We start from the raw sequence: 115,343 nt of genomic DNA, 5'->3' as shown, positions 1-115,343 counted from the left end.
ATGGCTGCGTTGTTGCCCCACGTGAACGAACAGATAGACCAATTTATTCCTAAACATATCGCCAACCTGCTGTGGGCCATGGCGAAAATGGGTGAACTCGTTGAGCTGAACATGTTTACCTCTACGTTCGAATCGCTTGTCTGCAAAATCAGTGAAAACCCTCAGCTCTCTCAGCAAGACATATTTATGTCTCTCTGGGGGGTAATGGTCTGCTGTGCCAGGTTGACTCTGGTCTCCGATCCCAATAAAAATAATGCGCTTGAAAAGCACATGGATGCCCTTTTTACTCGCCTGGAAAATACATATCCAGACAATCACGAAGATCAATCCATGATTGCCATGGCCGCATGTTGGCTTGGCAAAACGTGTCCGGTCATCCCCCATTACCAGACTTCCATGTCAAAACGTCAATCTGACTTTCGCGATCAACTGCAAGCACGCATTCCCTCTTTGCAGATTGAAGAAGAAAAGAGTCTGAACTCACTGCCTCCGGTTGACCTGCTGCTGCCAGAACACAACATGGTGATTGAAGTTCAGGGACCTTCTCACTACGTGGGGGGGGGATTTCAACACCAGGAATGGTTCGACTCTGCTTAAAATCGCCCTGCTGCAAAAATCAGGATTTGAGGTCATTGAAATCCCGGTTAACCAGCTTGGGAACCGGGGTTTCATGAAACAATGCTTTGATCAAATAATCACCAGGGTAAACATCCCACTACAGGGAGATGGCTCAGTATCACTTATTTAAGAGCGGGGTAAAGATGAGCTATGTATAACTGTCGATAAAGGATGGCAACACTGTCACTTAACCGCCGAAAAACATTAAGCAGAGCAACCAGGCAAACCAAAAAGTAAAAAATGAACTTCTGAACCGAACAGCAGTCTGTTTTTTATATTTCCATGAATTAATGAAATGTAATTATGGATAGAAGCTCTGCTGGTATCAGTGGTCAATACGCAAGATCCGATAAAAATTACAATCAGCCGAATGACCATGCTGCTTCTTCGAGGCATGGGCGATATAGACATGCCACAGTCAGACAATGGGATAATCCCCCCCGCTCTACCACAGGGCGTAATGAATTTTACCGTTCTACCGGCACATACTCTTCTCAATATCTACAGTTCCGTTCAGTAAACACTGCCCAGGATTTTAATGCGCTCTTCAAACAAGAAATAATGGCTGGCCTGGCGAGTAAATCTGACCGTTTCGGTCATTCCTATGATGGGAGAAATCACAGTCAATATGCCAGTTCAATTAAAAAATACACGTCGGCTGTTAAAAGACCATTAAATCAGGAAGAACAAGGGCAGCTGTTACGTTTTCTGCAAAATTTTACAGCAACACGAAGTTGGAGTTGGCGAAGCCTGTCAACAACACTGCATTCATTTACATCAGCGGGTGTTTTTACCCCTCATAAACCCATTGATGGGCGTGTTAAGCTTACCCAAGCTGCCTTATTGTCAACACTACTTGATGCAATAGTATTCAAGTGCCATCAAAAACCTGAAGCCAGGGATATTGATGCTCAGGGAATCGCCAACCTGGTGTGGGCCATGGCAAAACTGGTAAGCAATGGGCAAGAGTGGACATCAGGGCTCAAAAAGGCCCTGGCTGCGCTGTTGCCCCACGTGAACGCACAGAAAAACCGATTTATTCCTCAGCATATCGTCAACCTGCTGTGGGCCATGGCGAAACTGGTGGACAACGGACAGAAGCGGACAGCAGAGCTCAAAGAGACCGTGGTCGCGCTGTTGCCCCAAGTGAACGCACAGAAAGACCAATTTAATGCTCAGGGTATCGCCAACCTGCTGTGGGCCATGGCGAAACTGGTGGACAACGGACAGAAGCGGACACCAGGGCTCAAACAGGCTGTGGCCGCGCTGTTGCCCCAAGTGAACGCACAGAAGGACCAATTTAATGCTCAGGGCACTGCCAACCTGCTGTGGGCCATAGCGAAACTGGTAGACAACGGGCAGGAGCGGACGCCAGAGCTTAACGAGGCTGTGGCCGAGCTATTGCCCCACATGAACTCACAGAAAGACCAATTTATTCCTCAGCATATCGCCAACCTGCTTTGGGCGCTGGCGAAATTGGTGGACAATCGGCAGGAGCGAACACCAGAACTCGAAAAGGCCCCGGCTGCGCTTTTACCCCGCGTGAACGCACAGAAAGACCAATTTAATGCCCAGGCTATCGCCAACCTGCTGTGGGCTATGGCGAAACTGGTGGACAACGGGCAGGAGCAGACACCAGAGTTCAAAGAGGCTGTGGCGGTGCTGTTACCCCGCATGAACGCACAGAAAGACCAATTTTCCTCTCAGCATATCGCCAACCTGCTGTGGGCCATGGCGAAACTGGTGGACAACGGGCAGGAGTGGACACTCGAGCTTAACAAAGCTGTGGCAGAGCTATTGCACCAAGTTAATGCACAGAAAGACCAATTTATTCCTCTGCATATCGTCAACCTGCTGTGGGCCGCGGCAAAACTGGTTGACAACGGCCTGGTGCAGACACCAGAGCTCAAAGAGGCCATGGCCGCGCTGTTGCCCCTCGTGAACGCACAGAAAACTAAATTTAAACCACAGGGTATCGCCAACCTGCTGTGGGCCATGGCGAAACTGGTGGACAACGGGCAGGAGCCAACACCAGAGCTCAAAAGGGCCCTGGCCGCGCTGTTGCCCCTGGTGAATGCACAGTTTAAACCACAGGGTATCGCCAACCTGCTGTGGGCCATGGCGAAACTGGTGGACAAAGGGCTGGAGCGGACACCAGGTCTTAACGAAGCCGTGGCCGTGCTGTTGCCCCAAGTGAACGCACAGAAAGACCAGTTTATTCCTCAGCATATCGCCAACCTGCTGTGGGCCATGGCGAAACTGGTGGACAAAGGGCTGAAGAAAACACCAGAGCTCAAAGATGCTGTGGCTGCGCTGTTGCCCCACGTAAATGCACAGAAAGACCAATTTAATCCCCAGCATATCACCAACCTGCTGTGGGCCATGGCCAAACTGGTGGACAACAGGTACGAGCAGACACCGGAGCTCAACGAAGCGATGACTACGCTGTTGACCTGCGTAAACGGACAGAAAGACCAGTTTAATGCCCTGGCTATTACCAACCTGCTTTGGGCCATGGCGAAACTGGTGGACAACGGGCAGGAGCCAACACCAGGGCTCAACGAGGCTGTGGTCGCGCTGTTGCCCCTCGTGAACGCACAGAAAGACCAATTTAATGCCCAGGGTATTGCCAACCTGCTGTGGGCCACGGCCAAACTCGGTGAATTCGTTGAACTGAACGTGGCTACCTCTGCGTTCGAATCGCTTGTCTATCGAATCAGTAAGAACCTTCAGTTTTCTCAGGAAGAGATATCGATGTCTCTCTGGGGAGTCATGGTATGCTGTGCCAGGTTGGCTCTAGACTCCAATGCCAATAAAAATAACGTGTTTGAAAAGCACATGGATGACCTGTTGACTCGCCTGGAAAATACCTCGCCAGATAATGAAGAGGATCTATCCATCATGATCATGGCAGCAAGTTGGCTTGGCAGAGCCTGTCCGGTCGTCCGCCATTACCAGAAAGCCATTTCAAAAGCCCAAGCCTACTTCCGCTATCAACTCCAATCATGCATGCCATCTTTGAGGATTGAAGAAGAAAAGAGTCTGAACTCATTACCGCCGGTTGACCTGCTACTGCCAGATCACAAGATGGTTATTGAAGTTCAGGGACCTTCTCATTATGTAAGGGGTGATTTCAACACCAGGAAAGGTTCGACTCTGCTGAAAATCGCACTGCTGCAAAAAGCAGGATTTGAGGTCATTGAAATCCCGGTTAACCAGCTTTGTAACCAGGATTCAATAAAACAATATATTGATCACATAAAGACCAGAGTAGACACCCCGCCAAGGGGGCATGGCTCTGGATCACTTAAAAGAGCTTGGGCAGATGAGACATACGTGACCGCCGATAAAAGATGGCAGCCCGCAGATCACTGTGACTTGACCGCCGAAAAACATTTAGAAGAGCAAGCATGCAATCCCAAAAGTAGAAAAAGGAAGAGAACAAACAGCCAGTAATCTTCTCCTCATGACTCAAGAGCCGTTTTCACATTTCAGGAAAGGAATGCCGGTGTGGAACCCATGTGTTCTATCAATCTCCCTCCGGATGATTTGAAAATGACGGATTGCTGACATCAGGAGTAGTTGTGCTTTCTCAACCGGTTACGTCTATCGCTATTTCAGCAAAATGAACTTCTGAACAGAACAGCAGTCTGTTTTTTATATTTTCATGAATTGATGAAATGTAGTTATGGATAGAAGCTCTGCTGGTATCAGTGGTAAATACGCAAGATCCGATAACGATTACAACCAGCCGAATGAGCATCCCGGATATTCAAGGCATGGGCGATATAGAGATGCCACAGTCAGACAATGGCATAATCCCCCACGCACCACCCCGAGGCGCAATGGATTTTACCATTCTTCTGGTGCATACACTTCTCAATATCTACAGAGCCGTTCAGTAAGCACTGCTCAAGATTTTAATGCTCTAATCAAACAGGAAATAATGGATGGTTTGCTGAGTAGATCGGCTCGTTTCGGTCATCGCTATGATGGGAGAAATCACGGTCTATATGCCAATTCAGTCAAACAATACACGTCAGCTGCTAAAAGACCGTTAAACCAGGCGGAACAAAGCCAGCTGACACGTTTTCTGGAAAATTTTACCGCAGCACGGAGCTGGAATTGGCGAAGCCTGACAACAACACTTCATGCATTTACTTCAGCGGGTGTTTTTACCCCTCATAGCCCCATGGATGAGGGTGTTAAGCATACTCAAGCTACCTTACTGTCAACGCTACTGGATGCAATAATATTTAACAGCAACCAAAGACTTAAAGACAGTAATATTGATGCCTGGGGAATCGCCAACCAGCTGTGGGCCATGGCAAAACTGGTGGACAACGGGCACGAGCAGATACCAGGGCTCAAAGAGGCCGTGACTGCGCTGTTACCCCACGTAAGCGCACAAAAATCTAACTTTATACCACAGGGAATCGCCAACGTGCTGTGGGCCTTGGCCAAACTGGTGGACAACGGCCAGGAGCAGACACCAAGGCTCAAAGAGGCCGTGGCTGCGCTGTTACCCAACGTAAATGCACAGAAAGCTAATTTTAATCCACAGGGAATCGCCAACCTGCTGTGGGCCATGGCGAAACTGGTGGATAACGGGCATGAACAGACACCGGGGCTTAAAAAGGCTGTAGCCGCGTTGTTGCCCATCGTACGCGAACAGAAAGACCAGTTTAATGTCCTGGGAATCATCAACCTGCTATGGGCCATGGCGAAACTGGTGGATAACGGGCATGAACAGACACCGGGGCTTAAAAAGGCTGTAGCCGCGTTGTTGCCCATCGTACGCGAACAGAAAGACCAGTTTAATGTCCTGGGAATCATCAACCTGCTATGGGCCATGGCGAAACTGGTGGACAACGGGCTGGAGCAGACAACCGATCTCAGCGAGGCCGTAGCAGCGCTATTGCCCCGCGTGAACGCACAGAAAACTAACGTTAAACCACAGGGTATTGCCAACCTGCTGTGGGCCATGGCAAAACTGGTGGACAACGGGCAGAAGCTGACACCCGAGTTCAATGAGGCCGTGGCCGCACTGTTGCCCCACGTGAACCCACAGAAAGACCAATTTGATTCTCAGCATATCGCCAGCCTGCTGTGGGCCATGGCAAAACTGGTGGATAACGGGCATGAACAGACACCGGAGCTTAAACAGGCTGTGGCCGCGCTGTTGCCCCACGTGAACGCACATAAAAACCAATTTAATGCCCAGGGAATCGCCAACTTGCTGTGGGCCGTGGCGAAACTGGTGGACAACGGGCAGGAGCAGACACCGGGGCTCATAGAGGCCGTGGCCGCGCTGTTGCACCAAGTGAACGCACAGAAAGACCAATTTACTCCTCAGCATATCGCCAACCTGCTGTGGGCCATGGCGAAACTGGTGGACAACGGGCAGGAGCAGATGCCAGAGTTCGAAAGTACTGTGGTCGGTCTGCTGCCTTATGTGAACGCAAGGAAAGACCAATTTAGACCTCAGCAAATCGTCAACCTGCTGTGGGCCATGGCGAAACTGGTGGACAACGGGCAGGAGCAGACACCAGGGCTTAAAAAAGCTGTGGCCGCGCTGTTACCCCGCATCAACGCACAGACAGAGCAATTTAATGCCCAGGGAATCTCCAACCTGCTGTGGGCCATGGCGAAACTGGTGGACAACGGGCAGGAACGGACACCAGAGATCAAAGGGACCCTGGGTGCCCTGTTACACCACGTGAACGCACAGAAATACCAGTTTATTCCTCAGCATATCGCCATCCTGTTGTGGGCCATGGCGAAACTGGTGGACAACGGCCAGGAGCAGACACCAGAGTTCAACGTGGCTGTGGCCCGAATGTTGTCCCACGTGAACGTAACCAGAGACCAATTTATTCCTCAGCAAATTGCCAACCTGCTGTGGGCCACGGCGAAACTGGTGGACAACGGCCATGAACAGACACCAGGGCTTAAAACAGCTGTGGCCGTACTGTTACCCCACGTGAACGCACAGGCAGACCAATTTACTGCCCAGGGAATCACCAACCTGCTGTGGGCCATGGCGAAACTGGTGGACAACGGCCGGGAACAGACACCAGGGCTTAAAACAGCTGTGGCCGCACTGTTGCCCCACGTGAACGCACAGAAAAACCAATTCAATGCCCAGGATATTACCAACCTGCTCTGGGCCATAGCGAAACTGGTGGACAATGGACAGGAGCAGGCATCAGGGCTCAACGAGGCCATGGCCACGCTGTTACCCCTCGTAAAACTACTGAGAGACCAATTTATTCCTCAGCATATTGCCAACCTGCTGTGGGCCATGGCAAAACTGGTGGACAACGGCCTGGAGCCGACACCAGAGTTCATCGAGGCCGTGGCCCTGCTGTTGCCCCACGTGAACACAATGAATGACCAATTTAATCCTCAGCAAATCGCCAACCTGCTGTGGGCCATGGCGAAACTGGTGGACAACGACCAGCAACAGACATCAGGGCTTAAAAAAGTTGTGGCCACGCTGTTGCCCCACGTGCACGAAAATAAAGCCAACTTTACACCAAAGGCAATCACCAACCTGCTGTGGGCCATGGCGAAACTGGTGGAAAACGGAGAGTGGACACCAGGGCTTAAAGAAGCTGTGGCCGCGCTGCTGCCCTGCGTGAACCCACAGAAAGACCAATTTGACCCTCAGCAAATCGCCAACCTGCTGTGGGCCATGGCGAAGCTGGGTGAACTCGTTGAGCTGCACGTGGTTACCTCTATATTCGAATCGTTGCTCCGCCGATTCAGCGACACCCCTCAGCTCTCTCAGCAAGATATAGTGATGTCTCTCTGGGGAGTATTGGTATGTTGTGCCAGGTTGTCTCTGGCCCCCAATGCCATTAAAAATAGCGTGCTTGAAAAGCACATGGATGACCTGTCAACTCACCTGGAAAATAAAAATACATCCCCGGACAATCAAAAGAATCAACAAATCATTACCATGGCTGCCATTTGGTTGGGGAGAGCGTGTCCGATCATCCCCCATTACCGGACAACTATTTCAAAACCTCAAGCCGACTTACGCGATCAACTCCAATCACGCATGCCCTCTTTGAAGATTGAACAGGAAAAGAGCCTGAACTCATTGCCTCCCGTTGACCTGCTACTGCCAGATCACAACATGGTGATTGAAATTCAGGGACCGTCTCATTACGTAAGTAATAATTTTAAAATCAGGAATGGTTCGACTCTGCTTAAAAAAGCACTGCTGCAAAAATCAGGATTTGAGGTCATTGAAATCCCGGTAAACAAACTTTGGAGCCAGAATTCAATAAAACAATGCGTTGATCAAATAAAGGCCAGGGTGGACATCCCGCCACAGGGTTATGGCTGTATATCACCTGACATCGGATCGATAGAGGAGACAAACGTTACCGCCGATAAAAAGTGGCAATCTTCAGGTCATTCTTACTTAGCCGCCGAAGAAAATTCAGAAAAGCACACAGACAAACCAAAAAAAAGAAAAAGGAAGAGAAAAAAAAACCAATAACCGCTTCCCCTTCATCATGACTCCAGAACCGTTTTCACATTCCGGAGAAGGAGAGTTTCCAGCATTTCGACCGTATCCGCAGGTGCCCCCGGGCAGATTGATCATCGGTTGTAACTGATTGTCTCGCCCCGGATAATTTGAAAATAGCGGACAAGTGAGTTTCTTCAACCACTGACGTTTATAGACCATTTCAGCAAAATGAACTTCTGAACAGGACAGCAGTCTGTTTTTTATATTTTCATGAATTGATGGAATATAATTATGCATAAAACCTCTGCTGGTATCAGTGGTCAATACAAAAGATCCGATAAAGATTACCACCAGCCGGATGGCCAAGCTACTTCTTCAAGGCACGTACAATATAGACACAATACTGTCAGAAAATGGGAAAATCCCCCCCCGCACTCCCCGGGGGCGTAAGGAATGTTACCACTCTTCTGGCGTATGCCCTTCTCAACATCTACAGAACCGTTCAGTAAATCCTGCTCGAGATTTTAACGCCCTCATTAAACAGGAAATAATGGATGATCTGGTGAATAAATCCTATCGTTTAGGTCATCGCTATGATGGGAGGCATCACAGTCTGTATGCCAGTTCAATTAAACAATACACGTCAGCTGCTAAAAGACCGTTAAATCAAACGGAACAAGACCAGCTGATACGTTTGCTGCAAAATTTTACCGTAACACGGAGTTGGGGTTGGCGAAGCCTGTCAACAACACTTCATGCCTTGGCTTCAGCGGGTGTTTTTACCCCTCATAGACCCATGGATGAGCGTGTTAAGCACACCCAAGCGGCCTTATTGTCATTGCTACTGGATACCATAATATTCAAGTGCAACCGAAAATCTGAAGCATGGGATATTGATGCCCGGGGAATCGCCAACCTGCTCTGGGCCATTGGGAAACTTGTGGACAACGGGCAACAGAGAACAGTAGAACTCGACGAGGCCGTGGCCGCGCTTTTGCCCCACGTAAACGCACAAAAATCTAACTTTTCACCACAGGGAATCGTCAATCAGCTGTGGGCCGTGGCGAAACTGGTGGACAACGGGCAAGAACAGATACCATGGCTCCAAGAGGCTATGGCCGCGCTGTTACCCCAAGTGAACGTACTAACAGCTGACTTTAAACCCCAGGAAATCGCCAATCTGATGTGGGCCATGGCGAAACTGGTGGACAACGGGCAACAGAGAACAGCAGAACTCGACGAGGCCGTGGCCGCGCTTTTGCCCCACGTGAACGCCAGGAAAGACCAACTTATTCCTCAGCATACCGCTAACCTGCTGTGGGCCATGGCGAAACTGGTGGACAACGGGCAGAAGTGGGTACCAGGGCTCCATGAGTCTGTGGCCGTGTTGTTGCCCCAGGTAAACGTACAGAAAGATCAATTTATTCCTCAGGGCATTGCCAACCTGCTGTGGGCCATGGCGAAACTGGTGGACAACGGGCAACAGAGAACAGCAGAGCTCGACGAGGCCGTGGCCGCGCTTTTGCCCCACGTGAACGCCAGGAAAGACCAACTTATTCCTCAGCATACCGCTAACCTGCTGTGGGCCATGGCGAAACTGGTGGACAACGGTCAGAAGTGGGTACCAGGGCTCAAAGAGGCTGTGGCCGTGTTGTTGCCCCACGTAAACGTACAGAAAGACCAATTTATTCCTCAGGGCATTGCCAACCTGCTGTGGGCCATGGCGAAACTGCTGGACAACGGGCAGGAGCACACACCAGGGCTCAACCAGGCCGTGGCCGCGCTCTTGCCCCACGTGAACGCACAGAAAGACCAATTTAATGCCCAGGACATCGCCAACCTGGTGTGGGCCATGGCGAAACTGGTGGACATCGGGCAGCAGCGGACACCGGATATCAACGAGGCCGTGGTCGCGCTTTTGCCCCATGTGAACGCACAGAAATACCAATTTATTCCTCAGCATATCGCCAACCTTCTGTGGGCCGTGGCGAAACTGGTGGACTACGGGCAGGAGCGGACACCAGAGCTAAACGAGGCCGTGGCCACGCTGTTGCCCCACGTGAATGCCAAGAAAGACCAATTTAATCCTCAGCATATCGCCAACCTGCTGTGGGCCGTGGCGAAACTGGTGGACAACGGGCAAGAGCGAACACCAGAACTCGAAGAGGCCGTGGCCGCACTTTTGCCCTGCGTGAACGCAGAGAAAGACCAATTTAATGCCCAGGCTATCGCCAGCCTGCTGTGGGCTATGGCGAAACTGGTAGACAACGGGCAGAAGCAGACACCAGAGTTCAACGAGGCCGTGACCGGGCTTTTGCCCTGCGTGAACGCACAGAAAGACCAATTTAATGCCCAGGCGATCACCAACCTGCTCTGGGCCATGGCGAAACTGGTGGACAACAGGCAGGAGTGGATACCAGGGCTCAGCGAGGCCGTGGCCGCACTGTTACCCCACATAAACGCACAGAAGGACCAATTTAATGCTCAGGGTATCGCTAATCTGCTGTGGGCCATGGCGAAACTGGTAGACAACGGCCAGGTGCAGACACCAGAGTTCAACGAGGCTTTGGTCCGGCTGTGGCCCTACGTGAACACAAAGAAAGAGCAATTTATTCCTCAGCAAATCGCCAACCTGCTGTGGGCCATGGCGAAACTGGTGGACAACGGCCTGCAACAGACACCAGTACTTAAAAAAGCTGTAGCCGCGCTGTTGCCCCACGTGCACGCAAATAAAGCCAACTTTTCACCACAGGCAATTGCCAACCTGCTGTGGGCCATGACGAAACTGGTAGACAACAGAGAGTGGACACCAGGGCTTAAAGAAGCCGTGTCTGCGCTGCTGCCCTGCGTAAACCCACAGAAAGACCAATTTGATCCTCAGCAAGTCGCCAACCTGCTGTGGGCCATGGCAAAGCTGGGTGAACTTGTTGAGCTGCACGTGGTTACCTCTACGTTCGAATCGTTCCTCTGCCGATTCAGTGACAACCCTCAGCTCTCTCAACAATTTATATTGATGTGTCTCTGGGGAGTAATGGTATGTTGTGCCAGGTTGTCTCTGGCCCCCAATGCCATTAAAAATAACGTGCTTGAAAAGCACATGGATGACCTGTTGACTCGCCTGGAAAATACATCCCCGGACAATGATAAGGATCAACGCACCATTGCTATGGCCGCCACTTGGCTTGGGAGAGCGTGTCCGATCGTTCCCTGTTACCAGACAACCATTTCAAAATATCAAGCCGACTTCCGCGCACAACTCCAATCATGCATGCCCTCTTTGAAGATTGAAGAAGAAAAGTGTCTGAACTCATTGCCTCCCGTTGACCTGCTACTGCCAGATCACAATATGGTGATTGAAATTCAGGGGCCGTATCATTACGTCAGTAATGATTTCAAAATCAGGAATGGTTCAACTCTGCTGAAAAAAGCACTGCTGAAAAAATCAGGATTTGAGGTCATTGAAATCCCGGTTAACCAGCTTTGCAGCCAGAATTCAATGAAACTATGCATTAATCAAATAAAGGCCAGGGTGGACATCCCGCCACAGGGTCATGGCTCTGTACCACCTGACATCGGATCGGTAGAGGAGACAGACGTTAGCGCCGATAAAAAGTGGCAATCTTCAAATCATTGTTACCTGGCCGCCGAAGAACATTCAGAAAAGCAAACAGACAAACCAAGAAACAGAAAAAGGAAAAGAAAAAAAAGGCACTAACCGCTTCCCTTTCATCATAAGTAGTTGGCCAAATGGAATCGTATATTTCTGGCTAAGTGGACAGTTACTATGCAAGGCACAACGCAGGGAGCATAGCCGTAGCTATGTGACCGGAGTTGTAACGCCGCAGAGTGACTGTCCACTTAGTCAGAAAATATGATTTCATTTGGTTAACTACTTAACTCCAGAACCGTGTTCACATTCCAGCAAAATGAACTTCTGAACAAAACAGCAGTCTGTTGTTTATATTTTCATGACTTAATGAAATATAATTATGCATAGAACCCCTGCTGGTATCAGTGGTAAATGCGCAAAATCCGATAAAGATTACCACCAGCCGCATGACCATGGCGCATCTTCAAAGCGTGGGCGATATAGACATGCCACAGTCAGACAATGGGAGAATCCCCCCTGCACTACCCGGGGGCGTGATGAATTCTACCATTCTTCTGGTACATACACTTCTCAATATCTACAGAGCCGTTCAGTAAACCCGGTTCAGGATTTCAGTGCTCTCATCAAACAGGAAATAATGGATGGTTTGCTGAGTAAATCGGATTATTTCGGTTATCGCTATGATGGGAGAAATCACGGTCTGTATGCCAATTCAATTAAACGATACACATCAGCTGCCCAAAGACGGTTGAATCGAGCGGAACAAAGCCAACTGATGCATTTTCTGCAAAATTTTACCGTAACACGGCGTTGGGGCTGGCGAAGCCTTACGACCACACTTCATGCATTGACTTCAGCGGGTGTTTTTACCCCTTATAAACCCGTGGATGAGCGTGTCAGGCACACTCAGGTTGTCTTATTGTCAACGCTACTTGATGCAATCATATTCAAGTGCAACCAACAACCTCAAGCCCGGGACATTGATGCCCGGGGAATCGCCAACCAGCTGTGGGCAATGGCGAAACTGGTAGACAACGGGCAGGAGCAGACACCAGAATTCAAAGAGGCCGTGGCCGCGCTGTTGCCCCACGTGCAAGTACAGATGGACCAATTTATTCCTCAGGGCATTGCCATCCTGCTGTGGGCCATGGCGAAACTGGTGGACTACGGGCAGGAGCAGACACCAGAATTCAAAAAGACCGTGGCCGCGCTGTTGCCCCACGTGAACGCACAGAAGGACCAGTTTAAAGCTCAAGACATTGTCAACCTGCTGTGGGCCATGGCGAAACTGGTAGACCACGGGCAGGAGCGAGCACCGGGGCTCAACAAGGCCGTGGCCGCGTTATTGCCCCTTGTGCACGAACAGAAAGACCAACTTAGTACTCAGGGAATCGCCAACCTGTTATGGGCCATGGCGAAACTGGTGGACAACGGGCAGGAGCGAACACCAGGATTCAACAAGGCCGTGGCCGCGCTGTTGCCCCACGTGATTACCCAGAAAGTTCAATTTAATGCCCATGATATTGCCAGCCTGCTTTGGACCATGGCGAAACTGGTGGACAACGGGCATGAACGAACACCAGGGCTTAAAAAGGCTGTGGCCGCGCTGTTGCCCCAAGTGAGCACGCAGAAAAACCAATTTAATGCCCAGGGAATCGCCAATGTGCTGTGGGCCATGGCGAAACTGATGGACAACGTGCAGGAGCAAACACCAGGGCTCATAAAGGCCGTGACTGCGCTGTTGCCCCAAGTGAACGTACTGACAGCTAACTTTAACCCCCAGGAGATCACCAACCTGCTATGGGCCATGGCGAAACTGGTGGACTACGGGCAGGAGCGGACACCCGGGCTACATGGGGCCGTGGCTGCGCTGTTACCCCGCGTGAACGCACAACAAGCTCACTTTAAACCAAAGGAAATCGCCAACCTGCTGTGGGCCATGGCGAAACTGGTGGACTACGGGCAGGAGCAGACACCAGAGTTCAAAGAGACCGTGGCCGCGCTGTTGCCCCACGTGAACGCAAAGAAGGACCAATTTAAAGCTCAGGGCAATGTCAACCTGCTGTGGGCCATGGCGAAACTGGTGGACAATGGGATGGAACGAACACAAGAACTCATGGAGACCGTGGCCGAACTGTTACCCCACGTGAACAAACAGAAAGACCAATTTATTCCTCAGCATATTGCCAACCTGCTGTGGGCCATAGCAAAACTGGTGGACAACGGGCAGGAGTGGACACCAGAGCTCAAAGAGCCCGTGCCAGCGCTTTTGCACCACGTGAACGCACAGAAAAACCAGCTTAATAGCCAGGATGTCTCTAACCTACTTTGGGCCATGGCAAAGCTGGTGGACAACGGAGAGTGGTTGCCAGAGCTTATAGAAGCTATGTTCGCAGTGTTGCCCCACGTGATCCCACAGAAACTCCAATTTAATCCTCAGCATATCGCCAACATTCTGTGGGCCATGGCGAAACTGGGTGAACTCGTTGAGTTACACGTGCTTAACTCTACGTTCGAATCGCTTGTCTGCCGATTAAGTGACAACCTTCAGCCCTCTCAGCAAGATATATTTATGTCTCTCTGGGGCGTAATGGTATGTTGTGCCAGGTTGTCTCTGGCCCCCAATGCCATTAAAAATAACGTGCTTGAAAAGCACATGGTTGACCTGTTGACTCGCCTGGAAAATACATCCCCGGACAATGAAAAGGATCAACGCACCATTGCCATGGCCGCCAGTTGGCTTGGGAGAGCGTGTCCGATCGTTCCCTGTTACCAGACAACCATTTCAAAACATCAAGCCGACTTTCGCGCACAACTCCAATCATGCATGCCATCTTTGAAGATTGAAGAAGAAAAGTGTCTGAACTCATTGCCTCCTGTTGACCTGCTACTGCCAGATCACAATATGGTGATTGAAATTCAGGGGCCGTATCATTACCTGAGTAATGATTTTACAATCAGGAATGGTTCGACTCTGCTTAAAATTGCACTGCTGAAAAAATCAGGATTTGAGGTCATTGAAATCCCGGTTAACCAGCTTTATAGCCAGAATTCAATGCAACTATACATTGATCAAATAAAGACCAGAGTGGATATCCCACCACAGGGTCATGGCTGTGTATCACCTGACATCGGATCGGTAGAGGAGACAAACGTTACCGCCGAAAAACATGCAGAAAAGCACACAGACAAACCAAAAAACAGAAAAAGGAAAAGAAAAAAAAGGCACTAACCCGGATAATTTGACAATAGCGGGTTGGTGGTGTCAGGAGTAGATGAGGTTCTTCAACCACTGACGTTTATAGGCCATTTCAACAAAATGAACTTCTGAACAGAACAGCAGTCAGCTTTTTATATTTTCATGAATTGATGAAATATAATTATGCATAGACCCCCTGCTGGCATCAGTGGACAATACGCAAGGCCCGGTAATGATTACCACCACCCGGAAAACCGTACCGCTTGTTCAAGGCCCGGACGATATAGACATGCCACAGTCAGACAATGGGATAATCCGCCCCGCATTACCCCCGGACGTCATGAAATTTATCATTCTACTGGCGCATCTTCTTCTCAGTATCTACTGTACCGCTCAGTAAACCCTGCTCAGGATTTTAATGCCCTCATTAAACAGGAAGTAATGGATGATCTGGTGATTAAATCAAATCGTTTCGGACTTCACTACGATGGGAGACATCACGGGAAATATGCCAGTTTAATTAAAAAATACTCGTTAGCTGCTAAAAGACCGTTAAATCGGGCTGAACAAAGCCAGCTGATTCATTTGCTGCAAAATTTTACCGCAACACGGAGTTGGAATTGGCGAAGCCTGACGACAACACTTCATTCATTGACTTCAGCGGGTGTTTTTACCCCTCATCACCCCATGGATGAGCGTGTCAAGCTTACTCAAGCAGCCTTATTATCAACGATACTTGATGCAATAATATTCAAGTGCAGCAAAAAATCTCGAGCCGGGGATATTGCAGCCCAGGAAATCACCAACATGCTCTGGGCCATGGCAAAACTGGTGGCCAACGGGCAGGAGCGAACACCAGAACTCAATAAAGCCGTGGCGGCGCTGTTGCCCCACTTACCCGCAGAGCAAGCTAACTTTATACCACAGGAACTCACCAACCTGCTGTGGGCCATGGCCAAACTGGTGGACAGCGGGCAAGCGTGGACGCCAGAGTTCAACGGCGCCGTGGCTGCGCTGTTGCCTCATGTGAACGTACAGAAAGCTAACTTTAAACCACAGGAAATCACTAACCTGCTGTGGGCTATGGCGAAACTGCTGGATAACAAGCCAGAGCAGACACCAAGATTCAACGAGGCCGTGGCCGCACTGTTGTCCCACGGAAACCTGCAGACAGCTAACTTTAAGCCACAGGAAATCGTCAACCTGCTGTGGGCCACAGCGAAACTGGTGGACAACGGGGAGTGGACACCAGAGCTTACAGAAGCGGTGGCCATGCTGTTGCCCCACGTGAAAAGACAGAAAGACCAATTTCTTCCTCAGGGAATCGCCAACCTGCTGTGGGCCATAGCGAAACTGGTTGAAAACGGGCAGAAGCAGACACCAGAGCTCAACGAGGCCGTGGCTGTGCTGTTACCCCACGTGAACGCACAGAAAGCTAACTTTAAACCACAGGAAATCGCCAACCTGCTGTGGGCCATGGCGAAACTGGTACACAATGGTCAGGAGCAGACACCCGAGCTCAACGAGGCCGTGACCGCGCTGTTGTCCCACGTGAACATGGAGAAAGCTAACTTTAAACCACAGGAAATCGCCAACCTGCTGTGGGCCATGGCGAAACTGGTGGACAACGGGCAGCAGCAGACACCAGAGCTCAAAGAGGCCGTGCCCGCGCTGTTGCCTCATGTAATCGCACAGAAAGCTGACTTTAAACCACAGGAAATCTCCAGCCTGCTGTGCGCCATGGCGAAACTGGGGGACAACGGGCAGGAAGGGATACCGGGGCTCAACGAAACTGTGGCCACGCTGTGGCCCCAAGTGAAAGCACAGAAACACCAATTTAATGCCCAGAATATCGCCAACCTGCTGTGGGCCATGGCGAAAGTGACGGACAACGGGCAGGAGCCGACACCAGAGTTCAACCAGGCTCTGGGCGCGCTGTTGCCCCTTTTGCTGGCACAGGAAGCTGACTTTAAACCAATGGAAGTCTCCAACCTGCTGTGGGCCATGGCAAAACTGGTGGACAGCGGGCAGGATCGGACATCCGGGTTCAAAGAAGCCGTGGCCGCCCTGTTGCCCCACATAAAAGCACAGAAAGGCCAATTTTTTCCTCAGCAAATCGCTATCCTGCTGTGGGCCATGGCGAAACTGGTGAACAACGGGCAGAAGCAGACCCCAGCGTTGAAAGAGGCCGTGGTTGCGCTGTTGTCCCTCGTGAACGCACAGAAAGGCCAATTTAATGCCCAGCATATTGCCAACCTGTTGTGGGCCATGGCGAAACTGGTGGATAACGGGCAGGAGTGGACACCGGAGCTCGAAGAGACCGTGGCCGCGCTGTTGCCCCACGTGAACGCACAGAAAAGCCAGTTTAGTACCCAGGGTATCACCAGCCTGCTTTGGGCCATGGTGAAACTGATGGACAGCGGACTGGAGCAAACATCAGAGCTGAAAGAGGCCCTGGCCTCGCTGTTACCCCATGTGAACGCCCGAAAAGACCAATTTAATGCCCAGGGTATCGCCAACCTGTTGTGGGCCATAGCCAGACTGGGTGAGTTCATTGAGCTGAACGTGGTTAGATTTATGTTCGAATCGCTTGTTTACCGAATCAATGAAAACCCTCAGTTCTCTCAACAAGAGATATTGATGTCTCTTTGGGGGATAATGGTGTGCTGTGCCAGGTTGTCTCTGGTCCCCAATGCCAATAAGAATAACGTGCTTGAAAAGCAAATGGATGACCTGTTTACTCGACTGGAAAATTCCTCCTCAGGCAATAACGAGGAACAACACATCATTGCCATGGCCGCAAGCTGGCTGGGTAGAGCCTGTCCGGTGGTCCCCAATTACCGGACAAGTATTTCAAAACTTCAAGCCGACTTTCGCAATCAACTCCAATTATGCATGCCATCTTTGAAGATTGAAGAGGAAAAGAGTCTGAACTCATTATCGCCGGTTGATCTGCTACTGCCAGATCACAACATTGTTATTGAAATTCAGGGACCGTCTCATTACGTGGGTGGTGATTTCAAAACCAGGAAGGGTTCGACTCTGCTGAAAATCGCATTGCTGAAAAAATCAGGATTTGAGGTCATTGAAGTTCCGACTAACACGCTTTGTAACCGGGATTTATTAAAGCCCTGCATTGATCAAATAAAGACCAGGGTCAACATCTTGTTACAGAGGTAAGTAGTTCCAAATAGAATCGTTACTCAACCGTCAAACAACATTCAGAAGAGCAAACAGACAAACCAGAATACAGACACTGTTTGTCTCGCTCCGAATGATTTTCAAGTAGATGGATTGAACTAATGACCAGTACTTCGATCTTAATAAGTAAGCTCAAGCTGAATAAACTGTTTGATCTTATTGATGACTCATCAACAAGGAGAAATGTAATGATTAGAAGTATGGCCACTGATAATTTACAGGTTCCGATGACTCAACAGGGATTTACCAGAGAAACGCCCCCTGACAAACCTGATCATGTCAGGCAAAAACATAACATCGCCCGAAAATTGACAACCGACGGCGATGGAATTCAGGAACAACAGGCCGCCAGTCTTTCCAGCCGAACCATTACTGGTTTAAGCCCTCATTATACGTCGTCACCTGAAACTTACTGGGTAGCAGCCCACATGGATAATAATCCCCGGCGCAATTGTTGTGTGAGCTATGTCAATGTATCGGGTACGGCTGAACCGAAAACTATCCAGATTGGCAACCAGCAACTGATGACACTGGATGCTTCGCAATCATTTGTTGATTGGGCTCTAGAGGAATACAAGAGCTATATAGAATTCCATAACTTCAGCTTCCTGGTTGATTTTTTAAGCAAAAACAGCGAAATCGAATACATTGTTGATATTGGCTGTGGTTTCGGAGCAATATCCCTGTTAATGCAAAACTATCTCAATGAGCTGTACCCCCGGATCAAAGTAGTTCCTGTAGATATCAAAAATGCTTACGCTAATTGCGATGGAACTTTTTGTGACGATCCACAGCCCATCAACTTAATTCCGGCTCAGGAAATTGCTGGCGCAAATCCTGCAACCACTTTATTTACCGCGATACACGCTTATACCGGCTTGCCTTCGGAAAAAAGGCAACTTTGCCAAGAGATTGCCCAGGGGAAAACTGAGTTTTATCTCACCACACTCATAAACAACAATCCTGGTTGTTTTGTCCTGATCACCGAAGACCCGAACGTATCCTCACCCCAGCAATATATTCCCCCGGAGCTGGTGTACACCAAACATTACCACGCGCTCGCGCAGAGCCCTACGCTGGAAGAGCTTGAGACAGAACCCTGTCGCCAGGCAAAAGCCGCAGAAATGAACGCAGAAAATGCTGATATCTACCGGTTAAACCAGTTACTGGCAAAACTTCCTGCGCAGCGGGATCATTATCTGTCTTTGACCTCCATGTATACAGAAGATCTTCAATGGCAAATTCGCTCAGTACCTTGGCGATACACGCCGGATTATATCTTCAATGGTGCTCTTAAAAGCATGACACTGGACGAGGGGATTAAATCCTTCGATAGCATCAAATCTGAGGTCAAAAAACATAAGCTGGAGTTACGTTGCTGGCATGTCTATCGCCAGAATATCAATGCCTCAGAAGCTTCCCGGTGAATCTGGACACCCACCAAAACACACTCGGCTGATGGTCGGACAGCATTACCTCAAACACACTTTTATAGATATTTCAGTAAAATGAACTTCTGAACAGAACAGCAGTCTGCTTTTTATATTTTCATGAATTGATGAAATATAATTATGTATAGAACCTCTGCTGGCATCAGTGGTCAATACGCAGGGCCGGGTAATGATTATAACCAACCGGAAAACTGTACCGCTTCTTCAAAGCCCGGGCGGTATAGACATGCCAACGTCAAACAATGGCATAATTCCCCCCGCACTACCCCCGGGCGTAATGAATGTTATCATTCTGCTGGCGCATGTTCTTCTCATTATCTATTGTGCCGCTCTGTAAATCCTGCCCGGGATTTTAATGCCCTTATCAACCAGGAAATAATGGCTGGTCTGGTGAGTAAATCGAATCGTTTCGGTCATCGCTATAATGGGAGACCTCACAGCCAATATGCCAATTCAATTAAAAAATACACGTCAGCTTCTAAAAGGCCGTTAAATCGGGCTGAACAAAGCCAGTTAATAAATTTTCTGCAAACATTTACCGCAACACGACGTTGGCATTGGCGAAGCCTGACGACAACACTTCATTCATTGACTTCAGCGGGTGTATTTACCCCTCATAGCCCCTTGGACAAGCGTGTTCAGCTCACTCAAACGACCTTATTGTCGACTCTACTGGATGCAATAATATTCAAGTGCAACCAGAAACCCGACGTCAGGGATATTGATGCCCAGGGAATCGCCAACCTGCTGTGGGCCATGGCCAAACTGATGGACAACGGGCAGGAGTGGACACCAGGGCTCAAAGAGGCCGTGGCCGCTCTATTGCCCCATGTAATCGCACAGAGAGATCAATTTAATACCCAGGGTATCGCCAACCTGCTGTGGGCCATGGGGAAACTGGTTGACAACAGACATGAGCGGACACCAGAGATCAAAGCGACCGTGGCCGGGTTGTTGCCCACCGTGACCGCACAGAAAGCTGACTTCAATCAACAGGAAATCGCCAACCTGCTGTGGGCCATGGCCAAACTGGTGGACAACGGGCAGCAACGGACACCCGAGTTCAAACAGACCCTGGCCGCGTTGTTGCCCCAGGTGAACAGACAGCAAGCTGACTTTAAACCACAGGAAATCGCCAACCTGCTGTGGGCCATGGCCAAACTGGTGGACAACGGGCAGGAGCGAACACCCGAGTTCAATGAGGCCGTGGCCGCCCTTTTGCCCCACGTGAACGCACAGCAAGCTGACTTTAAACCACAGGGTATCGCCAACCTGCTGTGGGCCATGGCGAAACTGGTGGATATCGGTCAGGAGCAAATACCAGGGCTCAAAGAGGCCGTGGCTGTTCTGCTGCCCCACGTGAGCGCACAGAAAGCTCACTTTAAACCACAGGGTATCACTAACCTGCTGTGGGCCATGGCGAAATTGTTGGGCAAAGGGCAGAAGCGGACACCCCAGTTCAACGAGGCCGTGGCCGCGCTGCTGCCCCTGGTGAACCCACAGACAGACCAATTTAATGATCAGGGGATTGCCAACCTGTTGTGGGCCATGGCAAAACTGATGGACAACGAGCAGAAGCGGTTACCAGAGTTCAACGCCGCCGTGGCCGGTCTGTTGCCTCACTTGAACGTACACAAAGCGAACAAGCCACAGGAGATTGCCAACCTGGTATGGGCCATGGCGAAACTGGTAGATAACGGCCAGCAGCCATCACCAGGGCTCAAACAGGCCGTAATCGCGCTGTTCCCTCAAGTGAGCAGACAGAAAGACCCATTTTTTCCTCAGCATACCGCTAACCTGCTGTGGGCCATGGCCAAACTGTTGGACAACGGGCAGGAGCAGACACCAGAATTCAACCAGGCCGTGGCCGCGCTGTTGTCCAGCGTGAAAGCACAGAAAGACCAATTTATTCCTCAGCATATCGCCAACCTGCTGTGGGCCATGGCGAAACTGGCGGACAACGGGTACGAACAGACACCAGAGTTCAACGACACCCTGGCTGCGCTGTTGACCTGCGTAATCGTACAAAAAGCTAATTTTAAACCACAGGGGGTCGCCAACCTGCTCTGGGCCATGGCAAAACTGGTGGACAACGGACAAGACCGGACACCAAAGCTGAACGAGGCCGTGGCCGCACTGTTGCTCCCGGTGAACGCACTGAAAGACCAATTCGTTCCTCAACATATCGCCAACCTGCTGTGGGCCATGGCGAAACTGGTGGACAACGGGCAGGAGCAGACATCAGGGCTCAATCAGACCGTGGCCGCACTGTTGCTCCTCGTGAACTCACAGAAAGCCAACTTTAACCCGCAGGGTATCACCAACCTGCTGTGGGCCATGGCGAAACTGGCGGACAACGGCCAAAAGCGGACACCAGAGTTTAACCAGGCCCTGGTGGCGCTGTTACCCCGGGTGAACACACAGATAGCTGACTTTAAACCACAGGAAATCGCCAACCTGTTGTGGGTCATGGCGAAACTGGTGGACAGCGAACAGGGGCGGACACCAGAGTTCAACAAGGCTGTGGCCGCGCTATTGCCCCATGTAAGCGCTCAGAAAGCGAACTTCAAACCACAGGAAATCGCCAACCTGCTGTGGGCCATGGCGAAACTGGTAGACAACGGTCAAGAGCGGACACCTGCGCTTAACGGGGCCATTGCCACATTATTGCCGCACGTAAACCCCCATAAAAACCAGTTTATTCCTCAGGGTATCGCCAACCTGGTGTGGGCCATGGCGAAACTGGTGGACAACGGGCAAGAGCAGACACCAGGGCTCAAAGAGGCGATAGCCCTGCTGTTGCCCCACGTGAACGCACAGCAGGCTAAGTTTAAACCACAAGGTATTGCCAACCTGCTGATGGCCATGGCGAAACTGGGTGAACTCGTTGAGCTGAACGTGCTTACCTCTACGTTCGAATCGCTTGTCCACCGAATCAGTGACAACCCTCAGTTCTCGCTGCAAGAGATATCGATGTCTCTCTGGGGAGTAATGGTCTGCTGTGCCCGGTTGTCGCTGACCTCCAATGCCAATAAAAATAACGTGCTTGAACAGCTCATGAATCACCTGTTTACTCGCCTGGAAAGTACACCCACAGACAATGAAGAGGATCTATCCATCATTGCCATGGCCGCAAGTTGGCTTGGGAGACCGTGTCCGGTCATCCCGCATTACCAGACCACCAGGTCAAAACCTCAAACCGACTTCCGCGATCAGCTCCAATCATGCATTCCCTCTTTGAAGATTGAAGAAGAAAAGAGTCTGAACTCTTTACCGCCGGTTGACCTGATTCTGCCGGATCACAACATTGTTATTGAAGTTCAGGGACCGTTTCATTACGTGAGTAACGATTTCAAAACCAGAAATGGTGCGACTCTGCTGAAAATCGCACTGCTGCAAAAAGCAGGATTTGAGGTCATTGAAATCCCGGTTAATCAGCTTTGGAACCAAAATTCAATCAAACTATGTATTGATCACATAAAGACCAGGATAGGCATTTTCAGTAAAATGAACTTCTGAACAGCACAGCAGTCTGTTTTTTATATTCTCATGAATTAATAAAATATAAATATGCATAAAGCTTCTGCTGATATCAGTGGTCAATACGCAAGACCATGTAATGGTCAAAACCAACCAGATGCTCCTGCCGCTTCCTCAAGGCATGTAAGATATAGAAATGCCACCGTCAGACAGCGGGATAATCCCCCCCGCTCTACCCCGGAACGTAATGAATTTTACCATTCTTCTGTCGTACGCCCTTCTCTACAGCGTCGTTCAGTAAACTCTGCACAAGATTTTAACGCCCTCATTAAACAGGAAATAATAGCTGATCTGATCAGTAAATCAGATTATTTCGGTCATCACTATGATGGGAGAAATCACGGGTACTATGCCAGTTCAATTAAAAAATACACGTCAGCTTCTAAAAGACCGTTAAATCGAACAGAACAAAGCCAGCTGATGCGTTTGCTGCAAAATTTCACAGCAACACGGGGCTGGAATTGGCTGAGCCTGACGACAACATTTCACTCATTGACTTCAGCGGGTGTTTTTACTCTTCATAAACCCATGGATAAGCGAGTTAAACTTGCCCAGGCTAACTTATTGTCAACGCTATTTGATTCAATAATATTTAACTGCAACCAAAAATCTCCAGCCAGGGATATTGATGCCCAGGATATTGCCAATCTGCTGTGGGCCACGGCCAAACTGGGTGAACTCATTGAGCTGAACCTGGCTACCTCTACGTTCGAATCGCTTGTCTATCGAATCAACAAGAACCTGCTGTTTTTTCAGGAAGAGATATCGATGTCTCTCTGAGGAGTCTTGGTATGCTGTGCCAGGTTGGCTCTGGACTCCAATGCCAATAAAAAGAATGTGTTTGAAAAGCATCTGGATGACTTGTTTACTCGCCTGAAAAATACCTCACCAGATAATGAAGAGGATCAATCCATCATGTTCATGGCCGCAAGTTGGCATGGCAGAACCTGTCCGTTCTCACTTACCAGACAAACATTTCAAAAATCCAGGTCGACTTCCGCGATCAACTCAAATCATCTATTCCATCTTTGAAGATCGAAGAGGAAAAGAGTCTGAACTCACTGCCTCCGGTTTACCTGCTACTGCCGGATCACAACATGGTGATTGAAATTCAGGGACCGTCTCATTACGTGGGTGGTGATTTCAAAACCAGAAAGGGTTCGACTCTGCTGAAAATCGCACTGCTGCAAAAAGCAGGATTTGAGGTTATTGAAATCCCGACTAACCAGCTTTTGCACAACAATTTAATGAAACCCTATAATGATAAAATAAAGATCAGGGTAAGCATCCCGCCCCAGGGGCATGACTCTGTTTCACTTAAAAGAGGCTGGACAGATGCTGCATACGTGACTGCTGAAGAACATTCTGCAGAGCAAACCAACCCGGCAAAGAAGAAGAAAACAAACAGTCAGTAATCGCCTTCCATCCATCATGACTCAAGTAAATTTTTCTGCAAAATGAACTTCTGAGCAGAACAGCAGTCTTTTTTATATTTTCATGAATTAATGAAATATAATTATGGATAGAAGTTCTGCTGGTATCAGTGGCAAATACACAACATCAAATAACGGTTACACCCAACCTAATGGCCATGCCCCTTCTTCAAGGCGTGGACGATACCGACATGCCACCGTCAGACAATGGAATCATCCCCCCCGCACAGCACCGGGTCGCAATGAATTTTACCATTCTTCTGACACACGCTCTTCTCAACATCTACAGTATCGCTCAGTAAACTCGGCTCATGATTTTAATGCCCTCATTAAACCGGAAATAATGGATGGTCTGGTGAGTAAATTGAATCGTTTCGGCCATCACTACAATGGGAAAAATCACAGTCAATATGCCAATTCAATTAAAAAATACACGTCAGCGGCTAATAGACCGTTAAATCGAGGGGAACAAAGCCAGCTAATGCGTTTGCTGCAAAATTTTACCGCAACACGGGGCTGGAGTTGGCGAAGCCTGTCAACAACACTTCATTCATTGACTTCAGCGGGTGTTTTTACAACTCATAAACCCATGGATGGGCGTGTTAAGCTTACCCAAGATGCCATATTGTCAACACTACTGGATGCAATAGTATTCAAGTGCCATCAAAAACCTGAAGCCAGCGATATTGATGCTCAGGGAATCGCCAATCTGCTGTGGGCCATGGCGAAACTGGTGAGCAATGGGCAAGAGTGGACATTAGGGCTCAAAGAGGCCCTGGCCGCACTGTTGCCCCACGTGAACACACAGAAAGCTAACTTTAAACCACAGGAAGTCACCAACCTGCTGTGGGCCATGGCGAAACTGGTGGACAACGGGCTGGAGCGGACACCAGGACTCAAAGAGGCCGTGGCCACGCTGTTGCCCCTCGTGAACGCACAGAAAAACCACCCCCAGGGCGTTGCCAACCTGCTGTGGGCCATGGCGAAACTGGTGGACAACGGGCAAGAGATGATACCAAGGTTCAACGAAACTGTGGCCGCGCTGTTTCCCCACGTGAACGCACAGAAAGATCAATTCAGTGCTCAGGGAATCGCCAACCTGTTGTGGGCCATGGCGAAACTTGTAGACAACGAGCTGGAGCAAACACCTGGACTCAAAGCGGCCGTGAACGCGCTATTGTCCCGCGTGAACCTACAGAGAGACCAATTTATTCCTCAGCATATCGCCAACCTGCTGTGGGCCATGGCGAAACTGGTGGACAACGGGCTGGAGAGGACGCCAGGCCTTAACGAAGCCGTGGCCGCACTGTTGCCCCAAGTGAAGGCACAGAAAGACTGGTTTATTCCTCAGCATATCGCCAACCTGCTGTGGGCCATAGCGAAACTGGTGGAAAACGGGCTGGAGCGGACACCGGGGCTCCACGTGGCCGTGGCCGCACTGTTGCCCCACATGAACGCGCAGAAAGACCAATTTACTGCCCAGGGTATAGCCAACCTGCTATGGGCCATAGCGAAACTGGTGGACCACGGGCTGGAGCGGACACCTGAACTCAACGTGGCCGTGGCCGCTCTGTTGCCCCAATTGAACGCGAAAGTTCACCTTCAATCGCAGGAAATCGCCAACCTGCTGTGGGCCATGGCGAAACTGGTAGACAACGGGCAGGAGCGGACATCAGAGCTGAACAAGGCCGTGGCCGCGCTGTTGCCCCTGGTGAACGTACAAAAAGCTAACTTTAAACCACAGGGTATCACCAACCTGCTATGGGCTATGGCAAAACTCGAGGACAAAGGGCAGAAGCGGATACCAGGTCTCAACAAGACAGTGGCCGTGCTGTTGCCCCTGGTGAACGAACAAAAAGCTAACTTTAAACCACAGGCTACCGCCATCCTGTTGTGGGCCATAGCGAAACTGGAGGACAACCGGCAGGAGCAGACACCGGGGCTCAACGAGGCCGTGGCCGCGCTGCTGCCCCTCGTGAACGTACAAAAAGCTAACTTTAAACCACAGGGTATCGCCAACCTGCTGTGGGCCATGGCGAAACTGGTAGACAACAGACAGGAGCAGACACCAGAACTCAACGAGACCGTGACCGCGCTGATGCCCCTCGTGAATGGACAAAAAGCTCACTTTAAACCACAGGGGATCGCCAACCTGCTTTGGGCCATGGCGAAACTGGTGGACAACACGCAGGAGCAGACAGCAGAGTTCAAAGAAGCTGTGGCCGCGCTGTTGCCCCAAGTGAATGCACAAAAAGCTAATTTTAAACCACAGGAAATCGCTAACCTGATGTGGGCCATGGCGAAACTGGGTGAACTCATTGAACTGAACGTGGCTATCTCTACGTTCCAATCGCTTGTCTATCGAATCAGTGAGAACCTTCAGTTTTCTCAGGAAGAGATATCGATGTCTCTCTGGGGAGTAATGGTATGCTGTGCCAGGTTGTCTCTGGACTCCAACGCCAATGAAAATAATGTGTTTGAAAAGCACATGGATGACCTGTTGACTCGCCTGGAAAATACATCGCCAGAGAATGGCGAGGATCAATCCATCATGATCATGGCCGCCAGTTGGCTTGGCAGGGCCTGTCCGGTCGTTCGCCATTACCAGACAATCATTTCAAAAAACCAGGCCGACTTCCGTGATCAACTCAAATCATCTATTCCTTTTTTGAAGATTGAAGAAGAAAAGAGTCTAAACTCATTACCACCGGTTGACCTGCTTTTGCCAGATCACAACATGGTGATTGAAGCTCAGGGACCCTATCATTACGTGGGTGGTGATTTCAAAACCAGGAACGGTTCGACTCTGCTGAAAATCGCACTGCTGCAAAAAGCAGGATTTGAGGTCATTGAAATCCCGGCTAACCAGCTTTTGAGCAATGGTTTAATGAAACCATACATTGATCAAATAAGGACCAGGGTAAGCAACCCGCCACAGGGTCATGGCTCTGTATCACTTAAAAGAGGGTGGACAGGCGCTACATACGTGACTGGTGAAGAACATTTAGCAGAGCAAACCAACCCGGCAAAGAAGAAGAAAACAAACAGTCAGTAATCGCCTTCCATCCATCATGACTCAAGTAAACTTTTTGTAAAATGAACTTCTGAGCAGAACAGCAGTCTATTTTTTATATTTTCATGAATTAATGAAATATAATTATGGATAGAAGTTCTGCTGGTATCAGTGGTCAATACCCAAGATCAGATAACGGTTACACCCAACCGAATGGCCGTGCCCCTTCTTCAATGCGTGGGCGATACCGACATGCCACAGTCAGACCATGGAATCATCCCCCCCGCACGGCACCGGGTCGCAATGAATCTTACCATTTTTCTGGTGCACGCTCTTCTCAACATTTACAGTGTCGTTCAGTCAACTCTGCTCAAGATTTTAATGCCCTTATCAAACCGGAAGTAATGGCTGACCTGGTAAATAAATCGCATCACTTCGGTCATCGCTATGATGGGAGAAATCACGGTCAGTATGCCAGTTCAATTAAAAAATACGCATCAGCTGCTCAAAGACCGTTAAATCGCACAGAACAAAGCCAGCTGATGCGCTTGCTGCAAAATTTTACCGTAACACGGAGCTGGAATTGGCGAAGCCTGACGACAACACTTCACTCATTTACTTCAGCGGGTGTTTTTACCCCTCATAAACCCATGGATGAGCGTGTTCAGCTCACTCAAGTTACCTTACTGTCGACCCTGCTTGATGCAATAATATTTAACAGCAACCAAAAACCGGAAGCCCGTGATATTGGTGCTCAGGAAATCGCTAACCTGCTGTGGGCCATGGCGAAACTGGTGGACAACGGGCAGGAGTGGACGCCAGAGCTCAACGAGGCTGTGGCCGTGTTGTTGCCCCATGTGAACGCACAGAAAAAACAATTTATTCCTCAGGGAATCGCCAACCTGCTGTGGGCCATGGCGAAACTGGTGGACAACGGGCTGGAGCGTACACCAGGACTCAAAGAGGCTGTGGCCACCCTGCTGCCCCTACTGAATGCAAAGAGAGACCAATTTAAGGCCCAGGGTATTGCCAACGTGCTGTGGGCCATGGCGAAACTGATGGACAACGATCAAAAGTGGGTACCAGGGCTCAAAGAGACTGTGGCCGTGTTGTTGCCCCACGTGAACGCACAGAAAAACCAATTTAATGCCCAGGAAATCGCCAACCTGCTGTGGGCCATGGCGAAACTGGTGGACAAAGGGCTGGTGCGGACACCAGGTCTCAATGAGGTCGTGGCCGCGCTGTTGCCCCACATGAACGTACAAAAAGCGAACTTTAAACCACAGGCTATCGTCAACCTGCTGTGGGCCATGGCCAAACTGGTGGACAGCGGGCAGGAGCGGACACCAGAGTTCAACAATGCCATGGGCGCGCTGTTGCCCCTGGTGAACGCAAAGAAAGACCAGTTTATTCCTCAGCATATCGTCAACCTGCTGTGGGCCATGGCAAAACTGGAGGACAACGGGCTGGTGCGGACACCAGAGTTCAACGAGGCTGTTGTCGCGCTGCTGCCCCTCGTAAACGCACAGAAAGACCAGCTTAGTCCTCAGCATATCGCCAACCTGCTGTGGGCTATGGCAAAACTCGAGGACAAAGGGCAGGAGCGGATAACAGGTCTCAACGAGACCGTGGCCCTGCTGTTGCCCCTCGTGAACGCACAAAAAGCTGACTTTAAACCTCAGGAAATCTCCAACCTGCTGTGGGCCATGGCGAAACGGGTGGACAACGGGCAGCAGCAGACACCAGAGTTCAACGAAGCCGTCGCTGCGCTGTTGCCCTGCGTGACTGTACTAAAAGCCAACTTTACTCCACAGCATATCGCTAACCTGCTGTGGGCCATGGCGAAACTGGTAGATAACGGGCAGGAGCAAACACCAGGGTTGAAAAAGGCCGTGGCCGCGCTGTTGCCCCACGCGAATGCCCAGAAAGACCAATTTACTGCCCAGGGCATCGCCAACCTGCTACTGGCCATGGCGAAACTGGTAGATAACGGGCAGGAGCAAACACCAGAGTTCAAAAAGGCCGTGGCCGCGCTGTTGCCCCGCGTGAACGCACAGAAAGACCAGTTTAGCCCTCAGCATATCGCCAACCTGCTGTGGGCCATGGCGAAACTGGTGGACAACGGGCAGGAGCCGACACCAGGTCTCAACGCGGCCGTGGCGGCGCTGTTGCCCTTCGTACAGATACAAAAAGCTAACTTTAACCCACAGGAAACCACCAACCTGCTTTGGGCCATGGCGAAACTGGTGGACAACGGGCTGGAGCAGACACCAGAGGTCAACGAGGCCGTAACCGCGCTGATGTCCCTCGTGAATGGACAAAAAGCTCACTTTAAACCGCAGGGTATCGCCAACCTGCTGTGGGCCATGGCGAAACTGGTGGACAACGGGCTGGAGCAGACACCAGGTCTCAAAGAGGCCGTGGCCACCCTGTTGCCCCTCGTGAACGCACATAAATCGGACTTTACATCGCAGGAAATCGCTAACCTGCTGTGGGCCATTGCGAAACTGGGTGAACTCGTTGAGCTGAACGTGGTTACCTCTTCGTTCGAATCGCTTGTCTATCGAATCAGTACGAACCCTCAGCTTTCTCAGCCAGGGATATCGATGTCTCTCTGGGGAGTCATGGTATGCTGTGCCAGGTTGTTTCTGGACTCCAATACCAATAAAAATAACCTGTTTGAAAAACATCTGAATGACCTGTTGACTCGCCTGGAAAATACATCGCCAGATAATGAAGATGATCAATCCATCATCACCATGGCTGCAAGTTGGCTTGGCAGAGCCTGTCCGGTCGTTCGCCATTACCACACAAACATTTCAAAAACCCAAGCCGGCTTCCGCGATCAACTCCAATCATCTATTCCATCTTTGAAGATTGAACAAGAAAAGTGTCTGAACTCACTGCCTCCGGTTGATCTGTTACTGCCAGAGCACAACATGGTGATTGAAGTTCAGGGACCACATCATTACGTAGGTGGTGATTTCAATACCAGAAATGGTTCGACTCTGCTGAAAATAGCACTGTGGCAAAAAGCAGGATTTGAGGTCATTGAAATCCCGGCTAACCAGCTTTTGAGCAACGATTTAATGAAACCCTATATTGAGCAAATAAAGACCAAGGTAGGCATCCCGCCACAGGGTAATGGCTCTGTATCACTTAAAAGAAGGTGGGCAGGTGCTGCGTACGTGACTGGTGAAGAACATTTAGCAGAGCAAACCAACCCGGCAAAGAGGCAGAAAACAAACAGCCAGTAATCGCCTTCCTCCCATCATGACTCAAGTAAACTTTTCCACAAAATGAACTTCTGAACTGCACAGCAGTCTGCATTTTATATTTTCATGCATTAATGAAATATAATTATGGATAGAAGTTCTGCTGATATCAGTGGTCAATACGCAAGATCAGATAACGGTTACAACCAAGGCCATGCCCCTTCTTCAAGGCGTGGGCGATACCGACATGCCACAGTCAGACCATGGCATCATCCCCCCCGCAATGCACCGGGTCGCAATGAATTTTATCAGTCTTCTGGTACACGCTCTTCTCAACATCTACAGTGCCGTTCAGTCAACTTTGCTCAAGATTTTAATGCCCTCATCAAACCAGAAATAATGAATGATCTGGTGAGTCAATCGGAGCGTTTCGGTGATCGCTATAATGGGAGAAATCACGGGCAGTATGCCAGTTCAATTAAAAAATACACGTCAGCTGTTCAAAGACCATTAAATCGAGCTGAACAAAGCCAGCTGATACGTTTTCTGCAAAATTTCACAGCAACGCGGAGCTGGAACTGGCGAAGCCTGACGACAACACTTCACTCATTGACTTCAGCAGGGGTTTTTACCCCTTATCAACCCATGGATGAGCGTGTTAAGCGTACTCAAGCGGCCTTATTGTCAACGCTATTTGATTCAATAAAATTTAACTGCAACCAAAATCTTCCAGCCAGAGATATTGATACCCAGGGTGTCGCCAACCTGCTGTGGGCCATGGCAAAACTGGTGGACAACGGGCAGGAACGGACAACAGAACTCAACGAGGCCGTGGTCGCTTTGTTGCCCCTCGTGAACACACAGAAAGCTCACTTTAAACCACAGGAAGTCACCAACCTGCTGTGGGCCATGGCAAAACTGCTGGATAACGGCCAGGAGCGTACAGCAGAGTTCAAAGACGCTGTGGCCGCCCTGCTGCCCCTCGTCAACGCACAGAAAAACCAGTTTAATGCCCAGGCCATTACCAACCTGCTGTGGGCCATGGCGAAACTGATGGGCAACGGGCTGGAGCGGACACCAGAGCTCAACGAGGCCGTGGCCACGCTGTTGCCCCACGTGAACGCACAGAAAGACCAATTTATTCCGCAGGGTATCACCAACCTGCTGTGGGCCATGGCAAAAATGATAGACATCGGGCAGGAGCACACTGCTGGGGTCCAAAAGGCCGTAGCCGCGCTGTTGCCCCTCGTGAACGAAAAGGAAGACCAATTTAAAGCCCGGGATATCACCAACCTGCTGTGGTCCATGGCGAAACTGGTGGACAATGGGCTGGCCCGGACACCAGGGCTCAAAGAGGCTTTAGCCGTCCTGTTGCCCCTCGTGAACGTTCAGAAAAACCAATTTATTCCTCTGCAAATCGCCAACTTGCTGTGGGCCATGGCAAAACTGGTGGACAACGAGCAGAGGCTGACTCCAGAGTTCAAAGAGGTCTTGGTCGCGCTGTTGCCCCGGGTAAATGCACAGAAAGCCAACTTTAAACCACAGGAAATCGCCAATCTGCTGTCGGTCATGGCAAAACTGGTGGACAGCGGGCTGGAGCAAACCCCAGAGTTCAAAGAGGCCCTGGCAGCGGTGTTGCCCCTCGTGAACGCACAGAAAGCTAACTTCAAACCGGAGGAAATCACCAACCTTCTGTGGGCCATGGCAAAACTGGTGGACAACGGGCAGGAAAGGACATCTCGTCTGAAAGAGGCCATAGCCGCGCTGTTGCCCTGCGTGCACAGACAGAAAGACCAATTTGTTCCGCGGGGAGTCGCCAACTTGCTCTGGGCCATGGCGAAACTGGTGGACCACAGCCAGGAGCAGACACCAGATTTCAACCAGGCCGTGGCTGCGCTGTTGCCCCACGTGAAAGCGCAGAAAGCTGACTTTAAACCACAGGGAATCGCCAACCTGCTGTGGGCCATGGCGAAACTTTTGTACAACGGGATGGAGCTGACACCTGGGTTCAAAGAGGCCATGGCCGCACTGCTGCCCCAAGTGGACGCACAGAAAGACCAGTTTATTCCTCAGCATATCGCCAACCTGCTCTGGGCCATGGCAAAACTGGTGAATAGCGGCCTGGAGCGGACAAAAGAGTTCAAAGAGGCCGTGGCCGCGCTGCTGCCCCACGTGAACGCACAGAAAAACCAATTTAATGCCCGGAAAATTGCCAACCTGCTGTGGGCCATGGCGAAACTGGTGGACAACGGGCAGGAACGAACACCCGGGCTCAACGAGGCCGTGGCCTTACTGTTGCCACGGGTAAACGTACACAAAGACCAATTTAATGCCCAGGAAATCGCCAACCTGCTGTGGGCCATGGCGAAACTGGTGGACAACAGGCAGGAGCGAACAGCAGCGTTCAAAGAGGCTGTGGCCGTGTTGTTGCCCCACGTAAACGTACAGAAAGACCAATTTATTCCGCAGGCTATCACCAGCCTCCTGTGGGCCATGGCGAAACTGGTAGACAATGGGCAGAAGCTCACACCAGAGTTCAACGTGGCGGTGGTCGCGCTGTTGCCCCTCGTGAACGCACAAAAAGCGAACTTTAAACCACAGGAAATCGCTAACCTGCTCTGGGCCATGGCGAAACTGGGTGAACTCGTTGAGCTGAACGTGGTTACCTCTACATTCGAATCGCTTGTCTATCGAATCAGTACGAACCCTGAGCTTTCTCAGGCAGAGATATCGATGTCTCTCTGGGCCTTAATGGTATGCTGTGCCAGGTTGTTTCTGGACTCCAATACCAATAAAAATAACCTGTTTGAAAAACATCTGGATGACCTGTTCATTCGTCTGGAAAATACATCGCCAGATAATGGCGATGATCAATCCATCATTACCATGGCTGAAAGTTGGCTTGGCAGAGCCCGTCCGGTCGTTCGCCATTACCACACAAACATTTCAAAAACCCAGGCCGACTTCCGCGATCAACTCCAATCATCTATTCCATCGTTGAAGATTGAAGAAGAAAAGAGTCTGAACTCATTACCTTCGGTTGACCTGCTTTTGCCAGATCACAATATTGTGATTGAAGTTCAGGGACCACATCATTACGTGGGTGGTGATTTCAACACCAGGAAGGGTTCGACTCTGCTGAAAATCGCACTGTGGCAAAAAGCAGGATTTGAGGTCATTGAAATCCCGACTAACCAGCTTTTGAATAAAGCTTTAATGAAACCATACATTGACCAAATAAAGACCAGGATAGGCATCCCGCCACAGGAGCATGGCTCTATATCACTTAAAAGAGGGTGGACAGACGCTGCAGACGTGACTGGTGAAGAACATTTACCAGAGCAAACCAACCCGGTAAAGAGGAAGAAAACAAACAGTCAGTAATCGCCTTCCTCCCATCATGACTCAAGTAAACTTTGCCGCACAATGAACTTCTGGGCAGAACAGCAGTCTGCTTTATTATATTTTCATGAATGAATGAAATATAATTATGGATAGAAACTATGCTGGTATCAGTGGTCAATACGCAAGATCAGATAACGGTTACAACCAAGGCCATGCCCCTTCTTCAAGGCGTGGGCGATACCGACATGCCACAGTCAGACAATGGAATCATCCCCCCCGCACGGCACCGGGTCGCAATGAATTTTGCCGTTCTTCTGGCACACGCTCTTCTCAACATCTACAGCACCGTACAGTAAACACTGCTCAAGATTTTAATGCCCTCATCAAACCAGAAATAATGGATGATCTGGTGAGTCAGTCGGAGCGTTTCGGTCATCGCTATAATGGGAGAAATCACGGACAATATGCCAGTTCAATTAAAAAATACACGTCAGCTGTTCAAAGACCGTTAAATCGAGGTGAACAAAGCCAGCTGATGCGTTTGCTGGAAAATTTCACGGCAACAAGGAACTGGAATTGGCGAAGCCTGACGACAACACTTCACTCATTGACTTCAGCAGGTGTTTTTACCACTCATCAACCCATGGATGAGCGTGTTAAGCGTACTCAAGCGGCCTTATTGTCAACGCTATTTGATTCAATAACATTTAACTGCAAACAAAAACCTGAAGCCAGGGATATTGATGCCCAGGGTGTCGCCAACCTGCTGTGGGCCATGGCAAAACTGGTGGACAACGGGCAGGAATGGACACCAGAGTTCAACGGGGCCGTGGTCGCTTTGTTGCCCCACGTGAACACACAGAAAGCTCACTTTAAACCACAGGAAGTCACCAACCTGGTGTGGGCTAAGGCAAAACTGCTGGACAACGGCCAGGAGCCTACAGCAGAGTTCAAAGGGGCTGTGGCCGCCCTGTTGCCACTCGTCAACGCACAGAAAAGCCAGTTTAATGCCCAGGCCATTACCAACCTGCTGTGGGCCATGGCGAAACTGATGGGCAACGGGCTGGAGAGGACACCAGGGCTCAACGAGGCCGTGGCCACGCTGTTGCCCCGCGTGAACGCACAGAAAGACCAATTTATTCCGCAGGGTATCACCAACCTGCTGTGGGCCATGGCAAAAATGGTAGACATCGGGCAGGAGCACACTCCAGGGGTCAAAGAGGCCGTAGCCGAGCTGTTGCCCCTCGTGAACGCAAAGCAAGACCAATTTAATGCTCAAGATATCACCAACCAGCTGTGGGCCATGGCAAAACTGGTGGACAACGAGCAAAGGCTGACTCCAGAGTTTAAAGAGGCCGTGGTGGCGCTGTTGCCCCACGTAAATGCACAGAAAGCCAACTTTAAACCACAGGAAATCGCCAATCTGCTGTCGGTCATGGCAAAACTGGTGGACAGCGGGCTGGAGCAAACCCCAGAGTTCAAAGAGGCCGTGGCAGCGGTGTTATCTCAGGTGAACGCACAGAAAGCTAACTTCAAACCGCAGGAAATCACCAACCTTCTGTGGGCCATGGCGAAACTGGTGGAAAATGGGCAGGAACGGACACCTCGTCTGAAAGAGGCCATAGCCGCGCTGTTGCCCTGCGTGCACAGACAGAAAGACCAATTTGTTCCGCAGGGAGTCGCCAACTTGATCTGGGCCATGGCGAAACTGGTGGACAACAGCCAGGAGCAGACACCAGATTTCAACCAGGCCGTGGCTGCGCTGTTGCCCCATGTGAAAGTACAGAACGCTCACTTTAAACCACAGGGAATCGCCAACCTGCTGTGGGCCATGGCGAAACTTTTGTACAACGGGATGGAGTTGACACCTAGGTTCAAAGAGGCCGTGGCCGCACTGCTTCCCCACGTGGACGCCCAGAAAGACCAGTTTATTCCTCAGAATATCGCCAACCTGCTGTGGGCCATGGCAAAACTGGTGAATAGCGGCCAGGAGTGGACAAAAGAGTTCAAAGAGGCCGTGGCCGCGCTGCTGCCCCGCCTGAACGCACAGAAAAACCAATTTAATGCCCAGGAAATCGCCAACCTGCTGTGGGCCATGGCGAAACTGGTGGACAACGGGCAGGAACAAACACCCGGGCTCAGCGAGGCCGTGGCCGCGCTGCTGCCCCGCCTGAACGCACAGAAAAACCAATTTAATGCCCAGGAAATCGCCAACCTGCTGTGGGCCATGGCGAAACTGGTGGACAACGGGCTGGAGCGAACAGCAGCGTTCAAAGAGACCGTGGCCGTGTTGTTGCCCCACGTAAACGTACAGAAAGACCACTTTATTCCTCAGGCTGTCACCAACCTGCTGTGGGCCATGGCGAAACTGGTAGACAATGGACAGGAGCACACACCAGAGCTCAACGTGGCTGTGGTCGCGCTGTTGCCCCTCGTGAACGCACAAAAAGCTAACTTTAAACCACAGGAAATCGCTAACCTGCTCTGGGCCATGGCGAAACTGGGTGAACTCGTTGAGCTGAACGTGGTTACCTCCACGTTCGAATCGCTTGTCTATCGAATCAGTACGAACCCTCAGTTTTCTCAGAAAGAGATATCGATGTCTCTCTGGGCATTAATGGTATGCTGTGCCAGGTTGTCTCTGGATTCCAATGCCAATAAAAGTAACGTGTTTGAAAAGCATATGGATGACCTGTTGACTCGCCTGGAAAATACATCGCCAGATAATGAAGAGGATCAATCCATCATGATCATGGCCGCAAGTTGGCTTGGCAGAACCTGTCCGGTCGTTCGCCATTACCAGACAAACATTTCAAAAAACCAAGCCGACTTCCGCGATCAACTCCAATCATCTATTCCATCTTTGAAGATTGAAGAAGAAAAGAGTCTGAAATCATTACCTCCGGTTGACCTGCTACTGCCAGATCACAACATGGTGATTGAAGTTCAGGGTCCCTCTCATTATGTGGGTGGTGATTTCAAAACCAGGAATGGTTCAACTCTGCTGAAAATCGCATTGCTGCAAAAAGCAGGATTTGAGGTCATTGAAATCCCGGCTAACCAGCTTTTGAGTAACGATTTAATGAAACCATATATTGATCAAATAAAGACCAGGATAGGCATCCCGCCACAGGGTCATGGCTCTGTATCACTTAAAAGAAGGTGGGCAAGTGCTGCATACGCGACTGGTGAAGAACATTTAGCAGGGCAAACCAACCCGGCAAAGAGGAAGAAAACAAACAGTCAGTAATTGCCTTCCTCCCATCATGACTCAAGTAAACTTTGCCACACAATGAACTTCTGGGCAGAACAGCAGTCTGCTTTTTATATTTTCATGAATTAATGAAATATAATTATGGATAGAAGTTCTGCTGGTATCAGTGGTCAATACGCAAGATCAGATAACGGTTACAATCAACCGAATGGTCGTGCCCCTTCTTTAGGGCGTGGGCGATACCGACATGCCACAGTCAGACAATGGAATCATCCCCCCGCACTGCACTGGTTCGCAATCAATTTTACCATTCTTCTGGTACACGCTCTTCTCAACATCTACAACGCCGTTCAGTCAACTCTGCTCAAGATTTTAATGCCCTCATCAAACCACCAATAATGGCTGGTCTGGTGAGTCAATCGGATCGTTTCGGTCATCGCTATAATGGGAAAAATCACGGGCAATATGCCAGTTCAATTAAAAAATACACGTCAGCTGTTCAAAGACCGTTAAATCGAGGTGAACAAAGCCAGCTGATGCGTTTGCTGCAAAATTTCACGGCAACACGGAGCTGGAATTGGCGAAGCCTGACGACAACATTTCACTCATTGACTTCAGCGGGTGTTTTTACCTCTCATCAACCCATGGATGAGCGTGTTAAGCGTACTCAAGCGGCCTTATTATCAACGCTATTTGATTCAATAATATTTAACTGCAACCAAAAACCTGAAGCCAGGGATATTGATGCCCAGGGTGTCGCCAACCTGCTGTGGGCCATGGCAAAACTGGTGGACAACGGGCAGGAACGGACACCAGAGTTCAACGAGGCCATGGTCGCTTTGTTGCCCCACGTGAACACACAGAAAGCTCACTTTAAACCACAGGAAGTCACCAACCTGCTGTGGGCCATGGCAAAACTGCTGGACAACGGCCAAGAGCGTACAGCAGAGTTCAAAGAGGCTGTGGCCGCCCTGTTGCCCCTCGTCAACGCACAGAAAAACCAGTTTAATGCCCAGGCCATTGCCAACCTGCTGTGGGCCATGGCAAAACTGGTGGGCAAGGGGCTGGAGCGAACACCAGGGTTCAAAGAGGCTGTGGCCGCTCTGTTGCCCCACGTGAACGCACATAAAGACCAATTTATTCCGCAGGGTATCGCCAACCTGCTGTTGGCCATGGCGAAAATGGTAGACATCTGGCAGGAGCACACTCCGGGAGTCAAAGAGGCCGTAGCCGCGCTGTTGCCACTCGTGAACGCACAGGAAGACCAGTTTAATGCTCAGGATATCGCCAACCTGCTGTGGGCCATGGTAAAACTGGTGGACAACGAGCAGAGGCTGACTCCAGAGTTCAAAGAGGCCGTGGTCACGCTGTTGCCCCACGTAAATGCACAGAAAGCCAACTTTAAACGGCAGGAAATCGCCAATCTGCTGTGGGCCATGGCAAAACTGGTGGACAACGGGCAGGAGCAAACCCCAGCGCTCAAAGAGGCCGTGGCAGCGGTGTTGTCTCAGGTGAATGCAAAGAAAGCTAACTTCAAACCGCAGGAAATCACCAACCTTCTGTGGGCCATGGCAAAACTGGTGGACAACGGGCAGGAAAGGACATCTCGTCTGAAAGAGGCCATAGCCGCGCTGTTGCCCTGCGTGCACAGACAGAAAGACCAATTTGTTCCGCGGGGAGTCGCCAACTTGCTCTGGGCCATGGCGAAACTGGTGGACCACAGCCAGGAGCAGACACCAGATTTCAACCAGGCCGTGGCTGCGCTGTTGCCCCTCGTGAAAGTACAGAACGCTCACTTTAAACCGCAGGGAATCGCCAACCTGCTGTGGGCCATGGCGAAACTTTTGTACAACGGGATGGAGTTGACACCTGGGTTCAAAGAGGCCGTGGCCGCACTGCTGCCCCACGTGGACGCACAGAAAAACCAGTTTATTCCTCAGCATATCGCCAATCTGCTCTGGGCCATGGCAAAACTGGTGAATAGCGGCCAGGAGCGGACAGAAGAATTCAAAGAGGCCGTGGTCGCCCTGTTGCCCCGCCTGAACGCACAGAAAAACCAATTTAATGCCCAGGAAATCGCCAACCTGCTGTGGGCCATGGCGAAACTGGTGGACAACGGGCAGGAACAAACACCCGGGCTCAACGAGGCCGTGGCCGCACTGTTGCCACACGTAAACGTACACAAAGACCAATTTAATGCTCAGGAAATCGCCAACCTGCTGTGGGCCATGGCGAAACTGGTAGACAACGGGCAGGAGCGAACAGCAGCGTTCAAAGAGACCGTGGTCGTGTTGTTGCCCCACGTAAACGAGCAGAAAGACCAATTTATTCCTAAGGCTATCACCAACCTGCTGTGGGCCATGGCGAAACTGGTAGACAACGGGCAGGAGCACGCACCAGAGCTCAACGTGGCTGTAGTCGCGCTGTTGCCCCTCGTGAACGCACAAAAAGCTAACTTTACACCACAGGAAATCGCTATCCTGCTCTGGGCCATTGCGAAACTGGGTGAACTCGTTGAGCTAAACATGGTTAACTCTACGTTCGAATCGCTTGTCTATCGAATCAGTACGACCCCTCAATTTTCTCCGCAAGAGATATCGATGTCTCTCTGGGGCGTAATGGTATGCTGTGCCAGGTTGTTTCTGAATTCCAATACCAATAAAAGCAACGTGTTTGAAAAGCACATGGATGACCTGTTCACTCGTCTGGAAAATACATCCCCAGACAATGAAGATGAAGAACCCATCATTACCATGGCTGCAAGTTGGCTTGGCAGAGCCTGTCCGTTCGTTCGCCATTACCAGACAAACATTTCAAAAAGCCAGGTCGACTTCCGCGATCAACTCCAATCATCTATTCCATTTTTGCGGATCGAAGAGGAAAAGAGTCTGAACTCACTGCCTCCGGTTGACCTGCTACTGCCAGATCACAACATGGTGATTGAAGTTCAGGGTCCCTCTCATTATGTGGGTGGTGATTTCAAAACCAGGAAGGGTTCAACTCTGCTGAAAATCGCATTGCTGCAAAAAGCAGGATTTGAGGTCATTGAAATCCCGACTAACCAGCTTTTGAAGAAAGCTTTAATGAAACCATACATTGATCAAATAAAGACCAGGATAGGCATCCCGCCACAGGAGCACGGCTTTGTATCATATAAAAGAGCGTGGACAGACACTACATACGTTACTGGTGAAGAACATTTAGCAGAACAAACCAACCCGGCAAAGAGGAAGAAAACAAACAACCAGTAATCGCCTTCCTCCCATCATGACTCAAGTAAACTTTGCCGCACAATGAACTTCTGAGCAGAACAGAAGTCTGCATTTTATATTTTCATGAATTAATGAAATTATGGATAGAAGTTCTGCTGGTATCAGTGGTCAATACGCAAGATCAGATAACGGTTACAACCAACCGAATGGCCATGCCCCTTCTTCAAGGCGTGGGCGATACCGACATGCCACAGTCAGACACTGGAATCATCCCCCCCCGCTCTACCCCGTGGCATAATGGTTTTTACCATTCTTCAGGCCCATGCTCTTCTCAATATCTAGTGCACCGTTCCGTCAACCCGACTCAAGATTTTAATGCCCTCATCAAACCGGAAATAATGGATGATCTGGTGAGTAAATCGGATCGTTTCGGTCAGCGCTATGATGGGAGAAATCACGGGCAATATGCCAGTTCAATTAAAAAATACTCGTCAGCGTCTAAAAGACCGTTAAACCGAACAGAACAAAGCCAGCTGATGCGTTTGCTTAACAATTTTACTGTAACACGGAGCTGGAATTGGCGAAGCCTGACGACAACACTTCACTCATTTACTTCAGCAGGTGTTTTTACCCCTCATAAACCCATGAATGAGCGTGTTCAGCACACTCAAGCGGCCTTATTGTCGACGCTATTTGATGCAATAATATTTAACTGCAACCAAAAATCTGAAGCCAGGAATATTGATGCCCAGGGAATCACCAACCTGCTGTGGGCCATGGCGAAACTGGTGGACAACGGGCAAAAGTGGACACCGGGGCTCAAAGAGGCCATGACTGCGCTGCTGCCCCAAGTGGCCGCAAAGCAAGACCTATTTAATGCCCAGGGGATCTCCAACCTGCTGTGGGCGATGGCGAAACTGGTGGACAACGGGCTGGAGCGGACACCAGAGCTCAACGAGGCCGTAGCCTTGCTGTTGCCCCGCGTGAACGCACACAAAGATCAATTTATTCCTCAGCATCTCGCCAACCTGTTGTGGGCCATGGCGAAACTGGTAGATAACGGGCTGGAGCAGACACCAGAGCTCAACGAGGCCGTGGCCATGCTGTTGCTCCACGTGAACGCACAGAAAGCTCACTTTAAACCTCAGGAGATCACCAACCTGCTGTGGGCCATAGCGAAACTGGTGGGCAACGGGCAAGAGCAGACACCAGAGTTCAACGAGGCCCTGGCCACGCTGTTGCCCCTCGTGAACTCACAGAAAGCTCACTTTAAACCTCAGATGATTGCCAACCTGCTGTGGGCCATGGCGAAACTGGTGGACCACGGCAAGGAGCAGACACCAGAACTCAACGAGGCCTTGGCCGCGCTGTTGCCCCTCGTGAACGCACAGAAAACTAATTTTAAACCAAAGGAAATCGCCAACCTGCTGTGGGCCATGGCGAAAATGGTAGGCAATGGACAGGAGAGCACACCAGGACTCAAAGAGGCCGTGGCCGCGCTGTTGCCCCACGTGAACGTAAAGAAAGACCAATTTAATGCCCAGGGTATCACCAACCTGCTGTGGGCCCTGGCGAAACTGGTGGACAACGGGCAGGAGCACACACCAGAGCTTAAAGAGGCCGTGGCCGCGCTGTTGCCCCACGTGAACGCACAGAAAGACCGATTTAATACCCAGGCCATCGTCAACCTGCTATGGGCCATGGCGAAACTGGTGGACATCGGGCAGGCGCGGACACCAGAGCTCAACGAGGCCGTGGCCGCCCTGTTGCCCCACGTGAGCGCACGGAAAGACCAATTTATTCCTCAGCATATCGCCAACCTGCTGTGGGCCATGGCGAAACTGGTTGATAACGGGCAAGACCAGACACCGGGGCTCAACGAGGTTGTGGCCGCGCTGTTGCCCCACGTGAACGCACAAAAAGCTCACTTTAAACCACAGGAAATCGCCAACCTGCTGTGGGCCATGGCGAAACTGGTGGACAGCGGACAGGAGCGGACATCAGGGCTCAACGAGGCCGTGGCCGCGCTGTTGCCCCACGTGAACGCACAGAAAGACCAGTTTAATGCCCAGGCTATCGCCAACCTGCTGTGGGCCATGGCAAAACTGGTGGACAGCGGGCTGGAGCGGACACCAGGGATCAACGAGACCCTGGCTGCGCTGTTGCCCCACGTAAACACACAGAAAGGTAATTTTAATCCACAGGAAATCGTCAACCTGCTGTGGGCCATGGCGAAACTGTTGGACAGCGGTCAGAAGCGGACACCAGGGCTCAACGAGGCCGTGGCCGCGCTGTTGCCCCAAGTGAACGCACAGAAAGACCAATTTCATGCTCAGGGTATCACCAACCTGCTGTGGGCCATGGCGAAACTGGTGGACAATGTGCAGGGGCTCAACGAGACCGTGGCCACACTGTTGCCTCGGGTGAGCGCACATAAAGACCACTTTAATGCCCAGGGTATTGCCAACCTGCTGTGGGCCACGGCCAAACTGGGTGAACTCGTTGAGCTGAAACTGGCTACCTCTACGTTCGAATCGCTTGTCTATCGAATCAGTGAGAACCTTCAGTTTTCCAGGAAAGAGATATCAATGTCTCTCTGGGGAGTCATGGTATGCTGTGCCAGGCTGGCTCTAGACTCCAATGCCAATAAAAATAACGTGCTTGAAAAGCACATGGATGACCTGTTGAATCGCCTGGAAAATACCTCGTCAGATAATAAAGAGTATCAAGCCATCATGAGCATGGCCGCCAGTTGGCTTGGCAGAGTCTGTCCGGTCGCCTGCCATTACCAGACAATCATTTCAAAACCTCAATCCGGTTTCCGCGATCAACTCCAATCATCTATTCCATCTTTGAAGATTGAAGAAGAAAAGAGTCTGAACTCATTACCTCCGGTTGACCTGCTTCTGCCAGAACACAACATGGTGATTGAAGTTCAGGGACCGTCTCATTACGTGGGTGGTGATTTCAAAACCAGGAATGGTTCGACTCTGCTGAAAATCGCACTGCTGCAAAAATCAGGATTTGAGGTCATTGAAATCCCGGCTAACCAGCTTTTGAAGAAAGATTTAATGAAGCTATATATTAATCAAATAAAGATCAGGGTAAGCATCCCGCCACAGGGTCATGACAGCTATGTTGCGTTTAAGGGTTGAAGTGAAGAAATTCTAAAATTTTATTGGCCAGTCGATCAGATGTTAGAGCATTGATGCCAGTTAAAGCCCTTCTCCATCCCAGATAGTGTGATAGATATTTTGTCGCAACTCCGTGAAAAATCCCTGTAATCCACTGCTTCAGGTGGCTGTGGTATGCATTCACATGCTGTAAGTGAAAAACACCTTCTATCACCCGTATTCCAGAGGATGACACCAGCTCCTTAAAAGTAAATCCTAACGCTCTCGCAAGCTTTTCATGTGCAAGACTGGCATCGGCACATACGACAGTTTCAATATTTATCCGACCATTTAAATGGCGACAGAGTTCATCAGCGCTCTCATTTTTCAATACACCATCAACCGTCTGACTTCCTCGGTCTCTAGCTACCATGACTGGTATTTTTCGACAGTTTGTCTTTTTATCACTACCTCGTTTCCTCACGGGTCTTGGCAGGCCTTTTTTTTGACCTTTAAAAGATTCACGAAAAAAAGTTTCATCGAGTTCGGCAATACCACTGAGTTCTGGTGCCTGATCATGCTCAATGACCTGTAAAAAACGATGCCGCCAACGGAATGATGTATTTAACGAAACTCCGCATTGCTTGGCAGCCGGGCGAAGCGTTAAAGAGTGGGTCATTCCCTCAAGATATTTCGGCCATGCTTCAGGGCGTCTTAAACGGGCCAAAGGTGTTTTGGAAAAAGCGTTCAGTGTTTTTCGGCAAACCTTGCACCGAAATCGTTGGCGTTTGTTCCTTTTCCCCCAGCGCTGAAGGGCTTCAGATCCACAATGAGGACATTTTGGAGCCCGTACAAAACTATCCTCAATAGACTTTGCAATATCGGAAGGAGAATTTTGCTCTGATAGAGCATTGATAAGAGTATTTCGCTGCTGGCTGCTTAATAACGGCACAGCATTAAGAAGGTCTTGAAACTGTTGGGGCTTCATAACGTAGCCTCCCATTGCAGGGGATCACGACAGTTTAGACCTATCAACCTTTAAAACAAACATAGCCGGGTCATGACTCTGTTTCACTTAAAAGAGGGTGGACAGCTGCTGCATACGTGACTGGTGAAGAACATTCAGAAGAGCAAACCAACCCAGCAAGGAAAAAGAAAACAAACAACCAGTAATCGCCTTCCTCCCATCATGACTCAAGTAAACTTTTTTGCAAAATGAACTTCTGAGCAGAACAGCAGTCTGCTTTTTATATTTTCATGAATTAATGAAATATAATTATGGATAGAAGTTCTGCTGGTATCAGTGGTCAATACACAAGATCAAATAACAGTTACAACCAACCGAATGGCCCTGCCCCTTCTTCAAGGCGTGGGCGATACAGACATGCCACAGTCAGACCATGGGATAATCACCACCGTACTGCACCGGGTCGCAATGAATTTTACCATTCTTCTGGCACACGCTCTTCTCAACATCTACAGTGCCGTTCAGTAAACCCTGCTCAAGATTTTAATGCCCTCATCAAACAGGAAATAATGGATGATCTGTTGAGTCAATCGGATCGTTTCGGTCATCGCTATAATGGAAAAAATCACGGGCAATATGCCAGTTTAATTAAAAAATACACGTCAGCTGCTAAAAGACCGTTAAATCGAACAGAACAAAGCCAGCTGATGCGTTTGCTGCAAAATTTTACCGTAATACGGAGCTGGAATTGGCGAAGCCTGACGACAACCCTTCACTCATTTACTTCAGCGGGTGTTTTTACCCCTCATAAACCCATGAATGAGCGTGTTCAGCTCACTCAAGCTGCCTTATTATCAACGCTACTTGATGTAATAATATTCAAGTGCAACCAAACACCTGAAGCCAGTGATATTGGTGCCCAGGGTATCGCTAACCTGCTGTGGGCCATGGCGAAACTGGTGGGCAACGGCCAGGAACGGACAGCAGAGCTCAAAGAGGCTGTGGCCGTGTTGTTGCCCCACGTAAACGTACAGAAAGATCAATTTATTCCTCAGGCTATCGCCAACCTGCTGTGGGCCATGGCGAAACTGGTGGACAACAGGCAGGAGCGGGCACCAGAGATCAACAAGGCTGTGGCTGCGTTGTTGCCCCATGTGAACGTACAGAAAGACAAATTTAATGCCCGTGATATCGCCAACCTGCTGTGGGCAATGGCGAAACTGGTGGACAACGGGCAGGAGCGGACACCAGATTTCAACGAGGCCGTGGTCGCGCTGTTGCCCCAAGTGAACGCACAGAAAGACCAGTTTATTCCTCAGCATATCGCCAACCTGCTGTGGGCCATGGCGAAACTGGTGGACAACGGGCTGAATCATACACCAGAGCTCAAAGAGGCTGCGGCCGCGCTGTTGTCCCACGTGAACGCAAAGAAAGCTCACTTTATACCACAGGGTATCGCTAACCTGCTGTGGGCCATGGCGAAACTGGTGGACAACGGGCTGGATCGGACACCAGTGCTCAAAGAGGCTATGGTCGCGCTGTTGCCCCACGTGAACGTACAGAAAGAACAATTTAATGCCCAGGATATCGCCAACCTGCTGTGGGCCATGGCGAAACTGGTGTACAACGGACAGGAGCGGACACCAGAGTTCAACGAGACCGTGGCCGCGTTGTTGCACCAAGTGAACGCACAGAAAGACCAATTTAATGCCCAGGAAATCACCAACCTGCTGTGGGCCATGGCGAAACTGGTGGACAGCGGGCTGGAGCGAACAACGGAGCTCAAAGATGCTGTGCCCGAGCTGTTGCTACACGTGAATGCACAGAAAGACCAATTTATTCCCCAGCATATCGCCAACCTGCTGTGGGCCGTGGCGAAACTGGTGGACAACGGGCTGGAGCGAACAACGGAGCTCAAAGATGCTGTGCCCGCGCTGTTGCCCCACGTGAATGCACAGAAAGACCAATTTATTCCCCAGCATATCGCCAACCTGCTGTGGGCCATGGCAAAACTGGTGGACAACGGGTACGAACAGACGCCAGAGTTCAACGAAGCGGTGGCTTCGCTGTTGACCTGCGTGAACGTACAAAAAGCTAACTTTAACCCACAGGAAATCACCAACCTGCTGTGGGCCACTGCCAAACTGGTGAACAGCGGGCAGGATCTGACACCAGAGTTTAAAGAAGTCGTGTCCGCGCTGTTGCGCCACGTGAACGCACAGAAAGCTAACTTTAAACCACAGGAAATCAACAACCTGCTGTGGGCTATAGCGAAACTGGTGGATAACGGGCAGAAGCAGACACCGGAGCTCAAAGATGCTGTGGCCGCGCTGTTGCCCCACGTGAATGCACAGAAAGACCAATTTATTCCCCAGCATATCGCTAACCTGCTGTGGGCCATGGCAAAACTGGGTGAACTCATTGAGCTGAACCTGGCTATCTCTACGTTCGAATCGCTTGTCTATCGAATCAGTATGAACCTGCTGTTTTCTCCGGAAGAGATATCGATGTCTCTCTGGGGAGTCATGGTATTGTGTGCCAGGTTGGCTCTAGACTCCAATGCCAATAAAAATAATGTGTTTGAAAAGCACATGGATGACCTGTTCACTCGCCTGGAAAATACATCGCCAGATAATGAAGAGGATCAATCCATCATTACCATGGCTGCAAGTTGGCTTGGCAGAGCGTGTCCGGTCGTCCGCCATTACCAGACAATCGTTTCAAAACATCAATCCAACTTCCGCAATCAACTCCAATCATGCATTCCATCTTTGAGGATCGAAGAAGAAAAGAGTCTGAACTCATTGCCTCCGGTTGACCTGCTTCTGCCAGATCACAACATGGTGATTGAAGTTCAGGGCCCTTCTCATTACGTGGGTGGTGATTTCAACACCAGGAATGGTTCGACTCTGCTGAAAATCGCACTGTTGCAAAAAGCAGGATTCGAGGTCATTGAAATCCCGGCTAACCAGCTTTTGAACAAAATTTTAATGAAACCCTATATTGATCAAATAAAGATCAGGATAGGCATCCCGCCACAGGGTCATAGCTCTGTTTCACTTAAAAGAGGGTGGGCAGGTGCTGCATACGTGACTGACGAAGAACATTTAGCAGAGCAAACCAACCCGACAAAGAAGAAGAAAACAAACAGCCAGTAATCGCCTTCCTCCCATCATGACTCAGGTAAACTTTGCCACACAATGAACTTCCGGGCAGAACAGCAGTCTGCTTTTCATATTTTCATGAATTAATGAAAGATAATTATGGATAGAAGTTCTGCTGGTATCAGTGGTCAATACACAAGATCTGATAACGGTTACAACCAACCGAATGGCCATGCCCCTTCTGCAAGGCGTGGGCGATATAGACATGCCACAGTCAGACAGCGGGGTAGTCACCCCCGCTCTACCCCGGGATGTAACGAATTTCACCATTCTTCTGGCACACGCCCTTCTCAATATTTAGTGCACCGTTCAGTCAACTCTGCTCAAGATTTTAATGCCCTCATCAAACCAGAAATAATGGCTGGTCTGGTGAGTAAGTCGGATCGTTTCGGTCATCGCTATGATGGGAGAGATCACGGCCTATATGCCAGTTCAATTAAAAAATACACGTCAGCGTCTAAAAGGCCTTTAAATCGAGCGGAACAAAGCCAGCTGATGCGTTTGCTGCAAAATTTCGCAGCAACACGGAGCTGGAATTGGCGAAGCCTGACGACAACACTGCACTCATTTACTTCAGCAGGTGTTTTTACCCCTCATAAACCCATGAATGCGCGTGTTCAGCTCACTCAGGCTGCCTTATTATCAACGCTACTGGATGCAATAATATTCAAGTGCAACCAACAACCTCAAGCCAGTGATATTGGTGCCCAGGTCATCGCTAACCAGCTGTGGGCCATGGCAAAATTGGTGGATAGCGGGCAGGAACTAACACCAGGGCTCAAAGAGGGTGTGGCCGCGCTGTTGCCCCTCGTGAACGCACAGAAAGACCAATTTAATGCTCAGGGTATCGCCAACCTGCTGTGGGCCATGGCGAAACTGGTGGGCAACGGGCAGGAGCGGACAGCAGAACTCAAAAAGGCCGTGGCGGCGCTGTTGCACCAAGTGAGCGCACAGAAAGACCAGTTTAATGCTCAGGGTATCGCCAACCTGCTGTGGGCCATGGCGAAACTGGTGGGAAATGGACAGGAGCAGACATCAGGGCTCAACGAGGCCCTGGCCGCGCTGTTGCCCCACGTGGACACACAGAAAGCTCACTTTAAACCACAGGAAATCACCAACCTGCTATGGGCCATGGCGAAACTGGTGGACAATGGACAGGAGCGGACACCAGAGCTCAAAAAGGTCGTGTCCGCGCTGTTGCCCCAAGTGAACGTACAAACAGCTAACTTTAAACCCCAGGAAATCACCAACCTGTTGTGGGCCATGGCGAAACTGGTGGACAACGGGCAGGAGCGAACACCAGAACTTGAAGAGGCCGTGGCCGCGCTGTTACCTCACGTGAACGCACAGAAAGACCAATTTAATGCCCAGGGTATCGCCAACCTGCTGTGGGCTATGGCGAAACTGGTGGACAACGGACAGGAGCAGACACCAGAGCTCAACGAGGCTATGGCCGCGCTGTTGCCCTACGTGAAAGCACAGAAAGACCAATTTACTCCTCAGCATATCGCCAACCTGTTGTGGGCCATGGCAAAACTGGTGAGCAATGGGCAAGAGTGGACATCAGGGCTCAAAGAGGCCCTGGCTGCGCTGTTACCACACGTGAACGCACAGAAAGACCAATTTATTCCTCAGCATATCGCCAACCTGCTGTGGGCCATGGCGAAACTGGTGGACAACGGGCAGGATTGGATACCAGGGCTCAGCGAGGCCGTGGCCGCGCTGTTACCCCACATGAACGCACAGAAGGACCAATTTAAGGCCCAGGGTATCGCCAATCTGCTATGGGCCATGGCGAAACTGGTGGACAACGGGCAGGACTGGATACCAGGGCTCAGCGAGGCCGTGGCCTTGCTGTTGCCGCACATAAACGCACAAAAGGACCAATTTAATGCTCAGGGTATCGCCAATCTCCTGTGGGCCATGGCGAAACTGGTGGACAACGGGCAGGAGCGGACACCAGAGCTCAACGAGACCGTGGCCGCGCTGTTGCCCCTCGTGAATGCAAAGAAAGGCCAATTTATTCCTCAGCACATCACCAACCTGCTGTGGGCCGTGGCGAAACTGGTGGACAACAGACAGGACCGGACACCAGAGCTCAATGGGGCCGTGGTCGCGCTGTTACCCCTCGTGGACGCACAGATAGACCAGTTTATTTCTCAGCATATCGCCAGCCTGCTGTGGGCCATGGCAAAATTGGTGGATAGCGGCCAGGAGCAGACACCAGAGTTAAAAGAGGCCGTGGCCGCGCTGTTGCCCCGCGTAAACGCACAGAAAAACCAATTTAATGCCCAGGAAATCGCCAACCAGCTGTGGGCCATGGCGAAACTGGTGGACAACGGGCAGGAGCAAACACCAGAGTTCAACGAGGCTGTGGTCGCGCTGTTGCCCCTCGTAAACGTACAAAAAGCTAACTTTAAACCACAGGAAATCGCTAGCCTGCTTTGGGCCATTGCGAAACTGGGTGAACTCGTTGAGCTGAACGTGGTTACCTCTGCGTTCGAATCGCTTGTCTATCAAATCAGTGAGAACCTTCAGTTTTCTCAGGACGGGATATCGATGTCTCTCTGGGGAGTCATGGTATGCTGTGCCAGGTTGGCTCTACACTCCAATACTTATAAAAACACCTTGCTTGAAAAGCACATGGGTGACCTGTTGACTCGCCTGAAAAATACATCCCCGGACAATGAAAAGGATCAACGCATCATTGCCATGGCCTCCAGTTGGCTTGGAATAGCGTGTCCGATCATCCCCTATTACCGGACAACCATTTCAAAAACCCAGGCCGACTTCCGAGATCAACTCCAATCATCTCTTCCATCTTTGAAGATCGAAGAGGAAAAGAGTCTGAACTCATTACCTCCGGTTGACCTGCTACTGCCAGATCACAACATGGTTATTGAAGTTCAGGGACCGTCTCATTACGTGGGTGGTGATTTCAACACCAGGAATGGTTCGACTCTGCTGAAAATCGCACTGTTGCAAAAAGCAGGATTTGAGGTTATTGAAATCCCGGCTGACCAGCTTTTGAACAAAGATTTAATGAAACCTTATATTGATCAAATAAAGATCAGGATAGGCATCCCGCCACAGGGTCATGACTCTGTTTCACTTAGAAGAGGCTGGAGAGATGCTGCATACGTGACTGCCGAAGAACATTTAGCAGAGCAAACCAACCCGGCAAAGAGGAAGAAAACAAACAACCAGTCATCGCCTTCCTCCCATCATGACTCAAGTAAACTTTCCCGCAAAATGAACTTCTGAACAGAACAGCAGTCTGCTTTTTATATTTTCATGAATTAATGAAATATAATTATGGATAGAAGTTCTGCCGGTATCAGTGGTCAATACCCAAGATCAGATAACGGTTACAACCAACCGAATGGCCATGCCCCTTCTTCAAGGCGTGGTCGATACAGACATAGCACGGTCAGGCAGTGGGATGATACCCCACGCACTAACCCGGGGCGTAATAAATTTTACCGTTCTTCTGACGCATGCCCTTCTCAACATCTACAGCGCCGTTCAATAAACCCTGCCCAAGATTTTAATGCGCTCATCAAACAGGAAATAATGGATGATCTGGTGAGTAAATCGGAGCGATTCGGTCATCGCTATGATGGGAGAAATCACGCCATGTATGCCAATTCAATTAAACAATACACATCAGCTGCTAAAAGACCGTTAAATCGAGCTGAACAAAGCCAGCTGACAGGTCTGCTGCGAAATTTTACCATAACACGGCGTTGGGACTGGCGAAGCCTGACGACAACACTCCATTCATTGACTTCTGCAGGTGTTTTTACCCCTCATAAACCCATGGAAGAGCGTGTCAAGCATACTCAAGCCGCCTTATTGTCAACGCTACTTGATGCAATAATATTCAAGTGCAACCAAAAACCTCAAGTCAGGGACATCGATGCCCGGGGAATCGCCAACCTGTTGTGGGCCCTGGCAAAACTGGTGGACAACGGGCAGGAGCGGACAGCAGAGCTCAAAAAGGCCGTGGCCGTGTTGTTGCCCCATGTGAACGCACAGAAAAAACAATTTATTCCTCAGGGAATCGCCAACCTGCTGTGGGCTATGGCGAAACTGGTGGACAACGGGCTGGAGCGAACACCAGGGTTCACAGAGACCATGACCGCGCTGTTGCCCCATGTGAACGCACAGAAAGACCAATTCAATACCCAGAATATTGTCAACCTGCTGTGGGCCATCGCGAAACTGTCGGACAACGGGCAGAAGTGGGCACCAGAGCTCAACGAGGCCGTAGCCGTGCTGCTGCCCCACGTGAACGTACAAAAACCTGACTTTAAACCACAGGGTATCGCCAATCTGCTGTGGGCCATAGCGAAACTGGTGGACAACGGCCAGAAGCGGACACCAGGGCTCAACGAGGCCGTGGCCGCGCTGTTGCCCCAAGTGAACGCACACAAAGACCAATTTATTCCTCAGGCTATCGCCAACCTGCTGTGGGCCATGGCAAAACTGGTGGACAACGGGCAGGAGCAGACACCAGAGCTCAACAAGGCCGTGGCCGTGCTGTTGCCCCAAGTGAACGCACAGAAAGAACAGTTTATTCCTCAGAATATCGCCAATCTGCTGTGGGCCATGGCGAAACTGGTGGACAACGGGCAGGAGTCGACACCAGAGATCAACGAGGCCGTGGCCGTGCTGTTGCCCCAAGTGAAGGCACAGAAAGACCAGTTTATTCCTCAGCATATCACCAACCTGCTGTGGGCCATGGCGAAACTGGTGGACAACGGGCAGGAGCAGACACCAGAGCTCAACGAGGCCGTGGCTGCCCTGTTGCCCCATGTGATCGCACAGAAAGACCAATTTATTCCTCAGCACATCGCCAACCTGCTGTGGGCGATGGCGAAACTGGTGGACAACGGGCTGGAGCCGACACCAGAGCTCAAAAGGGCCCTGGCCGCGCTGTTGTTCCACGTGAACGCACAGAAAGCTGACTTTAAACCACAGGGTATCGCCAACCTGCTGTGGGCCATGGCGAAACTGGTGGACAACGTCCAGAGACGAACACCAGGACTCAACGAGGCCGTGGCCGCCCTGTTGCCCCTCGTGCAAGCACAGGAAAACCAACTTAATGCCCAGGGCATTGCCAACCTGCTGTGGGCTATTGCGAAACTGGTGGACAACGGACAGGAGCGGACACCAGGGCTTAAAAAGGCTGTAGCCGCGCTGTTGCCCCAGGTGAATGCACAAAAAGAGCAATTTACTGCCCTGGGTATCGTCAACCTGCTGTGGGCCATGGCGAAACTGGTGGACAGCGGACTGGAGCGAACACAAGGGCTCATAGAGACCGTGGCCGAACTGTTACCCCACGTGAACGCAATGAAAGACCAATTTATTCCTCAGCATATTGCCAAACTGCTGTGGGCCATGGCAAAACTGGTGGACAACGGGCAGGAGTGGACACTAGAGCTCAGAGAGACAGTGGCCGCGCTTTTGCACTACGTGAACGCACAGAAAAACCAATTGAACACCCAGGATGTCGCCAACCTGCTTTGGGCCATGGCAAAACTGGTTGACAACGGAGAGTGGGTACCAGAGCTTAAAGAAGCTGTGGCTGCGCTGTTGCCCTGCGTGAAGGCACAAAAAGCCCACTTTAGACCACAGGAAATCGCCAACCTGCTGTGGGCCATGGCGAAACTGGGTGATCTCATTGAGCTACACGTGGTTACCTCTACGTTCGAATCACTTGTCTGCCGATTAAGTGACAACCTTCAGCTCTCTCAGCAAGATATATTTATGTCTCTCTGGGGCATAATGGTATGCTGTGCCAGGTTGTCTCCAGACTCCAATGCCAATAAAAATAACATGCTTGACAAGCACATGGTTGACCTGTTTACTCGCTTGAAAAATACATCCCCGGACAATGAAAAGGATCAACGCATCATTGCCATGGCAGCCAGTTGGCTTGGGAGAGCGTGTCCGATCATCCCCCATTACCAGACAACCATTTCAAAACTTCAATCCGACTTCCGCGATCAACTCCAATCATGCATGCCCTCTTTGAAGATTGAAGAAGAAAAGTGTCTGAGCTCATTGCCTCCCGTTGACCTGCTGCTGCCAGATCACAACATGGTTATTGAAATTCAGGGACCGTCTCATTACGTAAGTAATGATTTTAAAATCAGGAATGGTTCGACTCTGCTTAAAATTGCACTGTTGCAAAAATCAGGATTTGAGGTCATTGAAATCCCGGTTAACCAGCTCAGGAGCAAGGATTCAATGAAACTATACGTTAATCACATAAAGACCAGAGTGGACATACCGCCACAGGGGCATGGCTGTGTATCACTTAACACCGGGTGGGCAGGTGCTGCATACGTGACTGGTGAAGGACATTTAGAAGAGCAAACCAACCCGGCAAAGAGGAAGAAAACAAACAGCCAGTCATCGCCTTCCTCCCATCATGACTCAAGTAAACTTTTCCGCAAAATGAACTTCTGAACAGAACAGCAGTCTGCTTTTTATATTTTCATGAATTAATGAAATATAATTATGGATAGAAGTTCTGCTGGTATCAGTGATCAATACCCAAGATCAGATAACGCTTACAACCAACCAAATGGCCATGCCCCTTCTTCAAGGCGTGGGCGACACAGACATGCCACAGTCAGACAGCAGGATACTCATCCCCGCTCTACCCCGGGATTTAACGAATTTCACCATTCTTCTGGCACACACCCTTCTCAATATTTAATACACCGTTCAGTCAACTCTGCTCAAGATTTTAATGCCCTCATCAAACCAGAAGTAATGGCTGGTCTGGTGAGGAAATCGGATCGTTTCGGCCATCGCTATGATGGGAGAGATCACGGCCTATATGCCAGTTCAGTTAAAAAATACACGTTAGGTACTAAAAGACCGTTAAATCAAGCGGAACAAAGCCAGCTGATGCGTTTGCTGCAAAATTTCACAGCAACCCGGAGCTGGAATTGGCGAAGCCTGACGACAACAATGCATTCATTGACTTCAGCGGGTGTTTTTACCCCTCATAACCCCATGGATGAGCGTGTCAAGCGTACTCAAGCTGCCTTATTGTCAACGCTACTTGATGTAATAATATTCAAGTGCAACCAAAAACCTCCAGCCGGGGATATTGATGCCCGGGGAATCGCCAACCTGCTGTGGGCCATTGCAAAACTGGTGGACAACGGACAGGAACGGACACCACAGCTCAACGAGGCCGTGGTCGCTTTGTTGCCCCACGTGAACACACTGAAAGCTCACTTTAAACCACAGGAAGTCACCAACCTACTGTGGGCCATGGCCAAACTGCTGGACAACGGGCAGGAGTGTGCGGCAGAGCTCAAAGAGGCTATGACTGCCCTGTTGCCCCTCATCAACGCACATAAAGACCAATTTGAGGCCCAGGGCATTGCCAACCTGCTGTGGGCCATGGCGAAACTGGCTGACAACGGGCAGGATAAGATACCGGGGTTCATGGAGGCCGTAGCCACACTGTTGCCCTACGTGAACGCAAAAGCTAACTTTACACCTCAGGCAATCAGCAACCTTCTGTGGGCCATGGCGAAACTGGTGGACAACGGGCAGGAGAAGACACCAGAGCTCAACGAGGCCGTGGCCGCGCTGTTGCCCCTTGTGAACTCACAGATTGTGAACTCACAGAAAGAGTCATTTAATGCCCAGGGTATCGCCAATCTGCTGTGGGCCATGGCCAAACTGGTGGACAACGGCCAGGAGCAGACACCAGCTCTCAAAGATGCCGTGGCCGAGCTGTTGCCCCTCGTGAACGCACGGAAAGACCAATTTATTCCTCAGCACATCACCAACCTGCTGTGGGCCATGGCGAAAATGGTGGACAACGGGCAGGAGCACACACCAAAGCTTAAAGAGGCCGTGGCCGCGCTGTTGCCCCTCGTGAACGCACAGAAAGACCGATTTAATGCCCAGGCCATCGTCAACCTGCTATGGGCCATGACGAAACTGGTGGACATCGGGCAGGAGCATAGAGCAGATCTCAAAAACGCTACGGCCGCGCTATTGCCGCACGTGGACGCAAAGAAAGCCAACTTTACACCACAGGGTATCGTCAACCTGCTGTGGGCTATGGCGAAACTGGTAGACAACAGGCAGGATTGGATACCAGGGCTCAGCGAGGCCGTCGCCGCGCTTTTACCCTACTTGAACGCAAAGAAAGACCAATTTAATGCCCAGAGTATCGCCAACCTGATATCGGCCTTGGCGAAACTGGTGGACAACGGGCTGGAGCGGACACCAGAGATTAAAGCGACCGTGGCCGCGTTGTTGCCCACCGTGAACACACAGAAAGCTCACTTTAAACCACAGGAAATCGCCAACCTGCTGTGGGCCATGGCGAAACTGGTAGATAACGGGCAAGAGCCAACACCAGAGCTCAAAAGGACTCTGGCCGTGCTGTTGCCCCACGTGAAGGCACAGAAAGCTAACTTCAATCCACAGGAAATCGCCAACCTGCTGTGGGCCGTGGCAAAACTGGTGGACAACGGGCAGGACCGGACACCAGAATTCAACGAAGCGGTGGCTGCGCTGTTGCCCCACGTGAAAGAACAAAAAGCTAACTTTAAACCACAGGAAATCGCCAATCTGCTGTGGGCCGTGGCAAAATTGGTGGACAACGGGCAGGACCAGACACCAGAGCACAACGAGGCCGTGGCTGCCCTGTTGCCTCACGTGAACGCACTTAAAGATCAGTTTATTCCTCAGCACATCGCCAACCTGCTGTGGGCCATGGCGAAACTGGTGGTCAGCGGGCAGGACAGATACCAGGGCTCAACAAGGCCGTGGCTGCCCTGTTGCCCCTCGTGAACACGCTGGTGGTAAGCGGGCAGGAGCAGATACCAGGGCCCAACGAGGCTGTGGCTGCCCTGTTGCCTCTCGTGAACACACAGCAAGACCAATTTAATGCCCAGGGTATCGCCAACCTGCTGTGGGCTATGGCGAAACTGGTGGACAACGGGCAGGAGCAGACACCAGGGCTCAACAAGGCTGTGGTCGCGCTGTTGCCCCTTGTGAACGCAAAGAAAGACCAATTTAATGCCCAGGGTATTGCCAACCTGCTCTGGGCCACGGCCAAACTGGGTGAACTCATTGAGCTGAACCTGGCTACCTCTACGTTCGAATCGCTTGTCTATCGAATCAGTGAGAAGCTTCAGTTTTCTCAGGAAGAGATATCGATGTCTCTCTGGGGAGTCATGGTATGCTGTGCCAGGTTGTCTCTAGACTCCAATGCCAATAAAAATAACGTGCTCGAAAAGCACATGGACGACCTGTTCACCCGTCTGGAAAATACATTCCTGCACAATGAAGAGGATCAACGCACCATTGTCCTGGCCGCAAGCTGGCTTGGCAGAGCGTGTCCGGTCGTCCCCCATTACCAGACAACCATTTCAAATACCCAAGCCGAATTCCGCGATCAACTCCAATCATCTATTCCATCTTTGAAGATTGAAGAAGAAAAGAGTCTGAACTCACTGCCTCCAGTTGACCTGCTTCTGACAGATCACAACATGGTTCTTGAAGTTCAGGGACCGGGTCATTACGTAGGTGGTGATTTCAAAACCAGGAATGGTTCGACTCTGCTGAAAATCGCACTGTTGCAAAAAGCAGGATTTGAAGTCATTGAAATTCCGGTTAACAGGCTCTTGAGTCAGGATTTAATGAAACCATACATTGATCAAATAAAGGCCAGGATAGGCATCCCGCCACAGGGGCATGGCTCTGTATCACTTAAAAGAGGGTGGACAGGTGCTGCATACGTCACTGGTGAAGAACATTTAGCAGAGCAAAGCAACCCGGCAAAGAGGAAGAAAACAGGCAGCCAGTAATCGCCTTCCTCCCATCATGACTCAAGTAAACTTTGCCGCACAATGAACTTCCGGGCAGAACAGCAGTCTGCATTTTTATATTTTCATGAATTAATGAAATATAATTATGGATAAAAATTCTGCTGGTATCAGTGGTCAATACACAAGATCAAAAAACAGTTGTAACCAACCGAATGGCCATACCCCTTCTTCAAGGCGTGGGCGATACAGACATGCCACAGTCAGACAATGGGATACCCTTCCCCGCACTGCACCGCGTCACAATGAATTTTATCAGTCTTCTGGCACACGCGCTTATCAACATCTACAGTGCCGTTCAGTAAACACTGCTCAAGATTTTAATGCCCTCATCAAACCAGAAATAATGGATGATCTGGTGCGTAAATCGAACCGTTTCGGTCATCGCTATGATGGGAGAAATCACGGGCACTATGCCAGTTCAATTAAAAAATACACGTTAGCTGTTCAAAGACCGTTAAATCGAACAGAACAAAGCCAGCTGATGCGTTTGCTGCAAAATTTTACCGCAACCCGGAGCTGGAATTGGCGAAGCCTGACGACAACACTGCACTCATTGACTTCAGCGGGTGTTTTTACCCTTCATAAACCCATGGATGAGCGAGTTAAACTTACTCAGACTATCTTATTGTCAACACTTCTTGATGCAATAATATTCAAGTGCAACCAAAAGCCGCCAGCCAGGGATATTGATACCCGGGGAATTGCCAACCTGCTGTGGGCCATGGCGAAACTGGTGGACAACGGGCAGGCGCAGACACCAGAACTCAAAGAGGCCATGGCCGAGCTGTTAACCCTCGTAAACGCACAGAAAGACCAATTTATTCCGCAGCATATCGCCAACCTGCTGTGGGCCATGGCGAAACTGGTGGACAAAGGCCAGGAGCAGACACCAGAGTTCAAAAAGACCGTCGCCTCGCTGTTGCCCCTGGTGAACGCACAGAAAAACCAATTTACTGCCCAGGGGATTGTCAACCTGCTGTGGGCCATGGCAAAACTGGTGGACAAAGGGCAGGAACGGACACCGGGACTCAAAGAGGCAGTGGCCGCGTTGTTGCCCCACGTGAACGCACAGAAAGCTCACTTTAACCCCCAGGAAATCGCCAACCTGCTGTGGGCCATGGCAAAACTGGTCGGCTGCGGGCTGCATACATCAGGGCTTACAGAGGCCTTGGCCGCGCTGTTGCCCCACGTGAACGCACAGCAAGCACACTTTAAACCCCAGGAAATCGCCAATCTGCTGTGGGCCATGGCAAAACTGGTCGACAGCGGGCAGGAACAGACACCAGAGTTCAAAGAGGCCGTGACCACGCTGTTGCCCCAAGTGAATGCCAAGAAAGCTCTCTTTAAACCACAGGAAATCACCAATCTGCTGTGGGCCATGGCGAAACTGGTGGACAACGGCCAGGAGCAAACACCACGGCTCAAAGAGGCCGTGGCCGCGCTATTGCACCGCGTGAACACACAGAAGGACCAATTTATTCCTCAGCATATCGCCAACCTGCTGTGGGCCATGGCGAAACTGGTGGACAACGGGCAGGAGCTGACACCCGGGCTCAACGAGGCCATGACCGTGCTGTTGCCCCAGGTGAACGTACAGAAAGACCAATTTACTGCTCAGGGAATTGCCAACCTGCTGTGGGCCATGGCAAAACTGGTGGACAACGGTCAGGAACGGACACCAGAGCTCAACGAGGCCGTGGCTGAGCTGCTGCCCTACGTGAACACACAGAAGTACCAATTTATCCCTCAGCATATCGCCAGCCTGCTGTGGGCCATGGCGAAACTGGTGGACAACGGGCAGGAGCAAACACCACGGCTCAAAGAGGCCTTGGCCTCGCTGTTGCCCCACGTGAACACACAGAAGGACCAATTTATTCCTCAGCATATCGCCAACCTGCTGTGGGCCATGGCGAAACTGGTGGACAGCGGGCAGGAGCTGACACCCGGGCTCAACGAGGCCATGACCGTGCTGTTGCCCCACGTGAACGTACAGAAAGACCAATTTAATGCTCAGGGAATTGCCAACCTGCTGTGGGCCATGGCAAAACTGGTGGACAACGGGCAGAAACGGACACCAGAGCTCAAAAGGGCTCTGGCCGTGCTGTTGCCCCACGTGAATTCAAAGAAAGACCAATTTATTCCTCAGAATATCGCCAACCTGCTGTGGGCCATGGCGAAACTGGTAGATAACGGGCAAGAGCCAACACCAGAGCTCAAAAGGGCTCTGGCCGTGCTGTTGCCCCACGTGAAGGTACAGAAAGCTAACTTTAACCCACAGGAAATCGCCAACCAGCTGTGGGCCATGGCGAAACTGGTGGACAACGGGCAGGAGCAGACACCAGAGTTCAACGAAGCCGTTGCTGCGCTGTTGACCTGCATCACCGTACAAAAAGCTCACTTTAAATCACAGCATATCGCCAGCCTGCTGTGGGCCATGGCGAAACTGGTAGACAGCGGGCAGGAGCAGACACCAGGGCTCAACGAGGCTACGGCCGCGCTGCTGCCCCTTGTAAATGCACAGAAAGACCAGTTTAATGAACAAGGTATCGCCAACCTGCTTTGGACCATGGCGAAACTGGTGGACATCGGGCAGGAGTGGACACCAGAGTTCCAAGCGGCTATTGCCGCGCTGTTACCCCACGTGAACTCACAGAAAGCTAACTTTACACCTCAGGCAATCAGCAACCTTCTGTGGGCCATGGCGAAACTGGTGGACAACGGGCAGGAGTGGATACCAGAGTTTAAAGCGGCCATGGACGTGCTGTTACCCCACGTGAACGCACAGAAAGCTAACTTTAAACCACAGGGTATCGCCAACCTGCTGTGGGCCATGGCGAAACTGGGTGAACTCGCTGAGCTGAATGTGGTTACCTCTACCTTCGAATCGCTTGTCTACCGAATCAGAGAAAGCCCTCAGCTCTCCAAGCAAGATATATCGATGTCTCTCTGGGGCGTAATGGTATGCTGTGCCAGGTTGTCTCTGGTCTCCAATGCCAATAACAATAACGTGCTTGAAAAGCACATGGTTGACCTGTTGACTCGCCTGGAAAATACCTTGCCAGATCCAGATAATGAAGATGATCGATCCATCATGATCATGGCCGCCAGTTGGCTTGGCAGAGCCTCTTCGGTCGTCCCCCATTACCAGACAACCATTTCAAAAACCCAAGGCGACTTCCGCGATCAACTCCAATCATCTATTCCATATCTGAAGATTGAAGAAGAAAAAAGTCTGAACTCATTACCTCCGGTTGACCTGCTGCTGCCAGATCACAACATGGTAATTGAAGTTCAGGGTCCCTCTCATTACGTAGGTGGTGATTTCAACACCAGGAATGGTTCGACTCTGCTGAAAATAGCACTGTTGCAAAAAGCAGGATTTGAGGTCATTGAAATCCCGACTAACCGGCTTTTGAACAACGATTTAATGAAACCCTATATTGAACAAATAAAGATCAGGATAGGCATCCCGCCACAGGGCCATGACTCTGTATCACTTAAAAGAGGTTGGACAGATGCTGTATACGTGACTGGTGAAGAACATTTAGCAGAGCAAAGCAACCCTGCAAAGAGGAAGAAAACAAGCAGCCAGTAATCGCTTTCCTCCCATCATGACTCAAGTAAACTTTTCCGCAAAATGAACTTCTGAGCAGAACAGCAGTCTGCTTTTTATAATTTCATGAATTAATGAAATATAATTATGGATGGAAGTTCTGCTGGTATCAGTGGTCAATACGCAAGATCAGATAACGGTTACAACCAACCGAATGGCCATGCCCCTTCTGCAAGGCGTGGGCGATATAGACATGCAACAGTCAGACAGCAGGATACTCACCCCCGCTCTACCCCGGGCTGTAATAAATTTCACCCTTCTTCCGGCACACACCCTTCTCAATATTTAATACACCGTTCAGTAAACTCTGCTCAAGATTTTAATGCCCTCATCAAACCAGAAATAATGGCTGGTCTGGTGAGGAAATCGGATCGTTTCGGCCATCGCTATGATGGGAGAGATCACGGCCTATATGCCAGTTCAGTTAAAAAATACACGTTAGGTGCTAAAAGACCGTTAAATCAAGCGGAACAAAGCCAGCTGATGCGTTTGCTGCAAAATTTTACCGCAACACGGAGCTGGAATTGGCGAAGCCTGACGACAACACTGCACTCATTTACTTCGGCGGGTGTTTTTACCCCACATAAACCCATGGATGAACGTGTTCAGCTCACTCAAGCAGCCTTATTGACGACGCTACTTGATGCAATAATATTCAAATGCAACCAAAAACCTGAAGCCAGTGATATTGGTGCTCAGGAAATCGCAAACCTGCTGTGGGCCATGGCGAAACTGGTGGACAATGGGCAGGAACTAACACCAGGGCTCAACGAGGCCGTGGTCGCAATGTTGCCCTACGTAAACGCACAGAAAGACCACTTTATTCCTCAGCATATTGTCAACCTGCTGTGGTCCATGGCGAAACTGGTGGACAACGGGCAGGAACTAACACCAGGGCTCAACGAGGCCGTGGCCGCAATGTTGCCCTACGTAAACGCACAGAAAGACCAATTTATTCCTCAGGGTATCGCCAACCTGCTGTGGGCCATGGCGAAAATGGCAGACAACGGGCTGAAGCACACTCCGAGGCTCAAAGAGGCCGTAGCCGCGCTGTTGCCCCACGTAAACACACAAAAAGCTTGCTTTAAACCACCGGAAATCGCCAACCTGTTGTGGGCCATGGCGAAACTGGTGGACAACAGCCAGGAGCAGACACCCGATTTCAACAAGGCCGTGGCCGTGCTGTTGCCCCTCGTGAAAGTACAGAAAGCTGACTTTACACCACAGGGAATCGCCAACCTGCTGTGGGCCATGGCGAAACTTTTGTACAACGGGATGGAGCCGACACCTGGGTTCACAGAGGCCGTGGCCGCGCTGCTACCCCACGTGAACGCACAGAAAGGCCAATTTATTCCTCAGCATATCGCCAGCCTGCTGTGGACCATGGCGAAACTGGTGGACAACAGACAGTACCGGACATCAGAGCTGAATGGGGCCGTGGTCGCGCTGTTACCACTCGTGGACGCACAGAAAGACCAGTTTATTCCTCAGCGAATCGCCAAACTGCTGTGGGCCTTGGCAAAATTGGTGGATAGCGGCCAGGAACAGACACCAGAGTGCAAAGAGGCCGTGGCCGCGCTGTTGCTTCGCGTGAACGCACAGAAAAACCAATTTAATGCCCAGGAAATCGCCAACCTGCTGTGGGCCATGGCGAAACTGGTGGACAACGGGCAGGAACGAACACCCGGGTTCAACGAGGCTGTGGCCGCACTGTTGCCACACGTAAACGCACACAAAGACCAATTTAATGCCCAGGAAATCGCCAACCTGCTGTGGGCCATGGCGAAACTGGTGGACAGCGGGCAGGAGCGGACAGCAGAGCTCAAACAGGCTGTGGCCGTGTTGTTGCCCCACGTAAACGTACAGAAAGACCAATTTATTCCTCAGGCTATCACCAACCTGCTGTGGGCCATGACGAAAATGGTAGACAACGGAAAGGAGCACACACCAAGGCTCAAAAAGGCCGTGGCAGCACTATTGCCCCACGTGAACGCACAGAAAGACCAATTTAGTGCCCGGGGTATTGCGATCCTGCTGTGGGCAGTGGCGAAACTGGGTGAGCTCGTTGAGCTGAACCTGGCTACCTCTTCGTTCGAATCACTTGTCTATAGAATCAGTGAGAACCTTCAGTTTTCTCAGCAAGAGATATTGATGTCTCTCTGGGGAGTCATGGTATGCTCTGCCAGGTTTTCTCTAGATTCCAATACCAACAAAAGTAACGTGTTTGAACAGCACATGGATGACCTGTTCACTCGCCTGGAAAATACCTCGCCAGACAATGAAGAAGAACAATCCATCATTACCATGGCTGCAAGTTGGCTTGGCAGAGCCTGTCCGGTCGTCTGCCATTACCAGACAAACATTTCAAAAACCCAGGTCGGCTTCCGCGATCAACTCAAATCATCTATTCCATCTTTGAAGATCGAATAGGAAAAGAGTCTGAACTCATTACCTCCGGTTGACCTGCTACTGCCAGATCACAACATGGTGATTGAAGTCCAGGGTCCCTCTCATTATGTGGGTGGTGATTTCAAAACCAGGAATGGTTCGACTCTGCTGAAAATCGCACTGTTGCAAAAAGCAGGATTTGAGGTCATTGAAATTCCGGTTAACATGCTCTCGAGTCAGGATTTAATGAAACCATACATTGATCAAATAAAGACCAGGATAGGCATCCCGCCACAGGAGCATGGCTTTGTATCACATAAAAGAGCGTGGACAGGTGCTGCATACATGACTGGTGAAGAACATTTAGCAGAGCAAACCAACCCGGCAAAGAGGAAGAAAACAGGCAGCCAGTAATCGCCTTCCTCCCATCATGACTCAAGTAAACTTTACCGCACAATGAACTTCTGGGCAGAACAGCAGTCTGCATTTTATATTTTCATGAATTAATGAAATATAATTATGGATAGACGTTCTGCTGGCATCAGTGGTCAATACGCAAGATCAGATAATAATTATAACCGACCTGGTGGCCATGTTACTTCTTCCAGGCGTGGTCGATACAGACATAGCACGGTCAGGCAGTGGGATGATACCCCACGCACTAACCCGGGGCGTAATAAATTTTACCGTTCTTCTGATGCATGCCCTTCTCAACATCTACAGCGCCATTCAATAAACCCTGCCCAAGATTTTAATGCGCTCATCAAACAGGAAATAATGGATGATCTGGTGAGTAAATCGGAGCGATTCGGTCATCGCTATGATGGGAGAAATCACGCCATGTATGCCAATTCAATTAAACAATACACATCAGCTGCTAAAAGACCGTTAAATCGAGCTGAACAAAGCCAGCTGACAGGTCTGCTGCAAAATTTTACCATAACACGGCGTTGGGACTGGCGAAGCCTGACGACAACACTCCATTCATTGACTTCTGCAGGTGTTTTTACCCCCTCATAACCCCATGGAAGAGCGTGTCAAGCATACTCAAGCCGCCTTATTGTCAACGCTACTTGATGCAATAATATTCAAGTGCAACCAAAAACCTCAAGTCAGGGACATTGATGCCCGGGGAATCGCCAACCTGTTGTGGGCCCTGGCGAAACTGGTGGACAACGGGCAGGAGCGAACAGCAGAGCTCAAAAAGGCCGTGGCCGTGTTGTTGCCCCATGTGAACGCACAGAAAAAACAATTTATTCCTCAGGGAATCGCCAACCTGCTGTGGGCTATGGCGAAACTGGTGGACAACGGGCTGGAGCGAACACCAGGGTTCACAGAGACCATGACCGCGCTGTTGCCCCATGTGAACGCACAGAAAGACCAATTTATTCCTCAGCACATCGCCAACCTGCTGTGGGCCATGGCGAAACTGGGTGAACTCGTTGAACTGAAAATGGCTACCTCTGTATTCGAATCGCTTGTCTATCGAATCCCTAAGAACCTTCAGTTTTCTCAGGAAGAGATATCGATGTCTCTCTGGGGAGTCATGGTATGCTGTGCCAGGTTGGCTCTAGACTCCAATGCCAATAAAAATAACGTACTTGAAAAACACATGGATGACCTGTTGACTCGCCTGGAAAATACCTCGCCAGATAATAAAGAGGATCGATCCATCATGATCATGGCCGCAAGTTGGCTTGGCAGAGCGTGTCCGTTCGTCCGCCATTACCAGAAAGCCATTTCAAAAACCCAGGCCGACTTCCGCGATCAACTCCAATCATGCATTCCATCTTTGCGGATTGAAGAAGAAAACAAACAGTCAGTAATCGCCTTCCTCCCATCATGACTCAAGTAAACTTTTCCGTAAAATGAACTTCTGAGCAGAACAGCAGTCTGCTTTTTATATTTTCATGAATTAATGAAATATAATTATGGATAAAAGTTCTGCTGGTATCAGTGGTCAATACACAAGATCAAATAACAGTTGCAACCAACCGAATGGCCAGGCCCCCTCTTCAAGGCGTGGGCGATACAGAAATGCCACAGTCAGACAATGGGATACCCTTCCCCGCACTGCACCGCGTCACAATGAATTTTATCAGTCTTCTGGCACACGCGCTTATCAACATCTACAGTGCCGTTCAGTAAACACTGCTCAAGATTTTAATGCCCTCATCAAACCAGAAATAATGGATGATCTGGTGCGTAAATCGAACCGTTTCGGTCATCGCTATGATGGGAGAAATCACGGGCAATATGCCAGTTCAATTAAACAATACACGTCAGCTGCTAAAAGACCGTTAAATCGAACAGAACAAAGCCAGCTGATGCGTTTGCTGCAAAATTTTACCGCAACGCGGAGCTGGAATTGGCGAAGCCTGACGACAACACTGCACTCATTGACTTCAGCGGGTGTTTTTACCCTTCATAAACCCATGGATGAGCGAGTTAAACTTACTCAGACTATCTTATTGTCAACACTTCTTGATGCAATAATATTCAAGTGCAACCAAAAGCCGCCAGCCAGGGATATTGATACCCGGGGAATTGCCAACCTGCTGTGGGCCATGGCAAAACTGGTGGACAACGGGCAGGCACAGACACCAGAACTCAAAGAGGCCATGGCCGAGCTGTTGCCCCTCGTAAACGCACAGAAAGACCAATTTATTCCGCAGCATATCGCCAACCTGCTGTGGGCCATGGCGAAACTGGTGGACAAAGGCCAGGAGCAGACACCAGAGTTCAAAAAGACCGTCGCCTCGCTGTTGCCCCTGGTGAACGCACAGAAAAACCAATTTACTGCCCAGGGGATTGTCAACCTGCTGTAGGCCATGGCGAAACTGGTGGACAACGGGCAGGAACGGACGCCAGAGCTCAACGAGGCCGTTGCGTCGCTGTTGCCCCACGTGAACACACAGAAAGACCAATTTATTCCTCAGCATATCGCCAACCTGCTGTGGGCCATGGCGAAACTGGTGGACAACGGGCAGGAGCGGACACCAGTGCTCAACGAGGCCGTAGCTGCCCTGTTGCCCCTCATGAACGCAAAGAAAAACCAACTTAATGTCCAGGGCATTGTCAACCTGCTGTGGGCCATGTCGAAACTGGTGGACAACGGGCTGCTGACACCAGAGCTCAAAAGGGCCTTGGCCACGCTGTTGCCCCACGTGAACGCACAGAAAGACCAATTTATTCCTCAGCATATCGCCAACCTGCTATGGACCATGGCGAAACTGGCGGAAAATACGCAGCAGCAGACACCAGGGCTCAACGAGGCAGTGGCCGCCCTGTTGCCTCTCGTGAACGCGCAGAAAGACCAATTTATTCCTCAGCATATCGCCAACCTGCTGTGGGCCATGGCGAAACTGGTGGACAACGGGCAGGAGCTGACACCCGGGCTCAACGAGGCCATGACCGCGCTGTTGTCCCAGGTGAACGTACAGAAAGACCAATTTACTGCTCAGGGAATTGCCAACCTGCTGTGGGCCATGGCAAAACTGGTGGACAACGGTCAGGATCGGACACCAGAGATCAACGAGGCCGTGGCTGAGCTGCTGCCCTACGTGAACACACAGAAGTACCAATTTATTCCTCAGCATATCGCCAGCCTGCTGTGGGCCATGGCGAAACTGGTGGACAACGGGCAGGAGCAAACACCACGGCTCAAAGAGGCCTTGGCCGCGCTGTTGCCCCACGTGAACACACAGAAGGACCAATTTATTCCTCAGCATATCGCCAGCCTGCTGTGGGCCATGGCGAAACTGGTGGACAACGGGCTGGAGCTGACACCCGGGCTCAACGAGGCCATGACCGTGCTGTTGCCCCACGTGAACGTACAGAAAGACCAATTTACTCCTCAGGGAATTGCCAACCTGCTGTGGGCCATGGCAAAACTGGTGGACAACGGTCAGGATCGGACACCAGAGCTCAATGAGGCCGTGGCCGCACTGTTGTCCCACGTGAATTCACAGAAAGACCAATTTATTCCTCAGAATATCGCCAACCTGCTGTGGGCCATGGCAAAACTGGTGGACAACGGGCAGGAGCCGACACCAGAACTCAAAGAGGCCGTGGCCGCGCTGTTGCCCTGCGTGAACGCACAGAAAGACCAATTTAATGCCCAGGGTATTGCCAACCTGCTGTGGGCCACGGCCAAACTGGGTGAACTCATTGAGCTGAACCTGGCTATCTCTACGTTTGAATCGCTTGTCTATCGAATCAGTGAGAAGCTTCAGTTTTCTCAGGAAGAGATATCGATGTCTCTCTGGGGAGTCATGGTATGCTGTGCCAGGTTGTCTCTAGACTGCAATGCCAATAAAAATAACGTGCTTGAAAAGCACATGAACGACCTGTTTACCCGTCTGGAAAATACATTCCTGCACAATGAAGAGGATCAACGCACCATTGTCCTGGCCGCAAGTTGGCTTGGCAGAGCGTGTCCGGTCGTCCCCCATTACCAGACAACCATTTCAAATACCCAAGCCGACTTCCGCGATCATCTCCAATCATCTATTCCATCTTTGAAGATTGAAGAAGAAAAGAGTCTGAACTCATTACCTCCGGTTGACCTGCTTCTGACAGATCACAACATGGTTCTTGAAGTTCAGGGACCGGGTCATTACGTAGGTGGTGATTTCAAAACCAGGAATGGTTCGACTCTGCTGAAAATCGCACTGTTGCAAAAAGCAGGATTTGAAGTCATTGAAATTCCGGTTAACAGGCTCTTGAGTCAGGATTTAATGAAACCATACATTGATCAAATAAAGACCAGAATAGGCATTCCGCCACAGGAGCATGGCTCTGTATCACTTAAAAGAGGGTGGACAGATGCTGCATACGTGACTGGTGAAGAACATATAGCAAAGCAAAGCAACCCGGCAAAGAGGAAGAAAACAGGCAGCCAATAATTGCCTTCCTCTCATCATGACTCAAGTAAACTTTGCCGCACAATGAACTTCTGGGCAGAACAGCAGTCTGTATTTTATATTTTCATGAATTAATGAAATATAATTATGGATAAAAATTCTGCTGGTATCAGTGGTCAATACGCAAGATCAAAAAACAGTTGCAACCAACCGAATGGCCATACCCCTTCTTCAGGGCGTGGGCGATACAGACATGCCACAGTCAGACAATGGGAAACCCTCCCCCGCACTGCACTGAGTCGCAATGAATTTTATCAGTCTTCTGGCACACGCTCTTATCAACATCTACAGTGCCGTTCAGTAAACTCTGCTCAAGATTTTAATGCCCTCATCAAACAGGAAATAATGGATGATCTGGTGAGTAAATCGAATCGTTTCGGTCATCGCTATGATGGGAGAAATCACGGGCACTATGCCAGTTCAATTAAAAAATACACGTTAGCTGTTCAAAGACCGTTAAATCGAACAGAACAAAGCCAGCTGATGCGTTTGCTGCAAAATTTTACCGCAACCCGGAGCTGGAATTGGCGAAGCCTGACGACAACATTTCATTCATTTACTTCAGCGGGTGTTTTTACCCTTCATAAACCCATGGATGGGCATGTTAAGCTCACTCAAGCTGCCTTATTGTCAACGCTACTTGATGCAATAATATTTAACTGCAACCAAAAACCTGCTGCCAGAAATATTGATGCCCTGGGTATCGTCAACCTGCTGTGGGCCATGGCGAAACTGGTGGACAACGGGCCGGAGCGGATAGCAGAGTGCAAAGAGGCCGTGGCCGTGTTGTTGCCCCATGTGAACGCACAGAAAAAACAATTTATTCCTCAGGGAATCGCCAACCTGCTATGGGCCATGGCAAAACTGTTGGACAACGGACAGGAGCGGACACCAGGGCTCAACGAGGCCGTGGCCGCATTGTTGCCCCAGGTGATCGCTCAGAAAGCTAACTTTACACCACAAGAAATCGCCAACCTGCTATGGGCCATGGCCAAACTGGTAGACAACGGGCAGGAGCTGACACCAGGGCTCAACGAGGCCGTGGCCGCCTTGTTGCCCCAAGTGATCGCTCAGAAAACTGACTTTACACCGCAGGGGATCGCCAATCTCCTATGGGCCATGGCAAAACTGGTGGACAACGGGCAGGAACGGACGCCAGAGTTCAATGATGTAGTGGCCGCCCTGTTGCCCCATGTAAACGCACAACAAGCTCATTTTAACCCCCAGGAAATCGCCAACCTGCTCTGGGCCATGGCGAAACTGGTGGATAACAGGCAGGAGCAGACGCCAGAGCTCAACGAGGCTGTGGTTGCGCTGTTGCCCTGCGTGAACGCACAGAAAGCTCACTTTAAACCACAGGAAATCACCAATCTGCTGTGGGCCATGGCGAAACTGGTGGATAACGGGCAGGAGCGGATACCAGAGCTCAACGAGGCCGTGGCTGTGTTGTTGCCCCTTGTGAACGCACAGAAAGAACAATTTATTCCTCAGGGAATCGCCAGCCTGCTGTGGGCCATAGCGAAACTGGTGGACAACGAGCAGGAGCGGACGCCAGAGCTCAACGAGGCCGTGGCCTCGCTGTTGCACCACGTGAACACACAGAAAGACCAATTTATTCCTCAGCATATCGCCAACCTGCTGTGGGCCATGGCGAAACTGGTGAACAACGGACAGGAGTGGACACCAGAGTTCAACAAGGCCGTGGCCGTGCTGTTGCCCCACGTGAACGCACAGAAAGCTAACTTTAAACCTCAGGAAATCAGCAACCTGCTGTGGGCCATGGCGAAACTGGTGGACAACGGGCAGGAGCCGACACCAGAGCTCAAAAGGGCCTTGGCCGCGCTGTTGCCCCACGTGAACGCACAGAAAGACCAATTTATTCCTCAGCATATCGCCAACCTGCTATGGACCATGGCGAAACTGATGGAAAATACGCAGCAGCAGACACCAGGGCTCAACGAGGCAGTGGCCGCCCTGTTGCCTCTCGTGAACGCGCAGAAAGACCAATATATTCCTCAGCATATCGCCAACCTGCTGTGGGCCATGGCGAAACTGGTGGACAACGGGCAGGAGCAGACACCTGGGCTCAAAGTGGCCGTGGCCGTGCTGTTGCCCCTCGTGAACACACAGAAAGACCAATTTAAGGCCCAGGGCATCGCCAACCTGCTGTGGGCCATGGCAAAACTGGTGGACAACGGGCAGGCACAGACACCAGAACTCAAAGAGACCGTGGCCGCGCTGTTGCCCCACGTGAACGCACAGAAAGCCCACTTTAAACCACAGGGAATCGCTAACCTGCTGTGGGCCATGGCGAAACTGGTGGACAGCGGGCAGAAGCAGACACCAGAACTCAAAGAGGCCGTGGCCGCGCTGTTGCCCCACGTGAACGCACAGAAAGACCAATTTTTTCTTCAGCAAACTGCCAACCTGCTGTGGGCCATGGCGAAACTGGTGGACAAAGGGCTGGAGAAAACACCAGAGCTCAACGAGGCCGTGGCTGCCCTGTTGCCCCACGTAAATGCACAGAAAGAACAATTTACTCCCCAGCATATCACTAACCTGCTGTGGGCCATGGCAAAACTTGTGGGCAACGGGTACGAACAGACACCAGTGTTCAACCAAGCGGTGGCTGCACTGTTGCCCCTCGTGAACGCACAGAAAGACCAATTTAATGCCCAGGGTATTGCCAACCTGCTCTGGGCCACGGCCAAACTGGGTGAACTCATTGAGCTGAACCTGGCTACCTCTACGTTCGAATCGCTCGTCTATCGAATCAATGAGAAGCTTCAGTTTTCTCAGGAAGAGATATCGATGTCTCTCTGGGGAGTCATGGTATGCTGTGCCAGGTTGTCTCTAGACTCCAATGCCAATAAAAATAACGTGCTTGAAAAGCACATGAACGACCTGTTCACCCGTCTGGAAAATACATTCCTGCACAATGAAGAGGATCAACGCACCATTGTCCTGGCCGCAAGTTGGCTTGGCAGAGCGTGTCCGGTCGTCCCCCATTACCAGACAACCATTTCAAATACCCAAGCCGAATTCCGCGATCAACTCCAATCATCTATTCCATCTTTGAAGATTGAAGAAGAAAAGAGTCTGAACTCACTGCCTCCGGTTGACCTGCTTCTGACAGATCACAACATGGTTCTTGAAGTTCAGGGACCGGGTCATTACGTAGGTGGTGATTTCAAAACCAGGAATGGTTCGACTCTGCTGAAAATCGCACTGTTGCAAAAAGCAGGATTTGAAGTCATTGAAATTCCGGTTAACAGGCTCTTGAGTCAGGATTTAATGAAACCATACATTGATCAAATAAAGACCAGAATAGGCATTCCGCCACAGGAGCATGGCTCTGTATCACTTAAAAGAGGGTGGACAGATGCTGCATACGTGACTGGTGAAGAACATTTAGCAGAGCAAAGCAACCCGGCAAAGAGGAAGAAAACAAACAACCAGTAATCGCCTTCCTCCCATCATGACTCAAGTAAACTTTGCCGCACAATGAACTTCTGGGCAGAGCAGCAGTCTGCTTTTTATATTTTCATTAATTAATGAAATATAATTATGGATAGACGTTCTGCTGGTATCAGTGGTCAATACGCAAGATCAGGTAACGGTTACAACCAACCGAATGACCATGCCCCTTCTTCAGGGCGTGGGCGATATAGACATGCCACAGTCAGACAGCGGGGTAGTCACCCCCGCTCTACCCCGGGATGTAATGAATTTCACCATTCTTCTGGCACACGCCCTTCTCAATACTTAATACACCGTTCAGTAAACTCTGCTCAAGATTTTAATACCCTCATCAAACCAGAAATAATGGATGGTCTGGTGAATAAATCGGATCGTTTCGGCCATCGCTATGATGGGAGAAATCACGGGCAATATGCCAGTTCAATTAAAAAATACTCGTCAGCGTCTAAAAGACCGTTAAACCGAACAGAACAAAGCCAGCTGATGCGTTTGCTTAACAATTTTACTGTAACACGGAGCTGGAATTGGCGAAGCCTGACGACAACACTTCACTCATTTACTTCAGCAGGTGTTTTTACCCCTCATAAACCCATGAATGAGCGTGTTCAGCACACTCAAGCGGCCTTATTGTCGACGCTATTTGATGCAATAATATTTAACTGCAACCAAAAATCTGAAGCCAGGAATATTGATGCCCAGGGAATCACTAACCTGCTGTGGGCCATGGCGAAACTGGTGGACAACGGGCAAAAGTGGACACCGGGGCTCAAAGAGGCCGTGACTGCGCTGTTGCCCCAAGTGGCCGCAAGGCAAGACCAATTTAATGCCCAGGGGATCTCCAACCTGCTGTGGGCGATGGCGAAACTGGTGGACAACGGGCTGGAGCGGACACCAGAGCTCAACGAGGCCGTAGCCTTGCTGTTGCCCCGCGTGAACGCACAGAAAGATCAATTTATTCCTCAGCATCTCGCCAACCTGTTGTGGGCCATGGCGAAACTGGTGGATAACGGGCTGGAGCAGACACCAGAGCTCAACGAGGCCGTGGCCGTGCTGTTGCTCCACGTGAACGCACAGAAAGCTCACTTTAAACCTCAGGAAATCACCAACCTGCTGTGGGCCATAGCGAAACTGGTGGGCAACGGGCAAGAGCAGACACCAGAGTTCAACGAGGCCCTGGCCGCGCTGTTGCCCCTCGTGAACGCACAGAAAGCTCACTTTAAACCTCAGATGATTGCCAACCTGCTGTGGGCCATGGCGAAACTGGTGGACCACGGCCAGGAGCAGACACCAGAACTCAACGAGGCCTTGGCCGCGCTGTTGCCCCTCGTGAATGCACAGAAAACTAATTTTAAACCAAAGGAAATCGCCAACCTGCTGTGGGCCATGGCGAAAATGGTAGGCAATGGACAGGAGCGCACACCAGGACTCAAAGAGGTCGTGGCCGGGCTGTTGCCCCACGTGAACGTAAAGAAAGACCAATTTAATGCCCAGGGTATCACCAACCTGCTGTGGGCCATGGCGAAACTGGTGGACAACGGGCAGGAGCACACACCAGAGCTTAAAGAGGCCGTGGCCGCGCTGTTGCCCCACGTGAACGCACAGAAAGACCGATTTAATGCCCAGGCCATCGTCAACCTGCTGTGGGCCATGGCAAAACTGGTGGACCACGGGCTGGAGCGGACACCAGAGCTTAACGAGGCCGTGGCGGCGTCGTTGCCCCACGTGGACGCACATAAAGCTAACTTTAAACCTCAGGAAATCGCCAACCTGCTGTGGGCGATGGCGAAACTGGTCGACAACGGTCAGGAGCAGACACCAGAGCTCAAAGAAGCAGTGACCGCGTTGTTGCGCCACGTGAGCGCACAGAAAGCAAACTTTAAACCTCAGGAAATCACCAACCTGCTGTGGGCCATGGCGAAACTGGTGGACAACGGGCAGGAGCAGACAACAGAGCTCAACGAGGCCGTGGCCGCGCTGTTGCCCCAAGTGAACGCACAAAAAGACCAATTTATTCCTCAGCACATCGCCAACCTGCTGTGGGCCATGGCGAAACTGGTGGACAGCGGGCTGGAGCAGAGACCAGAACTCAACGAGGCCTTGGCTACCCTGTTGCCCCTCGTGAACGCACAGAAAGACCAATTTAATACCCAGGGCATTGCCAACCTGCTGTGGGCCATGGCGAAACTGGTGGACAACGGGCTGGAGCGGACACCAGGGTTCAAACAGGCCGCCGCCGCCTTGCTGCCACTCCTGAACGCACAGAAAAACCGACTTAATGCCCAGGGCATTGCCAACCTGCTGTGGGCCATGGCGAAGCTGGTGGACAACGCGCAGGAGCGGACACCAGAGCTCAACGAGGCTGTGGTCGTGCTGCTGCCTCTCGTGAACGCACAAAAAGCTAACTTTAAATCACAGGAAATCGCTAACCTGCTGTGGGCCATGGCGAAACTGGGTGAACTCGTTGAGCTGAACGTGGTTACCTCTACGTTCGAATCGCTTGTCTATCGAATCAGTGAGAGCCCTCAGTTATCTCAGAAAGAGATATCGATGTCTCTCTGGGGAGTAATGCTCTGCTGTGCCAGGTTGTTTCTAGACTCCAATAAAGATAACGTGCTTGAGAAGCACATGGATGACCTGTTCACTCGCCTGGAAAATACATTGCCAGATAATGAAGAGGATCAATCCATCATCACCATGGCTGCAAGTTGGCTTGGCAGAACCTGTCCGGTCATTCCCCATTACCAGACGACCATTTCAAAAACCCAGGCCGACTTCCGCGATCAACTCCAATCATCTATTCCATCTCTGAAGATTGACGAAGAAAAGAGTCTGAACTCATTACCCCCGGTTGACCTGTTTCTGCCAGATCACAACATGGTGATTGAAGTTCAAGGACCGTCTCATTATGTGGGTGGTGATTTCAAAACCAGGAAGGGTTCGACTCTGCTGAAAATCGCACTGTGGCAAAAAGCAGGATTTGAGGTCATTGAAATCCCGACTAACCAGCTTTTGAAGAAAGATTTAATGAAACCCTATATTGATCAAATAAAGATCAGGATAGGCATCCCGCCACAGGAGCATGGCTTTGTATCACATAAAAGAGCGTGGACAGATGCTGCATACGTTACTGCTGAAGAACATTTAGCAGAGCAAACCAACCCGGCAAAGAGGAAGAAAACAAACAGTCAGTAATCGCCTGCCACCCATCATGACTCAAGTAAACTTTTTTGCACAATGAACTTCTGAGCAGGACAGCAGTCTGCTTTTTATATTTTCATGAATGAATGAAATATAATTATGGATAAAAGTTCTGCTGGTATCAGTGGTCAATACACAAGATCAAATAACAGTTACAGCCAACCTAATGGCCATGCCCCTTCTTCAAGGCGTGGGCGACACAGACATGCCACAGTCAGACAATGGAATCATCCCCCCCGCACTGCACCGGTTCGCAATGAATTTTACCATTCTTCTGACACACGCTCTTATCAACATCTACAGTTTCGTTCAGTAAACTCTGCTCAAGATTTTAATGCCTTCATCAAACAGGAAATAATAGATGATCTGGTGAGTAAATCGAATCGTTTCAGCCATCGCTATGATGGGAGAAATCATGGGCAATATGCCAGTTCAATTAAAAAATACACGACAACTGCTAAAAGACCGTTAAATCGAACAGAACAAAGCCAGCTGATGCGTTTGCTGCAAAATTATACCGCAACACGGAGCTGGAATTGGCGAAGCCTGTCGACAACACTGCACTCATTTACTTCAGCAGGCGTTTTTACCCTTCATAAACCCATGGATGAGCGTGTTCAGCTCACTCAAGCTGCCTTATTATCGACGCTACTGGATGCAATAATATTCAAGTGCAACCAAAAACCTGAAGCCAGTGATATTAGTGCTCAGGGTATCGCTAACCAGCTGTGGGCCATGGCGAAACTGGTGGACAACGGGCAGGAGCAGACAGAAGAGCTCAAACAGGCTGTGGCCGCATTGTTGCCCCACGTAAACGTACAGAAAGACCAATTTGTTCCTCAGGCTATCGCCAACCTGGTGTGGGCCATGGCGAAAATGGTAGACAACGGACAGGAACACACACCAGAACTCAAAGAGACCGTAGCCGCACTGTTACCCCGCGTGACCGCACAGAAAGCCCAGTTTAATGCCCAGGGTATCGCCAACCTGCTGTGGGCCATGGCGAAACTGGTGGACAACGGGCTGGAGCGGACAGCAGAGCTCAAAAAGGCCGTGGCCTTGTTGTTGCCCCATGTGAACGCACAGAAAAAACAATTTATTCCTCAGGCCATCGCCAACCTGCTGTGGGCCATGGCGAAACTGGTGGACATCGGCCAGAAGCGGACACCAGGGCTCAACGAAGCCGTGGCCGCCCTGTTGCCCGAAGTGAACGCACAGAAAAAGCAATTTATTCCTCAGGCTATCGCCAACCTGCTGTGGGCCATGGCAAAACTGGTGGATAACAGGCAGGAGCAGACACCAGAGCTCAACGAGGCCGTGGCCACGCTGTTGCCCCGTATAAAGGCACAGAAAGACCAGTTTATGCCTCAGAATATCGCCAACCTGCTGTGGGCCATAGCGAAACTGGTGGACAACGGGCAGGAGTCGACACCAGAGCTCAACGAGGCCGTGGCCGTGCTGTTGCCCCAAGTGAACGCACAGAAAGACCAGTTTATTCCTCAGCATATCGCCAACCTGCTGTGTGCCCTGGCGAAACTGGTGGACAACGGGCAGGAGCAGACAGCAGGGCTCAAAGAGTCCGTGGCCACCCTATTGCCCCGTATAAAGGCACAGAAAGCGAACTTTACACCACAGGAAAACGTCAACTTGCTGTGGGCCATGGCGAAACTGGTGGACAACGGGTACGAGCGGACACCAGAATTCAAAGAGGCCATGGCCGCGCTGTTGCCTTGCGTGAACGCACAGAAAGGCCAATTTAATGCCCAGGGTATCCCCAACCTGCTGTGGTCCATGGCGAAACTGGTGATCAACGGCCAGGAGAGTTCACTTGGGCTCAACAAAACGTTGGCCGTGCTGTTGCCCCATGTGAGCGCACAGAAATACCACTTAAATGCCCAGGGTATCGCTATTCTGCTGTGGGCCATGGCGAAACTGGTGGACAATGGCCAGGAGCTGACACCGAGGCTCAATGAGGCCCTGGGAGCGCTGTTGCCTCTCGTGAACGTAAAGAAAGACCAATTTATTCCTCAGCATATCGCCAACCTGCTGTGGGCCATGGCAAAACTGATTGACAACGGTCAGGAGTGGACACCAGAGCTCAACGAGGCTGTGGCCGCTCTATTGCCCCACGTGCACTTACAGAAAGCTAACTTTAAACCACAGGAAATCGCCAACCTGCTATGGGCCACGGCGAAACTGGTGGACAGCGGGCAGGAGAAGATACCAGGGCTCATGGAGGCCGCAGCCGCGCTGTTGCCCCACGTGAACGCACAGAAAGCTGACTTTACACCACCGGCAATCACCAACCTGCTGTGGGTCATGGCAAAACTGGCGAACAATGGGCAGGAGCTGACACCAGAGCTCAAAGAAATCGTGTCCGCGCTGTTGCGCCACGTGAACGCACAGGAAGCTCACTTTAAACCACAGGAAATCACCAACCTGCTGTGGGCCATGGCGAAACTGGTGGATAACGGGCAGGAGCTGACCGCAGGGCTCAAAGAGGCTGTGGCCGTGTTGTTGCCCCACGTAAACGTACAGAAAGATCAATTTGTTCCTCAGGCTATCGCCAACCTGCTGTGGGCCATGGCGAAACTGGTGGACAACGGGCACGAGCAGACACCAGAGTTCAACGAAGCGGTGGCTGCGCTGTTGACCTGCGTAATCGTACAAAAAGCTAACTTTAAACCACAGGAAATCACCAACCTGCTGTGGGCCATGGCGAAACTGGTGGACAACGGGCAGGAACAGACACCAAGGCTCAACGAGGCTGTGGTTGCGCTGTTGCCCCTCGTGAACGCACAGAAAGACCAATTTAATGCCCAGGGTATTGCCAACCTACTGTGGGCCACGGCCAAACTGGGTGAACTCGTTGAACTGAACGTGGCTACCTCTGTATTCGAATCGCTTGTCTATCGAATCCCTAAGAACCTTCAGTTTTCTCAGGAAGAGATATCGATGTCTCTCTGGGGAGTCATGGTATGCTGTGCCAGGTTGGCTCTAGGCTCCAATGCCAATAAAAATAACGTACTTGAAAAACACATGGATGACCTGTTGACTCGCCTGGAAAATACCTCGCCAGATAATAAAGAGGATCGATCCATCATGATCATGGCCGCAAGTTGGCTTGGCAGAGCGTGTCCGTTCGTCCGCCATTACCAGAAAGCCATTTCAAAAACCCAGGCCGACTTCCGCGATCAACTCCAATCATGCATTCCATCTTTGCGGATTGAAGAAGAAAAGAGCCTGAACTCATTACCTCCGGTTGACCTGCTTCTGCCAGATCACAACATGGTGATTGAAGTTCAGGGACCGTCTCATTACGTGGGTGGTGATTTCAACACCAGGAATGGTTCGACTCTGCTGAAAATCGCACTGCTGAAAAAATCAGGATTTGAGGTCATTGAAATCCCGGTTAACCGGCTTTTGAACAAAGATTTAATGAAACCCTATATTGATCAAATAAAGACCAGGATAGGCATCCCCCCACAGGAGCCTGGCTCTGTATCATTTAATAGAGGGTGGACAGATGCTGCATACGTGACTGGTGAAGAACATTTAGAACAGCAAACCACCCCAGCAAAAAAGAAGAAGAAGAGAAGAAGAAAACAAACAGTCAGTAATCGCCTGCCTCCTATCATGACTCAAGTAAACTTTTCCGTAAAATGAACTTCTGAGCAGAACAGCAGTCTGCTTTTTATATTTTCATGAATTAATGAAATATAATTATGGATAGAAGTTCTGCTGGTATCAGTGATCAATACAAAAGATCAAATAACAGTTACAACCAACCGAATGGCCATGCCACTTCTTCAAGGCGTGGGCGATACAGACATACCACAGTCAGACCATGGGATAATCCCACCCGCACTGCCCCGGGTCGCAATGAATATTACCATTCTTCTGGCACACGCTCCTATCAACATCTACAGTGCCGTTCAGTAAACTCTGCTCAAGATTTTAACGCCCTCATCAAACCAGAAACAATGGCTGGTCTGGTGAGGAAATCGGAACGTTTCGGTCATCGCTATGATGGGAGAAATCACGGGCACTATGCCAGTTCAATTAAAAAATACACGTCAGCTGCTAAAAGACCGTTAAATCAAGCGGAACAAAGCCAGCTGATGCATTTGCTGCAAAATTTCACAGCAACCCGGAGCTGGAATTGGCGAAGCCTGACGACAACATTTCATTCATTTACTTCAGCGGGTGTTTTTACCCTTCATAAACCCATGGATGGGCATGTTAAGCTCACTCAAGTTGCCTTATTGTCAACGCTACTTGATGCAATAATATTTAACTGTAACCAAAAACCTGAAGCCAGGGATATTGATGCCCCGGGAATCGCCAACCTGCTGTGGGCCATGGCGAAACTGGTGGACAACGGGCACGAGCAGACACCAGAGTTCAACGAAGCGGTGGCTGCGCTGTTGACCTGCGTAATCGTACAAAAAGCAAACTTTAAACCACAGGAAATCACCAACCTGCTCTGGGCCATGGCGAAACTGGTGGACAACGGGCAGGAGCCGACACCAGAGCTCAAAAGGGCCTTGGCCGCGCTGTTGCCCCACGTGAACGCACAAAAAGAGCAATTTATTCCTCAGCATATCGCCAACCTGCTATGGACCATGGCGAAACTGGTGGAAAATACGCAGCAGCAGACACCAGGGCTCAACGAGGCAGTGGCCGCCCTGTTGCCTCTCGTGAACGCGCAGAAAGACCAATTTATTCCTCGGCATATCGCCAACCTGCTGTGGGCCATGGCGAAACTGGTGGACAACGGGCAGGAGCAGACACCAGGGCTCAAAGTGGCCGTGGCCGTCCTGTTGCCCCTCGTGAACGCACAGAAAGACCAATTTAAGGCCCAGGGCATCGCCAACCTGCTGTGGGCCATGGCAAAACTGGTGGACAACGGGCAGGAGCCGACACCAGAACTCAAAGAGGCCGTGGCCGCGCTGTTGCCCCACGTGAACACACAGAACGCTCACTTTAAACCACAGGGTATCGCTAACCTGCTGTGGGCCATGGCGAAACTGGTGGACAGCGGGCAGAAGCAGACACCAGAACTCAAAGAGGCCGTGGCCGCGCTGTTGCCCCACGTGAACGCACAGAAAGACCAATTTTTTCTTCAGCAAACTGCCAACCTGCTGTGGGCCATGGCGAAACTGGTGGACAAAGGGCTGGAGAAAACACCAGAGCTCAACGAGGCCGTGGCCGCGCTGTTGCCCAGCGTGAACGCACAGAAAGACCAATTTATTCCCCAGCATATCACCAATCTGCTGTGGGCCATGGCAAAACTTGTGGGCAACGGGTACGAACAGACACCAGTGTTCAGCGAAGCGGTGGCTGCGCTGTTGACCTGCGTGAACGGACAGAAAGACCAATTTAATGCCCAGGGTATTGCCAACCTGCTGTGGGCCACGGCCAAACTGGGTGAACTCATTGAGCTGAACCTGGCTACCTCTACGTTCGAATCGCTTGTCTATCGAATCAGTGAGAAGCTTCAGTTTTCTCAGGAAGAGATATCGATGTCTCTCTGGGGAGTCATGGTATGCTGTGCCAGGTTGTCTCTAGACTCCAATGCCAATAAAAATAACGTGCTTGAAAAGCACATGGACGACCTGTTTACCCGTCTGGCAAATACATTCCTGCACAATGAAGAGGATCAACGCACCATAGTACTGGCCGCAAGTTGGCTTGGCAGAGCGTGTCCGGTCGTCCCCCATTACCAGACAACCATTTCAAATACCCAAGCCGACTTCCGCGATCAACTCCAATCATCTATTCCATCTTTGAAGATTGAAGAAGAAAAGAGTCTGAACTCATTACCTCCGGTTGACCTGCTTCTGACAGATCACAACATGGTTCTTGAAGTTCAGGGACCGGGTCATTACGTAGGTGGTGATTTCAAAACCAGGAATGGTTCGACTCTGCTGAAAATCGCACTGTTGCAAAAAGCAGGATTTGAGGTCATTGAAATTCCGGTTAACAGGCTCTTGAGTCAGGATTTAATGAAACTATACATTGATCAAATAAAGACCAGAATAGGTATTCCGCCACATGAGCATGGCTCTGTATCACTTAAAAGAAGGTGGACAGATGCTGCATGGGTTACTGGTGAAGAACATTTAGGAGAGCAAACTAACCCGGCAAAGAGGCAGAAAACAAACAGTCAACAATCGCCTTCCTCTCATCATGATTCAAGTAAACTTTTCCGCAAAATGAACTTCTGAGCAGAACAGCAGTCTGCTTTTTATATTTTCATGAATTAATGAAATATAATTATGGATAGACGTTCTGCTGGTATCAGTGGTCAATACGCAAGATCAGGTAACGGTTACAACCAACCGAATGGCCATGCCCCTTCTTCAGGGCGTGGGCGATATAGACATGCCACAGTCAGACAGCGGGGTAGTCACCCCCGCTCTATCCCTGGATGTAATGAATTTCACCATTCTACCGGCACACGCCCTTCTCAATATTTACTTCACCGTTCAGTCAACTCTGCTCAAGAGTTTAATGTCCTCATCAAACAGGAAATAATGGATGATCTGGTGAGTAAATCGCATCGTTTCGGTCATCGCTATGATGGGAGAGATCACGGCCTGTATGCCAGTTCAGTTAAAAAATACACGTTAGCGGCTAAAAGACCGTTAAATCGAGCGGAACAAAGCCAGCTGATGCGTTTGCTGCAAAATTTCACCGCAACCCGGAGCTGGAATTGGCGAAGCCTGACGACAACAATGCACTCATTGACTTCAGCGGGTGTGTTTACCGTTCATAAACCCATGGATGCGCGAGTTAAACTTACTCAAGCTGCCTTATTGTCAACGCTATTTGATTCAATAACATTTAACTGCAACCAAAAACCTGAAGCCAGAAATATTGATGCCCAGGGTGTCGCGAACCTGCTGTGGGCCATGGCAAAAATATTGGACAACGGGCAGGAGCGGACACCAGAGTTCAACGAGGCCGTTGTCGCGCTGTTGCCCCACGTGAACGCACAGAAAGGCCAATTTAAGACCCAGGGTATTGCCAACCTGCTGTCGGCCATGGCAAAGCTGGTGGACAACGGGCAGGAGCGGACGCCAGAGCTCAACGAGGCCGTGGCTTCGCTGTTGTCCCATGTGAACGCACAGAAGAAAGACCAATTTAATACCCGGCATATTGCCAACCTGCTGTGGGCCATAGCGAAACTGATGGACAACGGGCAGGAGCAAACACCAGAGTTCAACGCGACCTTGGGCGTACTACTGCTCCGAGTGAGGGCTCAGAAAGCTCACTTTAAACCTCAGGAAATCACCAACCTGTTGTGGGCCATGGCGAAACTGGTGGACAACGGGCAGGAGCAGACACCAGAGCTCAAAGAGGCTGTGGCCGCACTGTTGCCCTGTGTGAACACACAGAAAGACCAATTTAATCCCCAGGATATCGCCAACCTGATGTGGGCCATGGCGAAACTGGTGGACAATGGGTACGAGCAGACACCAGAATTCAACGAGGCCGTGGCCGTACTGTTGCCCCTCGTGAACGCACAGAAACCTGACTTTAAGCCACAGGGGATCGCCAACCTGCTGTGGGCCATGGCGAAACTGGTGGACAACGGACAGGAGCGAACACCAGGGCTCAAAGAGACCGTAGCCGGACTTTTGCCCCTCGTGATCGGACAGAAAGACCAATTTAATGCCCAGGGGATCGCCAACCAGCTTTGGGCCATGGCGAAACTGGTGGACAACAAGCAGGAGCAGACACCAGAGCGCAAAGAGGCTGTGGCCGCACTGTTGCCCTGCGTGAACACACAGAAAGCCCAATTTAATCCCCAGGATATCGCCAACCTGCTGTGGGCCATGGCGAAACTGGTGGACAACGGGTACGAGCAGACACCAGAATTCAATGAGGCCGTGGCCGCACTGTTGCCCCAAGTGAATGCACAGAAAGCTAACTATGAAGCACAGGCAATTACCAACCTGCTGTGGGCCATGGCAAAGCTGGTGGACAACGGGCTGGAGCAAACACCAGACCTCAAAGAAGCTGTGGCCGCACTGTTGCCCCACGTGAATGCACAGAAAGACCAATTTAATGCCCAGGGTATTGCCAACCTGCTGTGGGCCACGGCCAAACTGGGTGAACTCGTTGAGCTGAACGTGGCTACCTCTACGTTCGAATCGCTCGTCTGTCGAATCAGTGAGAACCTTCAGTTTTCTCAGGAAGGGATATCGATGTCTCTCTGGGGAGTCATGGTATACTGTGCCAGGATGGCTCTATACTCCAATACCTATAAAAATAACGTGCTTGAAAAGCACATGGGTGACCTGTTGACTCGCCTGGAACATACCTCGCCAGATAATGTAGGTGATCAATCCGTCATGATCATGGCCGCAAGTTGGCTTGGCAGAGCCTCTCCGGTCGTCCCCCATTACCAGAAAACCATTTCAAAAACCCAGGCTGACTTCCGCGATCAACTCCAATCATCTATTCCATCTCTGCAGATTGAAGAAGAAAAGAGTCTGAACTCATTACCTCCGGTTGACCTGCTACTGCCAGATCACAACATAGTGATCGAAGTTCAGGGCCCCTTTCATTACGTGGGTGGTGATTTCAATACCAGGAACGGTTCGACTCTGCTGAAAATCGCACTGTTGCAAAAATCCGGATTTGAGGTCATTGAAATTCCGGGTAACATGCTCTTTAGTCATGATTTAATGAAACCATACATTGATCAAATAAAGACCAGGATAAGCATCCTGCCAAAGGAGCATGGCTTTGTATCACATAAAAGAGCGTGGACAGATGCTGCATACGTTACAGCCGAAGAACATTTAGCAGAGCAAACCAACCCAACAAAAAGGCAGAAAACAAGCAACCAGTAATCGCCTTCCTCCCATCATGACTCAAGTAAACTTTTCCGCGAAATGAACTTCTGAACAGAACAGCAGTCTGCTTTTTATATTCATGAATAAATGAAATATAATTATGGATAAAAGTTCTGCCGGTATCAGTGATAATTACGCAAGACCAGGTAATGATTACAACCAACCGGATAACTATGCTGCTACTTCAAAGCGTGGACGGTATAGACAGTGTACAGTCAGACATCAAGATAATCCCCCCCGCTCTACCCCGTGGCATAATCAATTTTACCATTCTTCAGGCCCATGCTTTTCTCAACATCCAGTGCGCCGTTCTGTCAACCCGACTCAGGATTTTAATGCCCTCATCAAACAGGAAATAATGGATGATCTGGTGAGTAAATCGGGTCGTTTCGGTCATCGCTATGATGGGAGAAATCATGGGCAATATGCCAGTTCAATTAAAAAATACACGACAACTGCTAAAAGACCGCTAAGTCGAACAGAACAAAGCCAGCTGATGCGCTTGCTGCAAAATTTCTCAGCAACCCGAAGCTGGAATTGGCGAAGCCTGACGACAACACTGCACTCATTTACTTCAGCGGGTGTTTTTACCCCTCATAAACCCATGGATGAGCGTGTTCAGCTCACTCAGGCTGCCTTATTATCGACGCTATTGGATGCAATAATATTCAAGTGCAACCAAAAACCTGAAACCAGTGATATTGTTGCTCAGGAAATCGCTAACCTGCTGTGGGCCATGGCGAAACTGGTGGACAACGGGCAGGAGCTGACCGCAGGACTCAAAGAGGCTGTGGCCGTGTTGTTGCCCCACGTAAACGTACAGAAAGATCAATTTGTTCCTCAGGCTATCGCCAACCTGCTGTGGGCCATGGCGAAACTGGTGGACAACGGGCTGGAGCGGACACCAGATTTCAACCAGGCCGTGGTCGCGCTGTTGCCCCACGTGAACGCACAGAAACCTAACTTTAAACCACAGGGTATCGCCAATCTGCTGTGGGCCATGGCGAAACTGGTGGACAATGGACAGGAGCAGACACCGGGGCTCAAAGAGGCCGTGGTCGCGATGTTCCCCCAGGTGAATGTACAGAAAGACCAATTTATTCCTCAGCATATCGCCAACCTGCTGTGGGCCATGGCGAAACTGGTGGACAACGGGCTGGAGCAGACACCAGATTTCAACCAGGCCGTGGTCGCGCTGTTGCCCTGCGTGAACAAACAGAAAAACCAGTTTATTCCTCAGCATATCGCCAACCTGCTGTGGGCCATGGCGAAACTGGTGGACAACGGGCTGGAGCGGACACCAGGCCTCAACGGGGTCGTGACCGTGCTGTTGCCCCAAGTGAACGCACAGAAAGCTGACTTTAAACCACAGGAAACCACCAATCTGGTATGGGCCATGGCGAAGCTGGTGGACAGCGGGCTGGAGAAAACACCAGAGTTCAAAAATGCTATGGCCGCGCTGTTGCCCCACGTGAATGCACAGAAAGACCAATTTATTCCCCAGCATATCGCCAACCTCTTGTGTGCCATGGCGAAACTGATAGACAACAGGTACGAGCAGACACCGGAGTTCAACGAAACCGTGGCTGTGCTGTTGACCTGCGTGATCGTACAAAAAGCGAACTTTAACCCACAGGAAATCGCCAACCTGCTGTGGGCCCTGGCGAAACTGGTGGACAACGGGCAGAAACAGTTACCAGGACTCAACGAAGCTGTGGTCGCGCTGTTGCCCTGCGTGATCGTACAAAAAGCAAACTTTAACCCACAGGAAATCGCCAACCTTTTTTGGGCCATGGCGAAACTGGCGAATAACGGGCAGGAGCAGACACCAGGGCTCAACGAGGCTGTGGTCGCGCTGTTGCCCCTCGTGAACGCGCAGAAAGACCAATTCAATGCCCAGGCTATTGCCAACCTTCTGTGGGCCACGGCCAAACTGGGTGAACTCATTGAGCTGAATCTGGCTACCTCTACGTTCGAATCGCTTGTCTATCGAATCAGTAAGAACCTGCAGTTTTCTCGGGAAGAGATATCGATGTCTCTCTGGGGAGTAGTTGTATGCTGTGCCAGGTTGGCTCTAGACTCCAATGCCAATAAAACTAATGTGTTTGAAAAGCACATGGATGACCTGTTGACTCGCCTGGAAAATACCTCGCCAGGAAAAGAAGATGATCAATTCATCATGTTCATGGCCGCAAGTTGGCTTGGCAGATTCTGTCCGGTCGTTCTCCATTACCAGACAGCCATCTCAAAAACCCAGGCCGGCTTCCACGATCAACTCCAATCATCTATTCCATCTTTGAAGATTGAAGAAGAAAAGAGTCTGAACTCATTGCCTCCGGTTGACCTGCTTTTGCCAGATCACAATATTGTGATTGAAATTCAGGGACCATATCATTACCTGGGTGGTGATTTTAAAACCAGGAAAGGTTCGACTCTGCTGAAAATCGCACTGCTGCAAAAAGCAGGATTTGAGGTCATTGAAATCCCGGCTAACCGGCTTTTGAACAAAGATTTAATGAAACCCTATATTGATCAAATAAAGATCAGGATAGGCATCCCGCCACAGGGGCATGACTCTGTTTCACTTAAAAGAGGGTGGACAGATGCTGCATACGGGACTGGTGAAGAACATTTACAAGAGCAAACCAACCCGGCAAAGAGGAAGAAAACAAGCATCCACTAATCGCCTTCCTTCCATCATGACTCAAGTAAACTTTTCCGCACAATGAACTTCTGAGCAGAACAGCAGTCTGCTTTTTATATTTTCATGAATTAATGAAATATAATTATGGATAGAAGTTCTGCTGGTATCAGTGGTCAATACGCAAGATCAGGTAATGATGACAACCAACCGAATGACCGTGCCGCTTACAGGCGTGGGCGATATAGACAAGCCACAGTCAGACAGTGGGATAATACTCCACGCACAACCCCGAGGCGTAATAAAGTTTACCATTCTGCTGCCGCAGGCCCTTCTCAATATCTACTACACCGTTCAGTAAACCCTGCTCAAAATTTTAATGCCCTCACCAAAAAGGAAATAATGGCTGGTCTGTTGAGTAAATCGGATCGTTTCGGTCATCGCTATGATGGGAGAGATCACGGTCTATATGCCAGTACAATTAAAAAATACACGTCAGCGTCTAAAAGGCCTTTAAATCAAGCGGAACAAAGCCAGCTGATGCGTTTGCTGCAAAATTTCACAGCAACACGGAGCTGGAATTGGCGAAGCCTGACGACAACACTGCACTCATTTACTTCAGCGGGTGTTTTTACCCTTCATAAACCCATGGATGAGCGTGTTCAGCTCACTCAAGCTGCCTTATTATCGACGCTACTGGATGCAATAATATTCAATTGCAACCAAAAACCTGAAGCCAGTGATATTGGAGCTCAGGAAATCGCCAATCTGCTGTGGGCCATGGCGAAACTGGTGGACAACGGGCAGGAACTAACACCAGGGCTCAACGAGGCCGTAGCCGTGTTGTTGCCCCACGTGAACGTACAGAAAGACCAATTTATTCCTCAGCATATTGCCAACCTGCTGTGGGCCATGGCGAAACTGGTGGACAATGGGCAGGAGCGGACACCAGGGCTCAACGAGGCCATGGCCGCCCTGTTGCCCTTCGTTAGCGCACAGAAAGACCAATTTATTCCTCAGGCTATCGCCAACCTGCTGTGGGCCATGGCGAAGCTGGTGGACAACGGGCTGGAGCGGACACCAGGGCTCAACGAGGCCGTGGTCGCCCTGTTGCCCCTCGTGAACGCACAGAAAGACCAATTGATTTCTCAGCATATCGCCAACCTGCTGTGGGCCATGGCGAAACTGGCGGACAACGGACTGGAGCAAACACCAGGGCTCAAAGAGGCCGTGGCCGCGCTGTTGTCCCACGTGAACGCACAGAAAGCTAACTTTAAACCACAGGGTATCGCCAACCTGCTGTGGGCCATGGCGAAACTGGTGGACAATGGGCTGGAGCAGACACCAGAGTTCAACAAAGCCTTGGCCGCGCTGTTGCCCCACGTGAACGCGCAGAAACCTAACTTTAAACCACAGGTAATCGCCAACCTGCTGTGGGCCATGGCGAAACTGGTGGACAGCAGGCAGGAGTGGTCACCAGCGCTCAAAGGGGCTGTGGCCACACTGTTGCCCCACATGTACGCACAAAAAGCTAACTTTAAGCCACAGGAAATCGCCAACCTGCTGTGGGCCATGGCGAAACTGGTGGACAGCAAGCAGGAGTGGTCACCAGCGCTCAAAGGGGCTGTGGCCGAACTGTTGCCCCACGTGTACGCACAAAAAGCTAACTTTAAGCCACAGGAAATCACCAACCTGCTGTGGGCCATAGCGAAACTGGTGGACAACGATCAGGAGCAGACACCAGAGTTTAAAGAGGCGGTGGCTGCGCTGTTGCCCCGGGTGAGCGAACAGAAAGGCCAATTTAATGCCCAGGGTATTGCCAACCTGCTGTGGGCCACTGCGAAACTGGGTGAGCTCGTTGAGCTGAACATGGTTACATCCACGTTTGAATCGCTTGTCTACCTAATCAGTGAAATCCCTCAGCTCTCTCAGCAAGATATATTGATGTCTCTCTGGGGAGTCATGGTTTGGTGTGCCAGGTTGTCTCTGGTTCCCAATGCCAATAAAAATAACGTGCTTGAAAAGCACATGGATGACCTGTTTACTCGCCTGGAAAATACATCCCCAGAAAATGCAGAGGTTCAATCCATCATTGCCATGGCCGCAAGTTGGCTTGGGAGAGCGTGTCCGGTGGTCCCCCATTACCAGACCACCATTTCAAAAAACCAAGCCGACTTTCGTGATCAACTCCAATCATCTATTCCATCTTTGAAGATTGAAGAAGAAAAGAGTCTGAACTCATTACCTCCGGTTGACCTGCTTCTGCCAGATCACAACATTGTGATTGAGGTGCAGGGCCCCTCTCATTACGTGGGTGGTGATTTCAACACCAGGAATGGTTCGACTATGCTTAAAATCGCACTGTTACAAAAAGCAGGATTTGAGGTCATTGAAATCCCGACTAACCAGCTTCTGAAGAAAGATTTAATGAAACTATATGTTGATCAAATAAAGATCAGAATAGGCATCCCGCCATAGGGGCATGGCTTTGTATCACTTAAAAAAGCGTGGACAGATGCTGCATACGTTACTGCCGAAGAACATTTAGCAGAGCAAACCAACCCGGCAAAGAAGAAGAAAACAAACAGCCAGTAATCGCCTTCCTCCTATCATGACTCAAGTAAACTTTTCCGCACAATGAACTTCTGCGCAGGACAGCAGTCTGCTTTTTATATTTTCATGAATGAATGAAATATAATTATGGATAAAAGTTCTGCTGGTATCAGTGGTCAATACACAAGATCAGATAACGGTTACAACCACCCGAATGGCCGTACCCCTTCTTCAAGGCGTGGGCGATATAGACATGCCTCAGTCAGACAGCGGGATAGTCACCCCCGCTCTACCCCGGGATGTAATAAATTTCACCATTCTTCTGGCACAAGCCCTTCTCAATATTTAATGCACCGTTCAGTAAACTCTGCTCAAGATTTTAATACCCTCATCGAACCAGAAATAATGGCTGGTCTGGTGAGGAAATCAAAACGTTTCGGTCATCGCTATGATGGGAGAGATCACGGCCTGTATGCCAGTTCAGTTAAAAAATACACGTTAGCTGCCAAAAGACCGTTAAATCGAGCGGAACAAAGCCAGCTGATGCGTTTGCTGCAAAATTTCGCAGCAACGCGGAGCTGGAATTGGCGAAGCCTGACGACAACATTTCACTCATTGACGTCAGCAGGTGTTTTTACCCCTCATAAACCCGTGGATGAGCGTGTCAAGGGTACTCAAGCTGCCTTATTGTCAACGCTACTGGATACAATAAGATTCAAGTGCAACAAAAAAGCTGAAGCATGGGATATTGATGCCCAGGGAATCGCCAACCTGCTGTGGGCCATGACGAAACTGGTGGATAACGGTCAAGAGCAGACACCAGAATTCAACAAGGCCATGGCCGCGCTGTTGTCCCACGTGAACGCACAGAAAGCTCACTTTAACCCACAAGAAGTCGCCAATCTGGTGTGGGCCATGGCGAAACTGCTGGACAACGGGCAAGAGCGAACAGCAGAGCTCAACGAGGCCGTGGCCGCCCTGTTGCCCCTCGTGCAAGCACAGAAAAACCAACTTAATGCCCAGGGCATTGCCAACCTGCTGTGGGCCATGGCGAAACTGGTGGACAATGGGCTGAAGCGGACACCAGGGCTCAACGAGGCCGTAGCCGCACTGCTGCCCCTCGTGAAAACAAAGAAAAACCAATTTATTTTTCAGCACATCACCAACCTGCTGTGGGCCATGGCGAAACTGGTGGACAATGGGCAGGAGCAGACACCAGAGCTCAACGAGGCCGTGGCTGCCCTGTTGCCCCTCGTGGACGCACAAAAAAACCAACTTAATGCCCAGGGTATTGCCAACCTGCTGTGGGCCATGGCGAAACTGGTGGACAACGGGCAGGAGCAGACACCAGAGTTCAACGAAGCCCTGGCCAAGCTGTTGGCCCACGTTAACGCACAGAAACCTGACTTTAAACCACAGGGGATTGTCAATCTGCTGTGGGCCATGGCGAAACTGGTGGACAACGGGCAGGAGCAGACAGCTGAGCTCAAAAAAGCAGTGACCGCGCTGTTGCGCCACGTGAACGCACAGAAAGCTAACTTTAATCCTCAGCAAATCACCAACCTGCTGTGGGCCATGGCAAAACTGGTGGATAACGGGCAAGAGCAGACAGCTGAGCTGAAAAAAGCAGTAACCGCGCTGTTGCGTCACGTGAACGCACAGAAAGCTAACTTTATTCCTCAGGAAATCACCAACCTGCTGTGGGCCATAGCAAAACTGGTGGACAACGGGCAGGAACAGACACCAGAACTCAACGAGGCCGTGGCCGTGCTGTTGCCCCACGTGAACGCACAGAAAGACCAATTTATTCCTCAGCACATCGCCAACCTGCTATGGGCCATGACGAAACTGGTGGACAGCGGACAGGAGCCGACTCCAGGACTCAGCAAGGCCATAGCCGCGCTCATGCCCCACGTGAACATCCAGAAAGCTAACTTTAAACCACAAGGTATCGCCAACCTGCTGTGGGCCATGGCAAAACTGGTGGACAACGGGCAGAAGAAGATACCAGGGCTCATGGAGGCCGTAGCCGCGCTGTTACCCCGCATGCACGCACAGAAAGACCAATTTAATGCCCAGGGTATCGCCAACCTGCTATGGGCCATGGCGAAACTGGTGGACAACGCGCAGGAGCGGACACCAGAGCTCAACGAGGCTTTGGTCGCGCTGTTGCCTCTCGTGAACGCACAAAAAGCTAACTTTAAACCACATGAAATCGCTAACCTGCTTTGGACCATGGCGAAACTGGGTGAACTCCTTGAGCTGACCGTGGTTACCTCTACGTTCGAATCGCTTGTCTATCGAATCAGTGAGAACCCTCAGTTTTCTCAGCAAGAGATACCGTTGTCTCTTTGGGGAGTAATGGTATGCTGTGCCAGGTTGTTTCTGGATTCCAATGCTAATAAAAGCAACGTGTTTGAAAAGCACATGGATGACCTGCTCACTCGCCTGGAAAATACCTCGCCAGACAATGAAGAGGAACAATCCATCATTACCCTGGCTGCCAGTTGGCTTGGCAGAGCCTGTCCAGTCGTTCGCCATTACCACACAAACAGTTCAAAAAACCAGGTCGACTTCCGCGATCAACTCAAATCATCTATTCCATCTTTGAGGATTGAAGAAGAAAAGAGTCTGAACTCATTACCTCCGGTTGACCTGCTACTGCCCGATCACAACATGGTGATTGAAGTTCAGGGACCGCGTCATTACGTAGGTGGTGATTTCAAAACCAGGAATGGTTCGACTCTGCTGAAAATCGCACTGTTGCAAAAAGCAGGATTTGAGGTCATTGAAATCCCGGCTAACCAGCTTTTGAAGAAAGATTTAATGAAACCCTATATTGATCAAATAAAGATCAGGGCAATCATCGCGCCACAGGCTCATGACGGTGTATCACTTAAAAGAGGGTGGGCAGATGCTGCATACGTGACTGGTGAAGAACATTCAAAATAGCAAACCAACCCAGCAAACAGGAAGAAAACAAGCAGCCAGTCATCGCCTTCCTCTCATCATGACTCAAGTAAACTTTTTTGCAAAATGAACTTCTCAACAGAACAGCAGTCTGCTTTTTATATTTTCATGAATTAATGAAATATAGTCATGGATAAAAGCTCTGCTGGCATCAGTGGTAAATACACAAGATCAGATAACGGTTACAACCAATCGAATGGTCATGCTCCTTCCTCAAGGCGTGGGCGATACAGGCATGCCACAGTCAGACAATGGAATAATTCCCCCCACACTGCACCAGGTCGCAATGAATTTTACCATTCTCCCGGCACACGCTCTTCTCAACATCTACAGTGCCGTTCAGTAAACTCTGCTCAAGATTTTAATGCCCTCATCAAACAGGAAATAGTGGATGATCTGGTGAGTAAATCGGAACGTTTCGGTCATCGCTATGATGGGAGAAATCACGGTCAGTATGCCAGTTCAATTAAAAAATACTCATCAGCTGTTAAAAGACCGTTAAATCGAACAGAACAAAGCCAGCTGATGCGTTTGCTGCAAAATTTTACCGCAACCCGGAGCTGGAATTGGCGAAGCCTGACGACAACACTTCATTCATTGACTTCAGCGGGTGTTTTTACCCCTCATAAACCCGTGGATCAGCGTGTTAAGCTCACTCAAGCTGCCTTATTGTCCACGCTTCTTGATGCAATAATATTCAAGTGCAACCAAAAACCTCAAGCCAGGGATATTGATGCCCTGGGAACCTCCAACCTGCTGTGGGCCATGGCGAAACTGGTGGACAACGGGCAGAAGCAGACACCAGAGTTCAAAGAGACCGTGGCCGCCCTGTTGCCCCACGTGAATGCACAGCAAGACCAATTTATTCCTCAGGGTATCACCAACCTGCTGTGGGCCATGGCGAAACTGGTGGACAACGAGGAGTGGACACCAGAGCTCAAAGAAGCAGTGGCCGCGCTGTTACCCCATGTGAACGCACAGAAAGACCAATTTATTCCTCAGCATATCGCCAACCTGCTGTGGGCCTTGGCGAAACTGGTGGACAACAGGCCTGAGCGAACACCAGGGCTCAAAGAGACCGTAGCCGCGATGTTGCCCCTCGTGGTCGCGCAGAAAGACCAATTTAATTCCCAGGGGATCACCAACCAGCTGTGGGCCGTGGCAAAACTGGTGGGCAACGGGCAGGACCGGACACCAGAGCTCAAAGAGGCGGTGGCCGCGCTGTTGCCCCAGGTGACCGCACAGCAAGACCAATTTAATGCCCAGGGTATCGCCAACCTGCTGTGGGCCATGGCGAAACTGGTGGACAACGGCCAGGAGCGGACGCCAGAGCTCAAAGAGGCCGTGGCCTCGCTGTTGCACCACGTGAACGCACAGAAAGACCAATTTATTCCTCAGCATTTTGCCAACCTGCTGTGGGCCATGGCGAAACTGGTGGACAACGGGCTGGAGCGGACACCAGAGTTCAACGAGGCCGTGGCCGTGCTGTTGCACCACGTGAACGCACAGAAAGACCAATTTATTCCTCAGCATTTTGCCAACCTGCTGTGGGCCATGGCGAAACTGGTGGACAACGGGCTGGAGCGGACACCAGAGTTCAACGAGGCCTTGGCCGCGCTGTTGCCTCTCGTGAACGCACAGAAAGCTCACTTTAAACCACAGGGGATCGCCAATCTGCTGTGGGCCGTGGCAAAACTGGTGGACAACGGGCAGGACCGGACACCAGAGCTCAATGAGGCAGTGGCCGCGCTATTGCCCCACGTGAACGCACAGGAAGTCCAATTTAATGTCCAGGATATCGTCTGCCTGCTGTGGGCCATGGCAAAACTGGTGGACAAAGGGCAGGAGCGAACACCAGAACTCAAAGAGGCCGTGGCCGTGCTATTGCCCCAAGTGAATGCACAGAAAGCTAACTTTACACCACAGGAAATCGCCAACCTGCTGTGGGCCATGGCGAAACTGGTGGACAGCGGGCTGGAGACAACACCAGAGCTCAAAGAGGCTGTGGCCGCGCTGTTGCCCCACGTGAATGCACAGAAAAACCAATTTATTCCCCAGCATATCGCCAACCTGGTGTGGGCCATGGCGAAACTGGTGGACAACGGGCAGGAGCAGACACCAGAGCTCAAAGATGCTGTGGCCACGCTGTTGCCCCGCGTGAATACACATAAAGACCAATTTATTCCCCAGCATATCGCCAACCTGCTGTGGGCCATGGCAAAACTGGTGGGCAACGGGTACGAACAGCCACCAGAGTACAGCGAAACGGTGGCTGCGCTGTTGACCTGCGTGATCGTACAAAAGGCTAACTTTAACCCACAGGAAGTCGTCAACCTGCTGTGGGCCATGGCAAAACTGGTGGATAACGGGCAGGAGCAGACACCAGGGCTCAACAAGGCTTTGGTCGCGCTGTTGCCCCTCGTGAACGCACAGAAAGACCAATTTAATGCCCAGGCTATTGCCAACCTGCTGTGGGCCACGGCCAAACTGGGTGAACTCATTGAGCTGAACCTGGCTACCTCTGCGTTCGAATCGCTTGTCTATCGAATCAGTGAGAACCTTCAATTTTCTCAGGAAGAGATATCGATGTCTCTCTGGGGAGTCATGGTATGCTGTGCCAGGTTGGCGCTAGACTCCAATGCCAATAACAATAACAATAACGAGTTTGAAAAGCACATGGATGACCTGTTGACTCGCTTGGAAAATACCTCGCCAGATAATGAAGAAGAACAATCCAACATGATCATGGCTGCAAGTTGGCTTGGCAGAGCCTGTCCGGTCGTTCGCCATTACCAGAGAACCATTTCAAAAACCCAGGCCGACTTCCGCGATCAACTCCAATCATCTATTCCATCTTTGAAGATTGAAGAAGAAAAGAGTCTGAACTCATTACCTCCGGTTGACCTGCTTCTGCCAGATCACAACATGGTCATTGAAGTGCAGGGCCCCTCTCATTACGTGGGTAGTGATTTCAAAACCAGGAATGGTTCGACTCTGCTGAAAATCGCACTGTTGCAAAAATCCGGATTTGAGGTCATTGAAATTCCGGTTAACAGGCTCTTGAGTCAGGATTTAATGAAAACATACATTGATCAAATAAAGACCAGGATAGGTATCCCGCCACAGGAGTATGGCTCTGTATCACTTAAAAGAAGGTGGGCAGGTGCTGCATGCATTACTGGTGAAGAACATTTAGCAGAGCAAACCAACCCGGCAAAGAGGAAGAAAACAAACAACCAGTAATCGCCTTCCTCCCATCATGACTCAAGCAAACTTTTCCAGAAAATGAACTTCTGAACTGCACAGCAGTCTGCTTTTTATATTTTCATGCATTAATGAAATATAATTATGGATAGAAGTTCTGCCGGTAGCAGTGGTCAATACGCCAGATCAGGTAATAATGACAACCAACCGAATGACCATGCTGCTTCCAGGCGTGGGCGGTATAGACAAGCCACAGTCAGACAGCGGGATAATACCCCACGCACAACCCCGGGGCGTAATAAATTTTACCAGTCTTCTGCCACAGGCCCTTCTCAATATTTATTGCGCCGTTCAGTAAACCCTGCTCAAAATTTTCATGCCCTCATCAAACAGGAAATAATGGATGATCTGGTGAGTAAATCGGATCGTTTAGGTCATCGCTATGATGGGAGAGATCACGGCCTGTATGCCAGTTTAATTAAAAAATACTCATCAGCTGCTAAAAGACCGTTAAATCGAGCGGAACAAAGCCAGCTGATGCGTTTGCTGCAAAATTTCGCAGCAACGCGGAGCTGGAATTGGCGAAGCCTGACGACAACATTTCACTCATTGACCTCAGCAGGTGTTTTTATCCCTCATAAACCCATTGATGAGCGTGTCAAGCGTACTCAAACTGCCTTATTGTCAACGCTACTGGATGCAATAAGATTCAAGTGCAACAAAAAAGCTGAAGCATGGGATATCGATGCCCAGGGAATCGCCAACGTGCTGTGGGCCATGACGAAACTGGTGGACAACGGGCAGGAGCAGACATCAGAATTCAACAAGGCCATGGCCGCGCTGTTGCCCCACGTGAACGCACAGAAAGCTCACTTTAAACCACAGGAAGTCACCAACCTGGTGTGGGCCATGGCGAAACTGCTGGACAACAGGCAGGAGCGTACAGCAGAGCTTAACGAGGCCGTGGCCGCCCTGTTGCCCCTCGTGCAGGCACAGAAAAACCAACTTAATGCCCAGGGCATTGCCAACCTGCTGTGGGCCATGGCGAAAATGGTAGACAACAGGCAGGACCGGATACCAGGACTCAAAGAGACCGTGGCCGCGCTGTTGCCCCATGTGAACGCACAGAAAGACCAATTTATTCCTCAGGCTATCACCAACCTGCTATGGGCCATGGCGAAGCTGGTGGACATCGGGCAGGAGCGGATACCAGAGCTCAACGAGACCGCGGCCGCGCTGTTGCCCCGCGTGAATGCACAGAGAGACCAATTTATTCCTCAGCATATCGCCAACCTGCTGTGGGCCATGGCGAAACTGGTGGACAATGGGCAGGCGCGGACACCAGAACTCAAAGAGGCCGTGGCGGCGTTGTTGCCCCACGTTAAGGCACAAAAAGACCAATTTATTCCTCAGCATATCGCCAACCTGCTGTGGGCCATGGCGAAACTGGTGGATAACGGCCAAGAGTGGACACCAGAGTTCAAAGAGGTCGTGGCCGCGCTGTTGCCCCGCGTGAACGCACAGAAAAACCAATTTAATGCCCAAGAAATCGCCAACCTGATGTGGGCCATGGCGAAACTGGTGGACAACGGGCAGGAGCCGACACCAGAGCTCAAAAGGGCCCTGGCCGCGCTGTTGCCCCACGTGAACGCACAGAAAGCTCACTTGAAACCACAGGAAATCACTAACCTGCTGTGGGCCATGGCAAAACTGGTGAACAACGGGCTGGAACGGACACCAGGTCTTAACGAGGCCTTGGCCGTGCTGTTGCTCCAAGTGAACGCAAAGAAAGACCTGTTTATCCCTCAGCATATTGCCAACATGCTGTGGGCCATGGCGAAACTGGTGGACAACGGACTGGAGAAAACACCAGAGCTCAAAGATGCTGTGGCCGCGCTGTTGCCCCACGTAAATGCACTGAAAGACAAATTAACTCCCCAGCATATCACCAACCTGCTGTGGGCCATGGCAAAACTGGTGGACAACAGGTACGAGCAGACACCAAAGTTCAACGAAGCGGTGACTGTGCTGTTGACCTGCGTGAACACACAGAAAGACCAATTTAATACCCAGTGTGTCACCAACCTGCTGTGGGCCATGGCGAAACTGGTGGACAACGGGCAGGAACAGTCAGCAGAGCTCAAAGAAGCCGTGGCCGTGCTGTTGCCCCTCGTGAACTCACAGAAAGACCAATTTATTCCTCAGGGTATCGCCAACCTGCTTTGGGCCATGGCGAAACTGGGTGAACTCGTTGAGCTGAGCGTGGTTACCTCTACGTTCGAATCGCTTGTCTATCGAATCAGTGACAACGCTCAACTCTCTCAGCAAGCGATATTGATGTCTCTCTGGGGAGTAATGGTATGCTGTGCCAGGTTGACTCTGGACTCCAATGCCAATAAAAGTAACGTGTTTGAAAAACACATGGATGACCTGTTCACTCGTCTGGAAAATACATCGCCAGACAATAAAGAGGAACAATCCATCATTACCATGGCTGCAAGTTGGCTTGGCAGAACCTGCCCGCTCGTTCGCCCATACCATACAAACATTTCAAAAATCCAGGTCGACTTCCGTGATCAACTCCAATCATCAATTCCATCTTTGAGGATTGAAGAAGAAAAGAGTCTGAACTCACTGCCTCCGGTTGACCTGCTGCTACCAGATCACAACATGGCTATTGAAGTTCAGGGACCGTCTCATTACGTGGGTGGTGATTTCAACACCAGGAATGGTTCGACTCTGCTGAAAATCGCACTGTTGCAAAAAGCAGGATTTGAGGTCATTGAAATCCCGGCTAACCAGCTTTTGAGCAACGATTTAATGAAACCCTATATTGATCAAATAAAGATCAGGATAGGCATACCACCACAGGGGCATGACTCTGTTTCACTTAAAAGAGGGTGGACAGATGCTGCATACGTTACTGGTGAAGAATATTTACAAGAGCAAACCAACCCGGCAAAGAGGCAGAAAACAAACAGCCAGTAATCGCCTTCCTCCCATCATGACTCAAGTAAACTTTTCCACAAAATGAACTTCTGAACTGCACAGTAGTCTGCTTTTTATATTTTCATGCATTAATGAAATATAATTATGGATAGAAGTTCTGCCGGTATCAGTGGTCAATACGCAAGATCAGGTAATAATGACAACCAACCGAATGACCGTGCCGCTTCCAGGCGTGGGCGATATGGACAAGCCACAGTCAGACAACGGGATAATACCCCACGCACAACTCCGGGGCGTAATAAATTTTACCATTCTTCTGCCGCAGGCCCTTCTCAATATTTACTGCGCCGTTCAGTAACCCCTGCTCAAAATTTTCATGCCCTCATCAAACAGGAAATAATGGATGATCTGGTGAGTAAATCGGATAGTTTCGGTCATCGCTATGATGGGAGAGATCACGGCCACTATGCCAGTTCAATAAAAAAATACACGTCAGCGTCTAAAAGACCGTTAAATCGAGCGGAACAAAGCCAGCTGATGCGTTTACTGCAAAATTTCACAGCAACGCGGAGCTGGAATTGGCGAAGCCTGACGACAACACTGCACTCATTGACTTCAGCGGGGGTTTTACCCCTTATAAACCCATGGATGAACGTGTTAAGCGTACTCAAGCTGCCTTATTATCGGCGCTACTTGATGCAATAATATTCAAGTGCCAGCAAAAACCTCCCGCCCGGGATATTGATGCCCATGGAATCGCCAACCTGATGTGGGCCATGGCGAAACTGGTGGACAGCGGGCAGAACCGGATACCAGAGCTCAAAGAGGCCGTGGCCGTGTTGTTGCCCCATGTGAACGTACAGAAAAAACAATTTATTCCTCAGGGAATCGCCAACCTGCTGTGGGCTATGGCGAAACTGGTGGACATCGGGCAGGAGCAGACACCAGAACTCAACGAGACCGTGTCCACGCTGTTGCCCAGCGTGAATGCCCAGAAAACTGACTTTAAACCACAGGAAATCAATAACCTGATGTGGGCCATGGCGAAACTGGTGGACAACGGCCAGAAGTGGGCATCAGGCCTCAAAGAGGCTGTGGCCGTAATGTTGCCCCACGTGAACGCAGAGAAAGACCAGTTTATTCCTCAGCATATCGCCAACCTGCTGTGGGCCATGGCGAAACTGGTGGACAACGGCCAGGAGCGGACACCAGAACTCAAAGCGACCGTAACCGCACTGTTACCCCGCGTGAATGCACAAAGAGACCAGTTTAATGCCCAGGGTATCGCCAACCTGCTGTGGGCCATGGCAAAACTGGTGGACAACGGGCTGGAGCCGACACCAGAGCTCAAAGAGGCCGTGGCCGGGCTGTTGCCCCACGTGAACGCACAGAAAGAACAATTTACTGCCCTGGCTATTGCCAACCTGCTGTGGGCCATGGCGAAGCTGGTGGACAACGGCCAGGAGCAGACACCAGAACTGAACGAGACCGTGGCCGCGTTGTTGCCCCACGTGAATGCACAGAAAGACCAGTTTATTCCTCAGCATGTCGCCAACCTGCTGTGGGCCATGGCAAAACTGGTGGACAAAGGACTGCAGCGGTCACCAGGTCTTAACAAAGCCATAGCCGTGCTGTTGCCCCTGGTGAACACACATAAAGACCGGTTTATTCCTCAGCATATCGCCAATCTGCTGTGGGCCATGGCGAAACTGGTGGACAAAGGGCTGAAAAAAACATCAGAGCTCAAAGATGCTGTGGCCGCGCTGTTGCCCAGCGTAAATGCACTGAAAGACCAATTTATTCCCCAGCATATCACTAACCTGCTGTGGGCCATGGCAAAACTGGTGGACAACAGGTACGAGCAGACACCGGAGTTCAGCGAAGCTGTGGCTGCGCTGTTGCCCAACGTAAATGCACAGAAAGAGCAATTTAATGCTCAGTGTGTCACCAACCTGCTGTGGGCCATGGCGAAACTGGCGGACAGTGAGCAGGAGCAGACACCAGGGCTCAACGAAGCTGTGGTCGCGCTGTTGCCCCTTGTGAACGCACAGAAAGACCAATTTAATGCCCAGGGTATTGCCAATCTGCTGTGGGCCACGGCCAAAATGGGTGAACTCATTGAGCTGAACCTGGCTACCTGTACGTTCGAATCGCTTGTCTATCGAATCAGTGAGCAGCTGCAGTTTTCTCAGAAAGAGATATCGATGTCTCTCTGGGGAATAATGGTATGCTGTGCCAGGTTGGCTCTAGACTCCAATGCCAATAAAAATAACATCCTTGAGAAGCACATGGATGACCTGTTAACTCGCCTGGAAAATACCTCGCCAAATAATAAAGAGCATCAATCCATCATGATCATGGCCGCAAGTTGGCTTGGCAGAACCTGTCCGGTCATTCTCGATTACCAGACGACCATTTCAAAAACCCAGGCCGACTTCCGCGATCAACTCAAATCATCTATTCCATCTTTGCAGATCGAAGAGGAAAAGAGTCTGAACTCACTGCCTCCGGTTGACCTGCTTTTGCCAGATCACAACATGGTGATTGAAGTTCAGGGATCGTCTCATTACGTAGGTGGTGATTTCAAAACCTGGAAGGGTTCGACTCTGCTGAAAATCGCACTGCTGCAAAAAGCAGGATTTGCGGTCATTGAAATCCCGGCTAACCAGCTTTTTGACAACGATTTAATGAAACCATACATTGATCAAATAAAGACCAGGATAGGCATCACGCCACAGGAGCATGGCTCTGTACCACTTAAAAGAAGGTGGGCAGGCGCTGCACACGTTACGGGTGAAGAACATTTAGCAGAGCAACCCAACCCGGCAAAGAAGAAAACAAGCAACCAGTAATACCCTTTCTCCCATCATCTTAAGTAAACTTTATTGCACAATGAACTTTTGAACAAAACAGCAGTCTGCTTCTCATATTTTCATGAATTAATGAAATATAATTATGGATAGAAGCCCTGCTGGTATCAGTGGTCAATACCCAAGATCAGGCAATGATGACAACCAACCTAAGGATCATGCCGCTTCTTCAAGCCGTGGGCGATATAGACATGCCACAGTCAGGCAATGGGGTCATCCCCCCCCGCACAGCACCGGAGCGCAATGAAATTTGCCATTCTTCTGCTACACACTCTTCTCAATATCTACTGTGCCGTTCAATAAGCAATGCTCGAGATTTTAATGCTCTCATCAAACAGGAAATAATGGATGGTCTGGTGAGTAAATCGGATCGTTTCGGTCATCGCTATGATGGGAGAGATCACGGTCTATATGCCAGTTCAATTAAAAAATACACATCAGCTGCTAAAAGACCGTTAAATCGAGCTGAACAAAGCCAGCTGATGCGTTTGCTGCAAAATTTCACAGCAACACGAAGCTGGAATTGGCTAAGTCTGGCGACCACACTGCATTCATTTACTTCAGCGGGTGTTTTTACCCCTCATAACCCCATGGATGGGCGTGTCAAGCGTACTCAGGCTGCCTTATTGTCAACGCTACTTGATACAATAATTTTCAAGTGCAACCAAGCATCTCACGCCAGGGATATTGCTGCCCAGGGTGTTGCCAACCTGCTGTGGGCCTTGGCGAAACTGGTGGATAACGGCCAGGAGCAGACACCAAAGTTCAACGGGGCCGTGGCCGCGCTACTGCCCCACGTGAACCCACAGAAAAAACAATTTATTCCTCAGCATATCGTCAACCTGCTGTGGGCCATGGCGAAGCTGGCGGACTACGGACAGGAGCGGACACCAGAATTCAACGCAGCCGTGGCCGCGCTATTGCCCCACGTAAATGTGCAGAAAGCTAACTTTACCGCCCAGGGAATCGCCAACCTGCTGTGGGCCATGGCGAAGCTGGTAGACAACGGACAGGAGCTGGCACGAGGCTTCAAGGAAGCCCTGGCCACGCTTTTACCCCATGTGAACATACAGAAAGGCCAATTTATTCCGCAGCATACCACCAACCTGCTGTGGGCCATGGCGAAACTGGTGGACAATGGGCAAGAGCAGACACCAGTGCTCAAAGAGGCTGTGGCGGCGCTGTTGCCCCACGTGAACGCACAAAAAAACCAATTTAATGCCCAGGGTGTCACCAACCTGCTGTGGGCCATGGCGAAACTGGTGGACAATGGGCAGGAGCGGACACCAGAACTGAACAAGGCCGTGGCCGCGCTGTTAACCCGCGTAAACGCACAGAAAGACCAATTTAATGCCCAGGGTATCACCAACCTGCTGTGGGCCATGGCGAAACTGGTGGACAACGGGCTGGAGCCGACACCGCTGCTCAAAGAGGCCACGGCCGCGCTGCTGCCACTCGTGAACACAGCAAAAGCTAACTTTAACCCACAAGAAATCACCAACCTGCTATGGGCCATGGCGAAACTGGTGGACAACGGGCTGGAACGGACACCGCTGCTCAAAGAGTCCGTGGCCGCACTGTTGCCACTCGTCAACACAGCGCAAGCTAACTTTACTCCACAAGAAATTGCCAACCTGCTATGGGCCACGGCGAAACTGGTGGGCAACGGCCTGGATCGGACACCACAACTCAACAAAGCCGTGGCCGTGCTGTTGCCTCACGTGAATGCAGCGAAAGCTAACTTTAACCGACAAGAAATCGCCAACCTGCTATGGGCCATGGCGAAACTGGTGGACAACGGTGAGGATAGGACACCAGAGCTTAAAGAGGCTGTGCACTCGCTGTTGCCACACGTGAACGCACAGAAAGATAACTTTAAACCACAGGGAATCGCCAACCTGCTGTGGGCCATGGCGAAACTGGTGGACAACGGGCAGGAGCAAACACCAGACTTTAACGGGGCCGTGACCGCGCTGTTGCGCCACGTGAACACACAGAAAGCTAACTTTAAGCCAAAGGAAATCGCCAATGTGCTGTGGGCCACGGCGAAACTGGGTGAGTTCGTTGAGCTGAACCTGGTGACCTCTATGTTCGAATCGCTTGTTTACCGGATCAGTGAAAACCCTCAGCTCTCACAGCAAGGCCTGTTGATGTCTCTCTGGGGGGTAATGGTTTGCTGTGCCAGATGGTCTCTGGACTCCAATAACAATAACTGGCTTGAAAAACACATGGATGACTTGTTCACTCGTCTGGAAAATACATCGCCAGACAATGAAGAGGAACAATCCATCATTACCATGGCTGCAAGTTGGCTTGGCAGAACCTGTCCGATCGTTCGCCATTACCACACAAGCATTTCAAAAACCCAGGCCGACTTCCACGATCAACTCCAATCATCTATTCCATCTTTGAAGATCGAAGAAGAAAAGAGGCTGAACTCACTGCCTCCGGTTGACCTGCTTCTGACAGATCACAACATTGTTATTGAAGTTCAGGGCCCTTCTCATTACGTGGGTGGTGATTTCAAAACCAGGAATGGTTCAACTCTGCTGAAAATCGCACTGTTGCAAAAAGCAGGATTTGAGGTCATTGAAATTCCGGTTAACAGGTTCTGGAATCAGGATTTAATGAAACCATACATTGATCAAATAAAGACCAGGATAGGCTTCCCGCCGCATGGGCATGGCTCTGTATCACTTAAAAGAAGTTGGGCAGATGCGGCATACGTTACTGCTGATGACAGGCAACCCTCAGATCCCGGTTATTTAACTGCCGCAGAACATTCAGAGGAACAAACCGGTAAACCCGCAAAGAGGAAGAAAACAAACAGCCAGTAATCGCCTTCCTCCCATCATGACTCAATAACCTTTTTCACGTTCCGGGAAGGAATGCCAGCGTTGAACACCTGTTGCCCCGGATGATTTGCAAATAACGGACTAATGGCATCAGGAGTAGATGTATTTCCCCAACCGTTTACATTTATAGACATTTCAGCAAAATGAACTTTTGAACAAAACAGCAGTCTGCTTTTTATATTTTCATGAATTAATGAAATATAATTATGGATAGAAGCTCTGCTGGTATCAGTGGTCAATACGCAAGATCAAATAATGATTACAACCAACCGAATGACCATGCCGCTTCTTCAAGGCACGGACGATACAGACATATCACAGTCAGACAATGGGATCCTCCCCCACCGCACAGCCCCAAGGCGTAATGAATTTTACCAATCTTCCAGCGCATACTCTTCTCACTATCTACTGTGCCGTTCAGTAAATCCTGTTCAAGATTTTAATGCGCTCACCCAACAGGAAATAATGGATGGCCTGGTGAGTAAATCGTACCGTTTCGGTCATCGCTATGATGGGAGAGATCACGGCCTATATGCCAGTTCAATTAAAAAATACACGTCAACTGCTAAAAGACCGTTAAATCGAGCGGAACAAAGCCAGCTGATGCGATTGCTGCACAATTTCACAGCAACGCGGAGCTGGAATTGGCGAAGCCTGACGACAACACTGCATTCATTTACTTCAGCGGGTGTTTTTACCCCGCATAAGCCCATGGATGAGCGTGTTCAGCTCACTCAAGCTGCCTTATTGTCCACTCTGCTTGATGCAATAATATTCAAGTGCAACCAAAAACCTGAAGCCAGGGATATTGATGCCCAGGGTGTCGCCAACCTGCTGTGGGCCATGGCGAAACTGGCAGACAGCGGGCAGGAGCGAACACCAGGGCTCAACGCGGCTGTGGCCGCACTGTTGCCCCACGTGAACGCACAGAAAGACCAATTTATTCCTCAGCATATTGCCAACCTGCTGTGGGCCATGGCGAAACTGGTGGACAACGGGCAGGAGCGGACACCAGAACTCAACAAAGCCGTTGCCACGCTGTTGCTCCTCGTGAACACACAGAAAGCTAACTTTAAACCACAGGGTATCGCCAACCTACTCTGGGCCATGGCGAAACTGGTGGACAACGGTCAGGCTCGGTCACCTGGGCTCAACGAGGCCGTGGCCGCGCTATTGCCCCACGTGAACGCACAGACAGACCAATTTATTCCTCAGCATATCGCCAACCAGCTGTGGGCCATGGCAAAGCTGGTGGATAACGGGCAGGAGCAAACACCAGAAATCAAAGAGGCTGTGGCCACGCTGTTGCCCCGCGTGAACGTACAGAAAGACCAATTTAATGCCCAGGATATCGCCAACCTGCTGTGGGCCATGGCGAAACTGGTAGACAACGGGCAGGAACGGACACGAGAACTCAAAGAGGCTATGGTCGCCCTGCTACCCCACGTGAACATACAGAAAGCTCACTTTAAACCACAGGAAATCGCTAACCTGCTGTGGGCCGTAGCAAAACTGGTGGACAAAGGTCAGGAGCGGACACCAGAGTTCAACGAGGCCGTGGCCGCGCTGTTGCCCCACGTGAACATACAGAAAGCTCACTTTAAACCACAGGAAATCGCCAACCTGCTGTGGGCCGTAGCAAAACTGGTGGACAACGGTCAGGAGCGGACGCCAAAGCTCAACGAGGCCGTGGCCGCGCTGTTGCCCCACGTGAACATACAGAAAGCTCACTTTAAACCACAGGAAATCGCCAACCTGCTGTGGGCCATGGCGAAACTGGTGGACAACGGGCAGGAGCAGACACCAGGGCTCAAAGAAGCCGTAGCCGAGCTGTTGCCCTTGGTGAGCGCACTGAAAGGCCGGTTTAATGCCCAGAGTATCGCCAACCTGCTGTGGGCCATGGCGAAACTGGTGGACAACGGACAGAAGCAGACACCAGGGCTCAACGAGGCCGTGGCCGCGCTGTTGCCCCACGTGAACGCACAGAAAGCTAACTTTAAACCACAGGAAATCGCCAACCTTCTGTGGGCCATGGCGAAACTGGGTGAGTTCGTTGAGCTGAACGTGGTTACATCCACGTTCGAGTCGCTGGTCTACCGAATCAGTGAAAACCATCAGCTCTCTCAGAAAGCCATATTGATATCTCTCTGGGGAGTAATGGTCTGCTGTGCCAGACTGTCTCTGGTCGCCAATGCCAATAAAAATCACGTGCTTGAAAAGCCCATGGATGACCTGTTTACCCGACTGGAAAATACATTACTGCACAATGAAGAGGATCAACACACCATTGCCCAGGCCGCAAGTTGGCTTGGGAGACCGTGTCCGTTCGTCCCCCATTACCAGACAATCGTTTCAAAACTTCAATCCGACTTCCGCAATCAACTCCAATCATGCATTCCATCTTTGAGGATTGAAGAAGAAGAGAGTCTGAATTCATTACCTCCGGTTGACCTGCTACTGCCAGATCATAACCTGGTGATTGAAGTTCAGGGACCGTCTCATTACGTGGGTGGTGATTTCAACACCAGGAATGGTTCGACTCTGCTGAAAATCGCACTGTTGCAAAAAGCAGGATTTGAGGTCATTGAAATTCCGGTTAACAGGCTCTTGAGTCAGGATTTAATGAAGCCATACATTGATCAAATAAAGACAAGGATAGGCTTACCGGCACCAGGGCATGGCTCTGTATCACTTAAAAGAAGGTGGGCAGATGAAGCATACGTTACGGCCCATAAAGGCGGGCAACCCTCAGATCACGGTTACTTAACTGCCGAAGAACATTCAGAGAAGCAAACCGGTAAACCAGGAAAGAGGAAGAAAACAACCAGCCAGTAATCGCCTTCCTACCATCATGACTCAAGAACCGTTGTCACATTCCGGGAAGGAATGGCAGTGTTGAACACCTGATGCCCAAACATCTCGACCCGGATGACTTGAAAATAACGGATTGATGGCATCAGGAGCAGGTGTATTTCGCCAGCCGTTTACGTTTACCAACATTCCAGCAAAATGAACTTCTGAAAAGAACCACAGTCTACTTTTTATATTTTCATGAATTAATGAAATATAATTATGGATAGAAGCTCTGCTGGTATCAGTGGTCAATACGCAAGATCAAATAATGATTACAACCAACCGAATGACCATGCCGCTTCTTCAAGGCGCGGACGATACAGACATATCACAGTCAGACAATGGGATCCTCCCCCCCGCACAGCCCCAAGGCGTAATGAATTTTACCAATCTTCTAGCGCATACTCTTATCAATACCTACTGCTCCGTTCAGTAAATCCTGCTCAAGATTTTAATGCGCTCACCCAACAGGAAATAATGGATGGCCTGGTGAGTAAATCGCACCGTTTCGGTCATCGCTATGATGGGAGAGATCACGGCCTATATGCCAGTACAATTAAAAAATACACGTCAACTGCTAAAAGACCGTTAAATCGAGCGGAACAAAGCCAGCTGATGCGTTCGCTGCAAAATTTCACAGCAACGCGGAGCTGGAATTGGCGAAGTCTTACGACAACACTTCATTCCTTTACTTCAGCGGGTGTTTTTACCCCGTTTAAGCCCATGGATGAGCGTGTTCAGCTCACTCAAGCTGCCTTATTGTCCACTCTGCTTGATGCAATAAGATTCAAGTGCAACCAAAAACCTGAAGCACGGGATATTGATGCCCAGGGTATCGCCAACCAGCTGTGGGCCATGGCGAAACTGGTGGACAACGGGCAGGAGCTGACATCGGGGCTCAACGAGGCCGTGGCCGCACTGTTGCCCCACATCAACGCACAAAAAGACCAATTTATTCCTCAGCATACTGCCAACCTGCTTTGGGCCATGGCGAAGCTGGTGGACAACGGGCAGGAGCTGACACCGGGGCTCAACGAGGCCGTGGCATCACTGTTGTCCCTGGTGAACGCTCAGAAAGACCAATTAATTCCTCAGCAGATCGCCAACCTGCTGTGGGCCGTGGCGAAACTGGTGGACAACGGCCAGAAGCAGACACCAGAGCTTAAAGGGGCCGTGGCCATGCTGTTGCCCCTCGTGAACGCACAGAAAGACCAATTTATTCCTCAGCATATCGCCAACCTGCTGTGGGCCATGGCGAAACTGGTGGACAACGGCCAGCAGCAGACACCAGGGCTTAAAGGGGCCGTGGCCGTGCTGTTGCCCCTCGTGAACGCACAGAAAGACCAATTTATTCCTCAGCATATTGCCAACCTGCTGTGGGCCATGGCGAAACTGGTGGACAACGGGCAGGAGCAGACACCAGAACTCAAAGAAGCCGTGGCCGCGCTGTTGCCCCTCGTGAATGCACAGAAAGCTAACTTTAAACCACAGGGTATCGCCAACCTGGTGTGGGCCATGGCGAAACTGGTCGACAACGGGCAAGAGCAGACACCAGAACTCAAAGAAGTCGTGGTCGCGCTGTTGCCCCTCGTGAATGCCCAGAAAGCTAACTTTAAACCACAGGGTATCGCCAACCTGGTGTGGGCCATGGCGAAACTGGTCGACAACGGGCAGGAGCAGACACCAGATCTCAACGCGGCTGGGTCCGCGCTTTTGTCCCAAGTGAAGCCACAGAAAGCCAACTTTACACCACAGGCTATCGCCAACCTGCTGTGGGCCATGGCGAAACTGGTAGACAACGGGCAAGAGCAGACACCAGAACTCAAAGAAGTCGTGGTCGCGCTGTTGCCCCTCGTGAATGCCCAGAAAGCTAACTTTAAACCACAGGGTATCGCCAACCTGGTGTGGGCCATGGCGAAACTGGTCGACAACGGGCAGGAGCAGACACCCGGGGTCAACGAGGCCGTGGCTGCGCTATTGCCCCACGTGAATGCACAAGAAGACCAATTTAATGCCCAGGGAATCACCAACCTGCTGTGGGCCATGGCGAAACTGGTGGACAACGGGCAGGACCAGACACCAGAGCTCAACGAGGTCGTGGCCGCGCTGTTGCCCCACGTGATCGCACAAGAAGAGCAATTTATTCCCCAGCATATCGCCAACCTGCTGTGGGCCACGGCAAATCTGGGTGAGCTCATTGAGCTGAACGTGTTTACATCCACGTTCAAATCTCTTGTCTGCAGAATCAGTGAAAACCCTCAGTTCTCTCAGCAAGAGATACTGATCTCTCTCTGGGGAGTCATGGTATGCTGTGCCAGGTTGGCTCTGGACTCCAATGCTCATAAAAATAACGTGTTTGAAAAGCACATGGATGACCTGTTAACTCGCCTGGAAAATACATCGCCAGATAATGAAGAGGATCAATCCATCATGATCATGGCCGCAAGTTGGCTTGGCAGAGCCTGTCCGGTCGTTTGCCATTACCAGACAAACAGTTCAAAAACCCAGGTCGACTTCCGTGATCGACTCAAATCATCTATTCCATCTTTGAGGATTGAAGAAGAAAAGAGTCTGAATTCATTACCTCCGGTTGACCTGCTACTGCCAGATCACAACATGGTGATTGAAGTTCAGGGACCGTCTCATTACGTGGGTGGTGATTTCAAAACCAGGAATGGTTCGACTCTGCTGAAAATCGCACTGTTGCAAAAAGCAGGATTTGAGGTCATTGAAATTCCGGTTAACATGCTCTCGAATCAGGATTTAATGAAACCATACATTAATCAAATAAAGACCAGGATAGGCTTCCCGCCACAGGAGCTTGGCTCAGTATCACTTAAAAGAAGGCGGGCAGATGAGGCATACGTTACTGCAGATAAAGGCAGGCAACCCTCAGATCATGGTTACTTAACCGCCGAAGAACATTCAAAAGTGCAAACCGGCAAACCAGGAAAGAGGAAAAAAACAACCAGCCAGTAAGTAGTTATACCAATTCCGCCTTCTAAATATGAGATCGAGCAAGTCATTTTGGACAGCTGGGCAAGGCGGAATGACGAGTAATAGCAGGGCTATTGCGAGGAATTCCAACGAAGATCCAGCTGTCCAAAATGGCTGCGCAGTTCATATTTAGAAGGTGGAATTGGTATTAACCAACATTCCAGCAAAATGAACTTCTGAAAAGAACCACAGTCTGCTTTTTATATTTCCATGAATTAATGAAATATAATTATGGATAGAAGCTCTGCTGGTATCACTGGTCAATACACAAGATCAGGTAATGATAACAACCAACCGAAGGACCATGCCGCCTCTTCAAGGCGTGGGCGATATAGACACGCCCCAGTCAGACAATGGTGCCATCCCCCCCCGCACAGCCCCGGGGCGTAATGAATCTTACTATTCTTCTGCCGCCTGCTCTTTTCAACATCTACAGCGCCGTTCAGTAAACCACACTCTGGATTTTAATAACCTCATCAAACAGGAAATAATGGATGGTCTGGTGACTCAATCTGACCGGATTGGTCATCGCTATGATGGGAAGCATCACGGTCAATATGCCAGCTCAATTAAAAAATACACGTCAGCTGCTAAAAGACCGTTAAATCGAACTGAACAAAGCCACCTGATAGGTTTCCTGCAAAATTTTACCGCAACGCCAAGCTGGAATTGGCGAAGCCTGACGACAACATTTCACTCATTTACTTCAGCTGGTGTTTTTACTCCTAACCCCATGGGTGAGCGTGTCAAGCGTACTCAGGCTGCCTTATTGTCAACGCTGCTTGATGCAATCATATTCAAGTGCAACCAAAAACCTCAAGCCATGAATATTGATCCCCGGGGTGTCGTCAACCTGCTGTGGGCCATGGCGAAACTGGTGGACAACGGGCTGGAGCAGACACCTGAGTTCAACGGGGCCGTGGCCGCGCTATTGCCCCAAGTGAACGCACAAAAAAACTATTTTATTCCTCAGCATATCGTCAACCTGCTGTGGGCCATGGCGAAACTGGCGGACTACGGACAGGAGCAGACACCAGAATTCAACGGGGCCGTGGCCGCGCTATTGCCCCGCGTAAATGTGCAGAAAGCTAATTTTACAGCCCAGGGAATTGCCAACCTGCTGTGGGCAATGGCGAAGCTGGTAGACAACGGACATGAGCAGGCACCAGGTTTCAAGGAAGCCCTGGCCGCGCTTTTACCTTATGTGAACAGACAGAAAGGCCACTTTACTCCTCAGCATATCGCCAACCTGCTGTGGGCCATAGCGAAACTGGTTGGCAACGGGCAGGAGCAGACACCAGCGCTCAACGAGGCCGTGGCCGCGTTGTTACCTCTCGTGACCGCACAAAAAAACCAATTTATTCCTCAGCATATTGCCAACCTGCTGTGGGCCATAGCGAAACTGGTGGATAACGGTCAGGGACGAACACCAGTACTCAACGGAGCCGTGGCCGCGCTATTGCCCCACGTAAATGCACAGAAAGCCAACTTTACCGGTCAGGGTGTAGCTAACCTGCTGTGGGCCATGGCGAAACTGGTCAACGGTCAGAAGTGGGCACCGGGGCTCAAAGAGGCCGTGGCCACGCTGTTGCCCTGCGTCAACGTACAGAAAGCTCACTTTAAACCACAGGAAATCGCTAACCTGCTGTGGGCCATGGGGAAACTGGTGGACAACGGCCAGGAGCGAACACCCGAGTTCAACGAGGCCGTGGTCGCGCTGTTGCCCAGGGTAAAAGCACATAAAGACCGATTTAATGCACAGCCCAGTGCCAACCTGCTGTGGGCCATGGCGAAACTGGTGGAGAACGATCAGCAGTGGACACCGGGGCTCAAAGAGGCAGTGACCGCGCTGTTACCCCACGTGAAGGCACAGAAAGCCTGCTTTAAACCGCAGGAAGTCAGCAACCTGCTGTGGGCCATGGCGAAACTGGTGGACAACGGCCATAAGCTGACAGCCAAACTCAAAGAGGCTGTGGCCGCGCTGTTACCTTTCGTGAACGCACAGAAAGACCAATTTACGCCTCAGCATATCGCCAACCTGCTGTGGGCCATGGTGAAACTGGTGGACAACGGGCAGGAGCAGACACCAGAGTTCAACGCGGCTGTGGCCGCGCTGTTACCTTACGTGAACGCACACAAAGCTAACTTTCAACCACAGGAAATCGCCAACCTGTTTTGGGTCATCGCGAAACTGTCGGACAACAACCAAGAGCGAAAACCCGAGCTCAAAGAGGCCGTGGCCGCGCTGTTGCCCCACGTAAACGCGCAGCAAGCTCACTTTCAACCACAGGAAATCGCCAACCTTCTGTGGGCCGTGGCAAAACTGGGTGAGCTCGTTGAACTGAACGTGGTGACTTCTACGTTCGAATCGCTTGTCTACCGAATCAGTGAAAACCCTCAGCTCTCTCAACAAACCATATTAATGTCTCTATGGGGAGTAATGGCAGGCTGTGCCAGGTTGTCTCTGGCCTCCAATTCCAACAAAAATAACTGTCTTGAAAAACATATCAATGACCTGTTTTCTCGCCTGGAAGATACCTCCCCAGACAATGCAGAGGAACAATCCATCCTTGCCATGGCCACAAGTTGGCTTGGCAGAGCGTGTCCGCTGGTCCCCCATTACCCGACAATCATTTCAAAGCCTCAAACCGTCGTGTGCAATCAGCTGCAATCATGTATTCCCTCTTTGCGGATTGAAGAAGAAAAAAGTCTGAACTCACTGCCTCCGGTTGACCTGCTACTGCCAGATCACAACCTGGTGATTGAAGTTCAGGGTCCCTCTCATTACGTGGGTGGTGATTTCACCACCAGGAATGGTTCTACTCTGCTGAAAATCGCACTGTTGCAAAAAGCAGGATTTGAGGTCATTGAAATTCCGGTTAACAGGCTCTTGAGTCAGGATTTAATGAAGCCATACATTGATCAAATAAAGACCAGGATAGGCTTTCCGCCACCGGGGCATGGCTCTGTATCACTTAAAAGAAGGTGGGCAGATGAGGCATACGTTACTGCTGATAAAGGCAGGCAACCCTCAGATCACGGTTACTTAACAGCAGAAGAACATTCAGAGGAGCAAACCGGTAAACCCGCAAAGAGGAAGAAAACAAACAACCAGTAATTGTCTTCCTCGTATTATGACGCAAGAACCTTTTTCCCATACCGGGAAGGAATACCTGTGTTGAACACCTGTTGCCCATATATCTCGCCCCGGATGATTTGCAAATAACGGATTGATCGCATCAGGAGTAGATGTGTTTCCTCAACCGTTTACGTCTATAGACATTTCATCAAAATGAACTTTTGAACAAAACAGCAGTCTGCCTTTTATATTTTCATTAATTAATGAAATATAATTATGGATAGAAGCTCTGCTGGTATCAGTGATCAATACACAAGATCAAATAATGATTACAACCAACCTGCCACTTCTTCAAGGCGTGTGCGATATAGATATGGCACAGTCGAACAGTGGGATAATCCCCTCCTTACTCCCCCGCGGCACAACGAATTTTACCACTCTTCTGACGCATGCTCTTCTCAAAATCTAATGTTCCGCTCAGTAAACTCTGCTCAAGATTTCAATGCCCTCATTAAACAAGAAGTAATGGATGGTCTGGTGAGTAAATCGGATCATTTCGGTCATCGCTATGATGGGAGAAATCACGGTCAATATGCCAGTTCAATTAAAAAATACACGTCAGCTGCTAAAAGACCGTTAAATCGAGCGGAACAAAGCCAGCTGATGCGTTTACTGCAAAATTTCACAGCAACGCGGAGCTGGAATTGGCGAAGCCTGACGACAACACTTCATTCATTGACTTCAGCGGGTGTTTTTACCCCGCATAAACCCATGGATGAGCGTGTCAATCGTACACAAGCTGCCTTATTATCAACACTACTGGATTCAATAATATTTAACTGCAACCAAAAACCTGAAGCCAGGGATATTGGTGCTCAGGAAATCACTAACCTGCTGTGGGCCATGGCGAAACTGGTGGACAGCGGACAGGAACGGACGCCAGAGCTCAAAGAGGCCGTGGCAGCGCTGTTGCCCCACGTGAAAGCACAGAAAGACCAATTTAAGCCCCAGGGGGTCGCCAACCTGCTGTGGGTCATGGCGAAAATGGTGGATAACGGGCAGGAGCAGACGCCAGAGCTCAACAAGGCTGTGGTTGCGCTGTTGCCCTGCGTGAACGCACAGAAAGCTCACTTTAAACCACAGGAAATCACCAACCTTCTGTGGGCCATGGCAAAACTGGTGGACAACGGACTGGAGCGGACACCAGGGCGCAAAGAGGCCGTGGCCGCGTTGTTGCCCCATGTGAACGCTCACAAAGCTAATTTTACACCACAGGGAATCGCCAACCTGCTATGGGCCATGGCAAAACTGGTGGACAACGGGCAGGAACGGACGCCAGAGCTAATCGATGCAGTGGCCGCGCTGTTGCCCCATGGTCACAGTAGGAATGGCGGTCACCCGCCACCCCCTGCGCAGATCCGTACTTGCACTGCTAGCGCATACGGCTCCTACCTCGAGTATTTAACGTCAAACCGTTGCTCCGGCCATGGATGAAGAACTTTTACTTTGGGCAACACAGTGTTGATGAAGGCACCAAACTTCTTCCAGTTCAGTCTGCTTCTCTGGCTGCGCCGCTTCAAGGCTTTGTACCAAATCTTTTGCACTGCTGTCCTGAAGGCATTGATTCTCAGTCCATTGCCAGGCACCGAAAAGTAGTTCATGTGACCTTGCAGTACACGTCTCAACCACTTCAACTGCTCCGGCACGGGGTCATGCCTGTGTTTCAGGAGATAGTCTTTGATCTTGCTCAATGTCGCTCGCATTCGCTCTTTGCTGGTTCGTCTGACAATGTTGAAGTTTCCACTGCTTCGACTAATACCGCAGATATGAGTAAATCCAAGAAACGTAAACGTCTCCGGCTTTCCCTGCTCCCTTTTCTTCAAGTCAACTTTGGCAAAGCGACCAAAGCGTATCAATCGGGTTTTATCCTCATGCAAGGACAAACCAAACTGCCCAAGTCTTTTACCAAGCTCACTCAGGAAGACCTTTGCATCATGCTCACGCTGAAAGCCCAGCACACTGTCATCCGCAAAGCGAACCACAATCATTCGTCCAGAGGCTTCCCGCTTTCGCCATTGGTCAACCCAAAGGTCAAACACGTAGTGCAAATAAATATTTGATAATAGCGGCGATATCACCGATCCCTGTGGCATCCCTCTTACGCTTCGAACACGACGACCATCCCCGTCGTAGTGCCCTACTTGTATCCACTGTCTTATCAAGCGGATAATGCGCTTGTCCC

At 50.4% G+C, this 115,343-nt stretch carries 51 protein-coding genes (2 of these 51 running past the window's edge); 49 read left to right on the top strand and 2 right to left on the bottom strand.

All coding sequences use genetic code 11. From position 1 onward, the window contains the following. The 18 genes from O3276_RS03055 to O3276_RS02970 form a co-directional block, all read left to right on the top strand. Window positions 1-597, top strand: partial view of a hypothetical protein gene (locus tag O3276_RS03055; RefSeq protein ID WP_269674320.1) — the 3' portion only. Its footprint begins 1,086 nt before the window's first position; 597 of the gene's 1,683 nt are visible here — the last part of the coding sequence; its start codon lies beyond the left edge, outside the window; the stop codon is at window positions 595-597. A gap of 324 nt (window positions 598-921) precedes the next feature. Then, on the top strand, window positions 922-4,074 hold the full coding sequence (locus tag O3276_RS03050) for an RAP domain-containing protein (protein WP_269674319.1): 3,153 nt from the start codon (window positions 922-924) through the stop codon (window positions 4,072-4,074). Between the two features lie 232 nt (window positions 4,075-4,306). After that, window positions 4,307-8,131, top strand: a complete 3,825-nt coding sequence (locus O3276_RS03045; RefSeq protein ID WP_269674318.1) for an RAP domain-containing protein — start codon at window positions 4,307-4,309, stop codon at window positions 8,129-8,131. A 286-nt stretch (window positions 8,132-8,417) separates the two neighbouring features. After that, window positions 8,418-11,816 (top strand): DUF1601 domain-containing protein, encoded by a 3,399-nt coding sequence (locus O3276_RS03040; RefSeq protein ID WP_269674317.1) that lies wholly within the window; start codon window positions 8,418-8,420, stop codon window positions 11,814-11,816. 274 nt (window positions 11,817-12,090) lie between these two features. Beyond that, on the top strand, window positions 12,091-14,943 hold the full coding sequence (locus tag O3276_RS03035; protein ID WP_269674316.1) for an RAP domain-containing protein: 2,853 nt from the start codon (window positions 12,091-12,093) through the stop codon (window positions 14,941-14,943). A 150-nt stretch (window positions 14,944-15,093) separates the two neighbouring features. Next, window positions 15,094-18,090, top strand: coding sequence for a DUF1601 domain-containing protein (locus O3276_RS03030; protein ID WP_269674315.1), 2,997 nt, complete (start codon window positions 15,094-15,096; stop codon window positions 18,088-18,090). Window positions 18,091-18,539: 449 nt separating this feature from the next. Then, the gene (locus tag O3276_RS03025) at window positions 18,540-19,538 is read left to right on the top strand and encodes a hypothetical protein (protein WP_269674314.1); all 999 of its coding nucleotides are present in this window, start codon (window positions 18,540-18,542) and stop codon (window positions 19,536-19,538) included. Between the two features lie 144 nt (window positions 19,539-19,682). Then, on the top strand, window positions 19,683-23,081 hold the full coding sequence (locus O3276_RS03020) for an RAP domain-containing protein (protein WP_269674313.1): 3,399 nt from the start codon (window positions 19,683-19,685) through the stop codon (window positions 23,079-23,081). A 51-nt stretch (window positions 23,082-23,132) separates the two neighbouring features. After that, the gene (locus O3276_RS03015) at window positions 23,133-23,882 is read left to right on the top strand and encodes a hypothetical protein (protein WP_269674312.1); all 750 of its coding nucleotides are present in this window, start codon (window positions 23,133-23,135) and stop codon (window positions 23,880-23,882) included. A 152-nt stretch (window positions 23,883-24,034) separates the two neighbouring features. Then, window positions 24,035-24,517, top strand: a complete 483-nt coding sequence (locus O3276_RS03010; RefSeq protein ID WP_269674311.1) for an RAP domain-containing protein — start codon at window positions 24,035-24,037, stop codon at window positions 24,515-24,517. Window positions 24,518-24,620: 103 nt separating this feature from the next. Further along, complete coding sequence (locus O3276_RS03005) at window positions 24,621-27,590, top strand: DUF1601 domain-containing protein (RefSeq protein WP_269674310.1); 2,970 nt, start codon at window positions 24,621-24,623, stop codon at window positions 27,588-27,590. A 104-nt stretch (window positions 27,591-27,694) separates the two neighbouring features. Then, a complete protein-coding gene (locus O3276_RS03000; protein WP_269674309.1) occupies window positions 27,695-30,805 on the top strand; it encodes an RAP domain-containing protein in 3,111 nt (1,036 codons plus the stop codon). A 105-nt stretch (window positions 30,806-30,910) separates the two neighbouring features. Continuing rightward, on the top strand, window positions 30,911-34,147 hold the full coding sequence (locus tag O3276_RS02995; protein ID WP_269674308.1) for an RAP domain-containing protein: 3,237 nt from the start codon (window positions 30,911-30,913) through the stop codon (window positions 34,145-34,147). Between the two features lie 106 nt (window positions 34,148-34,253). Beyond that, window positions 34,254-37,358 (top strand): RAP domain-containing protein, encoded by a 3,105-nt coding sequence (locus O3276_RS02990; RefSeq protein ID WP_269674307.1) that lies wholly within the window; start codon window positions 34,254-34,256, stop codon window positions 37,356-37,358. Between the two features lie 105 nt (window positions 37,359-37,463). Further along, on the top strand, window positions 37,464-37,721 hold the full coding sequence (locus O3276_RS02985) for a hypothetical protein (protein ID WP_269674306.1): 258 nt from the start codon (window positions 37,464-37,466) through the stop codon (window positions 37,719-37,721). Further along, window positions 37,721-40,573 carry an RAP domain-containing protein gene (locus tag O3276_RS02980; protein ID WP_269674305.1) on the top strand — a complete coding sequence of 951 codons (2,853 nt, stop codon included), beginning with the start codon at window positions 37,721-37,723 and terminating at the stop codon, window positions 40,571-40,573. Before O3276_RS02985 ends, O3276_RS02980 begins: the two co-directional genes overlap by 1 nt. A gap of 100 nt (window positions 40,574-40,673) precedes the next feature. After that, entirely contained in the window at window positions 40,674-40,832 is a 159-nt protein-coding gene (locus O3276_RS02975; RefSeq protein ID WP_269674304.1) for a hypothetical protein, read from the top strand. 43 nt (window positions 40,833-40,875) lie between these two features. Beyond that, the gene (locus O3276_RS02970) at window positions 40,876-43,689 is read left to right on the top strand and encodes an RAP domain-containing protein (RefSeq protein ID WP_269674303.1); all 2,814 of its coding nucleotides are present in this window, start codon (window positions 40,876-40,878) and stop codon (window positions 43,687-43,689) included. Here O3276_RS02970 and O3276_RS02965 read toward each other — a convergent pair. Then, entirely contained in the window at window positions 43,679-44,635 is a 957-nt protein-coding gene (locus O3276_RS02965) for an IS1595 family transposase (protein WP_269674302.1), read from the bottom strand. The two genes, O3276_RS02970 and O3276_RS02965, sit on opposite strands and share 11 nt — an antisense overlap. Window positions 44,636-44,925: 290 nt before the next feature. Between O3276_RS02965 and O3276_RS02960 the strand changes: the two genes are divergently transcribed. From O3276_RS02960 to O3276_RS02810, 31 genes are all read left to right on the top strand, one after another. Continuing rightward, the gene (locus tag O3276_RS02960) at window positions 44,926-47,772 is read left to right on the top strand and encodes an RAP domain-containing protein (RefSeq protein ID WP_269674301.1); all 2,847 of its coding nucleotides are present in this window, start codon (window positions 44,926-44,928) and stop codon (window positions 47,770-47,772) included. A gap of 105 nt (window positions 47,773-47,877) precedes the next feature. After that, complete coding sequence (locus tag O3276_RS02955; protein ID WP_269674300.1) at window positions 47,878-51,042, top strand: RAP domain-containing protein; 3,165 nt, start codon at window positions 47,878-47,880, stop codon at window positions 51,040-51,042. 51 nt (window positions 51,043-51,093) lie between these two features. Next, complete coding sequence (locus tag O3276_RS02950; RefSeq protein ID WP_269674299.1) at window positions 51,094-54,255, top strand: RAP domain-containing protein; 3,162 nt, start codon at window positions 51,094-51,096, stop codon at window positions 54,253-54,255. Between the two features lie 51 nt (window positions 54,256-54,306). Beyond that, complete coding sequence (locus O3276_RS02945) at window positions 54,307-56,616, top strand: DUF1601 domain-containing protein (RefSeq protein ID WP_269674298.1); 2,310 nt, start codon at window positions 54,307-54,309, stop codon at window positions 56,614-56,616. Continuing rightward, a complete protein-coding gene (locus tag O3276_RS02940) occupies window positions 56,532-57,635 on the top strand; it encodes a DUF1601 domain-containing protein (protein WP_269674297.1) in 1,104 nt (367 codons plus the stop codon). The genes O3276_RS02945 and O3276_RS02940 overlap by 85 nt, the downstream gene beginning before the upstream one ends. Window positions 57,636-57,741: 106 nt before the next feature. Continuing rightward, window positions 57,742-61,251: an RAP domain-containing protein gene (locus tag O3276_RS02935; protein WP_269674296.1), complete on the top strand. Its 3,510-nt coding sequence runs from the start codon at window positions 57,742-57,744 to the stop codon at window positions 61,249-61,251. 105 nt (window positions 61,252-61,356) lie between these two features. Further along, window positions 61,357-63,699 (top strand): DUF1601 domain-containing protein, encoded by a 2,343-nt coding sequence (locus O3276_RS02930; RefSeq protein WP_269674295.1) that lies wholly within the window; start codon window positions 61,357-61,359, stop codon window positions 63,697-63,699. 54 nt (window positions 63,700-63,753) lie between these two features. Beyond that, the gene (locus tag O3276_RS02925; RefSeq protein WP_269674294.1) at window positions 63,754-64,071 is read left to right on the top strand and encodes an RAP domain-containing protein; all 318 of its coding nucleotides are present in this window, start codon (window positions 63,754-63,756) and stop codon (window positions 64,069-64,071) included. 105 nt (window positions 64,072-64,176) lie between these two features. Next, on the top strand, window positions 64,177-64,677 hold the full coding sequence (locus O3276_RS02920) for a hypothetical protein (protein ID WP_269674293.1): 501 nt from the start codon (window positions 64,177-64,179) through the stop codon (window positions 64,675-64,677). Between the two features lie 4 nt (window positions 64,678-64,681). After that, entirely contained in the window at window positions 64,682-65,503 is an 822-nt protein-coding gene (locus O3276_RS02915; protein WP_269674292.1) for a hypothetical protein, read from the top strand. Window positions 65,504-65,588: 85 nt separating this feature from the next. Further along, entirely contained in the window at window positions 65,589-66,485 is an 897-nt protein-coding gene (locus O3276_RS02910) for a hypothetical protein (protein ID WP_269674291.1), read from the top strand. 3 nt (window positions 66,486-66,488) lie between these two features. Then, window positions 66,489-68,564: a DUF1601 domain-containing protein gene (locus O3276_RS02905; protein WP_269674290.1), complete on the top strand. Its 2,076-nt coding sequence runs from the start codon at window positions 66,489-66,491 to the stop codon at window positions 68,562-68,564. 105 nt (window positions 68,565-68,669) lie between these two features. Continuing rightward, a complete protein-coding gene (locus O3276_RS02900) occupies window positions 68,670-72,044 on the top strand; it encodes a DUF1601 domain-containing protein (RefSeq protein ID WP_269674289.1) in 3,375 nt (1,124 codons plus the stop codon). 105 nt (window positions 72,045-72,149) lie between these two features. Beyond that, the gene (locus tag O3276_RS02895; protein ID WP_269674288.1) at window positions 72,150-75,254 is read left to right on the top strand and encodes a DUF1601 domain-containing protein; all 3,105 of its coding nucleotides are present in this window, start codon (window positions 72,150-72,152) and stop codon (window positions 75,252-75,254) included. A gap of 105 nt (window positions 75,255-75,359) precedes the next feature. Beyond that, on the top strand, window positions 75,360-78,926 hold the full coding sequence (locus tag O3276_RS02890; RefSeq protein ID WP_269674287.1) for an RAP domain-containing protein: 3,567 nt from the start codon (window positions 75,360-75,362) through the stop codon (window positions 78,924-78,926). A gap of 59 nt (window positions 78,927-78,985) precedes the next feature. Continuing rightward, window positions 78,986-81,490, top strand: a complete 2,505-nt coding sequence (locus O3276_RS02885) for a DUF1601 domain-containing protein (protein ID WP_269674286.1) — start codon at window positions 78,986-78,988, stop codon at window positions 81,488-81,490. Window positions 81,491-81,541: 51 nt separating this feature from the next. Then, window positions 81,542-84,127: a DUF1601 domain-containing protein gene (locus tag O3276_RS02880; RefSeq protein WP_269674285.1), complete on the top strand. Its 2,586-nt coding sequence runs from the start codon at window positions 81,542-81,544 to the stop codon at window positions 84,125-84,127. Window positions 84,128-84,230: 103 nt separating this feature from the next. Beyond that, on the top strand, window positions 84,231-86,813 hold the full coding sequence (locus tag O3276_RS02875; RefSeq protein ID WP_269674284.1) for an RAP domain-containing protein: 2,583 nt from the start codon (window positions 84,231-84,233) through the stop codon (window positions 86,811-86,813). A 105-nt stretch (window positions 86,814-86,918) separates the two neighbouring features. Next, window positions 86,919-89,249 (top strand): RAP domain-containing protein, encoded by a 2,331-nt coding sequence (locus O3276_RS02870; RefSeq protein ID WP_269674283.1) that lies wholly within the window; start codon window positions 86,919-86,921, stop codon window positions 89,247-89,249. A 222-nt stretch (window positions 89,250-89,471) separates the two neighbouring features. Next, window positions 89,472-92,276, top strand: a complete 2,805-nt coding sequence (locus O3276_RS02865; protein ID WP_269674282.1) for a DUF1601 domain-containing protein — start codon at window positions 89,472-89,474, stop codon at window positions 92,274-92,276. A 147-nt stretch (window positions 92,277-92,423) separates the two neighbouring features. Continuing rightward, the gene (locus O3276_RS02860; protein ID WP_269674281.1) at window positions 92,424-95,537 is read left to right on the top strand and encodes an RAP domain-containing protein; all 3,114 of its coding nucleotides are present in this window, start codon (window positions 92,424-92,426) and stop codon (window positions 95,535-95,537) included. A 105-nt stretch (window positions 95,538-95,642) separates the two neighbouring features. After that, window positions 95,643-98,486, top strand: coding sequence for an RAP domain-containing protein (locus tag O3276_RS02855; RefSeq protein ID WP_269674280.1), 2,844 nt, complete (start codon window positions 95,643-95,645; stop codon window positions 98,484-98,486). Between the two features lie 105 nt (window positions 98,487-98,591). Continuing rightward, window positions 98,592-99,152, top strand: a complete 561-nt coding sequence (locus O3276_RS02850; RefSeq protein WP_269674279.1) for a hypothetical protein — start codon at window positions 98,592-98,594, stop codon at window positions 99,150-99,152. Continuing rightward, complete coding sequence (locus O3276_RS25410; protein ID WP_332328240.1) at window positions 99,092-101,299, top strand: DUF1601 domain-containing protein; 2,208 nt, start codon at window positions 99,092-99,094, stop codon at window positions 101,297-101,299. The genes O3276_RS02850 and O3276_RS25410 overlap by 61 nt, the downstream gene beginning before the upstream one ends. Window positions 101,300-101,402: 103 nt before the next feature. Continuing rightward, window positions 101,403-101,564 (top strand): hypothetical protein, encoded by a 162-nt coding sequence (locus tag O3276_RS02840; protein ID WP_269674278.1) that lies wholly within the window; start codon window positions 101,403-101,405, stop codon window positions 101,562-101,564. 97 nt (window positions 101,565-101,661) lie between these two features. Next, window positions 101,662-104,154, top strand: coding sequence for an RAP domain-containing protein (locus tag O3276_RS02835; protein WP_269674277.1), 2,493 nt, complete (start codon window positions 101,662-101,664; stop codon window positions 104,152-104,154). A gap of 224 nt (window positions 104,155-104,378) precedes the next feature. Beyond that, a complete protein-coding gene (locus tag O3276_RS02830; RefSeq protein ID WP_269674276.1) occupies window positions 104,379-104,537 on the top strand; it encodes a hypothetical protein in 159 nt (52 codons plus the stop codon). Window positions 104,538-104,649: 112 nt separating this feature from the next. Continuing rightward, complete coding sequence (locus O3276_RS02825; RefSeq protein WP_269674275.1) at window positions 104,650-107,007, top strand: RAP domain-containing protein; 2,358 nt, start codon at window positions 104,650-104,652, stop codon at window positions 107,005-107,007. Window positions 107,008-107,244: 237 nt separating this feature from the next. Beyond that, on the top strand, window positions 107,245-110,004 hold the full coding sequence (locus tag O3276_RS02820; protein WP_269674274.1) for an RAP domain-containing protein: 2,760 nt from the start codon (window positions 107,245-107,247) through the stop codon (window positions 110,002-110,004). A gap of 322 nt (window positions 110,005-110,326) precedes the next feature. Further along, a complete protein-coding gene (locus tag O3276_RS02815; RefSeq protein ID WP_269674273.1) occupies window positions 110,327-113,140 on the top strand; it encodes an RAP domain-containing protein in 2,814 nt (937 codons plus the stop codon). A 237-nt stretch (window positions 113,141-113,377) separates the two neighbouring features. Further along, a complete protein-coding gene (locus O3276_RS02810) occupies window positions 113,378-114,595 on the top strand; it encodes a DUF1601 domain-containing protein (RefSeq protein WP_269674272.1) in 1,218 nt (405 codons plus the stop codon). Here the strand turns inward: O3276_RS02810 and ltrA are convergent. Continuing rightward, window positions 114,550-115,343, bottom strand: the 3' portion of a protein-coding gene (gene ltrA, locus O3276_RS02805) for a group II intron reverse transcriptase/maturase (RefSeq protein WP_269673230.1). 592 nt of this gene lie beyond the right edge of the window; only the last 794 of its 1,386 coding nucleotides appear in the window; its start codon lies beyond the right edge, outside the window; the stop codon is at window positions 114,550-114,552. The genes O3276_RS02810 and ltrA overlap by 46 nt on opposite strands.

This window comes from Endozoicomonas sp. GU-1 (assembly GCF_027366395.1).
Lineage (GTDB): Bacteria > Pseudomonadota > Gammaproteobacteria > Pseudomonadales > Endozoicomonadaceae > Endozoicomonas.
This window is presented reverse-complemented; position numbering and strand designations above follow the sequence as displayed.

What these genes read in the sequence shown, in the direction of transcription:
- O3276_RS03050 (WP_269674319.1), top strand. Translation starts at nt 922, where the DNA reads ATGGATAGAAGCTCTGCTGGTATCAGTGGTCAATACGCAAGATCCGAT.
- O3276_RS03045 (WP_269674318.1), top strand. Translation starts at nt 4,307, where the DNA reads ATGGATAGAAGCTCTGCTGGTATCAGTGGTAAATACGCAAGATCCGAT.
- O3276_RS03035 (WP_269674316.1), top strand. Translation starts at nt 12,091, where the DNA reads ATGCATAGAACCCCTGCTGGTATCAGTGGTAAATGCGCAAAATCCGAT.
- O3276_RS03030 (WP_269674315.1), top strand. Translation starts at nt 15,094, where the DNA reads ATGCATAGACCCCCTGCTGGCATCAGTGGACAATACGCAAGGCCCGGT.
- O3276_RS03025 (WP_269674314.1), top strand. Translation starts at nt 18,540, where the DNA reads ATGGATAATAATCCCCGGCGCAATTGTTGTGTGAGCTATGTCAATGTA.
- O3276_RS03020 (WP_269674313.1), top strand. Translation starts at nt 19,683, where the DNA reads ATGTATAGAACCTCTGCTGGCATCAGTGGTCAATACGCAGGGCCGGGT.
- O3276_RS03015 (WP_269674312.1), top strand. Translation starts at nt 23,133, where the DNA reads ATGCATAAAGCTTCTGCTGATATCAGTGGTCAATACGCAAGACCATGT.
- O3276_RS03005 (WP_269674310.1), top strand. Translation starts at nt 24,621, where the DNA reads ATGGATAGAAGTTCTGCTGGTATCAGTGGCAAATACACAACATCAAAT.
- O3276_RS03000 (WP_269674309.1), top strand. Translation starts at nt 27,695, where the DNA reads ATGGATAGAAGTTCTGCTGGTATCAGTGGTCAATACCCAAGATCAGAT.
- O3276_RS02995 (WP_269674308.1), top strand. Translation starts at nt 30,911, where the DNA reads ATGGATAGAAGTTCTGCTGATATCAGTGGTCAATACGCAAGATCAGAT.
- O3276_RS02990 (WP_269674307.1), top strand. Translation starts at nt 34,254, where the DNA reads ATGGATAGAAACTATGCTGGTATCAGTGGTCAATACGCAAGATCAGAT.
- O3276_RS02985 (WP_269674306.1), top strand. Translation starts at nt 37,464, where the DNA reads ATGGATAGAAGTTCTGCTGGTATCAGTGGTCAATACGCAAGATCAGAT.
- O3276_RS02980 (WP_269674305.1), top strand. Translation starts at nt 37,721, where the DNA reads ATGGCTGGTCTGGTGAGTCAATCGGATCGTTTCGGTCATCGCTATAAT.
- O3276_RS02975 (WP_269674304.1), top strand. Translation starts at nt 40,674, where the DNA reads ATGGATAGAAGTTCTGCTGGTATCAGTGGTCAATACGCAAGATCAGAT.
- O3276_RS02965 (WP_269674302.1), bottom strand. Translation starts at nt 44,635, where the DNA reads ATGAAGCCCCAACAGTTTCAAGACCTTCTTAATGCTGTGCCGTTATTA.
- O3276_RS02960 (WP_269674301.1), top strand. Translation starts at nt 44,926, where the DNA reads ATGGATAGAAGTTCTGCTGGTATCAGTGGTCAATACACAAGATCAAAT.
- O3276_RS02955 (WP_269674300.1), top strand. Translation starts at nt 47,878, where the DNA reads ATGGATAGAAGTTCTGCTGGTATCAGTGGTCAATACACAAGATCTGAT.
- O3276_RS02950 (WP_269674299.1), top strand. Translation starts at nt 51,094, where the DNA reads ATGGATAGAAGTTCTGCCGGTATCAGTGGTCAATACCCAAGATCAGAT.
- O3276_RS02945 (WP_269674298.1), top strand. Translation starts at nt 54,307, where the DNA reads ATGGATAGAAGTTCTGCTGGTATCAGTGATCAATACCCAAGATCAGAT.
- O3276_RS02935 (WP_269674296.1), top strand. Translation starts at nt 57,742, where the DNA reads ATGGATAAAAATTCTGCTGGTATCAGTGGTCAATACACAAGATCAAAA.
- O3276_RS02930 (WP_269674295.1), top strand. Translation starts at nt 61,357, where the DNA reads ATGGATGGAAGTTCTGCTGGTATCAGTGGTCAATACGCAAGATCAGAT.
- O3276_RS02925 (WP_269674294.1), top strand. Translation starts at nt 63,754, where the DNA reads ATGGTGATTGAAGTCCAGGGTCCCTCTCATTATGTGGGTGGTGATTTC.
- O3276_RS02920 (WP_269674293.1), top strand. Translation starts at nt 64,177, where the DNA reads ATGGATAGACGTTCTGCTGGCATCAGTGGTCAATACGCAAGATCAGAT.
- O3276_RS02915 (WP_269674292.1), top strand. Translation starts at nt 64,682, where the DNA reads ATGGAAGAGCGTGTCAAGCATACTCAAGCCGCCTTATTGTCAACGCTA.
- O3276_RS02910 (WP_269674291.1), top strand. Translation starts at nt 65,589, where the DNA reads ATGGATAAAAGTTCTGCTGGTATCAGTGGTCAATACACAAGATCAAAT.
- O3276_RS02905 (WP_269674290.1), top strand. Translation starts at nt 66,489, where the DNA reads ATGGCGAAACTGGTGGACAACGGGCAGGAACGGACGCCAGAGCTCAAC.
- O3276_RS02900 (WP_269674289.1), top strand. Translation starts at nt 68,670, where the DNA reads ATGGATAAAAATTCTGCTGGTATCAGTGGTCAATACGCAAGATCAAAA.
- O3276_RS02895 (WP_269674288.1), top strand. Translation starts at nt 72,150, where the DNA reads ATGGATAGACGTTCTGCTGGTATCAGTGGTCAATACGCAAGATCAGGT.
- O3276_RS02890 (WP_269674287.1), top strand. Translation starts at nt 75,360, where the DNA reads ATGGATAAAAGTTCTGCTGGTATCAGTGGTCAATACACAAGATCAAAT.
- O3276_RS02885 (WP_269674286.1), top strand. Translation starts at nt 78,986, where the DNA reads ATGGATAGAAGTTCTGCTGGTATCAGTGATCAATACAAAAGATCAAAT.
- O3276_RS02880 (WP_269674285.1), top strand. Translation starts at nt 81,542, where the DNA reads ATGGATAGACGTTCTGCTGGTATCAGTGGTCAATACGCAAGATCAGGT.
- O3276_RS02875 (WP_269674284.1), top strand. Translation starts at nt 84,231, where the DNA reads ATGGATAAAAGTTCTGCCGGTATCAGTGATAATTACGCAAGACCAGGT.
- O3276_RS02870 (WP_269674283.1), top strand. Translation starts at nt 86,919, where the DNA reads ATGGATAGAAGTTCTGCTGGTATCAGTGGTCAATACGCAAGATCAGGT.
- O3276_RS02865 (WP_269674282.1), top strand. Translation starts at nt 89,472, where the DNA reads ATGGATAAAAGTTCTGCTGGTATCAGTGGTCAATACACAAGATCAGAT.
- O3276_RS02860 (WP_269674281.1), top strand. Translation starts at nt 92,424, where the DNA reads ATGGATAAAAGCTCTGCTGGCATCAGTGGTAAATACACAAGATCAGAT.
- O3276_RS02855 (WP_269674280.1), top strand. Translation starts at nt 95,643, where the DNA reads ATGGATAGAAGTTCTGCCGGTAGCAGTGGTCAATACGCCAGATCAGGT.
- O3276_RS02850 (WP_269674279.1), top strand. Translation starts at nt 98,592, where the DNA reads ATGGATAGAAGTTCTGCCGGTATCAGTGGTCAATACGCAAGATCAGGT.
- O3276_RS25410 (WP_332328240.1), top strand. Translation starts at nt 99,092, where the DNA reads ATGGATGAACGTGTTAAGCGTACTCAAGCTGCCTTATTATCGGCGCTA.
- O3276_RS02840 (WP_269674278.1), top strand. Translation starts at nt 101,403, where the DNA reads ATGGATAGAAGCCCTGCTGGTATCAGTGGTCAATACCCAAGATCAGGC.
- O3276_RS02835 (WP_269674277.1), top strand. Translation starts at nt 101,662, where the DNA reads ATGGATGGTCTGGTGAGTAAATCGGATCGTTTCGGTCATCGCTATGAT.
- O3276_RS02830 (WP_269674276.1), top strand. Translation starts at nt 104,379, where the DNA reads ATGGATAGAAGCTCTGCTGGTATCAGTGGTCAATACGCAAGATCAAAT.
- O3276_RS02820 (WP_269674274.1), top strand. Translation starts at nt 107,245, where the DNA reads ATGGATAGAAGCTCTGCTGGTATCAGTGGTCAATACGCAAGATCAAAT.
- O3276_RS02815 (WP_269674273.1), top strand. Translation starts at nt 110,327, where the DNA reads ATGCCGCCTCTTCAAGGCGTGGGCGATATAGACACGCCCCAGTCAGAC.
- O3276_RS02810 (WP_269674272.1), top strand. Translation starts at nt 113,378, where the DNA reads ATGGATAGAAGCTCTGCTGGTATCAGTGATCAATACACAAGATCAAAT.